Annotated in this window: 109 protein-coding genes and 10 pseudogenes (2 of these 119 cut by a window edge); 118 read left to right on the top strand and 1 reads right to left on the bottom strand. The window is 42.7% G+C overall.

The annotated features are described in order from the left end of the window. The 11 genes from priA to spoVM all read left to right on the top strand — a co-directional run. Positions 1–1,009: the 3' portion of a primosomal protein N' gene (gene priA, locus NXM86_RS12590; protein ID WP_498958109.1), read on the top strand. 1,406 nt of this gene lie to the left of the window's left edge; only the last 1,009 of its 2,415 coding nucleotides appear in the window; its start codon lies beyond the left edge, outside the window; it ends in the stop codon at positions 1,007–1,009. 14 nt (positions 1,010–1,023) lie between these two features. Beyond that, a complete protein-coding gene (gene def / locus NXM86_RS12585) occupies positions 1,024–1,497 on the top strand; it encodes a peptide deformylase (protein ID WP_062753439.1) in 474 nt (157 codons plus the stop codon). Between the two features lie 11 nt (positions 1,498–1,508). Continuing rightward, on the top strand, positions 1,509–2,465 hold the full coding sequence (gene fmt / locus NXM86_RS12580) for a methionyl-tRNA formyltransferase (protein WP_015863397.1): 957 nt from the start codon (positions 1,509–1,511) through the stop codon (positions 2,463–2,465). Then, positions 2,455–3,798 (top strand): 16S rRNA (cytosine(967)-C(5))-methyltransferase RsmB, encoded by a 1,344-nt coding sequence (gene rsmB, locus NXM86_RS12575; RefSeq protein WP_062753437.1) that lies wholly within the window; start codon positions 2,455–2,457, stop codon positions 3,796–3,798. The genes fmt and rsmB overlap by 11 nt, the downstream gene beginning before the upstream one ends. A 64-nt stretch (positions 3,799–3,862) precedes the next feature. Further along, positions 3,863–4,897 (top strand): dual-specificity RNA methyltransferase RlmN, encoded by a 1,035-nt coding sequence (gene rlmN / locus NXM86_RS12570; protein WP_498959039.1) that lies wholly within the window; start codon positions 3,863–3,865, stop codon positions 4,895–4,897. 4 nt (positions 4,898–4,901) lie between these two features. After that, positions 4,902–5,651, top strand: coding sequence for a Stp1/IreP family PP2C-type Ser/Thr phosphatase (locus NXM86_RS12565; protein WP_015863400.1), 750 nt, complete (start codon positions 4,902–4,904; stop codon positions 5,649–5,651). Between the two features lie 5 nt (positions 5,652–5,656). Beyond that, a complete protein-coding gene (pknB, locus tag NXM86_RS12560; RefSeq protein WP_015863401.1) occupies positions 5,657–7,618 on the top strand; it encodes a Stk1 family PASTA domain-containing Ser/Thr kinase in 1,962 nt (653 codons plus the stop codon). Positions 7,619–7,622: 4 nt separating this feature from the next. Further along, on the top strand, positions 7,623–8,504 hold the full coding sequence (gene rsgA / locus NXM86_RS12555; protein ID WP_015863402.1) for a ribosome small subunit-dependent GTPase A: 882 nt from the start codon (positions 7,623–7,625) through the stop codon (positions 8,502–8,504). A 2-nt stretch (positions 8,505–8,506) separates the two neighbouring features. Continuing rightward, on the top strand, positions 8,507–9,172 hold the full coding sequence (gene rpe, locus NXM86_RS12550) for a ribulose-phosphate 3-epimerase (protein ID WP_015863403.1): 666 nt from the start codon (positions 8,507–8,509) through the stop codon (positions 9,170–9,172). Positions 9,173–9,209: 37 nt separating this feature from the next. Then, positions 9,210–9,857: a thiamine diphosphokinase gene (locus tag NXM86_RS12545; protein WP_081189366.1), complete on the top strand. Its 648-nt coding sequence runs from the start codon at positions 9,210–9,212 to the stop codon at positions 9,855–9,857. 69 nt (positions 9,858–9,926) lie between these two features. Further along, the gene (spoVM, locus tag NXM86_RS12540) at positions 9,927–10,007 is read left to right on the top strand and encodes a stage V sporulation protein SpoVM (protein WP_003394991.1); all 81 of its coding nucleotides are present in this window, start codon (positions 9,927–9,929) and stop codon (positions 10,005–10,007) included. Positions 10,008–10,053: 46 nt separating this feature from the next. Here spoVM and rpmB read toward each other — a convergent pair whose 3' ends face one another. Then, positions 10,054–10,239, bottom strand: a complete 186-nt coding sequence (rpmB, locus tag NXM86_RS12535) for a 50S ribosomal protein L28 (protein ID WP_015863405.1) — start codon at positions 10,237–10,239, stop codon at positions 10,054–10,056. Between the two features lie 239 nt (positions 10,240–10,478). Here rpmB and NXM86_RS12530 point away from each other — a divergent pair, with 239 nt between their 5' ends. The 107 genes and pseudogenes from NXM86_RS12530 to yfmF all read left to right on the top strand — a co-directional run. Beyond that, the gene (locus NXM86_RS12530) at positions 10,479–10,841 is read left to right on the top strand and encodes an Asp23/Gls24 family envelope stress response protein (protein WP_015863406.1); all 363 of its coding nucleotides are present in this window, start codon (positions 10,479–10,481) and stop codon (positions 10,839–10,841) included. Between the two features lie 56 nt (positions 10,842–10,897). After that, positions 10,898–12,534 (top strand): annotated as a pseudogene (locus tag NXM86_RS12525) (DAK2 domain-containing protein). 66 nt (positions 12,535–12,600) lie between these two features. Continuing rightward, positions 12,601–13,263 (top strand): L-serine ammonia-lyase, iron-sulfur-dependent subunit beta, encoded by a 663-nt coding sequence (gene sdaAB / locus NXM86_RS12520; RefSeq protein WP_062753433.1) that lies wholly within the window; start codon positions 12,601–12,603, stop codon positions 13,261–13,263. A gap of 34 nt (positions 13,264–13,297) precedes the next feature. Further along, on the top strand, positions 13,298–14,188 hold the full coding sequence (sdaAA, locus tag NXM86_RS12515; protein WP_041269848.1) for an L-serine ammonia-lyase, iron-sulfur-dependent, subunit alpha: 891 nt from the start codon (positions 13,298–13,300) through the stop codon (positions 14,186–14,188). Then, positions 14,178–16,225: pseudogene (recG, locus tag NXM86_RS12510) on the top strand (ATP-dependent DNA helicase RecG). The gene sdaAA and the pseudogene recG overlap by 11 nt, the downstream one beginning before the upstream one ends. Positions 16,226–16,345: 120 nt before the next feature. Next, positions 16,346–16,942, top strand: a complete 597-nt coding sequence (gene fapR / locus NXM86_RS12505; protein ID WP_015863411.1) for a transcription factor FapR — start codon at positions 16,346–16,348, stop codon at positions 16,940–16,942. Continuing rightward, positions 16,926–17,915, top strand: a complete 990-nt coding sequence (gene plsX / locus NXM86_RS12500; protein WP_062753429.1) for a phosphate acyltransferase PlsX — start codon at positions 16,926–16,928, stop codon at positions 17,913–17,915. Before fapR ends, plsX begins: the two co-directional genes overlap by 17 nt. A gap of 14 nt (positions 17,916–17,929) precedes the next feature. Then, positions 17,930–18,871 carry an ACP S-malonyltransferase gene (gene fabD / locus NXM86_RS12495; RefSeq protein ID WP_015863413.1) on the top strand — a complete coding sequence of 314 codons (942 nt, stop codon included), beginning with the start codon at positions 17,930–17,932 and terminating at the stop codon, positions 18,869–18,871. A gap of 3 nt (positions 18,872–18,874) precedes the next feature. Beyond that, positions 18,875–19,615, top strand: a complete 741-nt coding sequence (fabG, locus tag NXM86_RS12490) for a 3-oxoacyl-[acyl-carrier-protein] reductase (RefSeq protein WP_015863414.1) — start codon at positions 18,875–18,877, stop codon at positions 19,613–19,615. A 74-nt stretch (positions 19,616–19,689) separates the two neighbouring features. Continuing rightward, positions 19,690–19,923, top strand: a complete 234-nt coding sequence (locus NXM86_RS12485; RefSeq protein ID WP_003251806.1) for an acyl carrier protein — start codon at positions 19,690–19,692, stop codon at positions 19,921–19,923. Between the two features lie 149 nt (positions 19,924–20,072). Then, positions 20,073–20,813: a ribonuclease III gene (gene rnc / locus NXM86_RS12480; protein ID WP_081188609.1), complete on the top strand. Its 741-nt coding sequence runs from the start codon at positions 20,073–20,075 to the stop codon at positions 20,811–20,813. Positions 20,814–20,905: 92 nt separating this feature from the next. Beyond that, entirely contained in the window at positions 20,906–24,469 is a 3,564-nt protein-coding gene (smc, locus tag NXM86_RS12475) for a chromosome segregation protein SMC (RefSeq protein WP_498958104.1), read from the top strand. A 21-nt stretch (positions 24,470–24,490) separates the two neighbouring features. Then, positions 24,491–25,480, top strand: a complete 990-nt coding sequence (gene ftsY / locus NXM86_RS12470; RefSeq protein WP_062678234.1) for a signal recognition particle-docking protein FtsY — start codon at positions 24,491–24,493, stop codon at positions 25,478–25,480. Positions 25,481–25,641: 161 nt separating this feature from the next. Continuing rightward, positions 25,642–25,974 (top strand): putative DNA-binding protein, encoded by a 333-nt coding sequence (locus tag NXM86_RS12465; RefSeq protein WP_062753422.1) that lies wholly within the window; start codon positions 25,642–25,644, stop codon positions 25,972–25,974. Positions 25,975–25,991: 17 nt separating this feature from the next. Then, positions 25,992–27,332, top strand: coding sequence for a signal recognition particle protein (ffh, locus tag NXM86_RS12460; RefSeq protein WP_498958103.1), 1,341 nt, complete (start codon positions 25,992–25,994; stop codon positions 27,330–27,332). A 94-nt stretch (positions 27,333–27,426) separates the two neighbouring features. Further along, positions 27,427–27,699 carry a 30S ribosomal protein S16 gene (gene rpsP / locus NXM86_RS12455; RefSeq protein ID WP_015863421.1) on the top strand — a complete coding sequence of 91 codons (273 nt, stop codon included), beginning with the start codon at positions 27,427–27,429 and terminating at the stop codon, positions 27,697–27,699. 14 nt (positions 27,700–27,713) lie between these two features. After that, positions 27,714–27,950 (top strand): KH domain-containing protein, encoded by a 237-nt coding sequence (locus tag NXM86_RS12450; RefSeq protein WP_081188617.1) that lies wholly within the window; start codon positions 27,714–27,716, stop codon positions 27,948–27,950. A gap of 52 nt (positions 27,951–28,002) precedes the next feature. After that, complete coding sequence (locus NXM86_RS12445) at positions 28,003–28,389, top strand: YlqD family protein (protein ID WP_062753420.1); 387 nt, start codon at positions 28,003–28,005, stop codon at positions 28,387–28,389. 14 nt (positions 28,390–28,403) lie between these two features. Then, positions 28,404–28,922: a ribosome maturation factor RimM gene (rimM, locus tag NXM86_RS12440; protein ID WP_062753418.1), complete on the top strand. Its 519-nt coding sequence runs from the start codon at positions 28,404–28,406 to the stop codon at positions 28,920–28,922. Next, positions 28,922–29,656 (top strand): tRNA (guanosine(37)-N1)-methyltransferase TrmD, encoded by a 735-nt coding sequence (gene trmD / locus NXM86_RS12435; RefSeq protein ID WP_171698685.1) that lies wholly within the window; start codon positions 28,922–28,924, stop codon positions 29,654–29,656. Before rimM ends, trmD begins: the two co-directional genes overlap by 1 nt. Positions 29,657–29,793: 137 nt before the next feature. Then, entirely contained in the window at positions 29,794–30,141 is a 348-nt protein-coding gene (gene rplS / locus NXM86_RS12430) for a 50S ribosomal protein L19 (RefSeq protein ID WP_041269613.1), read from the top strand. Between the two features lie 102 nt (positions 30,142–30,243). Further along, a complete protein-coding gene (gene lepB / locus NXM86_RS12425) occupies positions 30,244–30,795 on the top strand; it encodes a signal peptidase I (protein ID WP_081188601.1) in 552 nt (183 codons plus the stop codon). Between the two features lie 15 nt (positions 30,796–30,810). Further along, positions 30,811–31,661 (top strand): annotated as a pseudogene (gene ylqF / locus NXM86_RS12420) (ribosome biogenesis GTPase YlqF). Positions 31,662–31,743: 82 nt separating this feature from the next. Further along, positions 31,744–32,577, top strand: coding sequence for a ribonuclease HII (gene rnhB / locus NXM86_RS12415; protein ID WP_081188597.1), 834 nt, complete (start codon positions 31,744–31,746; stop codon positions 32,575–32,577). Beyond that, positions 32,534–34,144, top strand: a complete 1,611-nt coding sequence (locus NXM86_RS12410; protein ID WP_498958102.1) for a PLC family EF-hand domain-containing protein — start codon at positions 32,534–32,536, stop codon at positions 34,142–34,144. Before rnhB ends, NXM86_RS12410 begins: the two co-directional genes overlap by 44 nt. Next, the gene (locus NXM86_RS12405) at positions 34,104–34,376 is read left to right on the top strand and encodes an EscU/YscU/HrcU family type III secretion system export apparatus switch protein (protein WP_015863431.1); all 273 of its coding nucleotides are present in this window, start codon (positions 34,104–34,106) and stop codon (positions 34,374–34,376) included. The genes NXM86_RS12410 and NXM86_RS12405 overlap by 41 nt, the downstream gene beginning before the upstream one ends. A gap of 141 nt (positions 34,377–34,517) precedes the next feature. Then, a pseudogene (gene sucC, locus NXM86_RS12400) lies at positions 34,518–35,677 on the top strand (ADP-forming succinate--CoA ligase subunit beta). 17 nt (positions 35,678–35,694) lie between these two features. Continuing rightward, a complete protein-coding gene (gene sucD / locus NXM86_RS12395) occupies positions 35,695–36,597 on the top strand; it encodes a succinate--CoA ligase subunit alpha (RefSeq protein WP_015863433.1) in 903 nt (300 codons plus the stop codon). Positions 36,598–36,727: 130 nt separating this feature from the next. Then, positions 36,728–37,611, top strand: a pseudogene (gene dprA, locus NXM86_RS12390) (DNA-processing protein DprA). Positions 37,612–37,711: 100 nt separating this feature from the next. Continuing rightward, complete coding sequence (topA, locus tag NXM86_RS12385) at positions 37,712–39,787, top strand: type I DNA topoisomerase (RefSeq protein WP_062678231.1); 2,076 nt, start codon at positions 37,712–37,714, stop codon at positions 39,785–39,787. A gap of 18 nt (positions 39,788–39,805) precedes the next feature. Next, a complete protein-coding gene (gene trmFO, locus NXM86_RS12380; protein ID WP_062678230.1) occupies positions 39,806–41,128 on the top strand; it encodes an FADH(2)-oxidizing methylenetetrahydrofolate--tRNA-(uracil(54)-C(5))-methyltransferase TrmFO in 1,323 nt (440 codons plus the stop codon). Positions 41,129–41,167: 39 nt separating this feature from the next. Then, on the top strand, positions 41,168–42,070 hold the full coding sequence (gene xerC, locus NXM86_RS12375; protein WP_062753408.1) for a tyrosine recombinase XerC: 903 nt from the start codon (positions 41,168–41,170) through the stop codon (positions 42,068–42,070). A gap of 33 nt (positions 42,071–42,103) precedes the next feature. Then, positions 42,104–42,646 carry an ATP-dependent protease subunit HslV gene (gene hslV, locus NXM86_RS12370; RefSeq protein WP_015863438.1) on the top strand — a complete coding sequence of 181 codons (543 nt, stop codon included), beginning with the start codon at positions 42,104–42,106 and terminating at the stop codon, positions 42,644–42,646. 19 nt (positions 42,647–42,665) lie between these two features. Beyond that, the gene (gene hslU, locus NXM86_RS12365; protein ID WP_062753406.1) at positions 42,666–44,063 is read left to right on the top strand and encodes an ATP-dependent protease ATPase subunit HslU; all 1,398 of its coding nucleotides are present in this window, start codon (positions 42,666–42,668) and stop codon (positions 44,061–44,063) included. A 26-nt stretch (positions 44,064–44,089) separates the two neighbouring features. Continuing rightward, positions 44,090–44,707 (top strand): annotated as a pseudogene (gene codY, locus NXM86_RS12360) (GTP-sensing pleiotropic transcriptional regulator CodY); the annotation flags it as partial. 428 nt (positions 44,708–45,135) lie between these two features. Beyond that, positions 45,136–45,423 (top strand): annotated as a pseudogene (gene flgB, locus NXM86_RS12355) (flagellar basal body rod protein FlgB); the annotation flags it as partial. Positions 45,424–45,425: 2 nt separating this feature from the next. Next, positions 45,426–45,878: a flagellar basal body rod protein FlgC gene (gene flgC / locus NXM86_RS12350; RefSeq protein WP_062753402.1), complete on the top strand. Its 453-nt coding sequence runs from the start codon at positions 45,426–45,428 to the stop codon at positions 45,876–45,878. A 22-nt stretch (positions 45,879–45,900) separates the two neighbouring features. Beyond that, positions 45,901–46,200, top strand: a complete 300-nt coding sequence (fliE, locus tag NXM86_RS12345) for a flagellar hook-basal body complex protein FliE (RefSeq protein WP_041269615.1) — start codon at positions 45,901–45,903, stop codon at positions 46,198–46,200. Positions 46,201–46,232: 32 nt separating this feature from the next. Then, complete coding sequence (gene fliF / locus NXM86_RS12340; protein WP_171698668.1) at positions 46,233–47,816, top strand: flagellar basal-body MS-ring/collar protein FliF; 1,584 nt, start codon at positions 46,233–46,235, stop codon at positions 47,814–47,816. A gap of 12 nt (positions 47,817–47,828) precedes the next feature. Further along, complete coding sequence (fliG, locus tag NXM86_RS12335; protein ID WP_015863445.1) at positions 47,829–48,848, top strand: flagellar motor switch protein FliG; 1,020 nt, start codon at positions 47,829–47,831, stop codon at positions 48,846–48,848. Then, a pseudogene (fliH, locus tag NXM86_RS12330) lies at positions 48,832–49,619 on the top strand (flagellar assembly protein FliH). The gene fliG and the pseudogene fliH overlap by 17 nt, the downstream one beginning before the upstream one ends. Positions 49,620–49,629: 10 nt before the next feature. Further along, entirely contained in the window at positions 49,630–50,910 is a 1,281-nt protein-coding gene (fliI, locus tag NXM86_RS12325; protein WP_062753396.1) for a flagellar protein export ATPase FliI, read from the top strand. A gap of 5 nt (positions 50,911–50,915) precedes the next feature. Then, entirely contained in the window at positions 50,916–51,359 is a 444-nt protein-coding gene (gene fliJ, locus NXM86_RS12320) for a flagellar export protein FliJ (protein ID WP_062753394.1), read from the top strand. Positions 51,360–51,362: 3 nt separating this feature from the next. Further along, positions 51,363–52,016: a MotE family protein gene (locus NXM86_RS12315; RefSeq protein WP_081188585.1), complete on the top strand. Its 654-nt coding sequence runs from the start codon at positions 51,363–51,365 to the stop codon at positions 52,014–52,016. After that, positions 52,013–53,236, top strand: a complete 1,224-nt coding sequence (locus NXM86_RS12310) for a flagellar hook-length control protein FliK (protein ID WP_498958101.1) — start codon at positions 52,013–52,015, stop codon at positions 53,234–53,236. Before NXM86_RS12315 ends, NXM86_RS12310 begins: the two co-directional genes overlap by 4 nt. A gap of 11 nt (positions 53,237–53,247) precedes the next feature. After that, the gene (gene flgD, locus NXM86_RS12305) at positions 53,248–53,670 is read left to right on the top strand and encodes a flagellar hook assembly protein FlgD (RefSeq protein WP_081188581.1); all 423 of its coding nucleotides are present in this window, start codon (positions 53,248–53,250) and stop codon (positions 53,668–53,670) included. Positions 53,671–53,690: 20 nt separating this feature from the next. Continuing rightward, on the top strand, positions 53,691–54,551 hold the full coding sequence (gene flgG, locus NXM86_RS12300; protein ID WP_498958100.1) for a flagellar basal body rod protein FlgG: 861 nt from the start codon (positions 53,691–53,693) through the stop codon (positions 54,549–54,551). 45 nt (positions 54,552–54,596) lie between these two features. Then, positions 54,597–54,815, top strand: a complete 219-nt coding sequence (locus NXM86_RS12295) for a flagellar FlbD family protein (RefSeq protein WP_015863453.1) — start codon at positions 54,597–54,599, stop codon at positions 54,813–54,815. Then, positions 54,812–55,237: a flagellar basal body-associated protein FliL gene (fliL, locus tag NXM86_RS12290; RefSeq protein ID WP_015863454.1), complete on the top strand. Its 426-nt coding sequence runs from the start codon at positions 54,812–54,814 to the stop codon at positions 55,235–55,237. Before NXM86_RS12295 ends, fliL begins: the two co-directional genes overlap by 4 nt. Positions 55,238–55,267: 30 nt before the next feature. Then, on the top strand, positions 55,268–56,272 hold the full coding sequence (fliM, locus tag NXM86_RS12285; protein WP_062753386.1) for a flagellar motor switch protein FliM: 1,005 nt from the start codon (positions 55,268–55,270) through the stop codon (positions 56,270–56,272). Then, on the top strand, positions 56,262–57,464 hold the full coding sequence (fliY, locus tag NXM86_RS12280; RefSeq protein WP_081188577.1) for a flagellar motor switch phosphatase FliY: 1,203 nt from the start codon (positions 56,262–56,264) through the stop codon (positions 57,462–57,464). The genes fliM and fliY overlap by 11 nt, the downstream gene beginning before the upstream one ends. Before the next feature lie 22 nt (positions 57,465–57,486). Continuing rightward, positions 57,487–57,846: a response regulator gene (locus NXM86_RS12275; RefSeq protein ID WP_013401257.1), complete on the top strand. Its 360-nt coding sequence runs from the start codon at positions 57,487–57,489 to the stop codon at positions 57,844–57,846. Positions 57,847–57,866: 20 nt separating this feature from the next. Further along, positions 57,867–58,532, top strand: coding sequence for a flagella biosynthesis regulatory protein FliZ (fliZ, locus tag NXM86_RS12270; RefSeq protein WP_062753380.1), 666 nt, complete (start codon positions 57,867–57,869; stop codon positions 58,530–58,532). Continuing rightward, the gene (gene fliP, locus NXM86_RS12265; protein WP_015863458.1) at positions 58,525–59,193 is read left to right on the top strand and encodes a flagellar type III secretion system pore protein FliP; all 669 of its coding nucleotides are present in this window, start codon (positions 58,525–58,527) and stop codon (positions 59,191–59,193) included. Before fliZ ends, fliP begins: the two co-directional genes overlap by 8 nt. 14 nt (positions 59,194–59,207) lie before the next feature. Continuing rightward, positions 59,208–59,477 carry a flagellar biosynthesis protein FliQ gene (gene fliQ / locus NXM86_RS12260; protein WP_062678217.1) on the top strand — a complete coding sequence of 90 codons (270 nt, stop codon included), beginning with the start codon at positions 59,208–59,210 and terminating at the stop codon, positions 59,475–59,477. A gap of 6 nt (positions 59,478–59,483) precedes the next feature. Next, positions 59,484–60,257: a flagellar biosynthetic protein FliR gene (fliR, locus tag NXM86_RS12255; RefSeq protein WP_015863460.1), complete on the top strand. Its 774-nt coding sequence runs from the start codon at positions 59,484–59,486 to the stop codon at positions 60,255–60,257. Beyond that, positions 60,258–61,340 carry a flagellar biosynthesis protein FlhB gene (gene flhB / locus NXM86_RS12250; protein WP_015863461.1) on the top strand — a complete coding sequence of 361 codons (1,083 nt, stop codon included), beginning with the start codon at positions 60,258–60,260 and terminating at the stop codon, positions 61,338–61,340. 19 nt (positions 61,341–61,359) lie between these two features. Then, on the top strand, positions 61,360–63,399 hold the full coding sequence (gene flhA / locus NXM86_RS12245; protein WP_498958099.1) for a flagellar biosynthesis protein FlhA: 2,040 nt from the start codon (positions 61,360–61,362) through the stop codon (positions 63,397–63,399). Next, positions 63,396–64,514: a flagellar biosynthesis GTPase FlhF gene (gene flhF / locus NXM86_RS12240; protein ID WP_015863463.1), complete on the top strand. Its 1,119-nt coding sequence runs from the start codon at positions 63,396–63,398 to the stop codon at positions 64,512–64,514. The genes flhA and flhF overlap by 4 nt, the downstream gene beginning before the upstream one ends. Beyond that, positions 64,511–65,380: a MinD/ParA family protein gene (locus tag NXM86_RS12235; protein ID WP_062678213.1), complete on the top strand. Its 870-nt coding sequence runs from the start codon at positions 64,511–64,513 to the stop codon at positions 65,378–65,380. The genes flhF and NXM86_RS12235 overlap by 4 nt, the downstream gene beginning before the upstream one ends. Before the next feature lie 7 nt (positions 65,381–65,387). Continuing rightward, entirely contained in the window at positions 65,388–66,485 is a 1,098-nt protein-coding gene (locus NXM86_RS12230) for a protein-glutamate methylesterase/protein-glutamine glutaminase (RefSeq protein WP_015863465.1), read from the top strand. Further along, complete coding sequence (locus NXM86_RS12225; RefSeq protein WP_062753370.1) at positions 66,451–68,478, top strand: chemotaxis protein CheA; 2,028 nt, start codon at positions 66,451–66,453, stop codon at positions 68,476–68,478. Before NXM86_RS12230 ends, NXM86_RS12225 begins: the two co-directional genes overlap by 35 nt. 31 nt (positions 68,479–68,509) lie before the next feature. After that, on the top strand, positions 68,510–68,947 hold the full coding sequence (locus NXM86_RS12220) for a chemotaxis protein CheW (protein WP_498958098.1): 438 nt from the start codon (positions 68,510–68,512) through the stop codon (positions 68,945–68,947). Between the two features lie 57 nt (positions 68,948–69,004). Continuing rightward, entirely contained in the window at positions 69,005–69,628 is a 624-nt protein-coding gene (locus NXM86_RS12215) for a chemotaxis protein CheC (protein WP_498959038.1), read from the top strand. A 38-nt stretch (positions 69,629–69,666) separates the two neighbouring features. Continuing rightward, positions 69,667–70,125, top strand: coding sequence for a chemotaxis protein CheD (locus NXM86_RS12210; RefSeq protein ID WP_171698686.1), 459 nt, complete (start codon positions 69,667–69,669; stop codon positions 70,123–70,125). A gap of 43 nt (positions 70,126–70,168) precedes the next feature. After that, positions 70,169–70,933 carry a FliA/WhiG family RNA polymerase sigma factor gene (locus tag NXM86_RS12205; RefSeq protein WP_015863470.1) on the top strand — a complete coding sequence of 255 codons (765 nt, stop codon included), beginning with the start codon at positions 70,169–70,171 and terminating at the stop codon, positions 70,931–70,933. A gap of 21 nt (positions 70,934–70,954) precedes the next feature. Next, a complete protein-coding gene (locus NXM86_RS12200; RefSeq protein ID WP_062753366.1) occupies positions 70,955–71,200 on the top strand; it encodes a hypothetical protein in 246 nt (81 codons plus the stop codon). 9 nt (positions 71,201–71,209) lie between these two features. Further along, positions 71,210–71,680: a hypothetical protein gene (locus NXM86_RS12195; RefSeq protein WP_015863472.1), complete on the top strand. Its 471-nt coding sequence runs from the start codon at positions 71,210–71,212 to the stop codon at positions 71,678–71,680. 159 nt (positions 71,681–71,839) lie between these two features. Continuing rightward, positions 71,840–72,547 carry a 30S ribosomal protein S2 gene (rpsB, locus tag NXM86_RS12190; protein WP_062753365.1) on the top strand — a complete coding sequence of 236 codons (708 nt, stop codon included), beginning with the start codon at positions 71,840–71,842 and terminating at the stop codon, positions 72,545–72,547. A gap of 166 nt (positions 72,548–72,713) precedes the next feature. Further along, positions 72,714–73,598 carry a translation elongation factor Ts gene (tsf, locus tag NXM86_RS12185; RefSeq protein WP_015863474.1) on the top strand — a complete coding sequence of 295 codons (885 nt, stop codon included), beginning with the start codon at positions 72,714–72,716 and terminating at the stop codon, positions 73,596–73,598. A 155-nt stretch (positions 73,599–73,753) separates the two neighbouring features. Beyond that, on the top strand, positions 73,754–74,476 hold the full coding sequence (gene pyrH, locus NXM86_RS12180; protein WP_062753361.1) for a UMP kinase: 723 nt from the start codon (positions 73,754–73,756) through the stop codon (positions 74,474–74,476). Between the two features lie 2 nt (positions 74,477–74,478). Beyond that, complete coding sequence (gene frr, locus NXM86_RS12175) at positions 74,479–75,036, top strand: ribosome recycling factor (protein WP_062753359.1); 558 nt, start codon at positions 74,479–74,481, stop codon at positions 75,034–75,036. Positions 75,037–75,182: 146 nt separating this feature from the next. Continuing rightward, complete coding sequence (uppS, locus tag NXM86_RS12170) at positions 75,183–75,959, top strand: undecaprenyl pyrophosphate synthase (RefSeq protein WP_115657215.1); 777 nt, start codon at positions 75,183–75,185, stop codon at positions 75,957–75,959. Positions 75,960–75,964: 5 nt separating this feature from the next. Beyond that, positions 75,965–76,759: a phosphatidate cytidylyltransferase gene (locus tag NXM86_RS12165; protein ID WP_015863478.1), complete on the top strand. Its 795-nt coding sequence runs from the start codon at positions 75,965–75,967 to the stop codon at positions 76,757–76,759. Positions 76,760–76,779: 20 nt separating this feature from the next. Further along, positions 76,780–77,925, top strand: a complete 1,146-nt coding sequence (gene dxr, locus NXM86_RS12160) for a 1-deoxy-D-xylulose-5-phosphate reductoisomerase (protein ID WP_089097482.1) — start codon at positions 76,780–76,782, stop codon at positions 77,923–77,925. An 18-nt stretch (positions 77,926–77,943) separates the two neighbouring features. Then, positions 77,944–79,203, top strand: coding sequence for an RIP metalloprotease RseP (gene rseP, locus NXM86_RS12155; protein WP_062753357.1), 1,260 nt, complete (start codon positions 77,944–77,946; stop codon positions 79,201–79,203). A gap of 76 nt (positions 79,204–79,279) precedes the next feature. Next, positions 79,280–80,983 (top strand): proline--tRNA ligase, encoded by a 1,704-nt coding sequence (locus NXM86_RS12150; protein ID WP_062753355.1) that lies wholly within the window; start codon positions 79,280–79,282, stop codon positions 80,981–80,983. A gap of 118 nt (positions 80,984–81,101) precedes the next feature. Beyond that, on the top strand, positions 81,102–85,409 hold the full coding sequence (locus NXM86_RS12145) for a PolC-type DNA polymerase III (protein ID WP_498958095.1): 4,308 nt from the start codon (positions 81,102–81,104) through the stop codon (positions 85,407–85,409). A gap of 330 nt (positions 85,410–85,739) precedes the next feature. Then, a pseudogene (rimP, locus tag NXM86_RS12140) lies at positions 85,740–86,212 on the top strand (ribosome maturation factor RimP). Between the two features lie 24 nt (positions 86,213–86,236). Further along, complete coding sequence (nusA, locus tag NXM86_RS12135) at positions 86,237–87,385, top strand: transcription termination factor NusA (RefSeq protein WP_015863484.1); 1,149 nt, start codon at positions 86,237–86,239, stop codon at positions 87,383–87,385. Positions 87,386–87,397: 12 nt separating this feature from the next. Further along, positions 87,398–87,688: an RNase P modulator RnpM gene (rnpM, locus tag NXM86_RS12130; RefSeq protein ID WP_015863485.1), complete on the top strand. Its 291-nt coding sequence runs from the start codon at positions 87,398–87,400 to the stop codon at positions 87,686–87,688. Next, positions 87,678–87,980, top strand: a complete 303-nt coding sequence (locus NXM86_RS12125) for a YlxQ family RNA-binding protein (RefSeq protein ID WP_015863486.1) — start codon at positions 87,678–87,680, stop codon at positions 87,978–87,980. Before rnpM ends, NXM86_RS12125 begins: the two co-directional genes overlap by 11 nt. A 19-nt stretch (positions 87,981–87,999) precedes the next feature. Continuing rightward, positions 88,000–90,197: pseudogene (infB, locus tag NXM86_RS12120) on the top strand (translation initiation factor IF-2). After that, a complete protein-coding gene (locus NXM86_RS12115; RefSeq protein WP_015863488.1) occupies positions 90,194–90,472 on the top strand; it encodes a DUF503 domain-containing protein in 279 nt (92 codons plus the stop codon). Before infB ends, NXM86_RS12115 begins: the two are co-directional and overlap by 4 nt. Positions 90,473–90,487: 15 nt before the next feature. Then, positions 90,488–90,868 (top strand): 30S ribosome-binding factor RbfA, encoded by a 381-nt coding sequence (gene rbfA / locus NXM86_RS12110; RefSeq protein ID WP_015863489.1) that lies wholly within the window; start codon positions 90,488–90,490, stop codon positions 90,866–90,868. Positions 90,869–90,943: 75 nt separating this feature from the next. Next, positions 90,944–91,852, top strand: a complete 909-nt coding sequence (truB, locus tag NXM86_RS12105) for a tRNA pseudouridine(55) synthase TruB (protein ID WP_015863490.1) — start codon at positions 90,944–90,946, stop codon at positions 91,850–91,852. A gap of 39 nt (positions 91,853–91,891) precedes the next feature. Beyond that, positions 91,892–92,875, top strand: a complete 984-nt coding sequence (gene ribF, locus NXM86_RS12100; RefSeq protein ID WP_171698676.1) for a bifunctional riboflavin kinase/FAD synthetase — start codon at positions 91,892–91,894, stop codon at positions 92,873–92,875. 90 nt (positions 92,876–92,965) lie between these two features. Beyond that, a complete protein-coding gene (gene rpsO / locus NXM86_RS12095) occupies positions 92,966–93,235 on the top strand; it encodes a 30S ribosomal protein S15 (RefSeq protein WP_062753346.1) in 270 nt (89 codons plus the stop codon). Positions 93,236–93,394: 159 nt separating this feature from the next. Further along, positions 93,395–95,533: a polyribonucleotide nucleotidyltransferase gene (pnp, locus tag NXM86_RS12090; protein ID WP_062753344.1), complete on the top strand. Its 2,139-nt coding sequence runs from the start codon at positions 93,395–93,397 to the stop codon at positions 95,531–95,533. An 89-nt stretch (positions 95,534–95,622) separates the two neighbouring features. Next, positions 95,623–96,588, top strand: coding sequence for a polysaccharide deacetylase family protein (locus tag NXM86_RS12085; protein ID WP_498958093.1), 966 nt, complete (start codon positions 95,623–95,625; stop codon positions 96,586–96,588). A 13-nt stretch (positions 96,589–96,601) separates the two neighbouring features. Then, positions 96,602–97,843, top strand: a complete 1,242-nt coding sequence (locus NXM86_RS12080) for a M16 family metallopeptidase (protein WP_062753622.1) — start codon at positions 96,602–96,604, stop codon at positions 97,841–97,843. 107 nt (positions 97,844–97,950) lie between these two features. Further along, on the top strand, positions 97,951–98,190 hold the full coding sequence (locus NXM86_RS12075) for a YlmC/YmxH family sporulation protein (protein WP_498958091.1): 240 nt from the start codon (positions 97,951–97,953) through the stop codon (positions 98,188–98,190). A 142-nt stretch (positions 98,191–98,332) separates the two neighbouring features. Continuing rightward, entirely contained in the window at positions 98,333–99,211 is an 879-nt protein-coding gene (gene dpaA / locus NXM86_RS12070; RefSeq protein ID WP_498958090.1) for a dipicolinic acid synthetase subunit A, read from the top strand. A gap of 23 nt (positions 99,212–99,234) precedes the next feature. Continuing rightward, positions 99,235–99,786, top strand: a complete 552-nt coding sequence (dpaB, locus tag NXM86_RS12065; protein ID WP_498958088.1) for a dipicolinate synthase subunit B — start codon at positions 99,235–99,237, stop codon at positions 99,784–99,786. Between the two features lie 168 nt (positions 99,787–99,954). Next, positions 99,955–101,001, top strand: coding sequence for an aspartate-semialdehyde dehydrogenase (gene asd, locus NXM86_RS12060; protein ID WP_015863500.1), 1,047 nt, complete (start codon positions 99,955–99,957; stop codon positions 100,999–101,001). A 31-nt stretch (positions 101,002–101,032) separates the two neighbouring features. Further along, positions 101,033–102,280 carry an aspartate kinase gene (gene dapG / locus NXM86_RS12055; RefSeq protein WP_062753338.1) on the top strand — a complete coding sequence of 416 codons (1,248 nt, stop codon included), beginning with the start codon at positions 101,033–101,035 and terminating at the stop codon, positions 102,278–102,280. 12 nt (positions 102,281–102,292) lie between these two features. Then, positions 102,293–103,165, top strand: a complete 873-nt coding sequence (dapA, locus tag NXM86_RS12050) for a 4-hydroxy-tetrahydrodipicolinate synthase (protein WP_015863502.1) — start codon at positions 102,293–102,295, stop codon at positions 103,163–103,165. A gap of 151 nt (positions 103,166–103,316) precedes the next feature. Beyond that, complete coding sequence (locus NXM86_RS12045) at positions 103,317–104,984, top strand: ribonuclease J (protein WP_015863503.1); 1,668 nt, start codon at positions 103,317–103,319, stop codon at positions 104,982–104,984. Positions 104,985–105,093: 109 nt separating this feature from the next. After that, entirely contained in the window at positions 105,094–105,831 is a 738-nt protein-coding gene (locus NXM86_RS12040) for a ClpP family protease (RefSeq protein WP_015863504.1), read from the top strand. Further along, entirely contained in the window at positions 105,828–106,052 is a 225-nt protein-coding gene (locus tag NXM86_RS12035; RefSeq protein WP_015863505.1) for a YlzJ-like family protein, read from the top strand. The genes NXM86_RS12040 and NXM86_RS12035 overlap by 4 nt, the downstream gene beginning before the upstream one ends. A gap of 106 nt (positions 106,053–106,158) precedes the next feature. After that, the gene (locus NXM86_RS12030) at positions 106,159–108,468 is read left to right on the top strand and encodes a DNA translocase FtsK (RefSeq protein ID WP_081188557.1); all 2,310 of its coding nucleotides are present in this window, start codon (positions 106,159–106,161) and stop codon (positions 108,466–108,468) included. Positions 108,469–108,670: 202 nt separating this feature from the next. Beyond that, entirely contained in the window at positions 108,671–109,402 is a 732-nt protein-coding gene (locus NXM86_RS12025) for a GntR family transcriptional regulator (RefSeq protein WP_015863507.1), read from the top strand. A gap of 90 nt (positions 109,403–109,492) precedes the next feature. Beyond that, positions 109,493–110,584 (top strand): BMP family lipoprotein, encoded by a 1,092-nt coding sequence (locus tag NXM86_RS12020; protein ID WP_062753334.1) that lies wholly within the window; start codon positions 109,493–109,495, stop codon positions 110,582–110,584. A 129-nt stretch (positions 110,585–110,713) separates the two neighbouring features. After that, positions 110,714–112,243: an ABC transporter ATP-binding protein gene (locus tag NXM86_RS12015; RefSeq protein ID WP_062678192.1), complete on the top strand. Its 1,530-nt coding sequence runs from the start codon at positions 110,714–110,716 to the stop codon at positions 112,241–112,243. After that, the gene (locus NXM86_RS12010) at positions 112,240–113,310 is read left to right on the top strand and encodes an ABC transporter permease (RefSeq protein ID WP_015863510.1); all 1,071 of its coding nucleotides are present in this window, start codon (positions 112,240–112,242) and stop codon (positions 113,308–113,310) included. Before NXM86_RS12015 ends, NXM86_RS12010 begins: the two co-directional genes overlap by 4 nt. Next, positions 113,311–114,270, top strand: coding sequence for an ABC transporter permease (locus NXM86_RS12005; RefSeq protein WP_081188553.1), 960 nt, complete (start codon positions 113,311–113,313; stop codon positions 114,268–114,270). 152 nt (positions 114,271–114,422) lie between these two features. Further along, positions 114,423–115,343, top strand: partial view of an EF-P 5-aminopentanol modification-associated protein YfmF gene (yfmF, locus tag NXM86_RS12000; protein ID WP_171698677.1) — the 5' portion only. Its footprint extends 360 nt past the window's final position; 921 of the gene's 1,281 nt are visible here — the first part of the coding sequence; the start codon lies at positions 114,423–114,425; its stop codon lies off the right edge, out of view.

The following is a 115,343-nucleotide window of genomic DNA, read 5'->3' as shown; positions in this document are numbered from 1 at the left end:
GAGCGGAAACCGTTCGATGTTTTCGCGCTCGTTATTCGAAAAGTTGAAAGACCGTCTTCATAAAGGAGAACAATCTGTATTGTTTTTAAATCGGCGCGGCTACTCGACATTTGTCATGTGCCGTGATTGCGGTTATGTGATTCGTTGTCCACATTGTGATATTTCATTGACGTATCATCGGGTCGAGCAGCGATTAAAATGCCATTATTGCGGGCACGAGGAGCCGATTACGTATCGCTGTCCATCATGCGGAAGTGAGCATATTCGCTTTTTTGGAACGGGAACGCAAAAAGTGGAAGAAGAATTGACGAAACTGCTTCCCGAAGCGCGCGTGATCCGCATGGATGTCGACACAACGAGCCGCAAAGGCGCCCACGAACGGCTGCTTGCTGAGTTTGGCGCAGGGAAGGCCGATATTTTGCTTGGCACACAAATGATTGCCAAAGGTCTTGATTTTCCAAAAGTAACGCTTGTCGGCGTGTTGGCCGCAGATACGATGCTCCATCTTCCTGATTTTCGCGCTTCAGAAAAAACATTTCAGCTGTTGACACAAGTAAGCGGGCGCGCCGGGCGCCACGAGCTTCCCGGCGAAGTCGTCATCCAAACGTATACGCCGGAGCATTACAGCATCACGCTTGCCGCTAAACACGATTATGATGCATTTTATCAAAGAGAAATGGTGCTTCGTAAAATGTACGGCTACCCGCCATTTTACTATTTGACATTAATCACCGTATCACATCCGGAAATAACGAAAGCGGTGGCTGTGACAGAAAAGATTGCGGCATATTTGCGGGCACAGCTGTCGAATGAAGCGATCATTCTTGGCCCTGTCGCTTCACCGATTGCTCGACTTCATGATAGATATCGCTATCAATGCATGATAAAATACAAACGGGAGCCGAACATGACACGGGTATTAAAAGCGGTTATCGATCGTTATCAGCACGATGTTTCCCAAGGAGATTTATCGATTACGATCGATACGAACCCATATACAATGATGTAAATGGAGGAATTGTGTTGGCAATCTTACCAATTGTGACATACCCAGCGGATATTTTAGAAACGGTGTGCGAACCGGTAAAACAATTTGACCGTCAGCTTATTCAGCTGTTAAATGACATGTATGAAACAATGATAGATGCGGACGGCGTCGGCTTAGCCGCGCCTCAAGTCGGAATCGCGAAACAAATTGCCGTTGTTGATGTCGGTGACAAGCACGGCCGGATTGAACTGATCAATCCGCGCATTATAGAAGCGCGCGGGGAGCAAATCGGTCCGGAAGGCTGTCTAAGTTTTCCAGGGCTGTTTGGTGAAGTAAAACGCGCCAATTATGTAAAAGTTCGTGCTCAAGATCGGCGCGGTCGGGTGTTTACGCTTGAAGCAACCGAATTTTTAGCGCGCGCGCTTCAACATGAAATCGACCATTTAAACGGAATATTGTTTACTTCGAAAGTAATTCGTTATTACGATCCGGAGGAATTAGAAGGGTAGATGATGGAAAGATGATAAAAGTTGTGTTTATGGGAACACCGGATTTTTCTGTTCCTATATTGAAGCAGCTAATAGAAGATGGCTATAACATTGCTGCCGTCGTTACACAGCCGGATAAACCGAAAGGAAGAAAGCGGGAGTTGACACCGCCGCCTGTCAAAGTGGAAGCGGAAAAACACGGAATTCCGGTATTGCAGCCGACAAAAATTCGTGAAAAAGAACAATATGAACAAGTGTTGGCGTTCAAGCCAGATTTAATTGTGACAGCGGCGTTTGGCCAAATTTTGCCGAAAGCATTGCTCGATGCTCCGAAATACGGCTGCATTAACGTCCATGCTTCATTGCTTCCGGAATTGCGTGGCGGCGCTCCGATTCATTATGCGATTTTGCAAGGAAAGACAAAAACAGGCGTCACGATTATGTATATGGTGGAAAAGCTCGATGCCGGCGATATTTTAACACAAGTGGAAGTACCGATTACCGAAACCGATACGGTTGGCACGCTTCATGATAAATTAAGCATTGCCGGGGCAAAACTGTTATCAGAAACGATTCCGCAATTAGTAGCTGGAAAATTAACTCCAATCAAACAAGACGATGAAAAAGCAACATATGCGTATAATATTAAACGCGAACAAGAAAAGATTGATTGGACAAAGCCGGGAGAAGACATTTATAACCATATACGCGGCTTGCACCCGTGGCCAGTTGCATATACAACGTTTGCCGGAAATGTATGGAAGGTTTGGTGGGGAGAAAAAGTTCCGGCTCCGAAAAAAGCAGAACCCGGAACGATTATTGATATCGTACAGGATGGAATTGTTGTTGCGACCGGCAATGAAACGGCAATTAAAATTACAGAATTGCAGCCGGCGGGGAAAAAACGGATGAATGCGGCGCAATTTTTGCGCGGCGCCGGCGCCCATCTCACTATTGGAATGAAGCTAGGAGATGAACATGAAAGCTAAAAACGTACGAGAAGTCGCTTTGGAAACATTGTTGGCTGTCGAAGAAAAAGAAGCGTACAGCAATTTATTATTAAATAAAATGATTGAGACGCATCGTCTTTCCGAAAGAGATGTCCGGCTGTTGACGGAAATTGTGTACGGAACGATTCAGCGCCGGGATACGCTCGATTATTATTTGACCCCGTTTTTGAAAAAAGCGCGCAAACTAGAGCGGTGGGTTCGCGTGCTTCTTCGCTTGACCCTTTATCAAGTATTGTATTTAGACCGCATCCCTGACCGCGCGGCGATTTTCGAAGCGGTGGAAATTGCGAAAAAACGAGGGCATCAAGGGGTCGCTTCGCTGGTTAACGGGGTGATGCGCGCCATTCAACGTCAAGGGGTGCCGCCTCTTGAGAAAATAGAAGATGAAGTGGAGCGGCTAGCCGTTGCGACAAGCCATCCACTCTGGCTTGTCAAGCGCTGGGTCGAGCAATACGGACTTGAAGAAACAAAACGGATGTGTGAAACGAACTTGTTGCCGCCAAAGCAAACGGCTAGGGTGAATACCGCAAGAATAACTGTCGAGGAAGCAATAGACAAGCTCAAGCAAGAAGGAATGGAAGTGGTACTCGGCGAGGTGGCAGAGGAAGCGATTCAAGCGAAAAGAGGAAATCTTGCGCACACGGATGCGTTTCGCCGCGGATGGATTACGATTCAAGACGAAAGCTCGATGTTAGTGGCACGGGCGCTTGGACCGAAAGAACATGAGCGCGTTCTTGACAGTTGTGCTGCGCCGGGCGGAAAATCGACCCATATCGCAGAGTTAATGAACAACACCGGACAAGTAATATGTGCGGATATTCATGAACATAAAGTGAATTTAATCGAGGAGAATGCGAAACGACTGCAGCTTACGAATATTTCTGCGCGTGTGCTTGATAGCAGACGTTTAGGCGAAGTATTTGAGCGGGAGATGTTTGATAAAATTTTAGTTGATGCCCCGTGCTCGGGGTTTGGCGTCATCCGCCGTAAACCAGATATTAAATATGCAAAAACGGAAGCAGATATTCCTTCCCTTGTGGCGTTGCAACGTGAAATTTTGCACGCAGTTGCGCCATTGTTAAAAAAGGGCGGTACGCTTGTATATAGCACATGTACGATTGACCGTGATGAAAATGAGGCGGTCATTGCTCAATTTTTAGACGATCACCCAGAATTTTCACCAGATGAAACGATGAAACTGCGGTTGCCCGAAAAAGTACAACCATACGTTCACAACGGGCAACTGCATCTTCTTCCACATTATTTTGGGTCGGACGGATTTTTTATCGCATCATTACGAAAGAAGGTGTAGCTTCGTTGGAACAGACGAATATTGCAAAACAGAAAAAGAAGAAACAGTATCACGCAATCCATCGATTTATTCACTTACGTTCGAACAGTTAAAAGATTGGATCATCGAGCAAGGAGAAAAACCATTTCGTGCCACGCAAATATATGAATGGTTATATCAAAAACGGGCAACCGATTTTTCTGAGATGACCAACCTTCCGAAAACGTTACGTGAAAAACTAAGCGAACATTTCGATATTACAACATTAAAAACGTTAGTGAAACAAACATCAAAAGACGGCACCATTAAATTTTTGTTTGAACTTCATGACGGATATTCGATTGAAACAGTGTTGATGCGTCACAATTATGGAAATTCCATTTGTGTAACGACACAGGTTGGCTGCCGCATCGGTTGCACATTTTGCGCTTCGACGCTTGGCGGATTGAAGCGTCATTTAGAAGCAGGAGAAATTGTAGCGCAAGTCGTAAAAGTACAAAAAGCGCTTGATGAACAAGGAGAGCGCGTAAGCAGCATTGTTGTCATGGGAATCGGCGAGCCGTTTGACAATTACGATGAGCTGATAAAATTTTTGAAAATCGTCAACCATTCAAAAGGGTTGAACATCGGTGCACGACATATCACCGTTTCTACAAGCGGGATCATCCCGAAAATTTACCAATTTGCGGATGAAGGAATGCAAGTGAATTTTGCGATTTCGCTACATGCCCCGACGACAGAGCTGCGCACGAAGTTAATGCCGATCAATAAAGCATATCCGCTTCCAAAATTAATGGATGCTGTCCGTTATTACATTGAAAAAACAGGGCGACGCGTTACGTTTGAATACGGATTGTTTGGCGGAGTCAATGACCAAATCGAACACGCGGAACAGCTAGCCGAGCTCATTAAAGGATTGAAATGCCACGTTAACTTAATTCCGGTAAACTATGTGCCGGAACGAAATTACGTACGGACGCCGCGCGACCAAATTTTTGCGTTTGAACGCGCATTAAAAAAACATGGAATCAATGTTACGATTCGCCGTGAACACGGACACGATATTGACGCAGCATGTGGGCAGCTTCGCGCGAAGGAGCGAAAAGAAGAGACGAGGTGAAATAATGAAAGTCGTTTTTCAAACCGACATTGGTAAAATTCGGGCTCACAACGAAGACAGCGGCGGAGTTTTTCAAAATAAAGACGGGCATTATTTGGCGGTTGTTGCAGATGGGATGGGGGGACATCGCGCCGGCGATGTTGCGAGTGAAATGACGATTTCCTATTTAAAAGAAGAATGGGAACAGTCAGAGCACATCTCTTCTCCAGATATAGCAGAGCAATGGTTGAAAGATCATGTAGCGGCTGTGAACCGGATTTTATTCGAGCATTCCTTGAAGCATACGGAATGCCAAGGAATGGGGACAACGATTGTCAGCGCGATTTGCACTGACCAGTTTGTCACGGTCGGCCATATTGGCGACAGCCGTTGTTACCTTTTAAATAAAAATGGATTTCAGCAAATTACGGAAGACCATTCACTCGTCAATGAATTAGTGAAAACGGGGCAAATTTCAAAGGAAGATGCAGAACACCATCCGCGTAAAAATGTTTTGTTGCGCGCGCTCGGCACGGAAAAAGAAGTGAAATTGGATATGAAGACAATCAGCATCGATGAGCATGATATGTTGCTTTTATGTTCGGATGGTTTGTCAAACAAAGTATCGGAACAAATGATGGTACATATTTTGACATCAGACGACTCGCTCGAGCACAAGGCGCAAGCGCTAATTGACTTGGCAAATGAACATGGAGGAGAAGACAATATTACGCTGGCAATTATTGATTTTTCATTGGAACGTGAAAGTAGGTGATCCGCATGCTCATCGGCAAACGGTTAAATGATCGCTATAAAATTATTAGTTTAATTGGCGGCGGTGGGATGGCAAATGTTTATTTAGCGAGAGATATCATTTTAGACCGCGACGTCGCCGTAAAAGTATTGCGCTTTGATTTTGCCAATGATGAACAGTTTATCAAACGGTTTCACCGCGAAGCACAGGCGGCAACGAGTTTGAATCACGAAAATATCGTCACCATTTATGATGTTGGAGAAGATGAAGGCATTTATTATATTGTCATGGAGTATGTGCGCGGGTATACATTAAAACAATATATTCATCAGCACGCCCCCCTCCCGGTTCCAAAGGCGCTTCATATTATGGAGCAATTAACATCAGCGATTGCGCACGCTCATGAAAACGGGGTTATTCATCGGGATATTAAGCCGCAAAACATTTTAATTGATGAGAATGGAGATGTAAAAGTAACTGATTTCGGGATTGCCGTTGCCCGTAGTTCTACTACGATTACGCAAACAAATTCGGTGCTTGGCTCTGTTCATTATTTGTCCCCCGAACAAGCGCGAGGCGGAATTGCGACAGAAAAATCCGACATTTACTCCCTAGGAATTGTCATGTTTGAGCTTGTAACAGGGCGGCTCCCTTTTTCTGGAGAGTCTGCCGTATCGATTGTGCTCAAACATTTGCAGGCGGAAACTCCTTCTCCAAAAGCATGGAATCCTAGTATTCCTCAAAGTGTCGAGAATATTATTTTAAAAGCGACGGCGAAAGATCCGTTTTATCGTTACCGTTCGGCAAGGGAAATGAATGAGGATATCAGCACGGCTTTAGATCCGGAACGCGTCAATGAGCAAAAATTTATGATTCCTGCCGATGATGAAGAACCGACAAAGGCGATTCCTGTTATTAGAGAGAGCCTTGTCAGCGCCGGGCTGGAGCAGCAAACCATTGTTTACGAAGAAAAAAAGGAAGAAGAGAAAAAAGAAACAAAACCGAAGAAAAAGCGAAAATGGATTGTTTGGCTTACTGCGTTATTTTTATTTCTTGCAGCAGCGGGGGTGAGCGCTGTTACGTGGATTCCCGATTTGATTTTTCCGAAAGAAGTGACAATGCCGAATGTCGTCAATGAAGATTATGACGAGGCGGTCGAAAAGTTATCATCGCTAGGATTGGAGATTAAAGATACGATTGACGTCGAGGATGACGAAATCGCAGAAGGAAAGGTTGTACGCACGAAACCGGAAGCAGGAATGATGGTAAAGGAAGGATCTGCTGTTATTATTTATAAAAGCATCGGTAAAAAGAAAGTAGAGTTTGGCGATTTTATCGGCGAAGATATCGAAACAGCGGAAGCACAGCTGAAAAACGAAAATTTTATGAATGTTACACGCAATGAACGTTATAGCGACAAGCCTCCTGGTACCATTATCGATCAATTTCCTTATGCAGGAGATAAAGTCATTCCTGAAGAAACAAAAGTGATTTTCACTGTCAGCCTTGGTCCGGAAAAAATTATGTTGAAAGACTTGACGGGATATACAGAAAAGAGTGTGCGTGATTATGTAGATGATCAACAGTTGTACTTGAAGGTAAAATACGAATATTCGGATAAAGTTCCGGAAGGGCTCGTTATTTCTCAAACACCTACAGCCAATGAAAAAGTAGATAAAGGCGATACCATTACAGTAATTATTTCACGCGGCAAGGAGACGCTTCCTGTGAAAACGGTGATAAAAGATATTGAAATTCCATATGAACCGGAAGAAGAAGGACAAGTGATGGAAGCGCAATTATATATTCAAGATGCCAAACATAATATGACAACGCCGTATAAAACATACCGTCTGACCGCACCGGTAACGGAGACGGTGGAATTTGAAATTCCATATAAGGAAACGGCGTATTATCGTGTCATTGTAAACAATGTAGTAAAGGATGAAGGAACAATTCCATATCCAAACAATGTCACAAAGGAGTGAGGCTATGGCAGAAGGAAAGATTATTAAAGCGCTAAGCGGATTTTATTATGTATTATCGGAAGGAAAGGTGTTTCAATGCCGAGGCAGAGGAGTATTTCGAAAGCAGAAAATTACTCCTCTTGTCGGGGATCATGTCGAGTTTCAGGCGACGAGCGAAACAGAAGGATATATTATGAATATACGCGAACGAAAAAACTGGCTCGTTCGTCCGCCAATCGCTAACGTAGAACAAGCGATTTTAGTGTTTTCGGCAGTGGAGCCAGATTTTAGCACAAGACTTCTCGACCGTTTTCTCGTTCTTGTCGAATCCAAACATATTCGTCCGATTATTGTCGTGAATAAAATGGATTTAGTGGACGACCAGACAAAACCAACAATGGAACAATATATTCGTGATTATCGGCAAATAGGCTATGATGTCATTGAAACGTCAACCATCACCAAATTAGGAGTAGAACAGTTGCTTTCATATTTAGAAGGGCATATTTCCGTTTTTGCTGGGCAATCCGGCGTCGGGAAATCCTCGCTTTTAAATGCGCTCCGTCCGGATTTGCAGTTAAAAACCAATGATATTTCTACACATTTAGGACGTGGAAAACATACAACCCGCCATGTAGAATTGTTGGAAATTGGCGGCGGCCTTGTTGCTGATACGCCAGGTTTTAGTGCGTTAGAGCTTGATGATATAGAATTGGAAGAGCTGCCGCTTTATTTTCCAGAGTTTTGTGAGCGCAGCGAGGAATGTAAATTCCGCGGATGTTTGCACATCGCGGAGCCAAAATGCGCTGTGAGAGAAGCGGTCGAATCGGGTAAAATCCCTTCTTACCGATATGAGAATTACATTAGTTTTGTCGAAGAAATTAAAGAACGAAAGCCGAGGTATTAACTATGGTAAAAATTGCACCATCGATTTTATCCGCCGATTTCGCGCGGCTTGCTGAGGAGATCCGTGACGTGGAACAAGGTGGAGCCGATTACATTCATGTTGATGTGATGGATGGCCATTTCGTGCCGAACATTACGATCGGACCGCTAATTGTCGAAGCGATTCGTCCCATTACAAAGCTTCCTTTAGATGTTCATTTAATGATTGAGCAGCCTGACCGATACATTCCTGCTTTTGCAAAGGCGGGAGCGGATTATTTATCCGTTCATGTGGAAGCGTGCCCACACTTGCATCGTACGATTCATTTAATTAAAGAGCAAGGAGTAAAAGCCGGAGTTGTCTTAAATCCACATACGCCGGTAGAAATGATTCAACATATTATCGATGATGTTGATTTAGTGTTATTGATGACAGTTAATCCAGGATTTGGAGGACAGAAATTTATTCCATCTGTATTGCCAAAAATTCGACAAGTTGCGCAACTGGTGAAAGAAAGAGGACGATTTGTAGAAATTGAAGTAGATGGCGGGATTAATGCCAAAACAGCCCGCCTATGCATGGAGGCTGGGGCAAACGTGCTTGTTGCTGGTTCTGCTATTTATAATGAACGTGACCGTGCTGCGGCGATTCGTGCCATTCGTGGCGAAAATGAGGCGGAAGGTGTATAACCTTCCGCTTTAGAGTAAGCAAGAAAGGAAGAAACGTATGTTTATTCATATTGTCGGCGGCGGACCGAGTGAACATCTTCCCTCTTTAGCTAGTTACGATGGAGAACATGTACGATGGATCGGGGTGGATCGTGGAACAAAGACGCTGCTTGAAGCGGGAATCCGGCCGATAAAAGCGTTTGGCGATTTTGACTCCATGACGACGGAAGAGATTATATTACTACAAAAAACACTCGATGATCTTGATATATGGCCGGCGGAAAAAGATAAAACCGATATGGAAATTGCGCTTGATTGGGCGGTGCAGCAAGAAGCGGATAAAATCCGCATTTTTGGAGCAACCGGCGGCCGCCTTGACCATTTATTTGGCAATGTTCAATTGCTGATCAAATACGCAGGGAAACCGATTGAGATGATCGACAGACAAAATATTGTGACTGTCCATCTTCCAGGCACGTACACCGTTTTTTACGATGAACGATATCGATACGTTTCTTACATTCCGATTTCCAATGATATTAAAGGAATGACGTTGGATGGATTTAAATATCCGCTAACAAATAGTCATATTTTTCGAGGTTCGACACTATGTATTAGTAACGAACTTATCCAATCTTCTGGTACTTTTTCATTTTCCAAAGGCATATTAATGATGATAAGAAGTAGCGATGTAGGTACGATTTAAAGTGAAGGGAATATACTTATAAAGAGATGAAGGAAAGTCCGTTATGATGGCAGTGAGGAGGGAATCGGAATGAAATTTTATACCATTAAATTACCGAAATTTCTTGGTGGAATTGTGCGTGCCATGTTAAATTCCTTTAAAAAAGGATAATAAAAAAGCACCAATTTTTTGGTGCTTTTTTATTATGCGGTGTCCGTTAAACGCGTTGTACTTTTCCAGATTTTAATGCGCGGGCAGACACCCATACACGTTTTGGTTTTCCGTCGACTAAAATACGAACTTTTTGAAGGTTTACTTTCCATGTGCGTTTATTTGCATTCATCGCATGTGAACGTGAATTGCCGAAAGATTTTTTCTTTCCTGTCACAAAGCATTTTGCCATCTTTTTTCCCTCCTTACTCGTACCGCATTCCGATGTGAGTCTAAAAAACACTATTATAATTTACCATACAAACAGTTAAATTTCAATATATGATGTTTTATCTTTCAAGAAAATATCCTTGACATATATTTTTATTTTCGGCTAAATAATACTAGTGGGCGATGGGAGAACTTTTAAAAAGCAGAGCGTTATAGTACAATGACTGTAGCTATGCGAACAATTCCGAAGGGGGAACTGTCATGTCCATTGAATTGCAAACGAAATACGGGAGAATCGAAATTTCCAATGATGTAATTGCGATGATTGCAGGGGGCGCTGCGGTCGATTGCTACGGAATCGTTGGAATGGCATCGAAAAATCAAATTAAAGACGGAATTTCTGAAATTTTGCGGAGGGAAAACTTTTCTAAAGGTGTGATTGTCCGAGAAGAAAATGGGGAAGTGCATATCGATATGTACATTATTGTTAGCTATGGAACGAAAATTTCTGAAGTTGCTCACAATGTGCAAACAAAAGTGAAATATACGCTTGATCAAATGTTAGGGCTTTCTGTACAGTCGATTAATATTTATGTTCAAGGGGTTCGTGTAACGAATCCGTAGTAAGGAGGAGTTAGTAGGTGACAATTAGGATACTTGACGGAAGACTGTTTGCAGAAATGGTCTTTCAAGGAGCGGCGCATTTATCCAACAATGCAAAAGCGGTCGATGCGCTGAACGTCTTTCCGGTTCCGGATGGCGATACAGGCACGAATATGAATTTATCGATGACTTCTGGTGCAAAGGAAGTAAAAAATAACATTTCTGATCATATTGGAAAAGTCGGCAGTGCATTAGCAAAAGGGCTATTGATGGGAGCACGCGGAAATTCAGGAGTGATTTTATCGCAATTGTTTCGTGGTTTTGCGAAAGCGGTGGAAGCGAAAAAAGAAATTAATAGTGCGGAATTTGCTGCTGCGCTTGAAGCAGGTGTCACCACCGCTTATAAAGCGGTAATGAAGCCGGTGGAAGGCACGATACTGACCGTAGCGAAAGACGCGGCGAAGCGGGCGGTAGAAATCGCAAAAAAAGAACAAGACATTGCCATTGTGATGGAAGAGGTAGTGAAGGAAGCGAAGGCGTCTTTGCAACGCACACCTGAATTATTGCCGGTATTAAAAGAAGTGGGGGTTGTCGATAGCGGCGGTCAAGGGCTTGTCTACGTATATGAAGGATTTTTGAGCGCATTAAAAGGGGAAAATGTTGCTGATCGAAAGCCTATAGAAGTCTCGATGCAAGAATTAATCAATGCTGAACATCATAAAAGTGCACAAAGCCATATCGATACGGATGAAATTGAGTTTGGTTACTGTACCGAATTTATGGTACGGTTTGAACGAGATAAATTGCAAAAACATCCATTCTCTGAAGAAGCGTTTCGTCAAGATTTAAGCCGATTCGGTGACTCATTATTAGTCATTGCTGATGATGAACTTGTAAAAGTGCATATTCACACAGAACAGCCTGGCGAAGTACTGACATATGGACAAAAATACGGAAGTTTAATAAACATTAAAATTGAAAATATGCGCCAACAGCACGCAAATATAGTAAATCAAGAACGCAATGCTGCTTCGAGCGCATCGAAGGCGAAACAAAAAGAGAAATATGGAATTGTGACAATAGCGATGGGATCCGGCGTTGCCGAGCTGTTTAAAAGCATCGGCGCACACGTTGTCATTGAAGGCGGCCAAACGATGAACCCGAGCACGGAGGATATCGTAAAAGCAATTGAAAGCATTAACGCAGAAACAGTATTCGTGCTTCCAAATAATAAAAACATTATTATGACAGCACAACAAGCTGCGACCGTCGTCAACCAAAAGGTGATCGTCATTCCATCGAAAACAGTCCCTCAAGGGATGTCGGCATTGCTGGCGTTTAATCCATCACTTTCTGAGGAACAAAATGAAAAAGCAATGACGGTCGCCTTGTCGCGTGTCAAAACAGGACAAGTTACGTTTTCAGTACGGGAACAACGATCGATGGGGTGGAGATTGAAAAAGACGATTATATGGGTCTTGCTGATAATAAAATCGTTGCGGCGGAAAGAGACAAGCTTTCGGTGACGAAGCAGCTGCTTAATACGCTAATTGATGAAGATAGTGAAATCGTTACAATGATATATGGGGAAGAAGCAACAGAAGAGGAAGTCGAAGCAATTGTTTCTTATATTGAGGAAACATATCCGGACGTAGAAGTGGAAGTGCATAACGGAAAACAGCCGTTATATCCATTTATCTTTTCTGTTGAATAAATTATGTTAGAATAGTAGAAGGGGAGTTCCCCTTCTATTTTATTGTAATATTAAGGGAGTGAAAATGTGAAATATAAAAGCGTCTTTGATATTATCGGACCGATTATGATTGGCCCGTCGAGTTCGCATACAGCGGGAGCGGCGCGAATCGGGAGAGTGGCGCGCAGCTTATTTGGCAGAAAACCGAAATGGGCACATATTTCTTTTTACGGCTCTTTTGCGCAAACGTATAAAGGGCATGGAACCAATGTAGCCATTGTTGGTGGCCTTCTTGATTTCGATACATTTGATGAGCGAATTCCTTATTCGCTTGAAATTGCGAAACAAGAAGGAATGGAAGTCACTTTTTATGAAGAAGATGCGATTCCTCATCATCCTAACACTGCGAGAGTGCGCATTGGAGATGAAAAAGGGGAATTGGAACTTGTCGGTATTTCCATTGGCGGTGGAAAAATCGAGATTATCGAGTTAAACGGATTTGAGTTGAAGTTGTCTGGCCATCATCCGGCATTGCTCATTATGCATAATGACCGGTACGGGGCGATCGCGTCGGTGGCGAATGTTTTAGCGAAATATGCGATTAATATTGGACATATGGAAGTGTCACGGAAAGAAAAAGGAAAAGAAGCGTTGATGACCATTGAAATAGATCAGCCGATTGATCAAACAGTGATTGATGAACTGACAGCGTTGCCGCATATTATCCAAGTAACAAACATTGCGGATTAGCGTAAGCGTTTGCAAAAAAGGAGGCCGCATCATGATGTTTCGCAACGTTGCTGAACTTGTGCAATTGGCGGAAAGCCAAAACATTAAAATTGCCGAAGTAATGATTCGGCAAGAGATAGAAGTAACGGGGAGAAGCCGTGAAGAAATTTTTGCGCAAATGGATAAAAACTTGCAAGTAATGGAACAAGCGGTTGCAAAAGGGCTTGCCGGCGTTGTCTCCAGATCGGGGCTCACTGGCGGGGATTCGGTGTTGTTGCAACAATATATCAGACAAGGGAATTTTTTATCAGGAGAAACGATTTTAGATGCCGTTAGTAAAGCGGTGGCGACAAATGAAGTAAACGCGGCAATGGGCGTCATCTGCGCGACGCCGACTGCGGGTTCCGCCGGAGTTGTTCCGGGGACGCTTTTTGCAGTAAAAGAAAAATTAAAGCCGACGCGTGAAGAGATGATTGAATTTTTATTTACAGCGGGGGCATTCGGTTTTGTTGTTGCCAATAACGCCTCCATCTCTGGCGCGGCTGGAGGGTGTCAAGCGGAGGTCGGCTCAGCCGCGGGAATGGCGGCGGCAGCGTTAGTCGAACTTGCCGGGGGAACGCCGAGCCAAGCAGCGGAAGCGATGGCGATCGCTTTAAAAAATATGTTAGGATTAGTATGTGATCCTGTCGCTGGTCTTGTCGAAGTTCCATGTGTAAAGCGAAATGCGATGGGAGCGGCAAATGCGATGGTAGCAGCAGACATGGCGCTTGCTGGTATTAAAAGCCGCATTCCATGTGATGAGGTCATTGAAGCGATGTTTCGCATCGGTGAAACGATGCCAACTGCATTGAAAGAAACTGCAGAAGGAGGGTTAGCAGCAACGCCGACCGGCCGCGCTTTAGCGGCAAAAATTTTCGGCGTTTCAGCTAATAGCCGTGAATCGTGAGTTGCAACAACCTGTTACAGCAATAAAGGGAATTGGAGAAGAAACAAGTGAAGCGCTTCGAGAAATGGGGATTACAACGATCGAGGAATTGTTTATGCATATTCCATACCGCTATGAAGATTATGAGATAAAAGATTTAGCGGAAGTAAAACACGACGAAAAAGTAACAGTCGAAGGGAAGGTTCATAGCGAGCCTTCTCTTACCTATTATGCGAAAAAAAAATCGCGCTTAACATTTCGTCTGCTTGTGGGACGGTATTTAATCACCGTCGTTTGTTTCAATCGTCCTTATTTAAAAGGAAAATTATCCATTAACGATACCGTTACAGTCATTGGAAAATGGGATCAACACCGTCAAATGATTACGGCATATGAATTGAAATTAGGACCGCTGCCGCAAAAGCGGGAAATTGAACCTGTTTACTCGGTTCGTGGATCCATCACAGTGAAAGGAATGCGTCGTTTTATCAAGTTGGCTTTAACGCAATACGGCGAAGCAATCGTGGATCCGCTCCCGCTATCGATACGGCAAACGTACCGGCTTATTTCAAAGCAGGAAGCGATTCGGGCGATCCATTTTCCACGTTCTCATGAGGAATTGAAGCAGGCGAGACGGAGGCTTGTATACGAGGAATTTTGCTTTTTCAATTAAAAATTCATGCTCTTCGTAAAGTGCAAAGAGAATATTCGGAAGGAATCGCCCATTCGTTTTCGGAGGAAAAATTGCATGCCTTCATCCAACAGCTTCCATTTTCGTTGACAAAAGCACAGCAGCGCGTCGTTCATGAAATACTAGCGGATATGCGATCCCCATACCGTATGAACCGCCTTCTTCAAGGAGACGTTGGTTCGGGAAAAACGGTCGTTGCGGCGATTGTATTATATGCTGCCGTTCTATCCGGCTATCAAGGAGCGCTAATGGTGCCAACGGAAATTCTAGCGGAGCAGCACGCGCAGTCATTGCAAACATTATTCGCATCAACCAATGTAACGGTGGCGTTACTAACAAGTTCTGTGAAAGGAAAGAAAAGAAAGGAAATTTTAGAACAGCTTGCTTGTGGAGATATTGACATTATTATTGGGACACATGCACTTATTCAAGAAGAAGTAAATTTCAAGCAGCTTGGTTTGGTGATTACAGACGAACAACATCGGTTTGGAGTGGAACAGCGCCGGATTTTGCGCGAAAAAGGGCAATCGCCTGACGTGTTGATGATGACGGCGACACCAATTCCGCGCACGCTTGCCATTACTGCGTTTGGCGAAATGGATGTGTCGGTGATCGACGAAATGCCGGCCGGAAGAAAAAAAGTGCAGACATATTGGGTAAAACACCATATGTTTGAACGCGTTCTTGATTTTATCGAAAAAGAAATTCAAAAAGGACGCCAAGCATATGTCATTTGTCCGCTCATTGAAGAATCGGAAAAATTAGATGTGCAAAATGCGATTGATGTTCATAGCATGTTGACACATTATTACAAAGGGAAATATCATATCGGCCTTATGCACGGACGGCTTTCTTCGGAGGAAAAAGAAGAAGTAATGAAAGCGTTCAGCGAAAATCGTGTGCAAGTGTTAGTTTCTACTACGGTTGTGGAAGTTGGCGTAAATGTCCCGAACGCCACTGTCATGGTGATTTACGATGCGGAACGATTTGGGCTGGCACAGCTGCATCAATTGCGCGGTCGGGTCGGCCGCGGTGATGAGCAATCATATTGTATTTTAATTGCTGATCCAAAATCAGAAACAGGAAAAGAGAGAATGCGCATTATGACGGAAACGACAGACGGATTTGTTCTATCAGAGAAAGACTTGCAGTTGCGCGGCCCTGGTGATTTTTTTGGCACCAAACAAAGTGGTATGCCTGAATTTAAATTTGGAGACGTCGTACATGATTATCGCATTCTGGAAGTAGCGCGCAACGATGCGGCAAAATTAGTTCAATCTACTGCTTTTTGGCGCGATGAGCCGTATCAATGGCTGCGTCTTTATTTACAAGAATCCGGTGTGCTGGATGGCGAAAAATTAGATTGATGCGGAGCTGTTTTCGCCATTTTCACCGAAGAATGAAACCACTTTTTTTGCTTGCAATCTTTTTTTTGAGATTATATACTACTATTAGTACCTAGTCATAGAAGTGGACGGTGTAAATAGATGCGAAAAAGCAAACGGGAACGACAACGGCTTTTGCAAGAAACGATTCAAGAAAATCCGTTTATTACCGATGAGGAATTAGCTGAAAAATTTTCCGTCAGCGTTCAAACGATCCGCTTAGACCGTTTAGAGTTGTCGATACCTGAACTACGTGAGCGAATTAAACATGTCGCGCAGCAATCGCTGGCCGATAAAGTCAGGTCGCTTCCGATTGAGGAAGTAATCGGGGAAATTATCGATATTGAGCCCGACCATAGCGCCATTTCTATTTTCGATGTGAAATCAGAACATGTGTTTAAGCGGAATCGTATTGCGCGCGGTCATCATTTATTTGCCCAAGCCAATTCACTTGCCGTTGCCGTCATCAACGATGAACTTGCATTGACAGCAAAAGCGAACATTCGCTTTACAAGACAAGTGAAAGAAAATGAACGAGTGGTAGCGAAAGCAAAAGTGGTCGGCGAAAAAGAGAACGGACGAACGATTGTGGAAGTAAACAGCTATGTCGGTCAAGAACTTGTCTTTTCCGGAACGTTTGAAATGTATCGATCAAATCGCGAAAAAAAGGATGGAGACAGCAATGAAAATAGCAATTGATGCGATGGGAGGAGACCATGCCCCAAAAGAAATCGTTCTCGGGGCGATGAAGGCCGTTCAGCACTTTTCAGATGTACATATTACTCTATTCGGAGACGAGGGCAAAATTCGCCCTTATCTTACATCAGACGAACGGATCACTGTCATTCATACCAATGAAGTGATCGAAGCAACGGATGAACCAGTGCGGGCGGTAAGAAGAAAAAAACAATCGTCCATGGTGTTAATGGCCGAAGAAGTGAAAGAAGGACGCGCTGATGCTTGTATATCGGCGGGAAATACGGGCGCGCTTATGGCGGCAGGGCTATTCGTCGTCGGACGAATCGCGGGGATTGATCGACCTGCATTAGCACCAACGCTTCCGACGATTGGCGGCGAAGGGTTTTTGTTTTTAGATGTCGGAGCAAACGTCGATGCCCGTCCGGAACATCTGTTGCAATATGCTTTAATGGGAGCGGTGTACGCGGAAAAAGTTCGGGGAATTCCACGCCCGCGCATCGGCCTATTAAACGTTGGAACAGAAGACCAAAAGGGAAACGATGTTGCCAAGAAGGCGTTCCAACTTTTGCGAGAAACCGATCTTAATTTTATCGGCAACGTAGAAGCGCGCGATTTATTGCAAGGCGTCGCCGATGTGGTTGTCACGGATGGTTTTACTGGCAACGTTGCATTAAAAACGATTGAAGGTACGGCTATTTCCGTTTTTTCTATGTTAAAAGAAGCATTAACAAGCAGTTTTTTAAGCAAATTAGCGGCAGCTATTTTAAAGCCGAAATTAATAGATTTGAAAAAAACGATGGATTATTCCGAATATGGAGGGGCTGCGCTGTTTGGGCTAAACGCTCCTGTCGTAAAAGCTCACGGTTCGTCTGATGCGAACGCCATCTTTCACGCCGTCCGTCAGGCGCGGGAAATGGTAGCGAACGATATCATCACTACAATAAAAGAAGCGATTGAACAAAATCATTCATAAGGGAAGTGGAACATATGGGGAAAATTGCTTTTATTTTTCCAGGACAAGGGTCGCAAACGGTAGGCATGGGAAAAGACGTCGCGCAAAGCGATGCCAACATCGCTGCGGTGTTTCAGTCCGCGGACGAACGTCTTGGTTTTTCGCTTTCTTCGCTTATTTTTGAAGGGCCGCAAGAAACGCTGACTTTAACGTACAACGCACAGCCGGCCTTATTAACGACGAGCATTGCGCTTCTTGAAAAAGTAAAAGAAGCCGGCATTACGGCGGATTACGTCGCTGGCCATAGTTTAGGAGAATATACGGCGCTTGTGGCAGCGGGAGCGATTTCGTTTACCGATGCGGTGTATGCGGTAAGAAAACGAGGGGAGTTTATGGAAGAAGCGGTGCCGGCAGGAGAAGGAACGATGGCCGCGGTGCTGGGAATGGATGCGGCCGCGCTTGAAGCGGTGACAAAAGAAGTATCGGAACAAGGCGATCCAGTACAGCTGGCGAATTTAAACTGTCCAGGGCAAATCGTTATTTCCGGTTCAAAAGCGGGAGTAGAAAAAGCCGGGCAGCTTGCGAAAGAGCGAGGAGCAAAAAGGGTTATTCCGCTTGAGGTGAGCGGTCCGTTTCATTCTTCCCTTATGAAACCGGCAGCAAGCAAATTGCAGGATGTGCTAAACACCATTGCGATTCGTGATGCTGAAATTCCTGTTATTTCAAACGTTACTGCACAGCCGGTCGTGAAAAAAGAAGAGATTTTGCGTCTATTAATCGAGCAATTGTATTCTCCTGTACGCTGGGAACAATCGGTAGAAATGATGATCGGCTTAGGAGTAGATACATTTATTGAAATCGGTCCGGGGAAAGTGCTGTCAGGACTTGTGAAAAAAATTAACCGCAACGTGAGCGTGTACGCAGTGAACGATCTTGAGTCTTTACAAGCAACCGTTGCGGCATTGAAAGGAGAATAAACGATGTTGCAAGGAAAAGTTGCGCTTGTCACGGGAGCATCGCGCGGCATCGGCCGGGCGATTGCATTGGAGCTGGCGCGTCAAGGCGCAAAAGTAGCGGTCAATTACGCCGGCAATGAAGCGAAAGCGAATGAAGTTGTCGAAGAAATTAAAAATATGGGTGGGGAAGCGTTCGCCATTCAAGCGGACGTATCTAATGCCGAAGCTGTTGATCAGATGGTCAAAGCGGTATTAGAACGATTTGAGCGCATCGATATTTTAGTGAACAATGCCGGCATTACCCGCGATAATTTATTAATGCGCATGAAAGAAGAAGAATGGGATGACGTGATGAATATTAACTTAAAAGGGGTGTTTAACTGCACGAAAGCAGTGACACGCCCGATGATGAAACAGCGGTACGGCCGCATCGTGAACATTGCTTCTATCGTCGGCGTCAGCGGAAATCCGGGACAAGCAAACTACGTCGCCGCAAAAGCTGGCGTCATCGGGTTAACGAAAACAGCAGCCCGTGAGCTTGCGAGCCGCAACATTACCGTCAATGCGGTTGCTCCTGGATTTATTACAACCGATATGACCGACCGTCTTAGTGAAGAACTGAAGGCGGAAATGTTAAAACAAATTCCGCTTGCCCGCTTCGGCGAACCGGAAGATGTTGCGAAAGTCGTTTCATTCCTTGTATCGGATGCCGCTAGCTACATGACAGGGCAAACGCTTCATGTCGACGGCGGAATGGTCATGTAAAATCATATGTTTTTGAAATAGCCGCTAGTATTTTCTAGCTGAATCTACTATAATCATGAAGGGAGGTGAATGTGGTGGCAGACGTGTTAGAGCGTGTTACGAAAATTATCGTCGACCGCTTGGGTGTCGAAGAATCCCAAGTTACATTGGATGCTTCTTTCAAAGATGATCTAGGGGCAGACTCTCTAGATATCGTAGAGCTTGTGATGGAATTAGAAGATGAATTTAATATGGAAATTTCTGATGAAGAGGCTGAAAAAATTGTCACAGTAGGAGATGCTGTGAACTACATAAAAAGCCACATGTAATATCGTATAGAAAAGTCCCGTTACAAAAGCGGGGCTTTCTATGCTTTTTATCAGTGTAACGTACGGATGAACGGATATAATAAGGAAGGATAAAACATTGCTTTTTCTATATATATTTTTGTGTGGAATGAAGTCGGAGGGCCTTATGTATGTCGAAACCAAAAGATAAAGAACGAATAAATGAAAAAAGGCGAGCGAAATTTAAGGAACTGCAAAAAAAAATCGGCATTTTTTTTACGAATGAAAAACTTCTTATTCAGGCTTTTACCCATTCATCGTATGTGAATGAGCATCGGAGACGGCCGCATGAAGATAATGAACGGCTCGAGTTTTTAGGTGACGCGGTGCTTGAGCTTACCGTTTCGCAATATTTGTTTAAAAAATTTCCGCATATGAGTGAAGGAGAATTAACAAAACTGCGCGCGGCCATTGTATGTGAACCATCGCTTGTCAAATTTGCCAACGCCTTATCATTCGGTGAACTCGTGCTTTTAGGAAAAGGGGAGGAGTTGACAGGGGGGAGAACAAGGCCAGCGCTGTTGGCTGATGTATTCGAAGCATTCATTGGTGCGCTATATTTAGACCAAGGAATGGATGCGGTCATGCAATTTTTGGGACAAACGATTTTCCCAAAAATTGATGAAGGTGCTTTTTCTCATGTGATGGATTTTAAAAGCCAATTGCAAGAACTCGTTCAACGCGATGGCATCGGTGTGCTTGAATATAGCATTTTAGAAGAAAAAGGACCGGCACATAATAAAGAATTTGTCTCTCGCGTTTCGCTAAATGGACAGACACTTGGCATCGGAATCGGAAAGTCAAAAAAAGAAGCAGAACAACATGCAGCGCAAATGGCATTGCAAAAATTAAAAACAATAGGAAAAGAATAAGGGGCTGGCTCTCCAATATAGTCAGCCCTTCTTTCGGTTCTTTATGTTATAGTGATGGTACAGACATAGGAAAGATTGTGAGGCGGGTATGAATGTTCCTCAAACGGTTGGATATTATCGGATTCAAATCATTTGCTGATCGAGTATCCATTGAATTTGTTCCCGGGGTGACGGCGGTTGTCGGTCCGAACGGGAGCGGAAAAAGCAATATAACCGATGCGATTCGTTGGGTGCTTGGCGAGCAGTCAGCAAAGTCGTTGCGCGGTGCGAAAATGGAAGATATTATTTTTGCTGGGAGTGATTCCCGGAAACCGCTGAATGTGGCAGAAGTGACGATCACTCTTGACAACGAAGATCAATTTTTGCCGCTCGATTATCAAGAAGTCAGCATTACGCGGCGTGTTTACCGCTCGGGAGAAAGTGAATTTTTCATTAATAAACAGCCGTGTCGTTTAAAAGATATTGTAGATCTATTGATGGATTCCGGGTTAGGAAAAGAAGCCTTTTCCATCATTGGCCAAGGTCGCGTCGAGGAAATTTTAAGCAGCAAGCCGGAAGAAAGACGGACCATTTTTGAAGAGGCAGCCGGTGTGTTAAAGTATAAAATCCGCAAGAAAAAAGCGGAAAATAAGCTTGCGGAAACGCAAGAAAACTTGCACCGTGTCAGCGATATTTTACATGAACTAGAACAACAACTAGAGCCGCTGAAAATGCAAGCATCCATCGCGAAAGATTATTTAGAAAAACGCGATGAACTCGAAAGATTTGAAGTAGCACTGATGGTGCATGATATTGAACAATTGCATCAGCAATGGACATCGCTAAAGCAACTGCTTGCCCAGCACCAAAACGAAGAGATACAGCTATCTGCCACATTGCAAAAAGAGGAAGCGGAAATCGAACAGCTTCGCGATCATATTACGGCGCTTGATGAGTCGATTGACGGCCTGCAGCAAGTATTGCTCGTTGCGAGCGAAGAATTGGAAAAGCTCGAAGGGAAAAAAGAAGTATTAAAAGAGCGAAAGAAAAATGCCGCTCAATATAAAAAGCAGCTCGAAGATACAATTTCATCTCTTTCCGAAAAAAAGGAACGCCTCGAGCTAACGTTAAAGCATGAGAAAGAACAGCTTGCTCAGTTAAAGAAGACCGTTTCTACTATTCAAGCGGAACTAAAAGAGAAACAAGCGTCTCTTTCAGCCTATGACGCAAACGTCGAAGAGAAAATCGAGCAGTTAAAAAGCGATTATATTGAACTAGTTCATGAACAAGCTTCGCTAAAAAATGAGCGCTCCCATTTGCAAACACTGCTAGAAAAATTACAGGCAAAACAAATAGCGCTTGCCGAAGAAAACCGCAAATATTTAGACGAGCGCAAATATCTCGAAGAGCAATACGCAAAACTAGACCAAAAGCGTCAACAAATGGAAAAAACGATGCAAGAAAAGGAAACGCTCTTGCAGCAAAAAACAAACGAAGTTGCGGCGATGAAAGCCGATTTGGAAAAGAAAGAATCCATGCTTTATCAAGCATACCAATATTTGCAACAAACGAAGTCGCGTAAAGAAATGCTTGAGGAAATGCAGCAAGACTATGCAGGCTTTTTCCAAGGAGTAAAAGAAATATTAAAAGCACGTGCACAGTTTCCGGGCATTCATGGAGCCATCGTCGAATTGATTCAAGTGCCTGACCGCTACGAAACGGCGATGGAAATCGCTCTCGGCGGCGCGATGCAGCATATCGTTGTAGAAAATGAGGAAGTAGCGCGAAAAGCGATCCATTACTTAAAAGCGCATGCTTACGGGCGTGCTACTTTCTTGCCGATGAATGTCATGCAGCCGAAAACAATTTCTTCCGAACAACTTGCCCTTATTAAAGACCATCCGTCATTTGTCGGAATTGCAAGCGAGCTCATTCATTATGACAGCGCCTATCGTTCGGTCATTGCCAATTTGCTTGGAAATGTGATTATCACAACCGATTTAAAAGGAGCGAATGAACTAGCGCGCTTGCTTCATTATCGTTACCGTCTTGTAACACTCGATGGAGATGTCGTTAGTCCGGGCGGTGCGATGACTGGCGGCGGAATCGCGAAAAAAGCGAATTCTCTTTTAAGCAGAAACCGTGAATTAGAAACGATTACGGCAAAGCTGCATGAAATGGAGCAAAAAACAGAACAGCTTGAACGTTTTGTACAAACGAAGAAGAAAATGATTCATCAAGAGGAAGCGGCATTGCTTGCATTGCGAAAGCAAATAGAGGAGGAGCGTTTTGCGCTTCAAGAAGTAAAAAGCGAATTGCGCGAAGTACAATTGCAGGAAAAAAATATGAATGAACGTCTTGCTCTCTACGACCATGAAAAAGCCAATGATGAACAAGAAGCAAAACAGATGACAGAAAAGCTTGCTGTGATTGAACAACAGCTTTGCGACTTAGAAGGAAAATTGAAGGAAATCGATCGGACGATTGAAACGCTTCAAGCGCAAAAACAAACAGAGCAGACATCAAAAGAAGCGCTGCAAACAGCGATGACGGAACAAAAAATCGCTCTAGCCGAAACACAGCAGCGCCTAAAAAATGTTCAAGAAAAAGTAGAACAGTTCCATAACGAGCTAGCAGATACAGAAAAACAGCTGCAGGCGTCCAAACAAGAACTTGCCTCTTTGATCGAAGAGATGAATTCGAGCCATTTTGGAGAAGAAGAATTAGAGAAAATGCGGCAAAAAAAATCACAAGATAAGCAAAAAACGATTGAACTGATCGCCAGCCGCCGTGAACAGCGCTTGCAATATCAGACGAAGCTCGAGCATTTGGAACGGGAATGGAAAGAGAAAAAACGCCAGCATAAACAGCTTGCGGATATTGTAAAAGACGAAGAAGTCAAGCTGAACCGCCTTGATGTAGAGTTGGAAAATTTGTTAAGCCGTCTTCGCGAAGAATATATGCTTTCGTTTGAGGCGGCAAAAGAAGCGTATCCGTTAACGGTGGACGTTCAAGAAGCGCGCAAACGAGTAAAGCTTATTAAACGGGCGATCGATGAGCTCGGAACGGTGAACTTAGGCGCAATTGATGAATACGAACGGGTATCAGAGCGTTATCAATTTTTAACAGAACAAAAAGCGGATCTTCAGCAAGCAAAAGAAACGCTCCATCAAGTCATTGACGAGATGGACCAAGAAATGAAAAAACGATTTTTATCAACGTTTGAACATATTCGTTCCCACTTCGGCGACGTGTTTCGCCAGCTGTTCGGCGGAGGAAACGCTGATTTGCGCCTGACGAATCCGGACGATCTGCTCGAAACAGGCATCGAAATCGTCGCACAGCCGCCAGGAAAGAAATTACAGAATTTAAGCTTGCTTTCCGGCGGGGAGCGTGCGCTAACGGCGATTGCTCTATTGTTCTCCATTTTAAAGGTGCGCCCTGTTCCGTTTTGTGTGCTTGATGAGGTGGAAGCAGCGCTGGATGAAGCGAACGTGCATCGCTACGCCCAATATTTAAAACAATTCAGCGACCAGACACAATTTATTGTCATTACCCATCGAAAAGGAACGATGGAAGAAGCGGACGTGCTGTATGGCGTCACGATGCAGGAATCTGGCGTATCGAAACTCGTTTCCGTCCGTTTAGAAGATTCGAAACAACTCGTAAAGTCATAATGTAGAAAGGATGGCGTCGATATGAGTTTTTTCAAAAAGTTAAAAGAAAAAATTACAAAACAAGCGGATTCGGTTACGGAAAAGTTTAAGCAAGGCCTTTCGAAAACGCGTGATTCATTCGCTGGCCGAGTCAACGATTTAATCGCCCGCTATCGGAAAGTCGATGAAGAATTTTTTGAAGAACTCGAAGAAATTTTGATTAGTGCGGATGTTGGTGTGAATACCGTTATGGAGCTGGTTGATGAACTGAAAATGGAAGTGAAACGCCGCAATATTCAAGATCCGAAAGAAATGAAGGCGGTCATTTCCGAAAAGCTTGTTGAGATTTACCGCGGCGATGATGACGCGAAAGCCGAATTAAATATCCAAGAAAATGGCTTAACCGTTATCTTGTTTGTCGGTGTCAATGGAGTCGGCAAAACGACGACGATCGGCAAGCTTGCCCATAAGTTGAAATCAGAAGGAAAGACGGTTATGCTCGCGGCAGGCGATACGTTCCGCGCCGGAGCGATTGAGCAGCTTGAAGTCTGGGGGGAGCGCGTCGGTGCGGAAGTCATTAAACAATCGGCAGGTTCAGACCCAGCGGCCGTTATATATGATGCGATCCAAGCGGCAAAAGCGCGCAATGTCGATGTGCTTTTATGCGATACAGCTGGACGTTTGCAAAACAAAGTGAATTTAATGAAAGAGCTTGAAAAAGTAAAACGCGTCATTGAACGGGAAATTCCAGGAGCGCCGCATGAAGTGCTGCTTGTACTTGATGCGACAACCGGACAAAATGCGATGAGCCAAGCGAAAATTTTTAAAGAAGTAACTAACGTCACTGGCATCGTGTTGACGAAGCTCGACGGCACGGCCAAAGGCGGGATCGTGCTTGCGATCCGCAATGAGCTTCATATTCCGGTGAAATTCGTTGGGCTTGGCGAAAAAATGGATGATTTGCAGCCGTTTGATCCGGAACAATATGTATATGGTTTGTTTGCGGATTTATTTGATGAAACAAATGAGTAACATATAGGTCTAAAAGACGGGGCTGGCTCGAGACATCATGATTCATGGTCTTTTTGAGCCAGCTTCTTTTTTGTAAAGATAAAATCTTGACATGTATAATAAAAAAAGATACACTAAACATCTGTAAAGGTGTTTCACTTAACAAAAAAGGAGGGAGTTTCATGCTCGAAAAAACGACGAGAATGAATTATTTGTATGACTTTTATCAAGCGCTGCTGACGCCAAAACAGCGCAGCTATATGTCGCTTTACTATTTAGACGATTACTCCCTCGGTGAAATTGCCCAGCAGTATGAAGTCAGCCGTCAGGCTGTTTATGATAATATAAAGCGAACCGAAGCGATGCTAGAAGAATATGAAAAAAAATTATCGCTCTTTCAGAAGTTTCAAAAACGAAAACAGCTGATGAACCAACTAAAAGATTATGTTTTACAAAAATATGGAGAGGACAAACAACTTTTCGATATGATTAAAGAACTAGAAGAATTAGAATGATAAGGAGGTGAAAACAGATGGCGTTTGAAGGATTATCCGAACGTTTGCAAAACGTGATAAACAAAATCCGCGGCAAAGGAAAAGTAACGGAAGCGGATGTTAAGGAAATGATGCGTGAAGTTCGCCTTGCCCTTCTTGAAGCGGACGTCAACTTTAAAGTTGTCAAAGACTTTGTCAAGCGGGTCAGCGAACGCGCGGTTGGGCAGGAAGTGTTAAAAAGCTTAACGCCGGGACAGCAAGTCATTAAAGTCGTCAAAGAAGAGCTGACCGAACTGATGGGCGGCGAACAAAGCAAAATTGCGGTTGCCAGCCGTCCGCCGACCGTCATTATGATGGTTGGATTGCAAGGCGCCGGAAAAACGACGACGACCGGGAAATTAGCGAACTTGCTGCGGAAACGATATAATCGCAAACCACTGTTAGCCGCGGCGGACATTTATCGTCCAGCGGCGATTAAACAGCTTGAAACGCTTGGAAAACAACTGAATATGCCCGTTTTTTCCTTGGGCGATCAAGTCAGCCCTGTGGAAATTGCCAAGCAAGCCATCGAAAAAGCAAAAGAAGAGCATTACGACTATGTGCTCATCGACACGGCCGGACGTCTCCATATTGACGAAACATTGATGGATGAATTAAAGCAAATGAAAGAAGTAGCGAAGCCAGATGAAATTTTCCTCGTTGTCGACGCGATGACGGGGCAAGATGCGGTAAATGTCGCGCAAAGCTTTCATGAACAGCTTGGCATCACCGGCGTTATTTTAACGAAGCTTGACGGCGACACGCGCGGCGGGGCGGCGCTTTCGATTCGAGCGGTTACGAACACCCCGATTAAATTCGTCGGAATGGGTGAAAAGCTCGACGCACTCGAGCCGTTTCATCCGGAGCGCATGGCTTCGCGCATTCTAGGAATGGGTGATGTGCTTACACTTATTGAAAAAGCGCAGGCCGCTGTCGATGAAGAAAAAGCCAAAGAGCTCGAACAAAAAATGCGCACTGCTACGTTTACACTTGAAGATTTCTTAGAGCAGCTTGGGCAAGTGCGTAAACTCGGCCCCCTTGATGAAATTTTAAAAATGCTTCCGGGTGCGAATAAAATAAAAGGGTTGAACAACTTACAAATTGATGAAAAACAAATTAGCCGCGTTGAAGCGATTATTCGCTCGATGACGAAAGAAGAAAAAATGCATCCGGAAATTATTAATGGAAGCCGGAAAAAGCGGATTGCAAAAGGAAGCGGCACATCCGTGCAAGAGGTAAACCGGCTTTTAAAACAGTTTGAAGAAATGAAAAAGATGATGAAAATGATGACAAATATGCCAAAAGGAAAGAAAAGAGGGTTTAAATTCCCGTTTATGTAGAGAATGATGTGTTAAGAAAAAACACTTTACAAACTACGTAATTATTGTTAATATACTATCTTGTGTGAACTATTTACGGAGGTGCTAAAATAACATGGCAGTAAGAATTCGTTTAAAACGCATGGGTGCGAAGAAAAAACCTTTCTATCGTATCGTTGTTGCGGACTCTCGTTCTCCGCGTGACGGACGTTTCATCGAAACAATTGGTACGTATAATCCGATTACAGAACCAGCAGAAATCAAAATCGACGAGGAACTTGCGCTTAAATGGCTGCAAAACGGCGCAAAACCATCGGATACGGTCCGCAACCTGTTATCCAAACAAGGCATTTTAGAGAAGTTCCATAACTTAAAATACGGCAAATAATGTCTGTGGTGTACATGAAACAATTAATTGAAACGATCGTACAAGCGCTTGTCGATCATCCCGAAGAGGTTTTCGTGACAAACATCGAGGATGAACGGACAATCGTTTATGAGGTGTCAGTGCACGAAGAAGATATCGGCAAAGTGATTGGAAAGCAAGGTCGTACGATTCATGCGATTCGCACGGTCGTGTACGCTGCAGCAGTAAAGCAGCCAAAACGTGTGATCGTGCAAGTAAAAGAAAAAGGGTGAGGGTGATTTTCCTCTCCCTTTTTCTATATTTATTTCCGTTAGGAGTGACATTATGAAAATTATTCAAACGATAGAAGTGCGGCAAATCGTAACGGAAAAGAGCAAACAAGCGCTTCGTGAGGCATTTTTAGCCCAAAAACAACAACTCATGCGGGAATGTGATCAGCTTCGTTTCGAACAGAAACGGCTCGAAAAAACAGGAAAATATTCTTCTTCCCTTCTAAAGCAGCACTTTGCAAAAGAAATGGATGCAAGGATGGAAAAGATCAAACTTCTTGATTTTCAGCTGGAACAATTACATATCCTACCGTTAGGAAGCGAATTAAAAGAGCGGGAAGTACAAGCGCTCATTGACGTAGAGGTCGGTGACAAATGGGAAAATGTCATTTCCAAACGTGCCATTATTATTGAAGATGGAATCGTCAAAGAAATTCGCTAGAAGGGGTGAATGGAATGGAAAAGTGGTTTAATGTCGGAAAAATTGTGAATACGCATGGGATTCGTGGCGAAGTACGTGTTATTTCCCGCACTGATTTTCCAGAGGAACGTTATAAAAAAGGAAATACGTTATATATTTTTATGGAGAAATCGAAAGAACCAGTCGCAGTAACCGTCAAAAGCCATCGTGTTCATAAATCATTTGATTTGCTTGCATTTGAAGGATATGACAACATTAATCTTGTCGAGAAGTTTAAAGGGGCGATGTTGAAGGTGCCGGAGAGCCAGCTTGGCGAGTTAGATGAAGGAGAATATTATTTCCATGAAATTATTGGCTGTACGGTCGTTACAGAAGAAGGGGAAACGATCGGAACCGTGAAAGAAATTTTAACTCCGGGCGCCAACGATGTATGGGTGGTAAAACGGAATAACGGAAAAGAAGTGCTTATTCCGTATATAGAAGACGTTGTAAAAAATGTCGATGTAGAAACGAAAACCATTACCATTCGCCCAATGGAAGGGCTGCTCGAATGATGAGAATCGATATATTAACATTATTTCCGAATATGTTTACTGGAGTTTTTAATGAGTCGATTTTGAAAAAAGCACAAGAGAAAAAGGCGGTTTCGCTTAATGTGATCAATTTTCGCGATTTCGCGGATAACAAGCATAAAACAGTGGATGATTACCCATACGGCGGCGGAGCGGGAATGGTGTTAAAGCCGCAGCCGATTTTTGACGCAGTTGCCCATGTGACAAAGCATTCCGAACATCCACGCATCATTTTGCTTTGCCCGCAAGGTGAACGCTACACGCAAAAAAAAGCGGAAGAACTGGCGAAAGAGGACCATTTAGTGCTTATTTGCGGCCATTACGAAGGCTATGATGAACGAATTCGCGAATATTTAGTGACCGATGAAATCTCGATTGGGGATTATGTATTAACAGGCGGGGAATTAGGAGCAATGGTGATCGTCGATAGCGTTGTCCGGCTGCTTCCGGGTGTGCTTGGCAACGAAGCTTCCCCTGTTCATGACTCGTTTAGTTCCGGCTTGCTCGAACACCCACATTACACGCGTCCTGCCGATTTCCGCGGCATGAAAGTTCCAGAAGTACTTTTGTCGGGAAATCATCGCCTCATCGAAGAATGGCGTGAAAAACAATCGTTAAAACGAACGTTTTTGCGCCGACCGGATTTACTAGAAAATTATCCATTAACAGAAAAGCAAAAACGATGGATTGAAGAGTGGAAAAAAGAAGAGCGGTAACTATTGCGCATGATGCAAGTTTATGCTAGTATATTCTTTGTGTGACTTAAGTGATTTGCTTAAGTGAGGAAAACGATGTTCCGCTGCAATGATGGATAAGCATTGTCATGAACATCTGTTGGAAGGAGTGGAAAATGATGCATCATTTAATCCAAGAAATTACGAAAGAGCAATTGCGGACAGATTTACCAGATTTCCGTCCTGGTGACACGGTGCGCGTTCATGTGAAAGTCATCGAAGGAAACCGTGAACGTATCCAAGTGTTTGAAGGCGTTGTAATTAAACGCCGCGGTGCTGGTATTAGCGAAACATTCACCGTCCGCAAAGTATCTTACGGTGTTGGTGTAGAGCGTACTTTCCCAGTGCATACACCGAAAATCGCGAAGTTAGAAGTTGTTCGCCGCGGTAAAGTACGCCGTGCGAAATTGTATTATTTACGTCAACTTCGTGGTAAAGCAGCACGCATTAAAGAAATCGTTCGATAATGAACATTATGAATGGAGAAAAAGGAGCTTGATGGCAAGCTCCTTTTTTCACTACCCGTAATTGTGTCATAATAGATAAAAAATCATTTAGGTGGGAGAATGATGGAAAAGAAAAGAAGCGAACTGCGGGAATGGTTAAAAGCGATTGTGATTGCCGTTTTGCTCGCGGGCGGCATTCGTTATTTTATTTTCGCGCCGATTATTGTCGACGGCCAGTCAATGATGCCAACCCTGCACAATCATGACCGTATGATTGTCAATAAGCTCTCTTATAAAATCGGTACGCCTCATCGTTTTGACATTGTTGTTTTTCATGCCGAAGAGGGAAAAGACTATATTAAGCGGGTGATCGGTTTGCCGGGCGACCATATTGAATATAAAAACGACACGTTATATATAAACGGCAAACCGTACGACGAACCGTACTTGGCCGAATATAAAAAACAAGTGGTCGATGGTCCATGGACCGAACCGTTTACTTTAGAGGAACTTACCGGCCGGAAAACCGTACCGGAAGGCCATCTGTTTGTGATGGGCGATAACCGCCGTTTTAGCAAAGATAGCCGCCATATTGGGTTTATCCCAATGGACAAAATTGTTGGCAAGGCCAGCATCGTCTATTGGCCGTTGTCTGACGCACGGATTGTGAAATAACGCGATAAATGGGTGATGCACATGACGATTCAATGGTTTCCAGGCCATATGGCGAAGGCAAAACGGGAAGTGCAAGAAAAACTGAAACTAATCGATATCGTGTTCGAATTGCTCGATGCCCGCATTCCGCTGTCATCGAGAAATCCGATGATTCATGAAATTCTCGGCAACAAGCCGCGTATCGTTTTACTAAATAAAGCGGATATGGCTGATGAGACGGTGACGGAGCAATGGATTGCCTATTTCGAACGGCAGCAGTTGCATGCGTTGGCGATCGATGCGCAAACAGGCACAGGGATCAAACAAATTGTAGCAGCGTCGAAAGAGATGTTGAAAGACAAATTTGCTAAAATGGCGGCGAAAGGAATAAAAAATCCTCGACCGATGCGCGCGCTCATTGTTGGAATTCCGAATGTTGGAAAATCTACGCTAATTAATCGTCTTGCTGGAAGGAATATTGCAAAAACAGGGGATAAACCGGGGTCACGAAAGCGCAGCAATGGATTAAAGTCGGCAAAGAAATGGAGCTTCTTGATACACCAGGTATTTTATGGCCGAAATTTGAGGATGAGGAAGTTGGTCTGAAGCTTGCCACAACCGGGGCCATTAAAGATACGATTTTAAATTTGCAAGATGTTGCTGTATATGCGTTAAATTTTTTAAAACAGCATTATCCAGAACGATTAAAAGAGCGGTATTCTCTTGATGATATTCCTGGAGAAATTGTGGCATTGTTTGATGCAATTGGCAAACGGCGCGGCTGTCTTGTCAGCGGGGGTGCCGTTGACTATGATAAAGTATCCGAAATTGTGCTTCACGATATTCGTACGGAAAAATTAGGAAGATTGAGTTTTGAAACTCCATAAAAGCCCGCTAAATGAATCGGGCTTTATTTTTTTATTGCAATGCCGATAAAATGTATAGAGAAAGAAGAGAGGGACAGGAGAAATGAATAAATATACTGTAAAAGAAATACAAGCTCTATTACAGCAAATCGATGATGAGAATGCTCCCTTGTTTAAAGAGATTGTTCAAGATGAGCGAAAAAGCGTACAAAAGCTCGTTGCTCGCTGGTATAAACAGAAAAAACAAGAAGAACAAGCAAAAAGACAATGGCAGGAAATGTCGCGCTATGAGCGGCAGTTGTTTGAACAAGGAATCGAGTATATAGCCGGCATCGATGAAGCGGGACGAGGGCCGCTTGCTGGTCCAGTTGTTGCCGCGGCCGTCATGCTGCCGAAAGATGCGTACATTCCGGGATTAAATGACTCGAAAAAGCTATCGGAAGCAAAGCGGGAAATGTTATTTCATATGATTCAATCCTGTGCGATTTCGATTGGCATTGGCGTCGTCACAGCTGCGGAAATTGATGAAATGAACATCTATGAAGCAACAAAAAAAGCGATGATCAAAGCGGTCGAACAGCTTTCACCGAAACCGGATTATTTATTAATTGATGCAATGACACTGCCTATATCAACACCGCAACAAAGCATTGTAAAAGGCGATGCAAATAGCGTTTCGATTGCGGCTAGTTCCATCATTGCAAAAGTGACGCGCGACCATTTTATGAAACAGCTCGCAAAGCAATATCCACAATATGGATTTGAAAAAAATATGGGATATGGCACTGCCCAGCATTTAGAAGCGATTCGCGTATACGGTACCATTGATGAACACCGTTGTTCTTTTTCTCCGATTAAAGAAATGATAGAAATGAAGAAAGAAGGAAAGGAATATGATCAAACGCATCGACAAAGCATTGCCGGTTTTTCCAGCTAGCGATGCAACGCACGGCCGCTTTCGCCATGGACAAGTTGTCTATGGAAAAATTGAGAGCATACAAGGAGAAGCTGAAAAGATCGCTCATGTGCGCGTCGGGGATGAAATTGTAACTGCAAGATTACGCGCTTCTTTACAAGCGGGAAATTATTATTTATTCGAAGTAAAAGCCGAAAATGACAATATATATTGGAAAATAATAGATGGAGAGAGAGGGCTCTCTTTCAACATCGATGAAGCGGCGCAGCATCTTATTCAAAAATGGAAATTACCGCGTGATGCGCATTCTTTTCTTCGCTTTGTATTACAAGAAAAAATACCGGTTGCGAAAGAAGAAATGAGTAAAATCGTTCAATGGACAGAGCAATTAGAAGATAAGGAACAAGGATGGGAAACGCTTCGCTATATGTTTGCCCGTCGTTTTCCGGTGACGAAAGATGTTTTCTTTTCATTGCTTGCGGTAAAAACCAATCCCCCGCTTTTTCAGCAGCTGCAATATACGGAAAAACTGCTGGCGTCTTTGCCAACGGAACAGCAAAAAGATTCATTGCAAGCGTTGCATCGCTATTTACAGCACATTGCAACCGATCGAAAAAACGCCTATGACATTCTTTCCAATTTACTTCAATCATTACAACAACCTGAACAAAAGATTGCGCAACAATTATTGAACAAGTTAGGTTTACCGTTACACAACATAGATTCTGATCAATTAAAAAAATTCCAAACTGCCATTAGGAATGGCGACTTCCAAGAAATACAGCAGCATTTACAGCTGTTATTTCCAGGATTTGAAGAACAGCAATTTCTTAAACATTTTCAAACGCTTTATGAATCCTATGAGAACGGTTTTCTCTCCAATGAGGAACAACAGCTTTTTTCTGCTATTTTAACAAGATCGGATGATGATATTGCTTTATCGATTTTTCATCTATTAAAAGAGTCGTTTCAGAAGCTTGGGCTTCAGTATGAAGCAAATATACGCCGAGCGCTGGAAACAAAAACGCTTGCCATGACGACGCTAACGTCTTTAAAATCCCTTCTTTTGCAGGCGTTAGAAAACGCGCATGAACCGGTATTGAAAGAAACGTTACAGACGCTTCTTTATCATATTACTGGTCAGCAACTATTATCCCAAGGCGAAGGACCGTTGCAACATGTATTTATCCAAATTCCGATTCAGATTGGAGAACAACGGACGGATGTAGCGATTCATTGGCAAGGAAAAAGACAAAAAAATGGGAAAATCGACCCAGACTATTGTCATATCGTTTTTTGCTTATTTTTGGACAAATTAAAAGAAACGGTTGTCGACGTGCGCGTGCAACAACGTATTGTTCACATTTCCATTTTCAATGATCATCCCCATTTACTCCGCATTGCCAATGAGTTTCAACCTATGCTGAAAGAACGGCTAGAGGCGCATGGATATACGTTATCCGCTTTGAAAATCGAAACATCTAAACAAAGAAAATGCCCATTGATATCGTATTTCAACAACGTTATAACGGGGTGGATTACCGTATATGAAAAACAAAGAAAAACAAGCGGTGGCCCTTTCCTATGATTCGAATGTACATGAAGCTCCGGTAGTGGTTGCCAAAGGAAAAGGGCATGTAGCGGAAGCGATCATCGATGCCGCAAAACAACACGGGATCCCTATACAAGAAGATCCGTCTCTCGTCCAATTATTGAGTGAACTGGAAATAAACGAAACAATCCCTGAAGATTTGTACTATCTTGTTGCTGAATTGTTTGCGTTTATTTATCGTTTAGACAAACATGTAAAAAAAGAATAGATCCCCTTGTATCAAAGGATTGAAAAGGTTTTCCCTTTTGAAATTTTTTAATTTTGTGTCGAAAAGGTGGACAATATAGAAAGTATCATTATAAAATGAAAGCGCTAGAACTTTTTAGTTTTATACATAGGAGGTTGGCGCATGAATATCCATGAATATCAAGCAAAAGAAATCCTCAGAAATTATGGCGTTAGCGTACCAAACGGTCGCGTAGCGTTCACTGTTGAGGAAGCGGTAGAGGCGGCGAAAGAATTAGGAAGCTCTGTTTGCGTTGTAAAAGCGCAAATTCATGCCGGCGGGCGCGGAAAAGCCGGAGGGGTAAAAGTAGCAAAAAGTTTAGATGAAGTTCGTACGTATGCGAGCGAACTGCTAGGAAAAGTGCTTGTTACTCATCAAACAGGTCCGGAAGGAAAAGAAGTAAAACGCTTACTTATTGAAGAAGGCTGCGACATTAAGAAAGAATATTACATTGGTCTCGTTGTGGATCGCGCAACTTCTCGCGTTGTGTTGATGGGTTCAGAAGAAGGCGGTACCGAAATCGAAGAAGTAGCAGCAAAAACACCAGAGAAAATTTTTAAAGAATATATCGACCCAGCGGTGGGATTACAAGCGTTTCAAGCACGTCGTTTAGCGTTTAACATCAACATTCCAAAAGAGCTTGTCAATCAGGCAGTCAAGTTTATGATGGGGCTTTATCAAGTGTTTGTTGACAAAGACTGCTCGATCGCGGAAATCAACCCGCTTGTTGTCACTGGCGACGGCAAAGTAATGGCGCTTGATGCGAAATTAAACTTTGACTCGAACGCTTTATATCGCCATAAAGACATTTTAGAATACCGCGATTTAGATGAGGAAGATCCGAAAGAAGTTGAAGCATCCAAATATGATTTAAACTATATCGCCCTTGACGGTAATATCGGTTGCATGGTCAACGGCGCTGGCCTTGCAATGGCAACGATGGATATCATCAATATTACGGCGGCGAACCGGCAAACTTCTTGGATGTCGGCGGCGGCGCAACCGCGGAAAAAGTAACGGAAGCGTTTAAAATTATTCTTTCCGACCCGAACGTCAAAGGCATTTTCGTCAATATTTTCGGCGGCATCATGAAATGCGACGTGATCGCTAGCGGCATTGTCGAGGCGACAAAACAAGTCGGCCTTAATCTTCCGCTTGTTGTCCGTCTCGAAGGAACAAACGTCGAACTAGGGAAAAAGATTTTGCAAGAATCGGGTCTAAACATTACCGCTGCTGATTCGATGGCAGACGGCGCACAAAAAATCGTGGAGCTAGTACGTTAAGAAAGTGAGGGAGAAACGTGAGCATTTTTATTAATAAAGACACAAAAGTGATCGTACAAGGGATTACGGGTTCACAAGGATTATTCCATACAAAACAAATGCTCGAGTACGGAACAAAAATTGTAGGCGGTGTCACGCCAGGAAAAGGTGGTACAGAAGTCGAAGGAGTACCAGTGTTTGATACTGTTTCCGAAGCGGTAGAAAAAACAGGAGCAAACGCTTCTGTCATTTACGTTCCGCCAGCATTTGCCGCAGACGCGATTATGGAAGCGGTCGATGCAGAATTAGACCTTGTCGTTTGTATTACGGAAGGTATTCCTGTCCTTGATATGGTGAAAGTAAAACGCTACATGGAAGGCAAGAAAACTCGTCTCATCGGACCAAACTGCCCTGGCGTCATTACGCCGGAAGAATGTAAAATCGGCATTATGCCAGGCTACATTCATAAAAAAGGCCATGTCGGCATTGTTTCCCGCTCTGGTACTTTAACGTACGAAGCGGTTCATCAATTGACGCAAGCGGGCATCGGCCAATCGACAGCGGTCGGAATCGGCGGCGATCCGGTCAATGGCACAAACTTCATTGATGTATTAAAAGCGTTTAACGAAGATGAAGAAACGTATGCCGTTATTATGATTGGGGAAATCGGCGGCACCGCGGAAGAAGAAGCGGCAGAATGGGTAAAAGCGAACATGAAAAAACCGGTCGTTGGCTTTATCGGCGGCCAAACAGCGCCTCCAGGAAAACGGATGGGACATGCTGGCGCAATTATTTCCGGCGGTAAAGGAACGGCAGCAGAAAAAATTAAGAAAATGAACGAATGCGGCATTAAAGTGGCAGAAACACCTGCAGTAATTGGCGAAACATTAATTTCCGTTTTGAAGGAACAAGGCCTTTACGAAAAATGTAAAACTCATTAAAATACATCGTCCCGCATCGTTTTTCAGGCGGGACGATTTTTATTGGGTATTGGCAAATTCTATCATCGTTATGGCAGATTCATGATCGGAACCGTGCAAAAACAGACAAAGGGATAGAAAGGAAGATATGATGTATTCATCCGTTCGTGAGCGCCTTATTCATCTTCACCACTGCCGCGGGGCAGGCTGGAAAACGATCCATCGCTTATTGGAAATCGATCCGACCTTTTCCTCTGTATTTACCCTTCCATCTTCTGCATTGCGAACGCGTATTCCTTTATCCTCCCAACAATATACACAATTTTTCCAAGATTTACATTCCCCTCATATTGAAAGTATGATAAAAACATATAAGGACAAAAATATCCACGTCATCACAATTTTTGACTCAGACTATCCACCTTTGTTAAAACATATATACGAACCCCATGGGTGCTATATGCAAAAGGGAATACTCGTCTTTTGTCGTCATTCAAAATGATTAGTATTGTTGGGACGAGACAGCCGACAAAAGAAGGGATACAATCGTTGCGGCAACTAGTTCCGCCGCTGGTGGCGAACGATTGGGTAATCGTAAGCGGTCTTGCAATAGGAATCGATACGTTAGCGCACGAAATGACAATTGAAAACGGTGGACATACAATCGCGATCATCGCAGGAGGATTTGAACATATATATCCAAGACAAAATAAAAGACTAGCAGACCAATTAATGGGCGGACACCTTATTTTATCGGAACATCCGCCGCATGTGCGGCCGCAAAAATGGCATTTTCCGCTGCGCAATCGGATTATCAGCGGAATATCGCTTGGAACGATCGTCGTACAAGCGAAAGAGAGAAGCGGCTCATTAATTACTGCTCTATTAGCGCTAGAGCAAGGAAGAGAGGTGTTTGCCGTTCCTGGTCCAATTTTTTTGGAACAATCAAAAGGGCCAAACATGTTAATACAGCAAGGAGCAAAATTAGTTCATTCGGCAACCGATATATTCGAGGAATTTTCCTACATTCGATAAAAGCAATGCAAGAATTTTTCATATCTTGTTTGACAAATATCATAAGAATCATTAATAATAATGAAGATTTTAAATTTACCTCGTTAGGGGAGGAAGTTTGATGTCAGACTATCTTGTCATCGTGGAATCGCCAGCGAAAGCGAAGACGATCGAACGATATTTAGGAAAAAAATATAAAGTAAAAGCTTCGATGGGACATGTTCGCGATCTGCCAAAAAGCCAAATGGGCGTTGATATAAATAATGGCTATGAGCCAAAGTATATTACGATTCGCGGTAAAGGGCCAATCATTAAAGAATTAAAAACAGCAGCGAAAAAAGCAAAAAAAGTGTTTCTTGCCGCGGACCCGGACCGCGAAGGGGAAGCGATTGCTTGGCATTTAGCCAATATGCTCGACCTTGATATTCATTCCGACTGCCGCGTTGTATTTAACGAGATTACGAAGGATGCGGTTAAAGAGTCATTTCAACATCCACGTCCGATCAATATGAATCTTGTTGACGCGCAGCAAGCGCGCCGAGTGTTGGACCGGCTGGTTGGATACAACATTAGCCCGCTTCTTTGGAAAAAGGTGAAGAAAGGATTGAGCGCGGGGCGTGTTCAATCTGTAGCGCTGCGTTTGATCATCGACCGCGAAAAAGAAATTAAACAATTTCAGCCGGAAGAGTATTGGACGATTCAAGCCGAATTTGTAAAAGGAAATGAAACGTTTACTGCTTCTTTTTACGGAGTGGATGGGCAAAAGCTTGAATTAAAAAAGGAAGCAGACGTTGCCGCGATTTTACAACGCATAAACGGCAACCACTTTACGGTGACATCGGTGGCAAAAAAGGAGCGGAAACGAAATCCAGTGCCGCCGTTTACAACGTCTTCCTTGCAGCAAGAAGCAGCGCGCAAGCTTAATTTTCGAACGAAGAAAACGATGATGATCGCCCAGCAGCTATATGAAGGAATTGATCTTGGCAGTGAAGGAACGGTCGGCTTAATTACCTATATGCGTACAGACTCGACAAGAGTATCAGAAAGCGCACGGCAAGAGGCACTATCTTATATAGAAGCGACGTTTGGAAAAGAATTTGTCGCACAAGAAAAGCGAAAAGAAAAGAAAAATGCCAATGCGCAAGATGCGCATGAAGCGATTCGTCCGACATCTGCATTTCGCGAGCCGGAAAAGGTAAAGCCATATTTAACCCGCGATCAATTTCGGTTGTATAAGTTAATTTGGGAACGTTTTATCGCAAGCCAAATGGCAGCCGCACTGTTAGATACGATGAGCATTGAACTTGAAAATGAAGGGGTGATCTTTCGGGCAAGCGGCTCGAAAGTAAAATTTCCTGGTTTTATGAAAGTATATGTAGAGGGAACGGATGACCAAACGGATGAACAAGATCGCCTTCTTCCGGATTTGCAGGAAGGGGAAACTGTTTTCAGCAAAGATATTGAACCAAAGCAGCATTTTACTCAGCCGCCTCCTCGCTATACGGAAGCTCGGCTTGTGAAAACGCTAGAAGAGCTTGGCATCGGCCGGCCGTCTACGTACGCGCCGACGCTTGATACGATTCAAAAACGAAACTATGTCGTGCTAGAAAATAAACGTTTTGTTCCAACAGAACTTGGAGAAATCGTGTTAGAACTAATGTTAGAGTTTTTCCCAGAAATCATTGACGTGGAGTTTACAGCGAAAATGGAGAAAAATTTGGATGAAATCGAGGAAGGAAAAGTAGAATGGGTGAAAGTGGTCGACGAATTTTACCAGGAATTTGAAAAGCGGCTGCAAACCGCGGAAAAGGAAATGAAAGAAGTCGAGATTAAAGACGAGCCGGCGGGAGTCGACTGCGAAGTGTGCGGAAGCCCAATGGTATATAAAATGGGGCGATTCGGCAAATTTGTCGCCTGCTCCAATTTCCCGGAATGCCGCAATACAAAGCCGATCGTTAAGGAAATCGGGGTAAAATGTCCGAAATGCCGCGAAGGAAATATTGTGGAGCGCAGCAGTAAGAAAAAGCGGATTTTTTATGGCTGCGACCGTTTTCCACAATGCGATTTCGTCTCGTGGGATAAACCGCTTGCCCGCCCTTGCCCGAAATGCGGCGGCTTGCTAGTGGAAAAGAAACTGAAAAAAGGCTTGCAAGTGCAATGTACGGCATGTGATTACGAAGAAGCACCACAATCTTGACAAATAAAGGAGGAATATATGGTGAACGAACGAACGGTAAATGTCATTGGCGCAGGTTTGGCAGGCAGTGAGGCGGCATGGCAGCTTGCCAACCGCGGCATCCATGTCCGCCTTTACGAAATGAGACCGGTGAAGCAAACGCCTGCTCACCATACAGATAAATTTGCGGAACTTGTTTGCAGCAACTCGTTGCGTGCTAATTCATTAACAAATGCAGTCGGCGTATTAAAAGAAGAAATGCGCCGCTTGAATTCTGTCATTATGAAGGCAGCAGATGAATGCTCTGTTCCGGCGGGAAGTGCGCTTGCTGTAGACCGGCATGAGTTTGCCGCGCGTGTAACCAATCTTGTCCAAGGGCATCCGAATGTGACCGTTATTCGTGAAGAAGTGACAGAAATTCCGTCTGGCCCAACGATTATCGCAACAGGGCCATTAACGTCTAAAGCATTATCCGAGCGGCTAAAAGAGCTAACGGGAGAAGAATATTTATATTTTTACGATGCCGCTGCTCCAATCATCGAAAAAGAAAGCATTAATATGGATAAAGTATATGTCAAATCGCGTTATGATAAAGGCGAAGCTGCGTATATCAACTGCCCGATGACAGAAGAAGAATTCGACCGCTTTTACGAAGCGCTCATTTCCGCAGAAACGGTTCCATTAAAAGAGTTTGAAAAAGAAATTTATTTTGAAGGCTGCATGCCGATTGAAGTAATGGCGCGGCGAGGGAAAAAGACGCTTCTATTTGGGCCGATGAAACCGGTTGGTTTGGAAGACCCGCGTACCGGAAAGCGTCCATACGCGGTTGTTCAGCTTCGGCAAGATGATGCGGCAGGTACGCTTTACAATATTGTCGGATTCCAGACACATTTGAAATGGGGCCCGCAAAAAGAAGTAATTCGCCTTATTCCGGGGCTAGAAAATGCAGAAATTGTCCGCTATGGCGTGATGCATCGCAATACGTTTATCAACTCGCCAAAATTATTGCGGCCAACGTATCAATATAAAGAGCGTGACGATTTATTTTTTGCTGGACAAATGACCGGTGTCGAAGGGTATGTGGAATCAGCAGCATCGGGGCTTGTCGCAGGAATTAACGCAGCACGGCTTGTATTAGGGCAAGAACTTGTTGTTTTTCCGCGTGAAACAGCAATTGGCAGCATGGCGCATTACATTACGTCGACGAATCCAAATCATTTTCAGCCGATGAATGCTAATTTCGGTTTGTTTGCACCTCTAGAAGAAAAAATCAAAGATAAACAGCGCCGCAATGAACGATACGCGCAACGGGCATTGGATACAATTCAGAATTTTATTAAAAAAGATTGCAAGGGCTATTAATATATGTTAATATTTAGTAGCCTTTGTGAGGTGTGAAAAATGGAAAATTCGAAAATTGCGTTAAAATTGTTCATAGAATATTTACAAATCGAGAAAAATTATTCACAATATACTATTGTGTGTTACCAACGAGATGTAGAGCAGTTTTTCGAGTTTATGAATGAACAAGGGATTCATCATCTGCATGAAGTAACGTATAATGATGTTCGTCTCTATTTGACGAAGCTGTATGAACAAAAACAGTCAAGCCGTTCCATTTCACGGAAAATTTCTAGTTTGCGAAGCTTCTATAAGTTTTTGCTGCGGGAAAAAAAGGTAAAAGAAAATCCGTTTGCGCTCGCTGCACTTCCGAAAAAAGAACAAAAAATTCCTAATTTTTTATATGAGCAGGAATTAGAAAGACTTTTTTATGTCAATGATGTTAATACAGCGATCGGCCAACGCAATCAAGCGATTCTTGAGCTTCTCTACGCGACGGGCGTCCGTGTTAGTGAATGTTGTCACATTCAACTTTCTGATATCGATTTTTCTGTTTCCACCATTTTGATTCATGGGAAAGGGAATAAACAGCGCTATGTCCCGTTTGGCCGTTTTGCCAAAGAAGCATTGGAGCGTTACATTCATCATGGACGGCGTGAGCTTTTGCAAAAAGCAAAAAGCGCTCATGCTTATTTGTTTGTCAACGCCCGCGGCAATCCGTTAACACCTCGGGGAGTGCGTTATATTTTGGATGAAATAGTAAAAAAAGCGGCGCTTACTCAAAATATTAGCCCACACGTGCTGAGACATACGTTTGCGACTCATTTATTAAATGAAGGGGCCGATATGCGTACAGTTCAAGAATTGCTTGGACATGCGCATCTTTCATCAACACAAGTGTATACCCATGTAACGAAAGACCGGCTGCGCCATATTTATTTACATACGCATCCGCGAGCATAACTCTGCCGCGAGCAAAAAGGAGGATGGATAGCGATGGAACAGTTCCACGCGACGACGATTTTTGCGATTCATCATAATGGAAAGGCTGCGATGGCAGGAGACGGTCAAGTAACGTTTGGCAATGCAGTGGTGATGAAACATACAGCGAAAAAAGTACGGAGATTATTTCAAGGAAAAGTGTTAGCAGGATTTGCCGGATCGGTCGCAGATGCGTTTACATTATTTGAGATGTTCGAAGGAAAGCTAGAAGAATTTAATGGGAACTTGCCGCGCGCCGCTGTGGAATTAGCAAAAGAATGGCGCAGCGATAAAGTATTGCGGCGCTTAGAGGCAATGCTAATCGTGATGGATGAACGCCATTTGCTTCTCGTATCAGGAACTGGTGAAGTCATTGAACCGGATGACGGAATATTAGCGATCGGTTCTGGCGGAAATTACGCGCTAGCGGCAGGACGTGCATTAAAACAATACGCAGGAGATCAGCTATCGGCCAAAGAGATTGCCAAAGCGGCGCTAGAAATAGCCGCAAATATTTGTGTGTATACGAATGACCATATTATTGTGGAAGAACTATAAAAAGAGAGGAGGGACAGCGGTGTCAGAAGCATTAACGCCTCGGCAAATTGTCGAAAAGCTTGATCAATTTATCGTTGGGCAAAAGGAAGCGAAGAAAGCAGTTGCGATTGCGCTAAGAAATCGTTATCGCCGCAGTTTGCTTGATGAAAAATTACGGGATGAAGTTGTCCCGAAAAATATTTTAATGATCGGTCCGACAGGGGTCGGAAAAACGGAAATCGCCAGACGGTTGGCGAAGTTGGTTGGCGCTCCGTTTGTCAAAGTGGAGGCAACAAAGTTTACGGAAGTTGGATATGTCGGCCGCGATGTCGAATCGATGGTGCGCGATCTTGTGGAAACGTCCGTTCGATTAGTAAAAGAACGGAAAATGAACGAAGTGAAAGATCGCGCTGAACAGCAAGCGAATAAACGGCTTGTTGAGTTATTAGTGCCGGGAAAGCAAAAACAAACGATGAAAAACCCTCTTGAACTATTATTCGGTGGAGCGCAAACATCGCAGCAAGATACAAATCAAACGTATGAAGACGATCACATCGAACAAAAACGGAGACAAGTCGCTTGGCAGCTGGCGAACGGTCAGCTGGAAGATGAAATGGTGACAATCGAAGTAGAAGAACAACAGCCGATGTTTTTTGACTTTTTGCAAGGGGCCGGCATTGAGCAAATGGGAATGAATATGCAAGACGCGCTAAGCAGCCTCATTCCGAAGCGCCGTAAAAAACGCAAATTAAAAGTAAGAGAAGCGCGTAAAGTGCTTACGAATGAGGAAGCGCAGAAGTTAATCGACATGGATGAAGTAACACAGGAAGCAATACGTCTTGCCGAACAGTCTGGCATCATTTTTATCGATGAAATCGATAAAATTGCGCGCAGCGGGCAAGCCGCTTCTTCAGCGGATGTATCGAGAGAAGGAGTGCAACGCGACATTTTGCCAATTGTTGAAGGCTCCACCGTTATGACGAAATACGGCCCTGTTAAGACAGATCATATATTGTTTATCGCTGCCGGAGCATTTCATATGGCAAAACCGTCCGACTTAATCCCAGAGTTGCAAGGCCGGTTTCCGATTCGTGTCGAGCTAACGAAACTTTCAGTTGACGATTTCGTAAAAATATTAGTAGAGCCTGATAATGCTCTTATTAAACAATATAAGGCGCTTCTTGCGACGGAAGGTATAAATCTTGAATTTTCTGACGATGCTATTCGTAAGATCGCCGAAGTCGCCTTTGAAGTGAATCAGACAACCGATAATATCGGAGCAAGACGCCTTCATACGATCATGGAAAAGCTGCTTGAAGATTTATTGTTTGAAGCTCCGGATATTACGCTAGATAAAGTAGTCATTACACCTCAGTATGTCGAACAAAAACTAGGCAACATTGTCAAAAACAAAGATTTGAGTGAATTCATTTTGTAACATTAAATGAGGAGGAGAATGAAAAAATGAATTTATTACAAAAAACAAGAAAGATTAACGCAATGCTGCAAAAAGCAGCGGGAAAACCGGTAAACTTTAAAGAAATGGCAGAAACGCTTTGTGAGGTAATTGAAGCAAACGTATTCGTTGTGAGCCGTCGCGGTAAATTGCTCGGCTTTGCGATTAAGCAATCGATTGAAAATGAGAGAATGAAAAAAATGTTAGAAGAACGTCAATTTCCAGAAGAGTATACGAAAAATCTGTTTAACATTACAGAAACGTCTCCTAACATTGATATTAATAGCGAATATACCGCGTTTCCAGTGGAAAATCGCGATTTATTTAAAACAGGTTTGACGACAATTGTGCCGATCAATGGTGGCGGCGAGCGGCTCGGAACACTTATTTTATCGCGATTGGATCGTGAATTTCACGATGATGATCTCATTCTAGCAGAGTATGGCGCAACGGTTGTCGGCATGGAAATTTTGCGTGAGAAAGCGGAGGAAATTGAAGAAGAAGCACGCAGCAAAGCGGTCGTACAAATGGCAATCAGCTCGCTTTCTTATAGCGAACTAGAAGCGATCGAACATATTTTTGAAGAGCTAGACGGTACAGAAGGGTTGCTTGTCGCAAGTAAATTGCTGACGTGTGAACATTGACAGCGTGTTTGCTATGAAATGCTTTCTAAGATGAAAAAATCGACGATCCTCGGCTAAGCAATATTTGTTTATTCTTAAAATGAAATTAAAATATGTTAAAAAATGGATAAAGCAGCTTCTTTAGCACGTGTTTTGTCACAAATGTTTGACAAGGCGTATTTAGTCATTACAGTAAAAAGTACAGAATAGAAAAATTTCGTCTTAATTGAACTGCTCCAATTTAAGGTGCAAAAAGATAGTGCAGATTTCGGCATACAATATTATCGACAACTGATGTTGCATAATCGTGAAAAAAAGGATACAAGATCGGATACATCTTTCCGTTTATCGCGTACATTATGTCAGAAGCAAGGGGATTTCGTGACGTCATTAGGAAATAGTGATTGCAACAATAGCAATGTAGACATGCGCCCAATTATAAGGCAAAAGAAGTGCGGTTTCGGGCAGAACTAGACCGAGCGCTTCAACCGCTAGAAGCAAAGCGAACAAATCCGAAACATCTTCCGTTTACCCGTCAAATGACAAACAAATTTCTCGTGACGTCAAGACCATGTAGTATACAATCATAATGGAAAATAATGTTGATATTGATCAAAATGTCATATTTGGCAGAAAATCAAATTTATTACAACGCTTTAGTCGAGCAATTGAACGGAAAGTTCACAACGTTAAAAACGGTCATTAAGGGAGGAAAATAATTATGTCTATTTTTCAAAGTTTAGATATAACAGCGTCTGCGCTTACGGCGCAGCGGTTACGCATGGATGTAATTTCCTCCAATATGGCTAATGTCGACACGACTCACGCTCGATTGGTTAATGGACAATGGGAACCGTATCGACGCAAATTCGTTGTGATGGAACCGCGTCAAGAAGGATTTTCTACATATTTGCAAGCTGCGATGAATAGCCGCTCATCTGTTGGTAACGGAGTGAAAGTAACAAAAATTATGGAGGATCAAACTCCTTTTAAACTCGTTTACGATCCTTCTCATCCTGACGCAGACCCTAACGGATATGTTCGCCTTCCTAACGTCGATCCGTTAAAAGAAATGGTCGATTTAATGAGTGCAACACGGTCATATGAAGCAAATGTAACGGTTTTTAATGCGACGAAAGGAATGTTAATGAAAGCATTAGAAATCGGAAAGTAAAAAAATAAAGGGGATATAGATGATGATACAAGGAATTCATCGCTCTTTGTTTTCAGAGGCGACAAACGTTGCTTCACAAGCGACAAAACCAGCTGATGCGCAAAAGGCGTTTTCAACTTTTTTGAAAGATGCGCTGAATAAAGTGAATGACGAGCAATTGCAAGCTTCCCAATTAACAGAGAAGCTTGTAAAAGGGGAAAACGTTGATTTACACAAGGTGATGATCGCTTCGCAAAAAGCGAGCATTTCCTTACAACTTACATTAGAAGTGCGCAACAAAGTGATTGAGGCATATCAAGAAATGATGAGAATGCAAATATAGCATATGGATTGTGAAATAATCGGGGGAATAGTATGAGCAACAAATTAAAAGAATGGCTAAGCCGATTCACCTTATTTTGGAAAGAGAGAACAAAAAAACAAAAATGGATCGCCATTGCCAGCCTCGTTCTTTTCTTGCTTATAACCGGCGTAGCTATATATTTTGCGACAAGAACAGAGTTTGCGCCGTTATATAGCAACTTAACGCCACAGGAAGCGGGGCAAATTAAAGCAACGCTCGACCAGCGGGGAATCAAATCGGAAGTAGCGGATAACGGCACCACGATTAAAGTGCCAAAAGAGTTAGTAAACTCGTTAAAAGTTGATTTAGCGGCAGAAGGAATTCCAAACAGCGGCACCATTGATTATTCTTATTTTGGAAAAAATGCAAGCTTCGGAATGACGGATAACGAGTTTAATGTTGTCAAACTCGAAGCAATGCAAAATGAGCTGGCAAATTTAATTAAAAGCATCGATGGTGTAGAAGACGCAAAAGTAATGATTAATCTTCCACAGCCGAGCGTGTTTGCTTCCGATGACCAAGGCGAGGCATCGGCTTCGATCGTGTTAAAAACAAAACCGGGATATCAATTTAGCGATCAGCAAATTAGGGCGTTGTACCATCTTGTTTCTAAAAGTGTTCCTAACCTTCCTACAGATAATATCGTCATTATGAATCAGTTTTTTGAGTATTTTGATTTGAAAAATAACGAAAATTTTTCGACAGGCACAACGTTTGCCACACAGCAAGAAATTAAAAAACAAATTGAACGAGATATTCAACGGCAAGTACAGCAAATGTTAGGAACAATGATGGGGCAGGATAAAGTCGTTGTATCCGTAACGGCTGATGTGGACTTTACGCAGGAAAACCGGGAAGAAAACCTTGTTGCTCCGGTTGATGAAAAAAATAACGAAGGCATTGCCGTCAGCGTGCAACGTATTAAAGAGACATACTCTGGGAAAGGCGCGCAGCCGGGCGGCGTGGCCGGTACGGGAGAAAACGAAGTGCCAAGCTATCAGGCTGGAGCAAGCGAGACAAATGGAGATTATGAGCGAACCGAGGAAACGATTAATAACGAAGTGAATAAGATCAAAAAACATATCGTCGAAAGTCCATATAAAATTCGTGATTTAGGCATTCAAGTAATGGTTGAGCCGCCAAACCCGAAAAATCCAAACTCTTTGTCACAGCAAACGATCGACGATATTCAAAAAATATTAGGAACGATTGTCAGAACATCGATTAATAAGCAAGATGGCCAAACATTAACCGATCAGGATATTCAAAATCGCATCGTTGTTTCTGTTCAGAAATTTAACGGAAAACCAACATTTACGGAACCAAAACAGACGATTCCAATGTGGGTATACATCGTCGGTGGAATTGGCCTTGTTCTTCTTATTGCATTGCTCATCTTATTGTGGCGCAGACGTAAAGAGGAAGAAGAGGAAGAAGAGGAAGATATTCTGGAGCCTATGGTTCAAGAAATTCCAGATATCCATGAAGAGAACGAAACGGAATCGACGATGCGCCGTAAGCAACTAGAAAAATTAGCGAAAGAAAAGCCGGACGAATTTGCAAAGCTGTTGCGAACATGGCTATCGGAAGAGTAGGAGGAACGGAAAATGGCAAAGCGCGACAAAAAAGGAGGGTTAACAGGGAGACAAAAAGCAGCGATCCTTCTCATTTCCCTTGGTCCAGATGTGTCCGCCTCCGTTTATAAACATTTGTCAGAAGAAGAAATTGAAAAACTAACGTTAGAAATTTCGAATATGCGGCAAGTGACAGCAGACGCAAAGGAAGAAGTGCTGGAAGAATTTCATCAAATTGCACTGGCACAAGATTATATTGCACAAGGCGGGATCGCTTATGCAAAAGAAGTGCTGGAAAAGGCGCTCGGTCCGGAAAAAGCGATGAATATTATTAACCGGTTAACGTCCGCCTTGATGGTGCGGCCGTTTGATTTCGCCCGTAAAGCGGATCCAACGCAACTATTAAATTTTATTCAAAACGAACATCCACAAACGATTGCCCTTATTCTTTCTTATCTTGAACCGGCGCAAGCAGGACAAATTTTATCGGCACTGCCGCAAGAAATGCAGGCGGATATTGCGCGACGCATCGCGTTAATGGATAGCACATCTCCTGACATTATTAATGAAGTGGAGCAAATTTTAGAACGAAAACTATCGACAACGGTTGTGCAAGATTATACACAAGCCGGCGGCATCGAAGCGGTAGTGGAAGTGTTAAATCAGGTGGACCGCAGCACAGAACGGACGATTCTCGATGCCCTTGAAATTCAAGACCCTGAACTTGCCGAAGAAATTAAGAAACGAATGTTTGTCTTTGAAGATATCGTCACTCTTGATAATCGCGCAATCCAGCGCGTGATTCGTGAAGTGGATAACAATGATTTAATGCTAGCGCTCAAAGTGGCAAGCGATGAAGTAAAAGAGATTGTGTTTCGCAACATGTCCACGCGCATGGCAGAGACATTTAAGGAAGAAATGGAATTTATGGGTCCTGTCCGTTTACGTGATGTTGAAGAAGCGCAGTCACGGATTGTCGCAGTGATTCGCCGCCTGGAAGAAGCAGGGGAAATTGTGATTGCACGCGGTGGGGGAGATGATATTATTGTCTAACGTCATTAAAGCTCCTTTTACAAAACAAATCGAACTGCTAAAAAAACGATTGAAATTAAACGGCTTTTTCTCGAACAGCAAAATATAACAGAAAAACAGCAAGAAAATCACGAAATGATGATGGAACATGCCAAGTATGAGGCAGAACAAATCAGACGGGAAGCAGAACAATATTATGAATCTATTCGGCAGCAATTGTTGAAAGAACAAGAAGCCTGGCATATAGAAAAGGAGCAGCTTATCCAATTAGCGCGTGAAGAAGGATATCAAGACGGATTTCATCAAGGAAAAGAAGAAGCGCTGCATCGTTATCGCGAGCTGATTGAACAGGCGAGACAAATTACAGAAAAAGCAAATGTTCAATTTTATGAACAAATCAATGCATCCGCAGAAACGATCCTCCGCATTGGAATGAAAGTAGCAGAGCGTATTATCGGTGAAAAATTAGCGGAAAATCACGACTATTTTTTATCACTAGTAAAGCGGGCGATTAAAGAAGTTCGGGAACAAACGGAAGTAACGATTTACGTCCATCCGCTTTCTTATGAAACGGTCGTGCAACAAAAAGAAGAATTAAAAGCGTTATTTCACCATGAAGCGGATGTGTTCATTCATCCAGATTTGCAGCTTGCGGAATATAGCTGCATCATTGAAACCCCGTTCGGACGCATCGATGCAAGCGTTGATACACAGCTTGAGCAAATAAAAGAGAAGCTGTTCGAACGAATGAAGGAGGGGGTATCCACTGAATTGGCAAGCTCTGCTCGATGAAATCGACGAGATGGACACTTATAAACGGTTTGGCAAAGTTTCACGGGTCATTGGCTTAATGATTGAAGCGAAAGGACCGGAAAGCTCAGTCGGCGACATTTGCTATATTCACACTAGAAGCGGCAGGCAAAAACAATTGATTGCGGCAGAAGTAGTTGGATTTAAAGAGCAACATGTATTGTTAATGCCGTTTTCGACTGTTCAGCATATTTCACCAGGATGTATTGTTGAAGCAACTGGAAAACCGTTGCAAATTCACGTTGGCTCGCCATTAATCGGGCAAGTGCTTGACCCTCTCGGCTATCCACTAGATGGCAGCCCATTGCCGAAGGGACTGCATCCTATTTCGATTGAGCGCAATCCGCCCAATCCGCTTGCAAGGCCGCCGATCAACGAACCGATCGAAGTTGGGGTTCGGATCATTGACAGCTTGTTAACGGTTGGCAAAGGGCAGCGCGTCGGAATTTTTGCCGGTTCGGGAGTTGGAAAAAGCACGTTAATGGGGATGATTGCCCGTCACACGAATGCGGATATAAATGTTATCGCATTAATTGGTGAGCGCGGACGTGAAGTCCGTGAATTTATTGAACGGGACCTCGGTCCGGAAGGTTTGGCCCGTTCTATCGTTGTCGTTGCCACTTCTGATCAGCCTGCGCTCATGCGTGTAAAAGGAGCGTATACCGCCACGGCGATTGCGGAATATTTCCGCGACCAAGGGATGGATGTGATGTTTATGATGGACTCTGTCACACGCGTTGCCATGGCGCAGCGAGAAATTGGACTAGCCATCGGCGAGCCGCCGACAACAAAAGGGTATACTCCGTCCGTGTTTGCTATCTTACCAAAATTATTAGAGCGTACAGGGACGAGCGCTTACGGCACTATTACCGCATTTTATACCGTACTTGTTGACGGAGATGACATGAACGAGCCGATTGCTGATACGGTACGCGGCATTTTGGATGGGCATTTCATCCTTGAACGAAGCTTAGCCAATAGGGGACAGTATCCAGCCATTAACGTATTGAAAAGCGTTAGCCGCGTAATGAATCATATTATTACACCAGAACATCGGCAAGCGGCAGATAAACTGCGCCAGCTTCTATCCACTTATATTAATTCGGAAGACTTAATCAATATAGGGGCGTACAAACGAGGATCGTCAAACGAAATTGATGAAGCGATTCGTTATTATCCAAAAATCATTTCCTTTTGCAAACAAGATATTCATGAAAAAATAACAAAAGACAAAAGCATTGAAATGCTAATTGACCTAATCCATGCAGGGTGAAAAAAATGGGATACGCATTTAAGCTGCAAAAAGTTTTAACAATGAAAGAAAATGAGAAACATCAAGCAGCAGGAGAATACAATGAAGCCGTACGGCGCTTTGAGGAAGTGGCGGAAAAATTATACCACTTTCTTAAGCAAAAAGAACAATATGAAGAAATCCATAAACAAAAACTTCAATCAGGATTGTCCATTCAAGAAATTCGCCACTTCCAGCAGTTTATTTCCAATCTTGAACGAACGATCCACCATTATCAGCTTCTAGTGATGCAAGCAAGAGAACAAATGCACCGGAAGCAAATGAAATTAACAGAGCTTAATATAGAAGTAAAAAAATATGAAAAAATGAAAGAAAAATATATACAAGCTGCTTTCGATGCGGAAAGAACCGCAGAAAATAAATGGATGGATGAAATTTCGATTCAACGTTTTGTACATCGGGGAGATTAGAAGATGGCACAAAATCAAGAAATGGAGAGAGAAGAAAAAGAAAGCAAACTCCAATGGTTTTTATTTATCATTGTCATTCCATCGTTGTTTGCGGCGGCATTAGCTCTTGTCATTATGACCATTGCGGGAGTTAACGTTCTTGATACGGTAAAAACATTCAGCAAAAATATTCCGATTATCTCGCAATTGGTAGATGTGCACAAAATACAAAGAAAGTTAGAAACAACGATTGAAAAGCAAAACGAAGTGATCGACCAACAAAAGAAACAAATTAACGAGCTAGAAAATGAATTATCGGCAAAACAACAAGAAGTGGACAGGCTGAAAAAAGAGAAGGAACATTTAGAAGAACAATTATCATTGATGGAAGCAAACAAAGAGGAACTACCTGAAGACAAAACCGCAACGATGAACACAACGAACAACACAACGATGGAAGACATTGCGAGCATGTATGAAACGATGTCAGAGAAAAACGCTGCAATGATTTTAACAAAAATGCCGGAAAGCGATGTACTAACGATCTTATCCTCACTAGACAGTGATAAAGCGGCGGCCATTTTAGAGAAAATGCCGCCAGATGATGCGGCAAAATATACGTCGATGCTGGCAAAACGCGCTGAAGAAAATCCACCCGTTGAGGAGGCGGCAAGGTGAAAATTGGAACTAGCTATCAACAGTTCGGTCAACCAATAGTAGGACCACCAAAAAAATCAACTCTTAAGCTAGCAGGGGAAAAAGAGGAATGCAGTCCGTTTCAGCAGCTGTTGGCGATGATCGAAACGGATGCAAAAAATGAAGAAGGAAACGTTCTTGTTTCTAATGAGCGTTTTTCCACGCCATCGAAAGAACAGGAAGACGTAACCGGCGAATTTAGGATAGAAGAATCGTTTTCTTTTCTTCTTTTCCTGTTGAACAACATGATAGATACCAATCAAACTAATTTTCATTCTATTTTTCCCAACCGTTCAATCGAACAGTTAAATAATGTAGTAGATAAAGAAGCGATCATACAGTTAATCCAGCAAATAAGCAATGTTGCGGATAAAGATATGTCAGTAGAACAAATAAGCAATGTTATAAATGACGAAGTAGCGTCCCGTTTGTATTCCTTTTTTGATAACGATATACAGCCTTTGCAGCAAAACAGCATCATGAAAGAAAGTGAAAAACAGATCGATATACAAGCGTTTTTGCGAGAAGTGCTGACAAGATTGGATAAGCAAGAAGAGAAAAGTAAAAAAACAGAAAGATCGATGTTGCAAAATCGGTTTTCACTTTCATCTGCTTTTAGTAAAAGCTTTGATTCCACATTAGGAGACAAAGCGGCTGCTGAAAACGTAGAGAGACAGAAAGAATCCCTTATACAACCGTTTAATAGGTTGTTGCCAAATGGAAATATCATGATGTCGAAAGAGAACGTACCGATTATTGCCGTTGATCAAACGTTGTCAGAACAAAAGGCAAATGAGGCATTTCTTCAACAATTTACAAATATTATCCAATCAGGCCGATTTACTCGTTTCAAAAACGGAAATGCGCAATTTGTCATTCGCCTTTATCCTGAACATTTAGGAACATTGACCATAAAGATTGTACGAGAACATGGGACATTAACAGCAAAGCTGATCGCGTCGACGGATTCGGCGAAAGAACTTTTAGATGCAAATTTATCGCAACTTCAGCAAGTTTTGTCGATGGAAAATATAACGGTGGAAAAATGGAATGTATTGACGCAAGATCGCCATGCGCCTGCATTTTATCAAGAAGAACGCGGGCATGAACAAAAAGAACGGCAGCAGCGAAAAGAAGAGAAAGCGAAAAAACAGCCTCCTTTCCATACGTTGATGTCAGAAATGATCGATAGGAAAGTATAGGAGGGAAAAGCGTGACAAATGGAATTGATTCAAGTTTGCTATTGGATAACTATAAGCCGCCCGAGCGGAAAACGGGAAATCAAATATTAGGAAAAGATGATTTTTTAAAAATTTTGCTTGTTCAATTGCAAAACCAAGATCCGTTAAATCCAATGGAGGATAAAGAGTTTATTGCGCAAATGGCGAGCTTTTCCTCTTTGGAACAAATGATCAATATTTCAAGCATGATCGAACAATTTATAAAAACACAACATGATCATGCCCTGCTTCGTTACAGCGAATGGATTGGCAAAAACGTTTATTGGCAAGAGGATGAAAACACAAAAAGCGGGATCGTTAAATCGGTGTCACAAAAAGATCAGCAAATTTTTCTAGAACTTGATAATGGCACAACGATCAAAGCGAGTCTTGTGGTGAAAGTGGAATCTAAATAAAGAAAGGGAGAGGAAACACAATGCTTCGTTCTATGTATTCGGGAATTGGCGCAATGAGAAATTTCCAAACAAAGCTGGATGTCATTGGGAATAACATCGCCAACGTCAATACATATGGATTTAAAAAAGGAAGAACGATTTTTAAAGATTTAGTAAGCCAGCAAATTGCAGGGGCAAGCGGTCCGACAGCAAACCGCGGCGGTGTAAACCCAAAACAAGTTGGTCTAGGATCCCAACTGGCAGCGATTGATACTGTCCATACGCAAGGAAGCTTGCAAACAACCGGGCGCCCGCTAGATTTGGCGATTTCAGGGGATGGATTCTTTATTCTCGGCGAGTTGAATAATGGAAATCTTATAAATCCGTTGTTTACGAGAGCAGGAAATTTTTATTTAGATAAAGAGGGATATATTGTCAATGCCGACGGCTTATATTTAGTCGGTGAAAGATATCAGAACGGGGCATTTACGGGAGAACGGGCTCGAATTCAAATTCCAACTGATGCGAAAAGCGTCAGCATCGGCGCTGATGGGGTTGTGAACTATGTAGATGCGGTTGGAAACTTGCAAGTGGCAGGGAGAATTCGACTGGCCAAGTTCCCCAACAATGATGGGTTAGAAAAAGTAGGAGGAAATTTATTTAGAGAAACAGCCAACTCAGGCACAATCATCAATCCAGATAATCCAAACGAATGGATTGCCTACTCGCCTCAAGAAAGCGGAGCGGGCTCAATCGTTTCCGGCACCCTTGAAATGTCCAACGTCGATCTTGCGGAAGAGTTTACGGAAATGATTGTCGCGCAGCGCGGCTTCCAAGCGAATACGCGCATTATTACAACATCGGATGAAATTTTGCAAGAGCTTGTCAACTTGAAGAAATAGTAAAGGGGGGAGGGTACTAGCTGCCGTCTAGTACCCTGTACATACATGATTACATTAACACGGCTAAATGGAAAAAAGTTTGTGTTAAATGCGATTTATATTGAACAAGTGGAAGCATTTCCCGATACAACGATTACGTTAACAAACGGAAAAAAGTTTGTCGTACGTGAATCCGTACAAGAGGTTATTCGATTGGCGAACGATTTTTATCGACAAGTTGCAGTGGTGCGCTTACCGGAAGGTTTAGGAGGATCGGAAAAGTGAAAAGTAATGTAATAAAAACGATGGTAATTATACTTGTTATTATTGCTCTCATTGGCACCGTAGCTTTAATTGCTGTGATGAAACTAACCGAAGAAAAAGATCACAGCGCGCCAAGTGCCGATGAAATCGTGGCGTGCTCGATCGATATCCCAGAAATAACAACAAATTTAGCAGATGGACGTTATGTGAAAGTTTCCTTTAAAATTCAAGCAAACAGTGAAGAAGGAAAAGAAGAAGCGGCAAAACGTGATTTTCAAATTAAAAATATTATTATCGAAGAGCTTTCTGAAATGAAAGCGGAAAATTTTAAAGGAAAAAAAGGCATGACTGATTTAGAAGAACGTTTAAAACAACAAATTAACCAAATTATGCAAGAAGGAACAGTGGAGCAAGTATATATTACCTCCTTTATCCTCCAATAGCTTGTACTTAAAAAGGGGGAAAACGAGCACATGACGACCGGTGAAGTATTATCACAAAGCGAAATAGACGCGCTGTTAGCGGCGCTGTCCGCGGGAGAAATGAGCGCGGAAGAATTAAAAAAAGAAGAAGAGGGAAAGCGCGTTAAAGTATATGATTTTAAGCGGGCGCTTCGTTTTTCGAAAGATCAAATTCGCAGTCTAACGCGCATTCATGAAAATTTTGCAAGATTATTAACTACCTTTTTCTCGGCGCAATTGCGTACATATGTGCAAATATCGGTGGCATCTGCCGACCAAATTCCGTATGAAGAGTTTATTCGTTCCATTCCGAAAATGACGATTTTAAACATCTTTGAAGTACCACCGCTCAATGGCCATATATTAATAGAAGTGAATCCAAATATCGCCTATGCGATGCTTGATCGTGTAATGGGCGGAAGAGGAACAAGTATGAATAAAGTAGATAATTTAACAGAAATTGAAACAAAAATTATGTCCAATTTATTTGATAAAGCTTTTTCCAATTTGCGTGATGCATGGGAATCGGTGGCAGAGATTGATCCTATTTTCACCGATTTTGAAGTAAATCCGCAGTTTTTGCAAATGATATCACCGAATGACACGGTTGTCGTTATTTCGTTAAACACACAAATTGGCGAGGCGAGCGGAATGATTAATATTTGTATACCGCATGTTGTGCTAGAGCCGATTATTCCTAAGCTTTCCGTCCATTATTGGATGCAAACGCAGAAAAAAGAAAGTTTACCGGAAGAAACAAAAGCGATCGATAGGCGAATTCGCTTTGCAAAACTTCCTATTATTGCTGAGCTTGGAAGTGCAACGATTACCATTCAAGAATTTTTACAGCTGGAAGTCGGTGATGTTATTGAGCTCGATCAGTCCATTCATCAACCGCTTCTTATTAAAGTAGGGGATATTCCAAAATTTATTGGCCAGCCCGGAAAGCGAAATAAAAAGTTGGCGATACAAATTTTAGATACGTTTAAGGGGGAAGAAAATTACAATGATGAATGATGATATGTTATCCCAAGATGAAATTGATGCGCTGCTGCGCGGACCAGGCGAAAGTGATAAAATTCCGCAGCTAGATGATGTATTGTCGCCACTTGAGCAAGATGCGCTAGGGGAAATTGGCAATATTTCGTTTGGAAGCTCGGCAACAGCGCTTTCGATATTGTTAAATCAAAAAGTGGAAATTACGACCCCAAGCGTTTCGGTCATTGAACGAAAAAATGTAGCTGACGAGTTTCCATTACCGTATGTAGCGATTCAAGTAAATTATACAGATGGACTTTTAGGAACGAATCTGCTTGTTATTAAACAAGAAGATGCAGCTATCATTGCGGATTTAATGCTAGGTGGAGATGGAAAAAGTGCGGCTGATTTATTAGGAGAGATTCAATTAAGCGCTGTGCAAGAAGCAATGAACCAAATGATGGGATCGGCAGCGACATCGATGTCCACTATTTTCGGAAAACGTGTAGATATTTCTCCCCCAACCGTTCACTTGCTAGATGTCAAAGAAGGGGAAGGAATTGAATATTTGCCGGATGAAGACGTATTTATTAAAGTTTCTTTTCGGTTGAAAATTGGCAATTTAATTGATTCAAATATTATGCAATTATTGCCAGTTGATTTTGCGAAAGAACTTGTGCAACAGCTCCTTCATTCAACTAGTGAAACAGACTCTTCTAGCGGTGTGAAAGAAGCAGGGAAAGAAACCATTATGCAAGAAGCGGCGCTTTCTAAGCAATCAGTAACGGCTGAAACAATTGATACATCGCCGTCTTACGAACTTCCTAAAACGGAAAATTATGTTACACATGAAACAGCTCCTTCTCATCGCGATACAAATCATTTTGGGACGTATGCTAGAGCGGGAGAACGACAAATTCAATCGGTTGATTTTGCTGAATTTGAACCATCCCCGTCAGCGGATGCAGAAGTGAAAAATTTATCGCTTCTTCTTGATGTTCCGCTTCAAGTAACCGTCGAACTTGGTCGTACGAAACGTTCTGTTCAGGAAATTTTAAGTTTGTCATCAGGCTCTATTATCGAATTGGATAAATTAGCGGGAGAGCCTGTTGATATATTGGTGAACAATAAGTTAATTGCTAAAGGAGAAGTAGTTGTGATTGATGAAAATTTCGGTGTACGCGTCACCGATATTATCAGTCAAAGTGATCGCCTAAAAAGACTAAAATAATCATTTAGGAGGTTGATAGACAATGGCAAGAATATTGGTTGTTGATGATGCAGCGTTTATGAGAATGATGATTAAAGATATTTTAACAAAAAACGGACACGAAGTAGTGGCAGAAGCAGCCGATGGCTTGCAAGCGATTGAAAAATATAAGGAAACCCGTCCAGATATCGTAACGATGGACATTACCATGCCGGAGATGGATGGTATTACTGCATTAAAAGAAATTAAGAAAATTGACAGCAATGCAAAAGTCATTATGTGTTCAGCGATGGGGCAGCAAGCAATGGTGATTGATGCTATTCAAGCGGGAGCAAAGGATTTCGTTGTAAAACCATTCCAAGCTGACCGTGTCATTGAGGCGATTAATAAAACGCTTGGATAAATATAAGAGGTGGAACAAGTTTGTTTCGGTTACGAATCATTCCATTATTTTTATGTATCGTCATCACGATTGCTGCGCAAACAGGCTTTCCTGTTTTTGCGGAGCAATCGCCAACGGTGAATGAATGTTTGCAGCATCCTGACTTGTGCGAACAACAAACGGATTCGCATAAAAAAGTTACATCAACTCAAAAAGAGCAAGGTTCGCCTTTATCCGTTTGGGATGTCATTAAACTTATTGGGGCAACAGTGTTTGTACTTTTATTAATTTATGGATTGCTAAAATTTCTCCATCATCGCGGCCAGTTGTTTACTGGAAAAAAAGGAGTTATTGAGCATCTTGGTGGGACAAGCGTTGGAACAAATCGTTCGGTCCAATTAATAAAAGTAGGAAATCGCATTCTTGTGATTGGAGTTGGCGAATCGATTCAACTATTGCGAGAAATCGATGATGAAAAAGAGATAGAAGAAATTTTGGCGCTGCATCATGAACGATTGCAGCAAATGTTAGAACCAAGCAAATGGGGTGCTCGTCTGCACGATTACTTAACAGAGAAACGAAAACAGACAAGTGATCGTCATGATTCGTTCCGCGATATGTTTTTAAAAGAAATGCAGGAGCTGTCAGTCAAGCGGAAAGAATTATTGAAGCAGGTCAAACGGAAAGGAACGACATCCGATGAATGAATTTGTGCAAATGTTTAACCAAGTCGCTCCTGAAAATGTCTCTATGTCTGTAAAACTATTATTATTATTAACTGTATTGTCCATCGCTCCTGGCATTTTAATTATGATGACATGCTTTACACGCATCGTTATCGTTTTATCGTTCGTTCGCACATCGCTTGGAACGCAGCAAATGCCGCCAAACCAAGTGCTGGTCGGTTTAGCGCTATTTTTAACGTTTTTCATTATGGCCCCGACTTTTAAAGAGATAAACGACCAAGCTTTGCAACCATTGTTTTCAGAAAAAATTAGTTTAGAGCAAGCGTATGAACGTGCTTCTGTACCGATAAAAGAGTTTATGAGCAAACATACACGGCAAAAAGATTTGGCTTTATTTTTGTCCTATAGCGGTGCAGAAAAACCGAAATCCGTACAAGATATCCCGCTTACGACGCTTGTTCCGGCATTTGCGATCAGCGAAATAAAAACGGCGTTTCAAATGGGATTTATGATTTTTATTCCGTTTCTTGTCATCGATATGATCGTTGCAAGTGTCTTGATGTCGATGGGAATGATGATGCTGCCGCCTGTGATGATTTCATTGCCGTTTAAAATTTTATTGTTTGTCCTTGTTGATGGATGGTATTTAGTCGTGAAATCTTTGTTAGAAAGCTTTCAGTAAAGTAGGTGGCAAAAATGAGTGCCGATTTTGTCATTCATATGGCGGAGCGGGGAGTGTATATGATTTTAATCGTGTGCGGTCCGCTTCTCTTATTGGCTCTTGCCGTTGGACTGATTGTCAGCATTTTTCAAGCAACGACGCAAATTCAAGAGCAGACGCTTGCATTTGTGCCCAAAATTGTTGCGGTATTAATCGGACTTATTTTTTTCGGGCCTTGGATGTTATCGAGAATGGTGTCCTATGCATATGAGATTTTTAATAACTTAACAAAATTTATAGGCTGATGAGTGATGGAGCAATTATTATTACATTTTCCAGCATTTTTGCTCGTTTTTGCGCGGGTCGCTTCCTTTTTTGCGACATTGCCGCTGTTTTCGTATCGAACGATTCCAGCGGTACATAAAATCGGGCTATCCTTTTTTCTAAGTTGGATGATGTTTTTTTCCATTTCTAAACCGGCAATCCCCTTAGACGGAATGTATGTGCTGCTAGTAGTTAAAGAAGTGCTTGTCGGTCTTTTTATAGGTCTATTTGCCTATATGATTGTGTCGGCGATTCAAATCGTTGGCGGGCTGATTGATTTTCAAATGGGGTTTGCCATTGCCAACGTCATCGATCCGCAAACGGGTGCGCAAAGCCCGCTAGTGGGGCAATATCTTTATACGTTTGCTTTATTGTTGTTGCTCTCAGTCGATGGACATCATTTGCTGCTAGATGGAGTATTTTACAGTTATCGTTTTATCCCGCTTGATCATTGGCCGCATTTTGACCACGGCCATGTCGCTAAATACATTGTCAAATCGTTTAGCACGATGTTTATTATTGCTTTTCAAATGTCGGTTCCACTTGTTGGCTCCTTATTTTTAGTCGATGTTGCGCTTGGAATTGTTGCCCGCACCGTACCGCAGCTTAATATTTTCGTTGTCGGTTTTCCAGTAAAGATTGCTGCGGCGTTTATATTATTGATTGTAACGATGGCAACGCTGTTTATCGCTGTCCGCCATTTGTTCGACATGATGTTTTTGGCGATGCGTGAGCTGATGAAGCTTTTAGGAGGCACATAAATGAATGAGTTGCGCCTTGATTTACAATTTTTCGCCGGCGAAAAAACGGAGAAAGCGACGCCTAGAAAGCGGCAAGAAGTGCGAGAAAAAGGACAAGTTGCCAAAAGTGCCGACATCAATACCGCGATTGTGATGCTTGTTGTTTTTCTTGTTTTGTACTTCTTAGGAACTTTTTATAAAGAAAAGCTTTTGCACTTCATGTATCAATCTTTCGAACAATATGCACGAGTTGATTTAACCATTGACTCGGTTCACCGTCTTTCTATCACTTGGCTGAAAAATATGGCGATGCTCGTTGCACCCATTTTTTTCGCGGCAGTCATCGCCGCTTGTTTAGCCAATTTTTTGCAAGTCGGTTTTTTGTTTACGACAGAACCGTTGAAAATGAAATGGAATAGGCTTGATCCCGTTCAAGGGTTTAAGCGAATGATATCGCTGCGAGCGATTGTAGAACTCTTAAAATCGATTTTAAAAATCAGTGTTGTCGGACTTGTTACGTTTGCATTGTTATGGTTTCAGATTGATCATATTTTGTCGTTAACAACGAAATCAATAAGCACGACATTAAGCTCGTTAGCTAGTTTAACGGCAAAAATGGGACTTTATGCTTCTTCAGCGCTGTTGTTTCTCGCCATTTTTGATTATTTATATCAACGCTTTGACTTTGAAAAAAATATTCGAATGTCAAAACAAGATATTAAAGACGAATACAAAAAAACAGAGGGCGATCCATTAATTAAATCAAAGATCAAGCAAAAGCAGCGGGAAATGGCGATGAGGCGGATGATGCAAGAGGTTCCGAAAGCCGACGTTGTCATAACGAACCCAACGCATTATGCGGTAGCACTAAAGTACGAGGACGGAAAAATGGATGCACCGATGGTTGTGGCAAAAGGTGTCGATTACGTTGCGCTAAAAATCAAGCAACTAGCAAAAGAGCATGATGTCGTGACGGTAGAAAATCGTCCGCTTGCCCAGGCGCTTTATCGGCAAACGGAAGTTGGCGATATGATTCCGGAAGAGTTTTTTAAAGCGGTAGCCGAAATTTTAGCGTACGTGTACCGCTTGAAACGAAAAGTTTAGCAGTAAGGAGAGAACGTGTATGCAAGCAAGAGATTTATCGGTATTATTGATGGTTGTTTTAATTGTAGCAATGCTCATTATCCCGCTGCCGTCATGGCTGTTAAGTGTATTAATTATTATTAATATTTCGCTTGCGCTATTAGTTCTCCTTACGGCGATGAATATGAAAGAGCCGCTGCAATTTTCGATTTTTCCGTCCCTTTTATTACTTCTTACACTATTTCGGTTAGGGTTAAACGTTTCTACGACACGTTCGATTTTAAGTAAAGGAGAAGCAGGCGGGGTTGTGGAAACGTTTGGTACGTTTGTTGTTGGCGGCAATGTGGTCGTTGGCTTCGTTGTGTTTTTGATTTTAATTATTATCCAGTTTGTCGTCATTACAAAAGGCGCTGAACGTGTATCAGAAGTAGCGGCACGCTTTACGCTCGATGCGATGCCCGGGAAACAAATGAGCATTGACGCTGATTTAAATGCAGGAATGATTTCGGAACAAGAAGCGCGGCAGCGCCGTGAAAAAATTGCTCAGGAAGCGGACTTTTATGGGGCGATGGATGGAGCGAGCAAATTTGTAAAAGGCGATGCTATTGCCGGGATGATTATTGTCGTCGTTAATATGCTTTTTGGCATGGTGATTGGCGTTGTTCAGCAGGGGCTTGATGTTTCTGAGGCGGCACAGCGCTACACGTTATTAACCGTTGGGGATGGAATTGTTAGTCAAATTCCGGCATTATTAATTTCAACAGCTACGGGAATTGTCGTGACAAGAGCCGCATCCGATAGCAATCTCGGCGGCGACATTATGAAGCAGTTGTTTGCGTTTCCAAAAATGTTATATGTGACGGCGGGAACGATTTTCTTGTTAGGCCTGTTCACACCGATTAATGATGTGCTTACGATTCCGATTGCCGGTCTGCTTGCGCTTGGCGGATATCGTTTTTCCACACAGACGGCCCGTCAAGAAGCAGCGCCTTCGCAAGAAGAAACGAAAGAAACGGAAATGGACGAATTAAAAAGTCCGGAAAGTGTTATTAGCCTACTGAATGTGGATCCGATTGAGTTTGAGTTTGGTTATGCCCTTATTCCGCTTGCCGATGCGAATCAAGGCGGGGATCTGCTTGATCGGATTGTCATGATTCGCCGGCAGCTAGCCCTAGAGCTAGGGTTAGTCATTCCAGTTGTTCGTATACGTGATAATATTCAACTTCAGCCAAATGAGTATCGTTTAAAAATTAAAGGGAATGAAGTGGCGCGCGGTGAACTGCTCTTAGATCATTATTTAGCGATGAGCCCAGGAATCGAAGATGATTCCATTGAGGGAATTGACACTGTGGAGCCGGCATTTGGACTTCCTGCCAAATGGATTTCCGAAGATATGAAAGATCGGGCGGAAATGTTGGGCTATACGGTCGTTGATCCGCCGTCTGTCGTTTCTACACATATTACAGAAGTGTTAAAAGCCCATGCTTATGAATTGTTAGGGCGTCAGGAAACGAAGCAGCTTATCGATCATTTGAAAGAATCGTATCCGGTATTAGTGGAAGAAGTGACGCCGAATCCACTTTCGATCGGTGAAGTGCAAAAAGTACTAGCGAAACTATTAAGAGAAAAAGTATCGATTCGCAATTTGCCGCTCATTTTTGAAACACTGGCAGATTTTGCCCGCATGACAACGGATACAGACATATTAACCGAATATGTGAGGCAAGCGTTAGCAAGGCAAATTACGAATCAATATGTCATTCCGGGAGAGCCGTTAAAAGTAATTACATTATCAGGAAAAGTGGAAAAAACGATTGCCGATGCGGTACAACAGACTGAACATGGAAGCTATCTATCGCTGGATCCGGAAAGGTCGCAGTCGATTATTGAAGCGATTGCCGCACAGCTTGAACAGCATCCGTTTGCGAATCAGACGCCGATTTTGCTTTGTTCCCCTGCTGTTCGTATGTATGTGCGGCAATTGACGGAACGATATTTTCCAAACTTGCCGATTTTATCTTACAACGAGCTTGAAGCAAATGTGGAAGTTCAAAGCGTTGGGATGGTGGATATAGCATGAAAGTAAAGAAATTTGTTGCACCGTCGATGCCGGAAGCAATGAAAATGATTCGTGCGGAACTTGGGAGCGATGCGGTGATTTTAAATTCAAAAGTGGTTCGTAAAGGCGGATTTTTGGGGTTATTTACAAAAAAAAATATCGAGGTGATTGCCGCTGTCGACTCGCAGCCTGTTCGCCAAAGATTAGAAAGAAAAAAAGAAACGGCTCCGTTTCTTGCCGAGAAAAAACAGAACAAAGATGCGGAGTTGCTTCATGAACTAAAAGAGTTAAAAACGATGTTAAAACAGCTCTCGACAAACGTCACCACCGGCTTTTCCCATTATCCGAAACCGCTTAGAGAAGTGCATTACCGGCTAGTAAGACAAGAAATTTCTGCTCCGCTTGCGCAAGAAATCATGGCTGATTTGCTTGAGAAATGGTATAAAAGTGGCGGAAAAGCGGCAGAAAAGCAGGTGTTTGCCTGGGCCAAAGAAATCGTGAAGGAAAAATTGTCGCCGCTTCCGTTCGGCGGAATTTCCTTTCAGAAAAAATATATTAATGTTGTTGGGCCAACAGGGGTAGGAAAAACGACGACATTAGCCAAAATTGCGGCGCGCTGCGTTTTGGAGCATGGAAAAAACATTGCATTTATTACGACAGACACGTATCGGATTGCAGCCATCGATCAACTGAAAACGTATGCCAACATTTTAAATGTACCTCTTGAAGTTTGTTATAATTTGCAAGATTTTCACGAAGCAAAGAAAAAACTGTCCGATCGCGATGTAGTATTTATTGATACAGCGGGACGAAATTTCCGTCATTTACAATATGTAAAAGATTTGCGAAATATGATCGATTTTAATGAAGAAATGGAGACGTTTCTCGTATTTGCGCTAACGGCAAAATACGAGGATATGAAAACGATTTATGAACAGTTTTCTCTCATTCCGATTGATCGCTTCATCTTTACAAAGTTAGATGAAACAACTCATTACGGTGCGATGTTTAATTTAATGATGGAATATAAAGTAGGAGCTGCTTATTTAACAAATGGCCAAAACGTTCCTGACGATATGATGGAAGCATCGGTTGAACAAATGATGAATATGTTGTTTGGAGTCGAACGAACATGAGAGATCAAGCAGAAAGCTTACGGTTGCGATTAAATAGACGAAATGAACAAAGTGCGACAAAAGCGATTGCAATCACTAGCGGGAAAGGTGGGGTCGGTAAATCCAACGTCTCACTCAACTTTTCGATTATGTTATCCAAACGAGGCTTTCGGGTATTGTTGCTTGACATGGACATTGGAATGGGAAACATCGATATTTTGCTCGGTCAATCGTCTCATGCGACGATAATTGACTTGTTTTATGAGCGGTTTTCGTTATATGAGCTGATTAAAAATGGTCCGGAAAATATTTCGTTTATTGCTGGAGGAACAGGACTAGCAAACATATTTACAATGGACGAAGAAAAAGTAGATTTCTTTTTAACGCAGCTGCAATTGGTGTCGGAACAATACGACTATCTTATTTTCGATATGGGAGCGGGGATTTCCGAAGATCGTCTTCGTCTTTTAAAGGCGGTCCATGAAATTTTTATCGTCACGACACCGGAGCCGACAGCGATGACAGATGCGTATGCGATGATGAAGTATGTTCATATGCAAGAAAAGAATATTCCGTTTTATGTCATTGTGAATCGAGCCCAGACCGATCAAGAAGGACGAGATACGTTGCGTCGATTAAAAAGTGTGGCAAAACAATTTCTTAATAAGGATATTATTCCGTTGGGCGTTTTGCCGGAAGACCGCTCTGTCTATAAGGCAGTAGTGCGGCAAACACCGTTTTTACTGTTCGACCCGGCTTCGAAAATTAGCCGTGCAATGTATATGCTAACGGATCGTTATTTGTCAGCGCGGGCAATGGATGAAGAAAGAGTCCAGCGATCGTTTAACTTCTTTGCTAGATTGCGGCATTTCCTTTTAGAAAGGTAGAGAATACATGAACAAAGTGAAAGTGCTCGTTGTAGATGACTCGGCTTTTATGCGAAAGTTTATTACCGATCTTCTTTCCGAAAACCCGCAAATCGAAGTAGTAGGAGCGGCTAGAAACGGCAAAGAAGCACTAAAAAAGGTTTCTCTGCTAAATCCGGATGTCGTTACATTAGATGTCGAAATGCCGATTATGAATGGGATTGATGCGCTTAAACAAATAATGAAAGAACATCCGCTTCCTGTTGTAATGTTATCCAGCACGACGACAGAAGGTGCAAAAAATACGATTATCGCCATGCAATATGGGGCGATCGACTTTGTTGCAAAACCGTCCGGGGAGATTTCGCTTGATTTATATAAAGTGAAAGAAGAACTAATAAACAAAGTGCTGCTAGCAAGTCGTGCCAATGTACGGGTAATATCCAAAGACAATGCAAGTGAAATAATAATGAATCCGATGTATGACAAGCGGGCACATCAGCGCAAAAAAATCGTTTGTATTGGGACATCAACGGGAGGCCCCCGCGCTTTACAGCAAGTGTTAACGAGATTGCCAGAAAATATTGCTGCACCAATTATGATCGTTCAACATATGCCAAAAGGATTTACAAAATCATTGGCACAAAGGCTTGATTCACTTTCACAAATTACCGTAAAAGAGGCAGAAGATGGGGAAACGTTGCAAAATGGCACTGCTTATATTGCGCCTGGCGGGTTTCATTTATTAGTACGTGAATCAAATGGGTCGCTTACGGCATGCGTGGAACAGTCGCCGCCACGAAATGGCCATCGTCCATCTGTTGATGTGCTGTTTGAATCGATAAGCGCATTAACGGGCTATGAAAAAATTGCAGTCATTATGACAGGAATGGGTTCAGACGGAACAGCAGGATTAAAAAAATTAAAAGAAAATGGAAACACCAAAGTAATCGCTGAAGCACAGGAAACAGCGGTCGTGTTCGGGATGCCGAGAGCAGCGATTCAAGCAAATGTAGTAGATTCGATCGTGCCTTTAGAACAAATTGCAGAAATGATTGTCAAATATGTAGAAGGGCAAGGGGGAAAAGGCGATGGACATGAGCCAATATTTGGAAGTGTTCATTGAAGAAAGTAAAGAGCATTTACAAGCAATCAATGAACAGTTGCTAGAATTGGAAAAAGCACCTGAAGACATGTCGATTGTAAACGAGATTTTCCGTTCAGCACATACGTTGAAAGGAATGTCTGCAACGATGGGGTTTGAAGATTTAGCAAATTTGACCCATCAAATGGAAAATGTGCTTGACGGCATTCGCAACCATAAAATTACCGTTACCCCAGAAATATTAGATGTTGTTTTTCAGGCAGTGGATCATTTAGAAGCGATGATTATGTCCATTGCGGAAGGCGGCGATGGCAAGCGTGATGTAAAAGAAGTAGTCGATCAATTAAAACGTATTGAACAAGGAGAGTCACCGACTAAATTAGGAACGGAACAGACTAGTTCTTCTAATATATCACTTACCCAAACTTACGGAGAATTTGAGTACAATGTGCTGCAACAATCAAAAGAGCAAGGCTTTTTTGCGTATGAAATACGCGTTAAATTACGAGCTGACTGTTTATTAAAATCTGCACGCGTGTTTATGATATTTGAAGCATTAAACGAAGCAGGCGAAGTGATTAAATCGAACCCTCCTGTAGAGATGCTTGAGGAGGAGAAGTTTGATCGGGAATTCATTGTCACCGTTGTAACGAAAAAATCAGCAGAAGAATTATATGAGCGGATAATGAAAGTTTCCGAAGTGGAAGAAGTGGACGTAGCACTATTCGATATAGATGAGCGGAAGAAAACAAACGATGTCGAAGTTGTTCAGGAAGAAACAATGCAACAACAAGCAGCAACCGTCGAGAAAGAACAGCGTCCGAAAAGCGTTGAGGCAAATGCAGCGACAAAACAATCGATATCAGCAAATAAAACGATCCGCGTTAATATCGAACGACTCGATATTTTAATGAATTTATTTGAGGAGCTTGTCATTGACCGCGGGCGTTTGGAGCAAATTTCCCGCGAATTAAATCATCCGGAACTTCATGAAACGGTGGAACGAATGTCGCGCATTTCAAGCGATTTACAAAACATTATTTTAAATATGCGCATGGTGCCGGTAGAAACGGTCTTTAACCGGTTCCCGCGCATGGTTCGTCAGTTGGCGCGCGAATTAGGGAAAAAAGTAAAGCTAGAAATCATCGGGGCGGAAACAGAGCTTGATCGCACGGTTATTGATGAAATCGGTGATCCGCTTGTTCACCTTCTCCGCAATGCAATTGACCATGGCATTGAAACACCAGATGTGCGTCGGGCAAACGGCAAACCGGAAGAAGGAACGGTAAAATTAAAAGCGTATCATAGCGGTAATCATGTGTTTATTGAAATAGAGGACGATGGTGCCGGCATTAATCGTGATAAAGTGTTGCAAAAAGCGATGGATAAGGGAATTATTTCCCAGCAAAACGCCGCTAATTTAACGGATAGGCAAGTGTATGAGCTTATTTTTGCTCCTGGTTTTTCGACGGCAGACAAAATTTCTGATATTTCTGGACGCGGAGTTGGGCTTGATGTTGTCAAAAGCACGATCGAATCGCTTGGCGGTGCGGTGACAGTGGATTCCGAGGAAGGAAAAGGATCCATTTTTTCGATTCAACTGCCGTTAACATTGTCCATTATTTCAGTGCTGCTTGTTGAAATTCAACAAGAAAAATATGCTATTCCATTATCATCCATTATTGAGACAGCGATCATTAAGAAAGAAGATATTTTCCATGCGCATAATCAGCGAGTCATTGATTTCCGTGGAAAAGTTGTCCCGCTTGTATTCTTAAAAGAAATTTTTGAAGTACCAACTATATCGGAAGAGAAAGAATTTGTTTCCGTGGTCATCGTTCGCAAAGGGGAAAAAATGGCGGGCCTTGTTGTTGATTCCTTTATTGGGCAACAGGAAGTCGTTTTAAAATCATTAGGAAACTATTTAACTTCTGTATTTGCTATTTCCGGTGCCACCATATTAGGGGATGGGCAAGTAGCGCTTATTATCGACTGCAATGCGTTAATTAAATAATAGTGGTTTTAATTGGAAGGAGGAATGTAAGATGGTTGACGTTCAAGAGTCGGAATGGAAAGTGATTGTTTTTCAACTAAAAAATGAAGAATATGCACTCCCTGTTCAATACGTTCGTTCCATCAAAAAAATTCAACATATTACTCGAGTTCCGCGTACGGCGCATTATGTGAAAGGAGTTATTAATTTACGTGGTGTAGTAACACCGATTATTGACTTGAGAGAACGATTTGGTTTTCCTTCTTCCCCTTATTCCGAACAAACGCGCATTATTATTGTTGCGCTTCAAGATATAGAAGTTGGGTTGATTGTCGATGCTGCTAACGATGTGCTTGATATACCCGCGTCAAGCATCGAACCGCCTCCAGAAGCGATTGGTGCTGTGGAAGTGGATTATATTCATGGGGTAGCAAAGGTAGGAAAAAGATTGCTTATTTTGCTCAATTTAGAGAAAGCGTTGGAAACATAATGCCATTGTCGGGAAAGCTTTGCTTTTATCGAGAGGAGTTACAAAATGATGTAACATATCAACAAATTAAGTGGCACCCATATTGATATTTTAAAAGAAATCGGCAATATCGGAGCAGGGAATGCAGCAACAGCCTTATCAAAACTATTAAATAAAAAAATTGAAATGGCTGTTCCATATGTTCAAATTGCTACATTTGATGAAGTAATGGAGCTTATTGGCGGTGCGGAACAAGTAGTAGCATGTGTGTATTTGAGGATTGAAGGAGATGCTCCGGGAAATATGTTTTTTGTACTTTCATTGGCACAGGCAGAGCGGTTTATACGTCAAATGACGGGGGATGAGACGTTTACGTTTGATTCACATCCATCAGAACTAGGACAATCAGCGCTGCAAGAGCTAGGAAATATACTTGCCGGTTCCTATCTTTCGGCACTGGCTGACTTTACTAATTTGACATTTTATCCATCTGTTCCGATGCTAACCGTTGATATGATTGGCGCTATTTTGCAATATGGGTTATTGGAATTGTCTCGCGTTGGTGATTATGCGATTCTTATTGATACCGCTTTGTATGATGAACGCCGTCCAGAAGATAGTGTCAATGGGCATTTCTTCTTGCTTCCTGATCCAGATTCGTTCGCTTCCATTTTTCGCGCATTAGGTGTGGATCTTCCGTGAGCGAAACCATTCATGTAGTAAAAGTTGGCATTGCCGATATGAAGGTGGTTCATGCGCCAAATTTAATTCGAACATCTGGATTAGGATCATGTGTCGGCGTCGTCATTTTTGACCAATGGAAGGAAGTGGCGGGACTTGCGCATGTGATGCTTCCTGATTCTTCGCTTTCGAGATCGGAAACAATGAACGTAGCCAAATATGCAGATACAGCGATCGAAGCGTTAATAGAACTCGTTGTTCAGGCGGGAGGAAGAAAAGGGATGCTAAAAGCAAAAATGGCCGGTGGAGCGCAAATGTTTTCTTTTCCTTCCAAAAGTACGGATATGATGCGAATTGGAGCAAGGAATGTCGAAGCAGTTAGGCAGCAGTTGAACCGGTTTCATATTCCGATCGTTGCCGAAGATGTTGGCGGCAACAGCGGACGAACGATCGAATTTAATCCGAAAACGGCCATTTTATCGATTCGTACAGTGAATCAAGGGACGAAAGAAATATGAGAGAAATAACAGCGGCATTTTGAAAAAGATGAGGTGGAATCACATGGCGAACGTTTTAACGAGCGAAGAACGCAAATATTGGGATCGTTGGATATATCACCGTGACCCGCAAGCCGGAGATAAGCTCGTGCAAACATATATGCCGCTTGTTCATTATCATGTTCAACGAATAGCCGCGTCGTTGCCAAAAACTATAAGTAAACAAGAATTAATAAGTCTTGGATTAATGGGGCTTTACGACGCGCTCGAAAAGTTTGATCCCTCCCGTGATTTAAAATTTGATACGTACGCCTCATTTCGGATTCGCGGCGCCATTTTCGATGGGCTGCGCAAAGAAGATTGGCTTCCGCGCAGCGTAAGGGAAAAGGCGAAAAAAATTGAGGAAACGATCGAAAAGCTGGAGCAGCGGTATATGCGGTCTGTTACAGCAAAAGAAGTTGCCGATGAACTAGGGATCACAGAAGAGGAAGTATATATGGCAGTAAATGAGAACTTTTTTGCCAACGTCTTATCTTTTCAACATGTTATTACGGAAAACAAGGAAGAAGAAAACGCGCTTCTAGCCATTCGTGATGAAAAAACACCTTCTCCGGAGGAAGAAGTTTTAAAGCAGGAATTGTATGAGAAATTGGCAGAAGTAATCCAGCAGCTAAGTGAAAAAGAGCAGCTTGTTATTAGTTTGTTTTATAAAGAAGAACTTACTTTTACCGAAATTGGAGAAATTTTAGGACTTTCCACATCAAGAATTTCCCAGCTTCATTCAAAAGCCATTTTTAAGCTGCGCAAAATTCTAGAACAAGCGCTTTAGCTTAAAAGGAAGTGGGGACATATGGATATCAAATTAATCGAATTACAAATAGCGTTCCCAAAAACGTACGATGCTGGAAAAATTCAAAATGCTTTGCATCATCACGCACAGCTTATGCAATCGCAGCTTGCTGAAGCGACAAAAAAACAAGAGGAGCGAGCGCGGAGGCAAGTGACAGAAAAGCGAACAAGCGCCAATATTTGCCGGGAACAAAACAATAAAAATATCCATCCATATAAAGGAAAAATCATTGATATGATAGGATAGAGGGATGCGATGATTGCATTTTTACTTGTTGTCAGTTTTATTCTTCATGCGCTTTCATTGTTCGTTATTATTTTGCTTTATTTACAATTATCGAAAGTGAAAGAAACAGAAAAACGTCAGCAACAAATGGCTGAGGAGATGGAACAAACGTTTTCTGCATATTTATTAGAGTGGAAGGAAGAAAACGAGCGTTTTCTAAAAGAGCTGACCGACATGCTGACCAATCGCACTAAGGCTGATAGAAAGCAATCTTCTTCCAAAGCCGATGCAACATCGACAAAAGAAGAAGCGCTGCCTAACTATTTTCCAAACGTTGACGATGTGAAAGACATCGTTGATATACGTCATCAAGCTATGCCTTCGCTTGTCGAAGAGGCATGGCAGCTTTTCGAACAAGGAAAAACGATTGAAGAAATCGCTAAAATTCTAAAAAAAGGAAAAACGGAAATCGAGTTATTATTAAAATTTCGCCAAAAGTAGGCTAACAATTGCTTGATTGTCACATGCAGTTATGATATATTTTTACATGGTGTGAATACACACGCCCATCGATTTAAGCAACGGTGCTGACGCTGTCAGTCTTGCTTAAAAATGACGTGGGCGGAGGAATAAAAACCAAGCAAATAGGAGGATCTTGCAATGTCAGTTATTTCTATGAAACAATTGCTTGAAGCTGGTGTTCATTTCGGACATCAAACTCGCCGTTGGAATCCAAAAATGAAAAAATATATTTTCACAGAACGCAACGGCATTTATATTATCGACTTACAAAAAACCGTCAAAAAAGTGGAAGAAGCATATAATTTCGTAAAAGAATTAGCAGCAAACGGCGGTAAAATTTTGTTTGTCGGTACGAAAAAACAAGCGCAAGAGTCTGTGAAAGAAGAAGCAGAACGTTGCGGCATGTTCTATGTGAATCAACGTTGGTTAGGTGGTACATTAACAAACTTTGCAACGATTCAAAAACGTATTAAACGTTTAAAAGAAATTGAAAAAATGGCGGAAGACGGCATCTTTGACGTACTTCCGAAAAAAGAAGTCATTCGTTTAAAGAAAGAACAAGAACGTTTAGAGAAATTTTTAGGCGGCATTAAAGAAATGAAAGAATTGCCGGACGCATTGTTTGTAATCGATCCGCGCAAAGAGCGCATTGCTGTTGCAGAAGCGCGCAAATTAAACATTCCGATTATCGGAATTGTAGATACAAACTGCGATCCGGATGAAATTGACTATGTCATTCCAGCAAACGACGATGCAATTCGTGCCGTAAAACTTCTTACTTCCAAAATTGCGGACGCAGTGTTAGAAGCAAAACAAGGCGAAGAAGCAGTCGTTGCTGCTGAGTAATGTGTTTTGGGAAAGGTGATAAGAGGGGAAAAGCCTTTTATCACCTTTTTTTGAGACAGAAAATGGCCGTAGTTGGCTATACTAATTACGGGAGAGAGCAAAATTAGCTTCCGCCGATTTTGCTTGAACGATACATATATGCGAGTTTAAAGGAGGATTTTTATTTATGGCGATTACAGCACAAATGGTAAAAGAATTGCGTGAAAAAACGGGCGCGGGGATGATGGATTGCAAAAAAGCGCTCACAGAAACAAACGGTGATATGGAAAAAGCGATCGATTGGCTTCGCGAGAAAGGGATCGCCAAAGCGGCGAAAAAAGCGGATCGTATTGCTGCGGAAGGAATGACGCTGGTCGAAGTCGACGGCAACACGGCTGTTATTTTAGAAGTGAACTCTGAAACGGACTTTGTTGCGAAAAACGAAGCGTTCCAAACGTTAGTAAAAGAACTTGCTGCACACTTGTTAAAACATAAACCAGCTACGCTTGAAGAAGCGCTTGGACAAACAATGGATAACGGGGCAACAGTTCAAGAACATATTAATGCTGCAATTGCAAAAATTGGTGAAAAAATCACGTTGCGTCGTTTTGAAATTGTGGAAAAAGGAGAAAATGATGTTTTCGGTGCGTATTTGCACATGGGAGGCCGCATCGGCGTATTAACATTATTAGCAGGTTCGGCAAACCAAGAAGTAGCGAAAGATGTGGCAATGCATATCGCTGCATTGCATCCGAAATACGTTTCTCGCGACCAAGTGCCGCAAGAAGAAATTAATCGCGAACGCGAAGTATTGAAACAGCAAGCATTAAATGAAGGAAAACCGGAACATATCGTTGAAAAAATGGTAGAAGGCCGTTTAAACAAATTTTATGAAGATATTTGCTTGCTAGAACAAGCATTTGTGAAAAACCCAGATGTAAAAGTCCGTCAATATGTTGAATCTAACGGCGCGACAGTGAAAACATTTATCCGTTATGAAGTTGGCGAAGGTATGGAAAAACGCCAAGATAACTTTGCTGAAGAAGTAATGAATCAAATGAGAAAGCAATGAATGAAGTCCATAGGGAACACACGCCGTGTTCCCTATTTTTAAAAATAGAACGTTACAACGCTTAGCTTGACAGGAAGCAATGTGGCATTTTCTTTGCGATGTTTCCTTGGAAATAAACGTTTTTTCGCTTTTAATTAGCTGCATGGAGGTTTGACATGGAAAAGCCAAAGTATAAGCGAGTTGTATTAAAATTAAGCGGTGAAGCGTTAGCTGGTGAACAAGGATTTGGTATTAATCCTTCGATCATTCAATCCATTGCAAAACAAGTAAAAGAAGTCGCCGAACTCGGTGTTGAGATTGCGATCGTCGTTGGCGGCGGCAATATATGGCGCGGAAAAACGGGAAGCGAGATGGGAATGGATCGCGCCACAGCGGACTATATGGGAATGCTTGCAACAGTGATGAATTCGCTTGCTCTCCAAGATAGCCTTGAAAATCTCGGTGTTGAAACGAGAGTGCAAACATCGATTGAGATGCGGCAAGTGGCTGAACCTTACATACGAAGAAGAGCGATCCGTCATTTGGAGAAAAAACGTGTCGTTATTTTTGCGGCAGGAACAGGAAATCCATATTTTTCAACCGATACGACTGCCGCATTACGTGCTGCTGAAATTGAAGCAGACGTTATTTTAATGGCAAAAAATAACGTTGACGGTGTATATAGCGCTGATCCGAAAGTCGATGAAAACGCGGTAAAATATGATGAAGTATCCTATTTAGAGGTTATTAAACAAGGATTAGGCGTGATGGACTCCACTGCTTCATCGTTATGTATGGATAACGATATTCCGTTGATTGTTTTCTCCATTATGGAAGAAGGCAATATAAAACGTGCCGTTCTTGGTGAAAATATAGGAACAATCGTAAGGGGGAAATAAATATGGTACAACAAATTATCAATACTGCAAAGGAAAAAATGGACAAAGCTGTTCAAGCGTTCACTCGTGAGCTTGCGACCATTCGCGCAGGAAGAGCAAATCCGAGTTTATTAGAAAAAGTAACAGTTGATTATTACGGCATGCCTACACCAATTATCCAGCTGGCAAGCATCAGTGTTCCGGAAGCGCGGCTGCTTGTCATTCAGCCGTATGATAAATCGGTGATCAAAGATATCGAAAAAGCCATTTTATCTTCTGATTTAGGATTAACGCCATCCAACGATGGGTCAGTCATTCGCATCACCATTCCGCCATTAACAGAAGAACGTCGCCGCGAGCTAGTGAAGCTTGTCAAAAAATATTCGGAAGATGCGAAAGTTGCTGTTCGTAACATCCGCCGTGATGCAAATGATGAGTTGAAAAAGCTTGAGAAAAACGGGGAAATTACTGAAGACGAATTGCGCGGTTATACGGACGATGTTCAAAAGCTTACCGATGACCATATCGCAAAAATTGATACGATTACGAAAGAGAAAGAAAAAGAAGTTATGGAAGTGTAATGAAATAGGAAAGACCCTCTATTTTCATGGAGGGTTTTTTTGTTATAATGAAAAAGCAAATGAGACAGAGAGTTAAAATAGCTGTTTCGAAACTCACTAGTCACATGGTACATTAATAATAAAATATCTTCATATGGAGGACTAGTATGTTTAATAAAATTTGGAAAAATAAGGAGGATGTGTCGTCCTCTTCTCTTGTTTACACAAAAGAAGAAATAATGCAAAATCCGATCCCGAAACATGTCGCCATCATTATGGATGGAAACGGGCGATGGGCGAAAAAACGCTCATTGCCGCGGGCGGCAGGCCATTATGAAGGCATGCAAGTCGTTCGCAAAATTACTCGTTTTGCCAACGAACTTGGCATTAAAATATTATCATTATATGCATTTTCAACAGAAAATTGGAAGCGTCCGAAAAGCGAAGTAGATTATTTAATGAAGCTTCCAGAGCAATTTTTAACGACATTTCTTCCTGAATTGGCAGAGGAGAATGTCAATGTTCGCGTGATTGGCCATATCGAACGGCTTCCAGAGCATACACGGCGGGCGGTAGAAAGAGCCATTGACGAAACAAAGGAAAATACAGGGTTAATTCTTAATTTTGCTTTAAACTACGGAAGCCGTGCGGAAATTACATATGCGATGCAACAAATTGCCAAAGAAGTGCAAAAAGGCTGGTTATCTCCAGAGGAAATTACGGAAGAATTAGTGTCTTCATATTTAATGACAAAGGATTTAACAGATCCGGATTTACTCATCCGTACAAGCGGAGAAATACGTTTAAGCAATTTTATGTTATGGCAGCTCGCTTACACTGAATTTTGGTTTACCGATGTGTTATGGCCAGATTTTACAGAGCAACATTTATTAGAAGCGATTGCTGCTTTTCAAAAGCGTAATCGCCGGTTTGGAGGAGTTTAAACAAGATGAAGCAACGGATCATTACTGGAGTCATTGCCGCCGCACTGTTTTTACCGATTGTTATTTTTGGCGGATTTCCGTTTATAATAGTAACATATATATTGGCAACGATTGGGCTGTTTGAATTATTGCGCATGAAACGTCTTCGCGTGTTTTCTAAAGAAGGAATCATTGGTTTCCTGCTTTTATGGGGGCTTCTTATTCCAAAAGCCTACACCAATTGGCTCGAGTCCTTCAATATAACGAAAATCGAATTATTAGTAGTTGCCGTATTATTGTTGCTTATATATACGGTGGTGACAAAAAACGCATTTACATTTGAAGAAGCAGGATTTATATGTTTATCCATTCTTTATGTTGGCTTCGGGTTTTATTATTTCATGGAAACCCGCTTTATTGGTTTAGCGTATATGGTTTATGCTTTATTTACCATATGGGCGACAGATACGGGAGCGTATTTTATCGGTCGAGCATGGGGAAAACGCAAGCTTTGGCCGGAAATTAGCCCGAATAAAACCGTAGAAGGCTCGATTGGCGGAATTGTTTGTGCGGTTGTTGTTGCCATTATATATCAACTATGTACAAACCTTTTTGACAGTTTTGCCCTTTTAATTGTGATGACGATTGTTCTTTCCATATTTGGTCAATTAGGGGATTTAGTCGAATCCGCATTTAAACGGTATTATGGCGTGAAAGATTCAGGAAATATTTTGCCGGGTCATGGCGGTATTTTGGACCGCTTTGATAGTTTATTATTCATTTTGCCGATTTTACACTTTTTCATCAATGCAGCGTTATAAGGGAGTTAGGAGTGAAGGAATTGAAATATATTAGTATATTAGGGGCGAGTGGTTCCATCGGCACCCAGACGTTGGATATTATTCGTTCCCATCCAGATGAGTTTCAATTGACAGCAATATCGATTGGAAAAAATGTGGACATGGCGCGAGCGATTATTGAAGAGTTTGCTCCTCGGCTTGTCGCTGTTGCTGAGGCGGACGCTTATGAGAAGCTTCGCAGCGAATACGCAGGAAAAGTGAAAATCGTGTTTGGCGAGGAGGGATTAATTGAAGCAGCGGCTTTCCCAGAGACGGATATCGTTGTGACAGCCGTTGTTGGAAGCGTAGGTCTTGTTCCGACACTAAGAGCTATTGAAGCAGGCAAAACGATTGCATTAGCGAACAAAGAAACACTTGTAACAGCAGGGCATATTGTAACAGCAGCCGCTAAAAAACAAGGCGTTTCTTTATTGCCAGTTGACAGCGAACACTCGGCAATTTTTCAATGTTTACAAGGAGAAAAACGAAACCGTGTGGAAAAAATTATTTTAACAGCCTCCGGCGGCAGCTTTCGTGATAAAACAAGGGAAGAATTAAAAAACGTAACAGTGAAAGAAGCGTTGCGCCATCCGAACTGGTCGATGGGAGCAAAAATTACGATTGACTCGGCGACAATGATGAACAAAGGGTTAGAAGTTATTGAGGCGCATTGGCTTTTCGAGTTGCCATATGAGCAAATTGATGTGTTATTACATCGTGAAAGCATCATTCATTCGCTCGTTCAATTCCGTGATACAAGCGTGATCGCCCAGCTCGGAATGCCAGATATGCACGTACCGATTCAATATGCTTTAACATACCCTGAACGCTTGCCGCTAGCCAATGCGAAACCGCTTGACTTAGCAGAAATTAGCACATTACACTTTGAGCGGGTAGACTTTGAGCGTTTTCGTTGTTTACAATTAGCATATGAAGCAGGAAAAGCGGGCGGGTCGTTGCCAACGGTGTTGAACGCAGCGAATGAAGAGGCAGTTTCCGCCTTTTTGCAAGGCCGTATCGCATTTTTAACTATTGAGGAATATATTGAACGTGCACTAGAGCGGCATGAATTCGTAAAAGAACCATCGCTGGAGGAGATTCGTGAAATTGATGCGGAAACCCGCCGGTACGTTCGGTCACTACTATAAAAAAAGGTGGTTGAAACATTGGAAACGATCATTGCGTTTATTGTGATTTTCGGTGCGCTTGTGTTTTTCCACGAACTTGGCCATTTGATTTTCGCTAAGCGCGCGGGAATTTTATGCCGTGAATTTGCCATCGGCTTCGGTCCAAAAGTATTTTCATTTAAGAAAAACGAAACCGTATATACGATTCGTTTGCTCCCATTAGGCGGTTTTGTCCGCATGGCCGGTGAAGACCCGGAAATGATCGAAATTAAACCTGGGCAAGTCGTCGGATTAGAACTAGATCGCGATGGCAACGTCGACAAAATTATTGTCAACCATAAAGACGACTATCCAAATGCGAAAATAATTGAAGTAGAACAAGCAGATTTAGAACATCAGATGTACATTACCGGCTATGTGGATCAAAATGAAGATCGCCTCGAACGATTTTCCGTGAACGAGCCAGCCTTTTTCGTCGTCGACCATCAAGAAATTCAAATTGCTCCGTATCATCGTCAATTTGCCGCGAAAACGTTAGGGCAACGGACGATGGCGATTTTAGCAGGACCGCTTATGAATTTTGTGTTGGCATTTGTTGTATTTTTGTTAATCGGATTGCTTCAAGGATATCCGGTTGACAAACCGATAATCGGCGAACTGACAAAAGACGGCGCGGCAAAAGAAGCGGGCCTCAGGCAAGGTGACATCGTTCTTTCGATCGATGACGAACCGGTCAAGACGTGGACGCAAGTCGTTGATATTATTCGTGCCCATCCAGAAGAGGAATTGCTTTTTAAAATACAACGGAATGGAAAAATTATGGATATTACGGTAACGCCTGACGCGAAAACAGTACAAGGAGAAACGATTGGTCTTATTGGTGTGTACGGGCCTATGGAAAAATCGGTTTTCGGCTCATTAAAACAAGGAGTCATTGAAACGTATTATTGGACGAAAGAAATTCTTGTTGGTCTCGGACAGTTAGTCACTGGTCAATTTAAGCTCGATATGCTATCGGGACCGGTTGGCATTGCCGTTTCAACTGGAAAAGTGGCAGAATCGGGAATTTACTATTTAATGAAATGGGGAGCGATTTTAAGCATTAACCTTGGTATTGTCAACTTATTGCCGCTTCCTGCGCTTGATGGTGGGCGATTGCTCTTTTTCGCCGTCGAAGCGCTGCGCGGCAAACCGATTGACCGCCAAAAAGAAGGAATGGTTCATTTTATCGGTTTTGCCCTTTTAATGCTATTAATGCTTGTTGTTACATGGAATGACATTCAAAAGTTTTTCCTATGAAAAGTGAAGGAAAGATGGGAAGTCTTCTTCCTTCTTTCCTTGAACAAAAGAGATAGAGAAAAAGAGGTGCGAGAAGATGAGACAAAGTCAGTCATTTATCCCAACATTGCGTGAAGTGCCTGCAGACGCAGAAGTGAAAAGCCATCAGCTGTTGTTGCGCGCTGGATTTATTCGACAAAGCGCAAGCGGTGTATATACGTTTTTACCGCTTGGCCAGCGCGTATTGCAAAAAGTAGAGGCGATCATTCGTGAGGAAATGAATCGTGCCGGAGCGATCGAATTGCTCATGCCGGCGCTGCAGCCAGCGGAATTATGGCAGCAATCCGGCCGCTGGTATTCGTACGGTCCGGAGCTTATGCGCCTGAAAGACCGTCATGAACGCGATTTTGCGCTTGGACCGACGCATGAGGAAATAATTACGGCGCTTGTGCGTGACGAAGTGAAAACATATAAGCGCCTGCCGCTTACGCTTTATCAAATTCAAGTAAAATTCCGTGATGAAAAACGCCCGCGCTTCGGTTTATTACGCGGCCGTGAATTTATTATGAAAGACGCCTATTCGTTCCATACGTCACAAGAAAGTTTGGATGAAACATACAATAAAATGTATGAAGCGTATTCGAACATCTTCCGCCGCTGTGGTTTAAATTTCCGCGCCGTCATTGCTGATTCCGGAGCGATTGGCGGAAAAGATACGCATGAATTTATGGTATTATCGGAAATCGGTGAAGATACGATCGCCTATTCCGATGCTTCTGATTACGCGGCAAATATCGAAATGGCCCCTGTTATTACTACATATGAAAAAAGCGATGAGCCGCTTCGCAAATTGGAAAAAGTGCATACACCGGGGCAAAAAACAATAGAAGAAGTAGCTTCCTATTTACAGGTGACGCCAGAAAAATGCATCAAGTCATTGCTCTTTAAAGTGGATGACCGTTACGTACTTGTACTTGTCCGCGGCGACCATGAAGCAAACGATGTAAAAGTGAAAAACTTATTTGACGCATCGGTCGTAGAGCTGGCAACACCGGAAGAAACGAAGCAAGCAATGAACTGTGAGGTCGGTTCGCTCGGTCCAATCGGTGTTAGCGAATCTGTTACCGTCGTTGCCGATCACGCGGTAAAAGCAATTGTCAATGGTGTATGTGGGGCGAATGAGGAAGGATATCATTATATTGGCGTCAATCCAGAGCGTGATTTTACTGTTTCTGAATATGCAGATTTACGTTTTATTCAAGAAGGAGATCCGTCTCCAGATGGAAAAGGCACGATTCGCTTTGCCCGCGGCATTGAAGTTGGCCACGTGTTTAAATTGGGCACGCGTTACAGCAAAGCGATGAACGCGACTTATTTAGATGAAAATGGACGTTCGCAAACGATGATTATGGGTTGCTACGGCATCGGCGTTTCCCGGTTAGTGGCTGCGATTGCCGAGCAATTTGCCGACGAAAACGGTCTTGTGTGGCCGGCATCAGTTGCTCCTTTCCACGTCCATCTTATTTCGGTGAATGCAAAAAATGAGGAGCAGCGTCAGCTTGCTGACGAATGGTATGAAAAGCTTGGACAAGCCGGCTTTGAAGTATTATATGATGACCGTCCGGAGCGCGCTGGCGTCAAATTTGCCGACAGCGATTTAATCGGAATTCCAATTCGGGTGACAGTTGGAAAGCGCGCTAATGAAGGAATTGTAGAAGTAAAAGTGCGCCAAACAGGCGAGTCAATGGAAGTGTCTGTAGACGAACTGATCGACACGATTCGACGTCTTTTACAACAATAAATATAGATTTTGAAGGGCTGTGCTGGTGAAAAGTAGAAATGTTACTTTTCAGACAGCCCTTCTGTTATTATATTAGGAGAGATGTGTAATCATTTTGAGAGGGGAAAGGATCGACGTCATGTTAACGAACGAGCAAAAAGAGCGATTTCAAGTGTTGTTGCAGCAGCTTGAATTGACGTCTGACGAATTTGTTCCGTATTTCTCTGAGGCAGGCATTCAAAAGCTTGTCATTGAAAAGGAGAAAAAATGTTGGCATTTCTATTTTTTGCTGCCGAAAATTTTGCCTTATCAGGTTTATCAACTGTTTACACAAAAGCTTGTTCATGCGTTCCATCATATCGCAAATGTGAAATATACAATACAAACGATCGATTCCCATTTTACGGAATCGGATGTGCGTGACTATTGGACGCTCTGTTTGCAAGAGTTGCAAGAAGGGGTCTCGCCGCTTTTATCGTTGCTTCATGAGCAAGTTCCGACTGTAAAAGGAAATAAACTATATGTTACTGCTCGCAATGATGCAGAAGCAATGGCGGTGAAGCGCCGCTTCGCCAAAAAAATAGCTGAAGTATATCAATCGTTTGGTTTTCCGCTTTTGCAGCTGGAAATAGAAGTCAAACAGTCAGAAAAAGATTTTGAGCAATTTATAGCGCAAAAACAGCAAGAAGATGCGGAACGTGCCTTAGCGGCATTAACGGAGATGACGAAAGAAACGAAATCGGAAACAGCGGGCAATGCGCCGGCAGGGCCGCTTATTATCGGTTATCCAATTAGAGAAGAAGAGGAAATTCGCACGCTAGACAGCATCGTCGAAGAAGAACGCCGCGTCGTTGTACAAGGATATGTGTTTGACGCGGAGATCAATGAGTTAAAAAGCGGACGGACGTTATTAACACTAAAAATCACCGATTATACAAACTCGATTTTAGTAAAAATGTTTTCACGCGATAAAGAAGATGCCGCACTGATGGCGGATGTAAAAAAAGGAATGTGGGTAAAAGTAAGAGGGAGTGTGCAAAATGATACGTTCGTCCGTGACCTTGTCTTAATCGCCAACGATATAAACGAAATAAAGGCGAAAGAACGCCAAGATACCGCTCCGGAAGGAGAAAAACGGGTGGAACTTCATTTGCACACGCCGATGAGCCAAATGGATGCGGTCACTTCCGTTACGAAGCTCATTGAACAAGCAAAAAAATGGGGCCACCCAGCGGTCGCTGTTACGGACCATGCTGTTGTGCAGTCATTTCCAGAAGCGTACAGTGCCGCAAAAAAATACGATATGAAAGTATTGTACGGCGTCGAAGCAAACATTGTCGATGACGGCGTGCCGATCGCCTATAACGAAGCGCACCGCTTGCTTTCCGAGGACACGTACGTCGTCTTTGACGTGGAAACGACCGGTCTATCGGCGGTGTATAATACGATTATTGAACTTGCCGCTGTGAAAGTGAAGGACGGAGAAATTATCGACCGCTTTACTTCATTTGCCAACCCGCATCATCCGTTATCGATTACAACGATCGAGCTGACAGGCATTACCGATGACATGTTGAAAGATGCCCCAGATGTCGAAGAAGTGCTGCGCCAGTTTTACGACTGGATGGGCGATAGCATCCTTGTCGCACATAATGCTAGCTTTGACATTGGATTTTTAAATGTCGGCTTTACGAAACTCGGTCTTGGTAAAGTGACGAATCCGGTTATTGATACACTTGAATTAGCGCGGTTTTTATATCCAGAATTGAAAAATCACCGTTTAAACACGCTATGTAAAAAATTTGATATCGAGCTAACCCAGCATCACCGAGCGATTTACGATGCAGAAGCGACTGGGTATTTGCTTATGCGCCTATTAAAAGACGCGCAAGAACGAGGAATTTTATATCATGACGAATTAAATGAACGTTCGAAGGAAGAAGTGTCGTATCAACGATCCCGTCCGTTCCATGTGACATTGCTTGCGCAAAATGACATTGGATTAAAAAATTTATTCAAACTCGTTTCTTTATCACATGTGAAATATTTTTACCGGGTCCCGCGCATTCCTCGCTCAGTGCTTCAGCAGCATCGTGAAGGAATTTTAGTCGGTTCCGGCTGTGATAAAGGGGAAGTATTTGACAATATGATTCAAAAAGCGCCGGAAGAAGTCGAAGAAATCGCGAAATTTTACGATTTTCTCGAGGTGCATCCGCCGGAAGTGTACAAACCGCTGATTGAAATGGATTACGTAAAAGATGAAAATATGATCAAGGAAATTATCCGCAAGATCGTGATGCTCGGGGAAAAATTAAACATTCCTGTCGTTGCAACTGGAAACGTTCATTATTTAAATCCAGAAGATAAAATTTACCGAAAAATTTTGATTCACTCCCAAGGCGGAGCAAATCCTCTCAACCGTTATGAGCTGCCGGATGTATATTTTCGGACGACGGACGAAATGCTCAAGTGCTTCTCCTTTTTAGGAGAAGAAAAAGCAAAAGAAATCGTCGTTATGAATACGCAAAAAATCGCTGATCTTATTGGCGAGGTAAAGCCGATTAAAGATAAGCTGTATACGCCGCGCATTGAAGGGGCGGAAGAGGAAATTCGCGAAATGAGTTATCGGCGCGCCAAAGAAATTTACGGTGATCCGCTGCCGGAAATTGTTGAGCAGCGCTTGGAGAAAGAGTTAAAAAGCATTATCGGACACGGCTTTGCCGTCATTTATTTAATTTCCCATAAACTCGTAAAAAAATCGCTTGATGACGGCTACCTTGTCGGTTCGCGCGGATCTGTCGGCTCCTCTTTTGTCGCGACGATGACAGAAATTACGGAAGTAAATCCGCTGCCGCCGCACTATGTTTGTCCGAATTGCAAGCACTCGGAATTTTTCAATGAGGGTTCGGTCGGTTCAGGATTTGACTTGCCGGATAAAAATTGTCCAAAATGCGGCACAAAATATAAAAAAGATGGGCATGATATTCCGTTTGAAACGTTCCTTGGCTTTAAAGGGGATAAAGTTCCGGATATCGACTTGAACTTCTCCGGGGAATATCAGCCGCGCGCCCATAACTATACGAAAGTATTGTTCGGAGAAGATAACGTATATCGCGCAGGAACGATCGGTACGGTGGCCGATAAAACGGCTTACGGTTTTGTCAAAGGGTATGCGAGCGATTTGAATTTGCAGCTGCGCAGTGCGGAAATCGACCGTCTTGCCGCGGGATGTACCGGGGTAAAACGGACAACCGGGCAGCATCCAGGAGGCATTATCGTCGTTCCGGATTATATGGACATTTACGATTTTACGCCAATTCAATATCCAGCTGACGATACGAGTTCCGAATGGCGCACGACGCATTTTGATTTCCATTCGATTCATGACAATCTTCTGAAGCTAGATATTCTTGGGCACGACGATCCGACGGTAATTCGTATGCTCCAAGATTTAAGCGGCATTGATCCAAAAACGATTCCGACGGACGATCCAGAAGTGATGAAAATTTTCAGCAGTACTGAATCACTTGGCGTCACGCCGGAACAAATTATGTGCAATGTCGGCACGCTCGGTATTCCAGAATTCGGAACGCGCTTTGTCCGGCAGATGCTTGAAGAAACGAAGCCAAAGACATTTTCCGAGCTGGTGCAAATTTCCGGCCTTTCCCATGGAACGGACGTCTGGCTTGGAAACGCTCAAGAGTTAATTCAAAACGGCACTTGCACCCTTTCTGAAGTAATTGGCTGCCGCGACGACATTATGGTTTATTTAATTTATCGCGGGCTTGAGCCGTCGCTTGCCTTTAAAATTATGGAATCGGTGCGGAAAGGAAAAGGGCTAACGCCGGAATTCGAAGAAGAAATGCGCAAACATGATGTGCCGGAATGGTATATTGAATCATGTAAAAAGATTAAATATATGTTCCCGAAAGCGCACGCTGCCGCGTACGTATTAATGGCGGTTCGCATTGCTTACTTTAAAGTGCATCATCCGCTTTTGTACTATGCTTCTTATTTTACAGTGCGTGCGGAAGACTTTGATTTGGACGCGATGATTAAAGGTTCTGCGGCGATTCGCAAACGCATCGAAGAAATTAATGCGAAAGGATTGAACGCGACGGCAAAAGAAAAAAGCTTGTTGACGGTATTAGAGGTCGCTTTAGAAATGTGTGAACGCGGATTCTCGTTTAAAAACATCGACCTTTACCGTTCACAGGCGACCGAATTCGTCATTGACGGCAATTCGCTTATTCCGCCATTTAACGCCATTCCGGGTCTTGGGACAAACGTGGCGCTCAACATCGTCCGTGCTCGCGAAGAAGGAGAATTTTTATCAAAAGAAGATTTACAGCAGCGCGGAAAACTTTCAAAGACGCTCATCGAATATTTAGAGAGCCGCGGTTGTCTTGATTCGTTGCCAGACCATAACCAGCTTTCCTTATTTTAAAGTCATCTTATCGCGTTGTCAGCGCTAAACAGATTAGCAAATAGGCTTTTCGTTTGTAACGGCATATAGCGCAAAACCGATGTCCCATTTTCAGCCGGACCTTAAAAAATCCATGACAAATAGGATCTCGTTTCGTTTTCCCATTGCAATATATTTTCCAATATGTTATAGTTTTAGTGGAAATGGTAAAGATAATGGGTAAGGAAAGAGTGGGGAAACCCACTCTTTCGTCTTGAATGGATGCCAATTGCTTTTCATTCCCCGCAGATTTGCAGGGGATTTTCTCGTTATAACGAACGGATGCAGTTTCTCTATGTTAGGAGGAAAAGAATGAGCAAAAAAGTGACGAATATAGTAGAAGAACTAGTCACTCCAATTCTTGCCGACATGGATTTAGAACTTGTGGATATCGAGTATGTAAAAGAGGGAAAAAATTGGTTTTTGCGTGTCTTTATTGATTCCGATAATGGTGTTGATATTGAACAATGCGGCATGGTGAGCGAAAAGTTAAGTGAAAAACTAGATGAAGTCGATCCAATTCCACACAACTACTTTCTTGAAGTTTCTTCACCTGGGCGGAACGACCGTTAAAAAAACCGAAGGACTTTACAAAAGCGATTGGGAAAAATGTATATATCAAAACATATGAACCAATTGAAGGAGAAAAGGAATTTGAAGGCGAACTTATCAGTTTTGATGGAACAACAGTGTCTGTCACAGTTAAAGACAAAACTCGCAAAAAAACAATCGATATTCCGTATGAAAAAGTGGCGAGCGCAAGACTTGCTGTTATCTTTTTTTAATGGTAAAAGGGGGATTTTCGTTTCATGAATACACAATTACTCGATGCCCTAGCGGATATTATCCGTGAAAAAGGCATTAGCAAAGAAGTTGTGATGGAAGCGATTGAAGCGGCGATCATTTCTGCGTATAAACGCAATTTCGGCCAGGCGCAAAACGTACGGGTTGATTTAAATACAGAAACAGGAACGATCCGTGTATTTGCGCGTAAAGAAGTGGTTGATGAAGTAAATGATCCGCGCCTCGAAATTTCTTTAGAAGAAGCACAACGAATCAATCCGAATTATCAAATCGGCGATGTTCTCGAGTTAGAAGTAACGCCGAAAGATTTTGGCCGCATTGCGGCACAAACAGCGAAACAAGTTGTTACACAACGGGTGCGCGAAGCAGAGAGAAGCGTTATTTATGCTGAGTTTGTTGACCGTGAAGAAGATATCATGACAGGGATCGTACAACGTGTAGATCCTCGCTTTGTTTATGTCAGTCTCGGTAAAACAGAAGCGTTGCTGCCGGCTAGCGAACAAATGCCGAACGAAACATACAAACCGCACGACCGTATTAAAGTGTATATTACAAAAGTGGAAAAGACAACAAAAGGACCACAAATTTTTGTTTCACGCACCCATCCGGGATTGCTTAAGCGTCTTTTTGAACTGGAAGTCCCAGAAATTTATGATGGAACAGTAGAAATTAAATCCATTGCCCGTGAGGCGGGAGACCGCTCGAAAATTTCGGTGCATTCCGACAATCCGGAAGTGGATCCGGTCGGCGCGTGCGTCGGTCCAAAAGGGCAGCGGGTTCAAGCGGTTGTGGAGGAATTAAACGGGGAAAAAATTGATATCGTCCGCTGGTCTGCAGATCCTGTTGAGTTTGTCGCAAACGCATTAAGTCCGGCAAAAGTGTTGCGTGTAATCGTCAATGAAGAACAAAAAGCAACGACCGTAATCGTGCCGGATTATCAGCTGTCATTAGCAATCGGCAAACGCGGGCAAAACGCTCGGCTAGCAGCAAAGCTGACAAACTGGAAAATTGATATTAAAAGCGAATCGGAAGCGAGAGAATTAGGAATCGATCCATATGCGCAATCCACTTTTCTTGATTCAGAAGAGACATCGGTCAATAATGAAAATGACAGCAACCAATCATTCGATTTACAAGAAGAGAAAATCGAGTGAGGGGGGAGCGAGATGGCTGGTCAAAAGAAAGTTCCGTTGCGAAAATGCGTCGTGACTGGTGAAATGAAGCCAAAAAAAGAAATGATGCGCATCGTCCGCTCAAAAGATGGGGAAGTTTCCATTGATCCGACAGGAAAAAAGGCTGGTCGTGGCGCGTACATTACACTAGATAAAGAATGCATTTTACTAGCAAAAAAGAAAAATATTTTAGCCCATCATTTAAAAACGGAAATTCCTGATGCGCTGTATGATGAGTTGCTTCAGTTGGCAGAAAAGGAGACTGCTGCTGGAAATGAGCAATAACCGATGGGCATCATTATTGGGATTAGCGAATCGAGCACGGAAAGTAACTTCGGGTGAGGAGCTGACGGTCAAAGAAATTCGAAGCGGCAAAGCAAAACTCGTACTTTTAGCGGAGGATGCGTCAGAAAATACAATGAAAAAAATCAAAGATAAATGCTCTTCCTATGGCGTTCCGCTCCGTAAAGTGTCTGACCGTTATACGCTCGGGCATGCGATTGGAAAAGATGCCCGCGTCGTTGTTGCGATTATAGATGAAGGGTTTGCTAACAAACTACTGACGATGCTCGATTGATCTTTATGGGGGTGAATCTATGTCTAAAATGCGTGTATATGAGTACGCGAAAAAAAACAATGTACCGAGTAAAGACGTCATTCATAAATTGAAAGAAATGAATATTGAAGTTACCAATCATATGGCAACGTTGGAACCAGAAGTTGTCGAAAAGCTTGATCATACGTACAACAAAAAAAATGAGCGGCCGCAAGCTTCTGCTCCAAAGGAAAAACAAAAGGCGCCAGTAAAACCGAAAAATTATGTCGATGATTTTGATGACGAAGATGAAGAAGTAGTGAAAACAAAAGTTCCGAAGAAAAAAGCGGCAAACAAAAAGAAAGAAGGAAAAAAACACGATTTGCAATTACAGCAGCAAGAAAAGAAAATTTTCCATCAACAGAAAAAGAAAATTAAAGGGAAGGCAAAAGCGAAAGAACAGCAGCCTGTACAACAAGAGCAACCAATGAAGAAAGAAAAAGAGCTTCCTAAGAAGATTACGTTTGAAGGAACATTAACGGTTGCCGAACTAGCGAAAAAACTTGGGCGCGAACCTTCAGAAATTATTAAAAAGCTATTTATGCTCGGCGTTATGGCAACGATCAATCAAGAGTTAGATAAAGATGCGATCGAACTTATTTGTTCCGATTACGGAGTAGAAGTCGAAGAAAAAGTAGTCATTGATGAAACGAATTTTGAATCGATCGAAATTGTCGATGATCCTGAAGATTTAGTGGAACGTCCGCCGGTCGTCACGATTATGGGGCACGTTGACCATGGGAAAACGACGCTATTGGATTCGATTCGTCACTCCAAAGTGACGGAGCAAGAAGCAGGGGTATTACGCAACATATTGGTGCATATCAAGTGACAGTTAACGATAAAAAAATTACGTTCCTTGATACGCCAGGACATGAGGCGTTTACAACAATGCGGGCAAGAGGAGCGCAAGTAACCGATATTGTTGTCCTCGTTGTTGCTGCGGATGATGGGGTGATGCCGCAAACAGTAGAAGCAATTAACCATGCGAAAGCGGCAAATGTCCCAATTATTGTTGCCATCAATAAAATGGATAAGCCGGATGCCAATCCAGATCGCGTGATGCAAGAATTAATGGAGTATAATCTTATTCCGGAAGAATGGGGCGGAGATACGATCTTCTGTAAACTGTCAGCAAAAACAGGAGAAGGTATTGACAATTTATTGGAAATGATTTTGCTTGTTAGCGAAATGGAAGAATTAAAAGCAAATCCAAATCGTCGTGCAACCGGAACTGTTATCGAGGCAAAACTGGATAAAGGCCGTGGACCAGTGGCAACGTTGCTTGTTCAAGCAGGAACGTTGCATGTCGGCGACCCGATTGTTGTTGGCTGCACATACGGCCGCGTGCGGGCGATGGTCAACGATACAGGGCGTCGTGTGAAAGAAGCAGGTCCTTCGACACCGGTGGAAATCACTGGTCTTCACGAAGTACCGCAAGCCGGAGACCGTTTCATGGTGTTTGAAGATGAGAAGAAAGCGCGGCAAATCGGAGAAGCGCGCGCACAAAAACAATTAATGGAACAACGCAACATGAAAGCTCGCGTTAGCCTAGATGACCTCTTTGAACAAATTAAACAAGGTGAAATGAAAGAATTAAATATTATTGTCAAAGCGGATGTTCAAGGATCGGTTGAAGCGCTGGTTGCTGCCCTGCAAAAAATCGAAGTCGAAGGAGTGCGCGTCAAAATTATCCATGCCGCTGTTGGCGCGATTACCGAATCGGACATTCTTTTAGCAACGACCTCAAATGCCATTGTCATCGGCTTTAATGTCCGTCCGGACGCCAATGCAAAACGCGTCGCCGAATCCGAAAAAGTCGACATTCGTCTGCACCGCATCATCTATAAGGTTATTGAAGAAATTGAAGCAGCGATGAAAGGAATGCTTGATCCGGAATATGAAGAAAAAGTCATCGGTCAAGCGGAAGTTCGTCAAACGTTTAAAGTATCGAAAGTTGGAACGATTGCCGGATGCTATGTGACAGATGGAAAAATTACGCGTGACAGCAAAGTGCGCCTGATCCGTCAAGGCATTGTCGTTTACGAAGGAGAAATCGATTCCTTGAAGCGCTTCAAAGACGATGTCAAAGAAGTGATGCAAGGATATGAATGCGGTTTGACGATTAAAAACTTCAACGATATTAAAGAAGGAGACGTTATTGAAGCGTACATTATGCAGGAAGTGGAAAGAAAATGATCGGCTTTGTCGCCTGTGAATGTGTAATTTATGATGCGCAATCATTAAAAGAAAAACGTGCTGTGTTACAACGAATAATGACACGGTTAAAACAAAAGTATAATATATCTATAGCCGAAATCGATCACCAAAACGTATGGCAGCGGACTACGCTCGGGATTGTCGCGATTACGTCCAATCGGGTGACAACCGAGCGGGAGCTGCAGCGAGCGCTTGCTTTGATCGATTCCTTTCCGGAATTGGAAAGAACGGTTACGACATTTGAGTGGTTTTAATCGAGGTGATTGGCAATGAATTTACGGGCTACACGTGTCGGTGAACAAATGAAAAAAGAATTAAGCGATATTATTGGTCGCAAATTAAAAGATCCACGTATCGGTTTTGTCACTGTTACTGATGTGCGCGTCACAGGCGACTTACAACAAGCAAAAGTGTATATAAGCGTGTTAGGTGATGAAGAACAACGCCAAAACACTTTAAAAGGGCTGGAAAAAGCAAAAGGATTTATCCGCTCCGAAATTGGGCAGCGCATTCGCTTGCGGAAAACACCAGAAATATTTTTCGAAATTGATGAATCAATCGAATACGGCAATCGCATTGAGCAATTAATCCGCCAAATTTCCACTGAGCACGAAGGCGGGAAAAAAGAAGAGGAAAACAAAGAGGAATAATGGATAGACAATTTGTCTATCCATTTCCATTATGTACATAATACATAAGTTATTTTACTAAGAAAGGGTGCGCAAATGGACGGAGTATTACTATTGCATAAACCGCCTGGAATGACATCACATGACTGTGTTGCACGCATTCGCCGGATGCTGCAAATAAAAAAGGTAGGGCATACAGGGACGCTTGATCCAAATGTATCGGGAGTATTGCCGATTTGCATTGGCAAAGCGACGCGCATCGCTGAGTTTTTAACAGGGGCTACGAAAACATATGAGGGGGAGGTTACACTAGGGATTGCTACGACAACGGAAGACAGCACAGGTGAAATCATCGCAAAACAAAAGGTAGACCGTGTTATTCCACGCGATGAAATCGAAGCGGTGTTCCGTCAATTGACGGGAGAAGTTGCGCAAACGCCGCCAATGTATTCCGCGGTAAAAGTGAAAGGAAAGAAACTATACGAATATGCGCGTGCGGGCATTGAAGTCGAGCGGCCGACTCGCATTGTGACGATCCATGAACTAACATTGCTTGATGAAAGAGACGCGTTTGCAGGAGACATCGTTTCGTTTCGTTTTCGTGTCACTTGCAGCAAAGGTACATATATTCGTACATTAGCAGTGATGATCGGCGAACGTCTTGGCTACCCAGCCCATATGTCCGACCTTGTTCGTACTGCATCCGGTCCATTTTCCTTGCAAGATTGCGTCACATTTGAACAATTAGAGCAGTACATAGAGAGCGGCCAACTGAAGTCGATTTTACTGCCGATTGGCAAAGCACTTTTTCATTTGCCGAAATATGAAATAAATGATAAAGTAGCAGAGAAAGTAAAAAACGGAGCAATATTGCCGCTTCCAGCTTTTTTACAGTCGCTCGAGGGACCGGTATTAATGATAAGCAAGCAAAGAGAGGCACTTGCCCTTTATATAAAACATCCTACTAAACCTCACTTAATGAAACCGTTAAAAGTACTTCGATGATAAGGAAAGTTGCAAAAAAACAGAAGGTGATTAAAGAAAATGAAAACATTGTTTATTTCGCATCCCCATCATATAAAAAAAGAAAAGCTGCCCCCTACTGTTATGGCGCTTGGCTATTTTGACGGCATTCATCTTGGGCACCAAGAAGTGATTCGCACAGCAGTGAAAATCGCGGCGGAGAAAGGATATAAAAGCGCGGTAATGACGTTTCATCCCCATCCTTCTGTCGTGCTTGGAAAAAAGGAAAAACACATTCATTTGATTACGCCGCTAAAGAAAAAAGAACAGCTAATTGCCAAACTTGGCGTCGATTTTTTATATATCGTTGAGTTTACTCCTGCGTTTGCACAATTGTTTCCACAACAATTTGTGGATCAGTATATTATCGGTTTTCATGTGAAACACGTTGTTGCCGGCTTTGATTTTACTTACGGGCGTCTTGGAAAAGGAACAATGGAGACATTGCCATTTCATTCGCGTGATCAATTTACGCAGACGGTGGTTCCAAAATTGAGCTTTGCTGGAGAGAAAATAAGCTCCACTTATGTTCGAAAGTTGCTGAAAAACGGAGAGGTAGAGCAACTGCCGCGCTTGCTCGGCCGCTTTTATGAAGTGGAAGGAACGGTTGTTAACGGCGAACGTCGCGGAAGAACAATTGGATTTCCAACGGCAAATATTGCGTTAAATGATGATTATTTATTGCCGGCCGTTGGTGTATATGCCGTGAAAGTAAAAATCGGGACGGACGTATTTGAAGGGGTGTGCAATGTTGGATATAAACCGACTTTTCACTCTACCCGTGAAGGCATGCCGAATATCGAGGTGCACATTTTCGATTTTGCGGAAGACATTTATGGGGAAACGATGACGATTGAGTGGCATATGCGCTTAAGAAGTGAGCAAAAATTTGAGAGCGTGGATGAATTAATTGCGCAAATCAAGCGGGATAAAGAAAAAGCGCAAGCATACTTTCGCAATTTCACCGAAAACACTTGCATTTTATCGCAAAAAGAGGTATTCTAATGAATGTATGCAAAATAACCATTGCTTGGCAAGTCGAGTCACCGACGCTTGCTAGGTAATTGGGGTTTATAAACGAGGAGGTGAATAAGGATGGCATTAACACAAGAGCGTAAAAGAGAAATTATCGAGCAGTTTAAAATTCATGAGAACGATACAGGTTCTCCGGAAGTGCAAATTGCTATCCTTACAGAGCAAATCAACAATTTAAATGAACATTTACGCGTTCATAAGAAAGACCATCATTCGCGTCGCGGATTGCTTAAAATGGTCGGTAAACGTCGCAATTTATTGACTTATTTACGCAATAAAGATATTGCGCGCTATCGTGAATTAATTAACAAACTTGGATTACGTCGATAAAAAAAAGCGGGAGCATTCCCGCTTTTTTGCTAGTTATATAAGCGATTTTTCGCTATGATTAATAAATAGGAACTGATACATTGCCAATGATTCGTCCATACTAACAGTATATACATTCGTTTATTTTCGATTTGTACATAGAGAGGAGTACTCGTTTATATGGAGCAAGAAAAACGCATTTTTTCCATAGACTGGGCTGGACGGCCGCTTGTCGTGGAAATTGGCCAATTAGCGAAACAAGCGAATGGAGCGGTATTAGTCCGTTATGGCGACACAGTGGTATTAAACACAGCAACGGCATCAAAAGAAGCAAAAAACGTCGACTTTTTTCCACTAACGGTCAACTATGAGGAGCGTCTTTATGCGGTTGGTAAAATTCCGGGAGGATTTATTAAGCGGGAAGGACGTCCTAGTGAAAAAGCGATTTTAGCAAGCCGTTTAATTGACCGGCCAATTCGTCCATTGTTTGCGGAAGGATTCCGCAATGAAGTGCAAATCGTTTCGATGGTCATGAGTGTAGACCAAGATTGTTCTCCGGAAATGGCGGCGTTATTCGGTGCGTCACTTGCCTTAACGATTTCGGATATTCCGTTTGAGGGACCGATTGCCGGTGTTACAGTCGGCCGTGTGGATGGAGAGTTTGTGATTAATCCGACTGTCGAACAATTGGAAAAAAGCGATATTCATCTTGTTGTTGCCGGCACGAAAGACGCGATTAATATGGTCGAAGCTGGAGCGGACGAAGTGCCGGAAGAAGTGATTTTAGAAGCGATTATGTTCGGACATGAAGAAGTAAAACGGCTGATCGCTTTCCAAGAGGAAATCGCCGCCCAAGTAGGCAAAGAAAAAATGGAAGTAGTTCTTTATGAGCTTGATCCTCAACTAGAAGCAGAAATTCGCCAACTGGCGGAAGAGGATATTAAACGAGCTGTTCAAGTGCCAGAAAAATTGGCGCGTGATGCAGCAATTGAGGAAGTAAAAGCTAGTGTCATCGCAAAATACGAAGAACAAGAAGCAGATGAAGAAACATTAAAACAAGTAAATGAAATTTTGCATAAACTTGTTAAAGAAGAAGTGCGGCGGCTTATTACCGAAGAAAAAATACGTCCGGACGGCCGTAAGATTGACGAAATTCGGCCTCTCTCCTCTGAAGTCGGCGTATTGCCGCGCACGCACGGTTCAGGGCTGTTTACGCGCGGACAGACGCAAGTGCTTAGTGTTTGTACGTTAGGAGCGCTTGGCGATGTACAAATATTGGACGGGCTTGGTATTGAAGAAACGAAACGGTTTATGCACCACTATAACTTCCCGCCATTTTCGGTTGGCGAAACAGGACCGATGCGCGGGCCAGGCCGCCGTGAAATTGGACACGGAGCGCTTGGAGAACGAGCGTTAGAACCGGTCGTTCCATCTGAAAAAGAATTTCCATATACCATTCGCCTTGTTTCCGAAGTGCTAGAATCGAACGGTTCGACATCTCAAGCTAGCATTTGTGCAAGCACGCTCGCGATGATGGATGCAGGTGTCCCGATTAAAGCACCGGTAGCGGGAATCGCGATGGGACTTGTGAAAAACGATGACAATTATACGATTTTGACAGATATTCAAGGCATTGAAGACCATCTCGGAGATATGGATTTTAAAGTAGCGGGTACGGCAAAAGGCGTCACCGCTTTGCAGATGGATATTAAAATTAAAGGCTTATCTCGTGAAATATTAGAAGAAGCGCTCCAGCAAGCGAAAAAAGGTCGTATGGAAATTTTAGAACATATGATGCAAACGATCCGCGAGCCGCGCAAAGAGTTGTCGAAATACGCTCCGAAAATTTTAACGATGCAAATTAATCCAGAAAAAATTCGCGAAGTCATCGGCCCAAGCGGAAAACAAATTAATAAAATTATTGATGAAACCGGCGTAAAAATTGATATCGAACAAGATGGAACAATTTTCATCTCGTCTGTCAACGAAGCGATGAACCAAAAGGCGAAGCAGATTATCGAAGATATCGTTCGCGAAGTCGAAGTCGGGCAAATTTATTTGGGTAAAGTGAAGCGCATTGAGAAATTTGGGGCATTTGTTGAATTGTTCAACGGCAAAGACGGTCTCGTTCATATTTCCGAATTAGCAGAAGAGCGTGTCGGAAGAGTGGAAGATGTCGTTTCGATCGGCGATGAAATTTTAGTAAAAGTAATGGAAATTGATAAACAAGGACGCGTTAATTTATCGCGAAAAGCAGTATTGCGCGAGAAAAAGGAAAAAAAAGGCAAACGTCCGGAACGGCATAGAATGAAGCCTTAGGATTTCGCTCCTTAAGGCTTCTTTGTTGTGGGGGAAAGTTCTATCTTGTCCCTTCTTCACATATTTGTAGTATAAAAGGAGGGACAGATGTGAACAGAAATTATACCCGCTATTTATCGGTGGCGATTATGTTTTTCTTTGTTTGGGTCATCATCAATCAGCCACCAGTGAGCCAATATATTACCGTTTTTTCACAAAAAGGGAATATTATGGCTATGAAAGGAGCCGATAAGCTCTATGCAGAAATTGTAGAAAAAGCAAAACAGTATGAAATTCCCCCACAAGATGCGGTCATCGATCGAGTATGGAAAGCAACGCCTGGTTATAACGGATTAAAAATCGATGTGCAAGCTTCGTATGAAAATATGAAAAAGGAAGGAAAGTTTGATGAACGGAAGCTTGTGTACAAACAAGTTCCTCCACGTGTTCATTTAGGAGATTTGCCGCCAGCACCGATTTATCGGGGACATCCGGATAAACCGATGGTCGCATTTCTCATCAATGTGGCATGGGGAAATGAGTATATTCCGAAAATGCTCGATATTTTAAAAAAGCATAACGTGAAGGCAACGTTTTTTTTGGAAGGGCGTTGGGTAAAAAATCATCCTGATATGGCAAAAATGATTGTAGATGCTGGTCACGAAATAGGAAATCATTCATATAGCCATCCTGACTTTAAGTCGCTAGATAATGAAAAAATCCGCAAGGAACTAGTCAAAACGAACGAAATCATCGAAGCGACAACCGGGGTGAAATGCAAATGGTTTGCTCCTCCAAGCGGGAGCTATCGTGATGATGTCGTGAAAATCGCCGCTGATTTAGATATGAAAACAATTATGTGGAGCGTCGATACAATTGATTGGCAAAAACCGTCTCCATCTGTTATAGTGAGACGGGTAATGTCCAAAGTTCATCCCGGTGCAATGATTTTGATGCATCCAACGCTATCAACTGCCGAGGCGCTTGATCCGCTTATTATTTCGATTCAGCAAAAAGAATATGAAATTGGTAATGTGTCTACATTATTAGACGAAAAGAGAATTGTACAAAAATAGGAGGAACGTGATGTTGATTAATAAATATACTTGCAAAAACGGAGTACGAATCGTGCTAGAACAAATTCCGACAGTGCGTTCTGTCGCGATCGGGATATGGATTGGAACAGGTTCACGCAATGAGACGGAGCAAAATAATGGAATTTCACACTTTTTAGAACATATGTTCTTTAAAGGGACAAAAACGCGCACGGCAAGAGAGATTGCCGAAGCGTTTGACAGTATTGGCGGTCAAGTAAATGCGTTTACTTCTAAAGAATATACTTGCTATTATGCCAAAGTATTAGATGAGCATGCATCATTTGCTCTCGAAATGTTAGCAGATATGTTTTTCCATTCTACTTTTGTTGATGAGGAATTACAAAAGGAGAGAAATGTCGTACTAGAAGAAATTAGAATGTATGAAGATACACCGGATGATATTGTTCATGATTTATTAAGCAAAGCTTGCTATGCGAATCATCCGCTTGGTTATCCAATTTTAGGAACGGAAGAAACGCTGCGCACGTTTACGAGCGATTCGTTGCGCGGATATATGGCTGATTATTATACTCCGGATCGTGTCGTTATTTCCATTGCCGGTAATGTTGACGAAAGTTTTGTTCAGCAAGTGGAAAGCTATTTTGGTTCTTTCACGGCAAAACAAAAAGCTAGCGAATCACCAGCGCCGTTATTTCAGCCGCAAAAATTAGTGCGGCAAAAAGATACGGAACAAGCGCATTTATGTATCGGATTCAACGGGCTTCCTGTCGGCCATCCGGATATTTACACATTAATTATTTTAAATAATATTTTAGGTGGCAGCATGAGCAGTCGTCTTTTCCAAGAGGTCCGTGAACAGCGCGGTTTAGCATACTCGGTCTTTTCTTATCACTCTTCTTACCAAGATAGTGGATTACTAGCGATTTATGCCGGAACAGGCAACAATCAGCTTGATTTGTTATTTGAAACGATACAAGAAACGATCGATGCATTAAAAGAAGATGGAATTACTGAAAAAGAACTAAAAAACAGTAAAGAACAAATGAAGGGAAGTTTAATGTTAGGTTTAGAAAGCACAAATAGCCGGATGAGCCGCAACGGCAAAAACGAATTGTTGCTTGGGCGCCATCGTTCTCTTGATGAAATTATTGAGGAAATTAATAGCGTAACCGTGGAAAAAGTGAATGAACTTGCACGTTGTATTTTTAATGAAGATTATGCGCTTGCCTTAATTAGTCCAAGCGGTCAATTACCGAACCGAATCAGTTCGTAAGCAAGTTGATAGCAACATCGTTGTGCGAAAATGCCTGCTAAAATGCAGGCATTTTTTTATTTTCCTCATCTTACAATAATAGAAAGAAAAGAAAGGAGGAGAACGCGGTGAGGTTAAGCGAGTTAAGCGGCAAAGAAATTGTGGATGCAAGACGCGCCGAACGGCTAGGGGTGCTAGGACAGACGGATTTGGAAATCAATGAGCAAACTGGGCAAATTCAAGCATTGCTCATTCCGACAGGAAAATGGTTTGGATTTCGGAAAGAGGGGAACGAAATTCGCGTTCCGTGGAAATATATAAAAAAAGTTGGTACGGATATGATTATTATCGATTTTCCGGATGAATGATCAAGAGTGCATGTGATCGCCAAAGGCGGTCACTTTTTTCTTTTAAACTGGAGATATTCACCTACAATTCCTTTTTTACATAAGATGTGAAAAGAAATAAAGCTAAAATATAAGTTTCGCATAAAGAAGGTGAGCATACACGATGATGCTAACAGGCATGCATATTGCCATTATAGGTGGGGACGCAAGGCAATTAGAAGTCATACGCAAATTAATTGAGCTAGATGTGAAATTGTCTTTAGTTGGCTTTGATCAATTAGCGCATCATTTTACGGGAGCGACAAAGTTGAGAATAGATGAAGTCGATTTCGCCGATTTAGATGCGATTATTTTGCCGGTTCACGGAACAACTCCGGATGGAAAAGTAAATACCGTGTTTTCGCATGAACCAATTCCCTTTACAGAAGAAATGATGTTAAAAACACCGAAGCATTGCACGGTCTATTCCGGGATTAGTAATAGCTACTTGGACAATTTAATGAAAACCGTCGACCGCAAATATGTTCAATTATTTGAACGCGACGATGTAGCGATTTATAACTCGATTCCAACCGCAGAGGGAACGATCATGATTGTCATTCAGCATACCGATTTTACGATTCATGGTTCTCGCGTAGCGGTCCTTGGGCTTGGGCGCGTCGGCATGACGGTTGCACGTACATTTGCTGCACTTGGTGCAAAAGTGAAAGTAGGGGCACGCCGCTCGGAGCATCTGGCCCGCATTACAGAAATGGGTCTTACCCCGTTTCATCTCAATGATTTAGAAAAAGAAGTGCAGGATATCGATATTTGCATTAATACCGTTCCGCATTTAATCGTAACGGCAAGTGTCATCGCAAAAATGCCGGCGCATACGCTTATCGTTGATTTAGCTTCAAAGCCTGGCGGCACCGATTTTCGTTACGCCGAAAAGCGTGGAGTAAAAGCGATCCTCGCACCAGGGCTGCCGGGAGTTGTTGCGCCAAAAACAGCAGGGCAAATTATCGCAAATGTTCTTTCACAACTATTATATACAGATTAGAAAAAAGAAAGGGGAATGTGTAAATGAGTTTAAAAGGAAAGCGAATCGGATTTGGGTTGACAGGTTCTCATTGCACGTATGACGCGGTCATGCCGGAAATTGAAAAATTAGTAAACGAAGGAGCGGAAGTATTGCCAATTGTTACGTATACGGTAAAAACGACAAACACTCGCTTTGGCGAAGGAGAAGAATGGGTGAAGAAGCTAGAAGAAATAACAGGAAACGAAGTGATTGATACGATTGTCAAAGCAGAGCCGCTCGGTCCGAAAATTCCTCTTGATTGTATGGTTATTGCCCCACTGACAGGAAACTCGATGAGCAAACTTGCTAACGCGATGACAGATTCGCCTGTATTAATGGCAGCAAAGGCAACGATGCGTAATCACCGCCCGGTTGTTCTTGGCATTTCCACGAATGATGCGTTAGGATTAAATGGGGTAAACTTAATGCGCCTAATGGCGGCGAAAAATATTTATTTTATTCCGTTTGGCCAAGACGCCCCGCATACAAAACCGAATTCGATGGTGGCAAAAATGTCGCTGTTGCATGATACGGTCCTCGCCGCATTAGAATGAAGACAGCTTCAGCCGGTCATTATTGAAAAATTCCGGGATCAATAAGCAATCGATAGAAAACTCACTCCTATGCATAAAAATTTTCACTCCTTTAAAGTGGAATATGGTAAAATAAAAACTATAAATTTACCAATGTGATTGAGTGACTATGCGGAAGGAGAATGGTTCATGGAACAAAGACGTTTTCATGTTGCAGTCGTAGGAGCAACTGGCGCAGTTGGCCAACAAATGGTGCAAACGCTCGAAAATAGAAATTTCCCAGTCGGAAAGCTGACATTATTATCATCAGAACGTTCAGCAGGAAAAAAAATGCGCTTTCGCGGCGAAGAAATCGAAGTGCAAGCCGCAAAACCGGAAAGCTTTGAAGGGGTGGATATCGCCCTGTTTAGTGCAGGCGGATCTGTCTCCAAAGCATTGGCACCGGAAGCGGTCAAACGCGGGGCAATCGTGATCGATAACACGAGCGCGTTTCGTATGGAAGAAAACGTCCCGCTCGTTGTCCCTGAAGTGAACGAAAATGATTTAACATGGCATAATGGCATTATCGCCAATCCGAACTGTTCAACGATCCAAATGGTCGTTGCGCTTGAACCGATTCGCCAAGCGTTCGGTCTAAAAAAAGTGATCGTTTCCACGTATCAAGCTGTATCCGGCGCCGGGGTGCAGGCGATTGAGGAATTAAAGGCGCAATCGAAAGCGGTGTTAAACGGTGAGCCGGTGACACCGGAAATTCTGCCAGTAAAATCGGACCGTAAACATTATCAAATTGCTTTTAATGCCATCCCGCAGATTGATAAATTCCAAGAAAACGGCTTTACATTTGAAGAAATGAAAATGATCAATGAAACGAAAAAAATTATGCATATGCCGGAGCTGCAAGTGGCAGCAACATGTGTGCGCATCCCGGTCATTAGCGGCCATTCGGAATCCGTATATATTGAAATTGAAAAAGATGGGGTCAGTGCAGACGACATTAAAGCGGTATTAAAAGATGCTCCGGGTGTCATTTTACAAGATGACCCAAGCGAACAAGTATATCCAATGCCAGTTGATTGTGTTGGCAAATACGATGTGTTTGTCGGACGAATTCGCAAGGATTTAGATCATGACCGGGCGTTCCATTTATGGGTCGTATCTGATAATTTACTAAAAGGCGCGGCATGGAATTCCGTGCAAATTGCGGAAAGTTTAATTAAACTAGGGATTGTAAAATAAATAGAGAAGCGAATTACATCGAGGTGTTAACATGAAAATCATTGTTCAGAAGTTTGGCGGCACATCCGTCCGTGACGAACGAGGGCGTGATTTTGCACGCAAGCATATTGAAAAAGCGCTTGAAGACGGCTATAAAGTAGTTGTTGTCGTCTCGGCGATGGGGCGAAAAGGAGAACCGTATGCGACGGATACGCTCCTTAGCCTCATCGGCGGGGCTAACAATTATGTCACGAAGCGCGAACAAGATATGCTAATGGCGTGCGGTGAAATTATTTCTAGCGTTGTTTTTACGAATCTATTAAATAAGCATGGAATAAAAGCAACTGCGTTTACTGGCGCGCAAGCAGGTTTCCGAACGAACGATGATTATACGAATGCGAAAATTATCGAAATGCGGTGCGAACGCCTGCTTAAAGCATTGAACGAATACGATGTCGTTGTCGTTGCTGGCTTTCAAGGCGCGACAGAAAATGGCGATATTACAACGCTTGGGCGCGGCGGAAGCGATACGTCTGCGGCGGCGCTTGGTGCGGCGTTAAACGCCGAATGGGTCGATATTTTTACCGATGTCGAAGGGGTGATGACTGCAGACCCGCGCATTGTCGAAAACGCCCGTCCGCTCGATGTCGTCACGTATACGGAAATTTGCAATATGGCCTATCAAGGGGCAAAAGTGATTCATCCACGCGCTGTTGAAATTGCGATGCAGGCAAAAGTGCCGTTGCGCGTTCGTTCAACGTATTCCGATTCTTTAGGAACGCTTGTTACATCTGCTATTCGTTCGAAAAAAGGAAGCGATGTAAAAGAGCGGTTAGTCACTGGCATTACTTATGTTTCCAATATTACGCAAATTAAAGTACAGGCGAAAGAGGGACATTATGAATTGCAGTCCGATGTTTTTAAGGCGATGGCGAATGAAGGAATTAGCGTCGACTTCATTAACATCTCGCCAAACGGTGTTGTTTATACGGTTTCTGGTGAAATGACAGAGCGAGCGGTCGCTGCCCTTCGCCGTATTGGTTATGAACCGATCGTTACACCAGGATGTGCGAAAGTATCTACAGTCGGAGCAGGGATTGCTGGAGTCCCTGGAGTGACGGCAAAAATCGTTACGGCTCTTTCTGAGCAAGGAATTCAAATTTTACAATCAGCCGATAGCCATACGACCATTTGGGTATTAGTGAAAGAGGAAGATATGAAAAAAGCGGTGAACGCGTTGCATGATGCATTCCATCTTTCCGAGGAATCGGCGGAAGAGTACGATTTAAAATTGGAGTGAGGAGTGAGGGTATTGATCCAATTTGGCAAAATCGTGACAGCGATGGTAACGCCGTTTGATCATAAAGGAAATATCGATTTTGCAAAAACGACCAAGCTTGTCGATTATTTGCTCGAAAACGGAACAGATTCGCTCGTTGTTGCCGGAACGACAGGCGAATCGCCAACATTAACAACGGAAGAAAAAGTTGCTTTATTCCGTCACGTTGTTTCGGTTGTGAACGGGAGAGTTCCAGTTATTGCTGGGACTGGAAGCAACAATACACACGCATCGATTGAGTTGACGAAGAAAGCGGAAGAAGCTGGCGTCGATGCGGTAATGTTAGTAGCGCCGTATTATAATAAACCGAATCAAGAAGGGTTATATCAACACTTCAAAGCGATTGCCGAAAGCACGTCGCTTCCGGTGATGCTCTATAATATTCCTGGACGTTCTGTTGTGAACATGTCTGTTGACACGGTTGTTCGTTTATCGGAAATTCCAAACATCGTTGCTATAAAAGATGCGAGCGGCAATTTAGATACGATGACGGAAATAATCGCCCGGACGAGAGAGGATTTTCTGCTTTACAGCGGTGACGATAACATCACCCTTCCGGTATTGGCGATTGGCGGTGCCGGCGTTGTGTCTGTTGCCTCTCATATTATTGGCAATGAAATGCAACAAATGATTGCTGCTTTCGAAGCAGGGGAACTTGCCAAAGCGGCAAAACTGCATCAAAAGCTGTTGCCAATTATGAAAGGGTTATTTGCAGCGCCAAATCCTGTACCGGTAAAAACGGCGCTGCAGTTAAAAGGATTAGACGTTGGTTCTGTTCGTCTGCCGCTTGTCCCGCTTACCGAACAAGAGCGCATCGAGCTAATGAATTTATTAAATACATTATAAAAGCCAAAAGGAAAACCAATCCGCATAGGCGGATTGGTTTTTTGCTGTTATAAAGCGCTTCATAAATCATCTTGTATTCAAAATCTCCCATCAGTTATAATAAAATCAAGTGACTTTGAGCGGGTTAGTATCATCATAGGAGGACGTGACATTGAAAACGAAACAAGTAGAGAAAATAAGGATTTTTTCCCTTGGGGGAGTCGGGGAAATCGGTAAAAACATGTATGTGGTCGAGCTGGATGACGACATTTTTGTGATCGACGCCGGCGTCATGTTTCCTGAGGACGAGATGCTTGGGATTGACAAAGTGATTCCTGACATTAGCTATCTCATTGAACGCCAAGATCGCATTAAAGCAATTTTTTTAACCCACGGGCATGAGGAACATATTGGCGCCATTGCTTACGTGTTGAAAAAGATTACGGCGGTGCCGGTGTACGGAACAAAGCTTACGTTAGGATTGGCAGAATCGATTTTGAAGGAACAGGGGATTACAAACGCAAAACTAATCGAAATTCGCTCCGATTCGGAAATTTTGTTTGATAAAGCAAAAGTGACGTTTTTCCGAACGATTCATAGCATCCCTGATTCGGTTGGGATTAGCATTCATACATCCCAAGGCGCCATTGTCTATACGAGCGACTTTAAATTTGACCAGACTCCATATGGCAAAAATCGAGCCGATTTAGGGAAAATGGCGCAGATTGGCGAACAAGGAGTGCTTTGCCTATTATCCGATAGTACGAATGCGGAAAGACCGGGTTATACGGGATCGGACACGCTTGTAGCCCAGGAAATTGCCGATGTTATTTATAACGCGAATGGTCGGGTTTTTGTTGCTTGCTATGCGTCGAACATCACCAGAATTCAACAAGTATTACATGCGGCAAAAATGTACGGACGGAAGGTAGCGGTTGTAGGGAAAACGTTGCATAAAGTGATGGATATTGCTGTTCGGCTTGGATATTTACATCTTCCGGAAAAAGTGACTATTTCCATCCATGACATTGACCGCTATGATGACAAGGAACTTATTATTTTAACAACAGGCGGGCATGGCCAACCGATGAGCGCATTGGCCCGTATGGCTAAACAAGTACACAAGCAGGTCAACATAAAAGAAGGAGATACTGTCATTGTTGCGGCATCGGTGATGCCTGGATATGAATTAGTATTTTCAAAAACCATTGATGCACTGTATCGTGCCGGAGCGAACGTCATTTACCGCGAGAGAAAAGTGCACGTGTCTGGACACGCATGCCAAGAAGAATTGAAGCTAATGCTTAATTTAATGAAACCGAAATATTTTATTCCTGTTCATGGCGAATATCGTATGCAAAAAGCACACGCTAATCTTGCAAAAGCGGTTGGCATCTCCGAAGATAGGACGTTTTTGATTGACAAAGGTGATGTCATTGAATTTCGCAATGGAGTAGCGCGTCCTGGAGGAAAAGTTCCGTACGGCAACATTTTGATTGATGGTCTTGGCATAGGCGATGTTGGCAACATTGTTTTAAGAGACCGGCGTCTTCTTTCGCAAGATGGGATTTTAATTGTTGTCGTTACATTGAGCAAAGAGTCAAAAAAAATTATCGCTGGACCGGAAATTATTTCGCGTGGTTTTGTCTATGTCAGAGAATCAGAATCATTGCTTGATGAAGCAACAAAAATCGTTGCAAATATTGTGAATAAATGCTTGCAAACCTATATGATCGAATGGTCGTCATTAAAATCAAACATTCGCGAAGCATTGAGCCAATTTTTATTTGAAAAAACAAAACGAAAACCGATGATTTTACCAATTATTATGGAAGTATAATACAATCATGCTCAAAGTCAACGAACATGCCGATAGGAAATTCCTATCGGCATTTTTCTTTTCCAACTCGAGCATACTATATGTATGACGGAAAGAAAGGAGAATATGCATGGAAAAAGAGCGTTACATACAATCGGAATCAGAAGAAAACCAAGAAACGAAAGAGGAACAAGTAACAGCGGCGATTCAACAGCTAGGTCAAACAAACATTCCGCAAATGACGCCGGATACAAACATTCATTGTTTAACGATTGTCGGGCAAATTGAGGGACATATTCAACTTCCACCGCAAAATAAAGCGACGAAGTACGAACATGTTATTCCACAAATTGTCGCCATTGAACAAAATCAAAATATTGAAGGCCTGCTCGTTATTTTAAATACGGTAGGCGGAGATGTAGAAGCAGGATTAGCGATTGCGGAAATGCTTGCGTCCTTATCGAAACCGACCGTTTCTATCGTATTAGGAGGCGGTCATTCGATTGGTGTGCCGATTGCGGTTTCTTGTGATTATTCATTTATTACCGAAACGGCAACGATGACGATTCACCCTGTTCGATTGACTGGGCTGGTCATTGGCGTTCCGCAAACATTTGAATATTTGGATAAAATGCAAGAGCGAGTTGTTCGCTTTGTTACAAAACATTCCAAAATTACGGAAGAAAAATTTAAGGAACTTATGTTTTCCAAAGGGAATTTAACGCGTGATATCGGCACCAATGTTGTCGGCCCTGATGCGGTAAAATACGGACTTATTGATGAAGTCGGCGGCGTTGCTCAAGCGATGAACAAATTGCGCGAATTAATTGAACTGAACAAATCAGGGGAAAGGAAGATTGTCCAATGATTTTATATACGATCATGCCGGAACATCTTATCTTCCAAACTGCCAAGGAAGAATACGAAAAACGAACAATGGTATACTATGATGGAATTCCATTTCTTGTACAAAAAACGGAAACCAATGAATATGAAATTGTTCAAAATTTAAGTACGAATCCGCTTCATTTTTTAGAACAAAAATATGCACCAGGAACGAGATTTACGATTTCTTCCACAACATCGTAATGAATTCCATGTCCATTCGTGATATAATAATAAACAAACGGAAAAAAGCAGCCAAGTATGGCTGCTTTTTTCCAATCTTTCAGTTTGTTTATTGGAGTGAATAGTTGTGGCAAAACGGAAACGACAGAAAAAATCAAGACGGCCAAAGCAGTCAAAGCAACATTGGAAAGAAGCGTTTCAATTTGAATTGCTTGGTCTTACGATGTTAGCGATTTCCGTCATCGCGATGGCGCGTCTTGGGCTAGTTGGAAAGACGCTCGTATTTATTGCGCGTTTTTTCTTTGGAGAATGGTATATGCTGCTGTTTGTAGCCTTATTTATATTGTCGTTTTATATCATTTGGAAGCGTGCATGGCCTTCGTTTACTCATCGCATTCTTCTCGGTTTATATATTATCGTTTCCGCGCTTTTATTACTAAGTCACGAAACGTTATTCGATTTATTGTCCCGACGCGGGCAATTTGACCCTAGCATCATTCGAACAACATGGGAGTTGTTTTGGAACGAAGTGCGGGGAGAATCGGCGAATACTGATTTAGGCGGCGGGATGGTCGGGGCGTTTTTCTTCGCGGCAAGCTATCAATTATTTGATGAACTTGGAACAAAATGGATTTGTTTTTTTCTTTTTATCATCGGGGCCGTTTTTATTACCGGAAAATCATTGAGTGAAACAGTGGGAAAAGTGGTGATCATAATCGCTTCTTTTCTCAAGGAGCAATGGCTGGCGTTTGTTGCGGATATAAAACAGTGGGGCGGTAAAAAGCAGGGACGAAAACGGCAAAAAACAAGAACTCCACAACCCGACAAGCAACATGACAGCACAGAAGAGGAGCCGATCATACAAGAAGGAGAAACGCTCTCTCCTCCGCCGATTATTTCTGATTTTACTGCCGCGCGTTCGAATGAGATAGAACAAGAACGAGAGCAGGAAAACGCAGAAGACATTGAGGAAGAGGCGTCTGGGCCGTTAGCGTTTTCGGAAATGGAAAATATTGATTATCAACTTCCGCCTCTTGAACTGCTCCATCTTCCAAAACAATCAAACCAAGCGAAAGATCATGCAAACATTTATGCAAATGCGCGCAAGCTGGAAAAAACATTTCAAAGCTTCGGTGTAAAGGCGAAAGTAACCCAAGTTCATCTTGGCCCTGCAGTAACGAAATATGAAGTATATCCGGACGTAGGGGTGAAGGTAAGCAAAATTGTTAGTTTGAGCGACGACCTTGCCCTTGCGCTAGCTGCAAAAGACATTCGTATTGAAGCGCCGATTCCCGGAAAATCCGCGATCGGCATTGAAGTTCCAAATGAAGAAATTGCGACCGTTTCTTTAAGAGAAGTGTTAGAAGCGATCGATCATTACAAACATGAAGCGAAACTATTAATTCCGCTAGGCCGTGACATCTCTGGCGAAGTCGTTGCAGCTGAGCTTAACAAAATGCCGCATTTATTAATTGCCGGGGCAACGGGAAGCGGGAAAAGTGTGTGCATTAATGGAATTATCGTAAGCTTGCTTATGCGTACAAAGCCGCATGAAGTAAAATTAATGATGATTGACCCGAAAATGGTAGAATTAAGCGTGTATAACGGAATACCGCATTTGTTGGCTCCGGTTGTGACGAATCCGAAAAAAGCGTCACAAGCGTTAAAAAAGGTTGTTCAAGAAATGGAAAGAAGATATGAATTATTTTCACATACAGGCACACGAAATATCGAAGGGTATAATGAATACGTGCAGCGCCATAATCAAGAATCGGAAGGAAAACAGCCGCTTCTTCCTTATATTGTCGTTATTATTGATGAGCTGGCAGATTTAATGATGGTTGCTTCTTCCGATGTAGAGGATTCGATTACGCGCTTGGCGCAAATGGCGCGCGCGGCAGGAATTCATTTAATTATTGCGACACAGCGGCCTTCGGTTGACGTCATTACAGGTGTCATTAAAGCAAACATTCCGTCACGGATCGCTTTTAGCGTTTCTTCCCAAACCGATTCGCGGACTATTTTGGATATGGGGGGAGCGGAAAAACTGCTGGGCCGTGGCGATATGCTGTTTTTGCCGATGGGTGCTTCCAAACCGATTCGTGTCCAAGGAGCGTTTGTTTCCGATGAAGAAGTCGAAGAGGTTGTCGATTTTGTTATTTCCCAGCAAAAAGCACAATATTATGAAGAGATGATGGTCAGCGAAGAAAATAGTGAGAGCGAGGAATTTGACGATGAATTGTATGATGAAGCGGTTCGGCTTGTTGTAGAGATGCAAAGTGCTTCGGTTTCCATGCTGCAACGGCGCTTTCGCATCGGTTATAATCGTGCGGCTCGTCTCATAGATGCGATGGAGGCACGTGGAGTTGTTGGACCCTATGAAGGAAGTAAACCTCGCGCTGTACTTATTCCAAAAGAAAATGTAAAAACATCATAGGGGAGCAGGCAAACTTGTTGCCTGCTCTTTTAAAAAATATATCACATTGAAAACGTTATCAATCGTTTTTTTGCTTTTTTCGACAAAATTTTTATTTACTATTTATTTATCCCAAAAAAAATGGTATAGTAATCTCGAAGAGTCTACATGTCTAACGTCAGAGGTCTGATATCTGTTGAAATGAAAAATGGGGGATTTTTTCATGTCCATCAAGTCAGACAACCGTCACCTATATTTACAAGTGATTGATCGAATTAAGCGTGATATTGAAACAGGCGTGTATAAAGAAAAACAAAAGCTCCCATCGGAATTTGAATTAGCGAAACAACTAGGTGTCAGCCGTGCAACATTGCGTGAGGCATTGCGTGTTTTAGAGGAAGAAAACGTGATTATTCGCCGGCATGGTGTTGGAACGTTCGTCAATGCAAGACCGCTGTTTACATCGGGGATCGAGCAGTTAAGCAGCGTTACTGATATGATTCGGCAGGCAGGTCGAAAACCTGGAACGATTTTTTTATCTTCTTCCATTCAACAGCCAACGGAAGATGACATCCGGAGATTTCAATGTTCGGCGGACGATGACATTCTTTTGATTGAACGTGTCCGTACAGCTGACGGGGAGCCTGTTGTATATTGTATAGACAAAATTTTATGTAAATATTTACCAAAAGGAATTTCCTATGAGCAAGAATCCCTTTTTGAAAACTTACACAATCAGGCGAATCGCGATATTGCTTATGCTGTAGCTCGCATTGAACCGCTCGGTTACCATGAGAAAGTGTCGCCGATTTTGCAATGTGAGCCAGAAACTGCGCTTCTTGTGTTAAAGCAAATGCATTTTGATAAAAATGATGAGCCGATTTTTTATTCCATCAACTATTTCCGTTCTGACAAAATCAGCTTTCATGTACTTCGAAAACGCCTTAGTTTTTAAGGAGGTGACATCCATACATAGAAATATAGGGATGATTTTATAATAAGTAAGAAAGCACAACAATTTTTTTATGGATTAGGGGGTATTTTAATGAAAAAACGATTTGGACTCGCCCTTTCCCTTGTTTTAGCAGCAGGTACACTGTTAAGTGCATGCGGTGGACAAGGGGGGAATAATGCTGGTGACAAAGGCAAAGACACGTTTAGTGTTGCGATGGTAACAGACGTTGGCGGTATTGATGACAAATCTTTCAACCAATCTGCTTGGGAAGGTTTGCAAAAATTTGGAAAAGAGAATGGCTTGAAAAAAGGCCGAGGCGGTTATGATTATTTACAATCATCAAGCGATGCTGACTATCCGACAAACTTAAATAAGCTTGTGCGCAGCGACTTTGATTTGATTTATGGAATTGGATATTTAATGGGAGATGCAGTAAAAGAAGTTGCTGAACAAAACCCGAAAAAGCATTTTGCGATCGTTGACACGGTTGTTGAACAACCAAACGTAGCTAGCATTACGTTCAAAGAGCATGAAGGTTCATTCCTTGTTGGTGTCGTTGCCGGCTTAACAACAAAAACGAATAAAATCGGATTTATCGGCGGCATGGAAATTCCATTAATTGAGAAGTTTGAAAGCGGATTCCTTGCAGGAGTAAAAGCTGTTAATCCGAAAGCGAAAGTCGAAGTGCAATATGCCGGTGCGTTTGACCAAGCGGATAAAGGAAAAGCGATTGCATCAAGCATGTATGCTTCCGGAGTCGATGTCATTTATCATGCCGCTGGCGGAACAGGAAATGGTTTGTTCTCTGAAGCAAAAGACTTGAAAAAGAAAGATCCGAACCGTGAAATTTGGGTAATCGGTGTGGATAAAGACCAATCGCCTGAAGGTGTTGTGAAAGTTGGCGGCAAAACGTATAACGTTACATTAACATCGATGGTAAAACGTGTCGATGTGGCTGTATATGACTTGGCAAAACGAGCAAAAGATGGCGATTTCCCTGGCGGAAAAACGCTTGAATATGGTCTTCAAGAAGACGGGGTTGGCATTGCGCCTACACAAGACAACATTAAGCCGGAAGTGTTAAAAGCAGTCGATGAATGGAAGCAAAAAATCATCAAAGGCGAAGTAAAAGTTCCAATGACTCGCAAAGAATACAAACAGTTTGAAGCATCCTTAAAATAATTGAATAAAAAGGCTAGTGGTTACGCTAGCCTTTTTATTCGCAAAAAATCATAAAATGAAAGGCTGCAATCGGATATTGCATCCTTCCATTTTATGATTTTACCTTGCTTAAGTAAGGAGTGAATTTATTTGGAATATGTTATTGAAATGTTGAACATTCGAAAAGTGTTTGGCAATTTTGTCGCAAACGACAACATTACATTGCAGTTAAAAAAGGGGGAAATTCATGCGCTCTTAGGGGAAAACGGAGCAGGAAAATCGACGCTCATGAACGTGCTGTTTGGCCTTTATCAGCCGGATGGCGGCGAGATTCGCGTAAAGGGCCAAAAGGTAAACATTACTGATCCAAACGTTGCGAATGAACTTGGGATTGGCATGGTGCATCAACATTTTATGCTTGTTGATACGTTTACAGTCACGGAAAACATTATTTTAGGCAGTGAACCGAAAAAAGGCGGAATCATTGATATAAAGCGCGCAGAACAAGAAGTACGCGAACTGTCGGAACGGTACGGTCTTGCGGTAGACCCGACGGCGAAAATCGCTGATATTTCGGTTGGCATGCAGCAGCGCGTCGAGATTTTAAAAACGCTATATCGCGGGGCGGACATTTTAATTTTTGACGAACCAACGGCAGTGTTGACTCCGCAGGAAATACATGAACTGATTCAAATTATGAAAAAGTTGGTGAAAGAAGGAAAATCGATTATTTTAATTACCCATAAGTTAAAGGAAATAATGGAAGTATGCGATCGTGTCACCGTTATTCGCCGCGGAAAAGGAATCGCTACTTTAAATGTTTCAGAAACAAATCCAAATGAGCTTGCCTCTCTTATGGTCGGCCGCGAAGTGCAGTTTAAAACAGAAAAAAAACCAGCACAGCCAGGCAAACCAGTGCTGGAAATTAAAGATTTAGTCGTAAAAGACGCGCGCGGCGTGGCTGCCGTCAATCATTTAGACTTAACGGTGCATGCTGGAGAAATTGTGGGTATTGCAGGGGTAGACGGCAATGGGCAGACAGAACTGATTGAGGCGCTTACAGGGCTTGTTAAGGTGGAATCGGGATCGATTTTGTTGAACGGCCGCGATATTACGAACCTTCCGCCGCGAAAAATTACCGAAGCAGGCGTCGGCCATATCCCGCAGGATCGCCATAAACATGGCCTTGTTCTGGACTTTCCAATTGGGGAAAATATGGTGCTGCAAACATATTACAAATCCCCATATTCGAAACGCGGAATTTTAAATTTTAAAGCGATTTACGACAAAGCGCGTCAGCTTATTGCCGAATTCGATGTGCGCACGCCGGACGAATTTACGAAAGCGCGCGCCCTGTCTGGCGGGAACCAACAAAAAGCGATTATCGGCCGGGAAGTAGATCGAAATCCAGATTTGCTTATTGCCGCACAGCCAACACGCGGTCTGGATGTCGGGGCAATTGAATTTATTCATAAACGTTTAATTGAACAGCGTGATCAAGGAAAAGCGGTGCTTCTTGTTTCATTTGAGCTAGATGAAGTCATGAATGTAAGTGACCGTATTGCTGTTATTTACGAAGGAAAAATTGTTGCCATCGTTGATCCGAAAGAGACGACAGAGCAAGAACTCGGATTATTAATGGCGGGAAGTAAACGGAAGGAAGCAGGTGTGTCTTCATGAAGTTGAGTGAACTTAAAAAATTTTTTGTTTCCGCATCGTCTGCCTTTGTTGTTCCTGTATTGGCCGTATTGTTAGGGATGATTGTCGGTGCGGTTGTAATGATCGCAAGCGGTTATAATCCGCTCGCCGGATATTCGTCTCTTCTATACGGTGCATTTGGCGATCCATATTACATTGGAGAAACGATTCGACAAACGACACCTTATATTTTAGCAGGTCTTGCAGTTGCTTTTGCCTTCCGTACCGGTTTGTTTAACATCGGTGTAGAAGGTCAGCTTATTGTTGGCTGGCTTGCGGCGGTATGGGTCGGTGTATCGTTTGAACTTCCAAAGGTCATTCACCTGCCGATGGCGATTTTAGCGGCAGCGCTGGCAGGAGCGATATGGGCGCTCATTCCAGGGATTTTAAAGGCGTATTTAAGAGTCCATGAAGTGATTGTTACCATTATGATGAACTATATTGCCCTTCATGTGACAAACGCTATTATTCGCTCTGTTTTATCGGATGAAGGGTTTAAATCAAAGCCTGTGCATGAAAGCGCATCGCTTCGTTCGGAGTTTTTAGAATCCATTACGTATCACTCTTCCGTACATTATGGCATTATTTTCGCGATCATCGGTGCGGTCGTTATGTGGTTTCTTCTTGAAAAAACGACAAAAGGATTTGAACTGCGCGCTGTTGGGTTTAACCAGCATGCTTCTCAATATGCAGGAATGAATGTAAAAGCAAATATTATTTTGTCCATGATCATTTCTGGAGCATTCGCTGGAATCGCTGGGGCGATGGAAGGTCTCGGCACTTTCGGAAATATTTCCGTGAAAGCCGGTTTTACCGGTGTAGGATTTGATGGAATTGCTGTGGCGCTGATTGGCGGAAACAACGCATTTGGAATACTGCTATCAGCATTATTATTTGGCGCGTTGAAAGTTGGGGCGCTTGAAATGCCGTCAAGCGCTGGTGTGCCAACAGAACTAGTGGATATTATTATTGCACTCATTATTTTCTTTGTCGCGTCAAGTTATGTCATTCGTTTATTACTATCTCGTTTGAAAAAGGGGGCGGAATAAGTGAGCGTCTATGAAGTATTGCAAGTAATTATTCCTTCTGCCATTTTCTTTGCTGCTCCCCTTATTTTTACAGCGCTTGGCGGCGTATTTAGCGAACGATCCGGCGTTGTGAATATTGGTTTAGAAGGGTTAATGACCATTGGAGCATTTATTGGCATTGTTTTCAATTTAACGTTTGCTGATAAATTTGGAACGCTTACCCCATGGCTCGCTTTACTCGTTGCGATGGTTGTCGGCACCATTTTTTCGCTGTTTCATGCCGTTGCATCTATTTCGTTTCGCGCTGATCAAGTGGTTAGCGGTGTGGCGATTAACTTTTTAGCGCTTGGATTGTCGCTCTTTTTAGTCAAAAAAATATACGGAAAAGGGCAAACCGATCAGATTCAAGTTGGATTTGATAAAATAGACATTCCGGTATTAAGTGATATTCCAGTGATCGGGCCGCTCTTTTTCTCCAATATGTACATTCCATCATATTTGGCGATTATTTTGGCGTTTGTCGTATGGTATGTCATTTACAAAACGCCGTTTGGCCTTCGTCTTCGCGCAGTCGGTGAACATCCGATGGCAGCGGATACGATGGGAATTAATGTGACGAAAATGCGCTATATTGCCGTTATGATCAGCGGAGCGTTAGGTGGGCTTGGCGGTGCGGTGTATGCGATGATCATTTCGCGCGATTTCAGCCATGCGACGATTTCCGGGCACGGCTTTATGGCGCTTGCAGCGATGATTTTCGGAAAATGGCATCCGATTGGGGCGATGGGAGCTGCGTTGTTCTTTGGTTTGGCACAAAGTTTAAGTATAGTTGGAAAAACGCTTCCATTTTTAAAAGATGTACCGACGGTTTATTTGCTGATTGCTCCATATGTGCTAACGATTTTAGCGCTTGCCGGCTTTATCGGGCGCGCGGAAGCACCGAAAGCTTTAGGTACGCCTTATATTAAAGGAAAACGGTAAAAGACGTAATGAAAATCGTGAAAAAAGAACTCGATCGTAAAGTTCGAGTTCTTTTTTGCTTTTATTTGCATTTTATGTTTTGTGAAAGGTATATTGTTGATATGATGAACACAACAATAAAATATCGATAAGTTTACAAAGGAGGAGTTCGATTGATCAATGAAAAAATAACGACAATCCAAAACATGAACGTCCATACGATTCCGACCGATAAATATAAAACAAATACACTTGTATGGAAAATGAAAGCACCGCTTACAAAAGAAACGGTTACGTTACGCGCGCTTTTGCCGTATGTGCTTCAAAGCGGCACGGCGGAGTACCCAAGTGTAAAACAATTGCGCACATATTTAGATGAACTGTATGGCGCAACATTAAATGTGGATTTATCGAAAAAAGGCGAAAGCCATATTATTACGATTCGAATCGATGTGGCAAACGAAGTGTTTTTACAAGAGAAAATTCCGCTTCTTCGCAAAGCGCTCAAGCTGTTAAGCGATGTTGTTCTTCGTCCCGCTTTGCAAGACGGCCGGTTTGTCGATCACATTGTCGCACAAGAAAAGCGAGCGCTTAAGCAGCGTATTCAAGCCGTGTACGACGATAAAATGCGGTATGCCAACTTGCGGCTTATTCAGGAAATGTGCAAAGGAGAACCGTATGCCCTGCACGCGAATGGCGAGCTAGACGATGTGGATCGCATTACTGCAGAGCAGCTGTTTCAATATTATAAAAAAACGCTGGAAGAAGACGAAATCGATTTATACGTCATTGGTGATGTACAAGAAGAGACCGTATTGGAAGCAGTTGCATCGCATTTTTCACTGCCAAACCGCACGGTTCGCGCATCTGTGAGAGAAACAGTTTCAACTAAAACGCGCGATAAAGTAAATGAAGTGATCGAAAAACAAGATGTCAAACAAGGAAAATTGAACATCGGTTATCGGACGAACGTCACGTATGAAGACGATGACTATTACGCGCTCCAAATGTTTAATGGCATTTTTGGCGGTTTTTCTCATTCGAAATTGTTTATCAATGTTCGTGAAAAAGCAAGTTTAGCGTATTACGCCGCT

The sequence above is a fragment of the Geobacillus sp. CX412 genome (genome assembly GCF_027942335.1).
GTDB classification, from domain to species: Bacteria; Bacillota; Bacilli; order Bacillales; family Anoxybacillaceae; genus Parageobacillus_B; species Parageobacillus_B toebii.
The sequence above is the reverse complement of the archived record's forward strand: the minus strand, read 5'-3'. Positions and strand labels throughout refer to the sequence as shown.

Excerpts from the sequence above, each read along its gene's own strand:
- hslV (WP_015863438.1), top strand. The coding sequence starts at position 42,104 with ATGGAACAGTTCCACGCGACGACGATTTTTGCGATTCATCATAATGGA.
- pnp (WP_062753344.1), top strand. The coding sequence starts at position 93,395 with ATGGAGCAAGAAAAACGCATTTTTTCCATAGACTGGGCTGGACGGCCG.
- fliQ (WP_062678217.1), top strand. The coding sequence starts at position 59,208 with ATGAGTGCCGATTTTGTCATTCATATGGCGGAGCGGGGAGTGTATATG.
- fliG (WP_015863445.1), top strand. The coding sequence starts at position 47,829 with ATGGCAAAGCGCGACAAAAAAGGAGGGTTAACAGGGAGACAAAAAGCA.
- NXM86_RS12115 (WP_015863488.1), top strand. The coding sequence starts at position 90,194 with ATGATCGGCTTTGTCGCCTGTGAATGTGTAATTTATGATGCGCAATCA.
- flgG (WP_498958100.1), top strand. The coding sequence starts at position 53,691 with ATGCTTCGTTCTATGTATTCGGGAATTGGCGCAATGAGAAATTTCCAA.
- NXM86_RS12210 (WP_171698686.1), top strand. The coding sequence starts at position 69,667 with ATGAAGGTGGTTCATGCGCCAAATTTAATTCGAACATCTGGATTAGGA.
- dapG (WP_062753338.1), top strand. The coding sequence starts at position 101,033 with ATGAAAATCATTGTTCAGAAGTTTGGCGGCACATCCGTCCGTGACGAA.
- NXM86_RS12220 (WP_498958098.1), top strand. The coding sequence starts at position 68,510 with ATGGTTGACGTTCAAGAGTCGGAATGGAAAGTGATTGTTTTTCAACTA.
- asd (WP_015863500.1), top strand. The coding sequence starts at position 99,955 with ATGGAACAAAGACGTTTTCATGTTGCAGTCGTAGGAGCAACTGGCGCA.
- pyrH (WP_062753361.1), top strand. The coding sequence starts at position 73,754 with ATGGAAAAGCCAAAGTATAAGCGAGTTGTATTAAAATTAAGCGGTGAA.
- fliY (WP_081188577.1), top strand. The coding sequence starts at position 56,262 with ATGATGAATGATGATATGTTATCCCAAGATGAAATTGATGCGCTGCTG.
- rnc (WP_081188609.1), top strand. The coding sequence starts at position 20,073 with ATGTCGAAACCAAAAGATAAAGAACGAATAAATGAAAAAAGGCGAGCG.
- topA (WP_062678231.1), top strand. The coding sequence starts at position 37,712 with ATGTCAGACTATCTTGTCATCGTGGAATCGCCAGCGAAAGCGAAGACG.
- rnhB (WP_081188597.1), top strand. The coding sequence starts at position 31,744 with ATGAATAAATATACTGTAAAAGAAATACAAGCTCTATTACAGCAAATC.
- rpsB (WP_062753365.1), top strand. The coding sequence starts at position 71,840 with ATGTCAGTTATTTCTATGAAACAATTGCTTGAAGCTGGTGTTCATTTC.
- NXM86_RS12445 (WP_062753420.1), top strand. The coding sequence starts at position 28,003 with ATGAAAATTATTCAAACGATAGAAGTGCGGCAAATCGTAACGGAAAAG.
- NXM86_RS12150 (WP_062753355.1), top strand. The coding sequence starts at position 79,280 with ATGAGACAAAGTCAGTCATTTATCCCAACATTGCGTGAAGTGCCTGCA.
- rpsP (WP_015863421.1), top strand. The coding sequence starts at position 27,427 with ATGGCAGTAAGAATTCGTTTAAAACGCATGGGTGCGAAGAAAAAACCT.
- NXM86_RS12545 (WP_081189366.1), top strand. The coding sequence starts at position 9,210 with ATGTTTATTCATATTGTCGGCGGCGGACCGAGTGAACATCTTCCCTCT.
- fliP (WP_015863458.1), top strand. The coding sequence starts at position 58,525 with ATGAATGAATTTGTGCAAATGTTTAACCAAGTCGCTCCTGAAAATGTC.
- NXM86_RS12010 (WP_015863510.1), top strand. The coding sequence starts at position 112,240 with ATGAAGTTGAGTGAACTTAAAAAATTTTTTGTTTCCGCATCGTCTGCC.
- fliJ (WP_062753394.1), top strand. The coding sequence starts at position 50,916 with ATGGGATACGCATTTAAGCTGCAAAAAGTTTTAACAATGAAAGAAAAT.
- NXM86_RS12465 (WP_062753422.1), top strand. The coding sequence starts at position 25,642 with ATGCTCGAAAAAACGACGAGAATGAATTATTTGTATGACTTTTATCAA.
- rpe (WP_015863403.1), top strand. The coding sequence starts at position 8,507 with ATGGTAAAAATTGCACCATCGATTTTATCCGCCGATTTCGCGCGGCTT.
- NXM86_RS12230 (WP_015863465.1), top strand. The coding sequence starts at position 65,388 with ATGAACAAAGTGAAAGTGCTCGTTGTAGATGACTCGGCTTTTATGCGA.
- fliF (WP_171698668.1), top strand. The coding sequence starts at position 46,233 with ATGAGCAACAAATTAAAAGAATGGCTAAGCCGATTCACCTTATTTTGG.
- flhB (WP_015863461.1), top strand. The coding sequence starts at position 60,258 with ATGAATGAGTTGCGCCTTGATTTACAATTTTTCGCCGGCGAAAAAACG.
- fliM (WP_062753386.1), top strand. The coding sequence starts at position 55,268 with ATGACGACCGGTGAAGTATTATCACAAAGCGAAATAGACGCGCTGTTA.
- fliE (WP_041269615.1), top strand. The coding sequence starts at position 45,901 with ATGATACAAGGAATTCATCGCTCTTTGTTTTCAGAGGCGACAAACGTT.
- rnpM (WP_015863485.1), top strand. The coding sequence starts at position 87,398 with ATGGCTGGTCAAAAGAAAGTTCCGTTGCGAAAATGCGTCGTGACTGGT.
- spoVM (WP_003394991.1), top strand. The coding sequence starts at position 9,927 with ATGAAATTTTATACCATTAAATTACCGAAATTTCTTGGTGGAATTGTG.
- NXM86_RS12035 (WP_015863505.1), top strand. The coding sequence starts at position 105,828 with ATGATTTTATATACGATCATGCCGGAACATCTTATCTTCCAAACTGCC.
- NXM86_RS12450 (WP_081188617.1), top strand. The coding sequence starts at position 27,714 with ATGAAACAATTAATTGAAACGATCGTACAAGCGCTTGTCGATCATCCC.
- fliI (WP_062753396.1), top strand. The coding sequence starts at position 49,630 with ATGGACACTTATAAACGGTTTGGCAAAGTTTCACGGGTCATTGGCTTA.
- rpsO (WP_062753346.1), top strand. The coding sequence starts at position 92,966 with ATGGCATTAACACAAGAGCGTAAAAGAGAAATTATCGAGCAGTTTAAA.
- NXM86_RS12205 (WP_015863470.1), top strand. The coding sequence starts at position 70,169 with ATGGCGAACGTTTTAACGAGCGAAGAACGCAAATATTGGGATCGTTGG.
- rplS (WP_041269613.1), top strand. The coding sequence starts at position 29,794 with ATGCATCATTTAATCCAAGAAATTACGAAAGAGCAATTGCGGACAGAT.
- ribF (WP_171698676.1), top strand. The coding sequence starts at position 91,892 with ATGAAAACATTGTTTATTTCGCATCCCCATCATATAAAAAAAGAAAAG.
- trmFO (WP_062678230.1), top strand. The coding sequence starts at position 39,806 with ATGGTGAACGAACGAACGGTAAATGTCATTGGCGCAGGTTTGGCAGGC.
- NXM86_RS12040 (WP_015863504.1), top strand. The coding sequence starts at position 105,094 with ATGGAAAAAGAGCGTTACATACAATCGGAATCAGAAGAAAACCAAGAA.
- sdaAA (WP_041269848.1), top strand. The coding sequence starts at position 13,298 with ATGTTTCGCAACGTTGCTGAACTTGTGCAATTGGCGGAAAGCCAAAAC.
- truB (WP_015863490.1), top strand. The coding sequence starts at position 90,944 with ATGGACGGAGTATTACTATTGCATAAACCGCCTGGAATGACATCACAT.
- NXM86_RS12020 (WP_062753334.1), top strand. The coding sequence starts at position 109,493 with ATGAAAAAACGATTTGGACTCGCCCTTTCCCTTGTTTTAGCAGCAGGT.
- NXM86_RS12530 (WP_015863406.1), top strand. The coding sequence starts at position 10,479 with ATGTCCATTGAATTGCAAACGAAATACGGGAGAATCGAAATTTCCAAT.
- NXM86_RS12315 (WP_081188585.1), top strand. The coding sequence starts at position 51,363 with ATGGCACAAAATCAAGAAATGGAGAGAGAAGAAAAAGAAAGCAAACTC.
- trmD (WP_171698685.1), top strand. The coding sequence starts at position 28,922 with ATGAGAATCGATATATTAACATTATTTCCGAATATGTTTACTGGAGTT.
- NXM86_RS12145 (WP_498958095.1), top strand. The coding sequence starts at position 81,102 with ATGTTAACGAACGAGCAAAAAGAGCGATTTCAAGTGTTGTTGCAGCAG.
- tsf (WP_015863474.1), top strand. The coding sequence starts at position 72,714 with ATGGCGATTACAGCACAAATGGTAAAAGAATTGCGTGAAAAAACGGGC.
- lepB (WP_081188601.1), top strand. The coding sequence starts at position 30,244 with ATGGAAAAGAAAAGAAGCGAACTGCGGGAATGGTTAAAAGCGATTGTG.
- rbfA (WP_015863489.1), top strand. The coding sequence starts at position 90,488 with ATGAATTTACGGGCTACACGTGTCGGTGAACAAATGAAAAAAGAATTA.
- NXM86_RS12125 (WP_015863486.1), top strand. The coding sequence starts at position 87,678 with ATGAGCAATAACCGATGGGCATCATTATTGGGATTAGCGAATCGAGCA.
- NXM86_RS12165 (WP_015863478.1), top strand. The coding sequence starts at position 75,965 with ATGAAGCAACGGATCATTACTGGAGTCATTGCCGCCGCACTGTTTTTA.
- NXM86_RS12405 (WP_015863431.1), top strand. The coding sequence starts at position 34,104 with ATGAAAAACAAAGAAAAACAAGCGGTGGCCCTTTCCTATGATTCGAAT.
- ffh (WP_498958103.1), top strand. The coding sequence starts at position 25,992 with ATGGCGTTTGAAGGATTATCCGAACGTTTGCAAAACGTGATAAACAAA.
- flgC (WP_062753402.1), top strand. The coding sequence starts at position 45,426 with ATGTCTATTTTTCAAAGTTTAGATATAACAGCGTCTGCGCTTACGGCG.
- rsmB (WP_062753437.1), top strand. The coding sequence starts at position 2,455 with ATGAAAGCTAAAAACGTACGAGAAGTCGCTTTGGAAACATTGTTGGCT.
- nusA (WP_015863484.1), top strand. The coding sequence starts at position 86,237 with ATGAATACACAATTACTCGATGCCCTAGCGGATATTATCCGTGAAAAA.
- frr (WP_062753359.1), top strand. The coding sequence starts at position 74,479 with ATGGTACAACAAATTATCAATACTGCAAAGGAAAAAATGGACAAAGCT.
- plsX (WP_062753429.1), top strand. The coding sequence starts at position 16,926 with ATGAAAATAGCAATTGATGCGATGGGAGGAGACCATGCCCCAAAAGAA.
- pknB (WP_015863401.1), top strand. The coding sequence starts at position 5,657 with ATGCTCATCGGCAAACGGTTAAATGATCGCTATAAAATTATTAGTTTA.
- NXM86_RS12225 (WP_062753370.1), top strand. The coding sequence starts at position 66,451 with ATGGACATGAGCCAATATTTGGAAGTGTTCATTGAAGAAAGTAAAGAG.
- rsgA (WP_015863402.1), top strand. The coding sequence starts at position 7,623 with ATGGCAGAAGGAAAGATTATTAAAGCGCTAAGCGGATTTTATTATGTA.
- fabD (WP_015863413.1), top strand. The coding sequence starts at position 17,930 with ATGGGGAAAATTGCTTTTATTTTTCCAGGACAAGGGTCGCAAACGGTA.
- rimM (WP_062753418.1), top strand. The coding sequence starts at position 28,404 with ATGGAAAAGTGGTTTAATGTCGGAAAAATTGTGAATACGCATGGGATT.
- fabG (WP_015863414.1), top strand. The coding sequence starts at position 18,875 with ATGTTGCAAGGAAAAGTTGCGCTTGTCACGGGAGCATCGCGCGGCATC.
- fliR (WP_015863460.1), top strand. The coding sequence starts at position 59,484 with ATGGAGCAATTATTATTACATTTTCCAGCATTTTTGCTCGTTTTTGCG.
- NXM86_RS12025 (WP_015863507.1), top strand. The coding sequence starts at position 108,671 with ATGTCCATCAAGTCAGACAACCGTCACCTATATTTACAAGTGATTGAT.
- uppS (WP_115657215.1), top strand. The coding sequence starts at position 75,183 with ATGTTTAATAAAATTTGGAAAAATAAGGAGGATGTGTCGTCCTCTTCT.
- smc (WP_498958104.1), top strand. The coding sequence starts at position 20,906 with ATGTTCCTCAAACGGTTGGATATTATCGGATTCAAATCATTTGCTGAT.
- dpaB (WP_498958088.1), top strand. The coding sequence starts at position 99,235 with ATGAGTTTAAAAGGAAAGCGAATCGGATTTGGGTTGACAGGTTCTCAT.
- NXM86_RS12410 (WP_498958102.1), top strand. The coding sequence starts at position 32,534 with ATGATCAAACGCATCGACAAAGCATTGCCGGTTTTTCCAGCTAGCGAT.
- NXM86_RS12275 (WP_013401257.1), top strand. The coding sequence starts at position 57,487 with ATGGCAAGAATATTGGTTGTTGATGATGCAGCGTTTATGAGAATGATG.
- flhA (WP_498958099.1), top strand. The coding sequence starts at position 61,360 with ATGCAAGCAAGAGATTTATCGGTATTATTGATGGTTGTTTTAATTGTA.
- NXM86_RS12565 (WP_015863400.1), top strand. The coding sequence starts at position 4,902 with ATGAAAGTCGTTTTTCAAACCGACATTGGTAAAATTCGGGCTCACAAC.
- NXM86_RS12195 (WP_015863472.1), top strand. The coding sequence starts at position 71,210 with ATGATTGCATTTTTACTTGTTGTCAGTTTTATTCTTCATGCGCTTTCA.
- ftsY (WP_062678234.1), top strand. The coding sequence starts at position 24,491 with ATGAGTTTTTTCAAAAAGTTAAAAGAAAAAATTACAAAACAAGCGGAT.
- xerC (WP_062753408.1), top strand. The coding sequence starts at position 41,168 with ATGGAAAATTCGAAAATTGCGTTAAAATTGTTCATAGAATATTTACAA.
- dpaA (WP_498958090.1), top strand. The coding sequence starts at position 98,333 with ATGATGCTAACAGGCATGCATATTGCCATTATAGGTGGGGACGCAAGG.
- NXM86_RS12235 (WP_062678213.1), top strand. The coding sequence starts at position 64,511 with ATGAGAGATCAAGCAGAAAGCTTACGGTTGCGATTAAATAGACGAAAT.
- fmt (WP_015863397.1), top strand. The coding sequence starts at position 1,509 with ATGATAAAAGTTGTGTTTATGGGAACACCGGATTTTTCTGTTCCTATA.
- fapR (WP_015863411.1), top strand. The coding sequence starts at position 16,346 with ATGCGAAAAAGCAAACGGGAACGACAACGGCTTTTGCAAGAAACGATT.
- NXM86_RS12200 (WP_062753366.1), top strand. The coding sequence starts at position 70,955 with ATGGATATCAAATTAATCGAATTACAAATAGCGTTCCCAAAAACGTAC.
- NXM86_RS12295 (WP_015863453.1), top strand. The coding sequence starts at position 54,597 with ATGATTACATTAACACGGCTAAATGGAAAAAAGTTTGTGTTAAATGCG.
- rpmB (WP_015863405.1), bottom strand. The coding sequence starts at position 10,239 with ATGGCAAAATGCTTTGTGACAGGAAAGAAAAAATCTTTCGGCAATTCA.
- flhF (WP_015863463.1), top strand. The coding sequence starts at position 63,396 with ATGAAAGTAAAGAAATTTGTTGCACCGTCGATGCCGGAAGCAATGAAA.